A 111764-nucleotide genomic window follows, 5' to 3' on the forward strand; every position below is an offset into this window, starting at 1 on the left:
GCCCTGCATCACCAGATCCGAATCTGTGGACAACTCCGCTCGCCGGCCCCCGGGGGACCTGCTCCGGTGACCAGATCGGTCCGCCCCCGGACCGGATCCGGCCTCCCGCGCCGCGGCCGAGCGGGGCCAGACTGGGGCCATGAACAGAGCGCTGATCGTCGTCGACGTCCAGGAGTCCTTCCGGGTGCGCCCCCTGTGGGCCGACACCCTCAACCCCGGGGTCGCGGAGCCCGTCAACCGGCTGGTCGCCCTCGCCCGCGCGGCCGGCGACCTCGTGGTCTGGGTGCTGCACACCGAGCCGGGGTCGGGTAACCCGTTCGACCCCGCTACCGGTCACGTCCGCCTGTTCGAGGAGCTGGGCGAGCCCCGGCCCGGCGAGCCCGTGCTCCACAAGACCGCGCACAACGCGTTCACCACCACCAACCTCGCCCAGATCCTCACCGCGCGCGGCGTCGGCGAGCTGCGGATCTGCGGCATCCGGGCCGAGCAGTGCGTCGAGACCACCACGCGCGTCGCCTCCGATCTGGGCTACGACGTGACCTTCGTCAGCGACGCCACCACCACCGACCCGCTGGGCCGGTTCAGCGCCGCCGACATCCTGGAGCGCACCGAGACCGTGCTCCGGGACCGGTTCGCGCGCATCGCGACGGTCGCCGATCTCGAGGCCGAGGACGCGGCCGGTACCCCGGCCGAGAACCCGGCCGAGGTGGCAGCATCGACGGCGTGACCACCGTCGTCTTCCTGCTCCTGCCCGGGGTCCACCTGCTCGACCTGGCAGGCCCCGCGCAGGCGTTCTTCACGGCGGGGGACCTCGGCCACCGCTACGACCTGCGGTACGTGTCGGGCGCGCCGGCCGACGTCGGCTCCACCGACGACGCCCCGGCCGACGTCGGCTCCGCCGACGGCGCCCCCGCCGACGCCGCCCCCACCACGGTCCCGTCCGCCCAGGGCCTCCCGCTCCTCGCCGGCACCGACTGGCCCGCGCTGGCCCCGGGCGACCTCGTCGTCGTCCCGGGCTGGCGCGTGGGCGGCGATCCGGGCGCCTGGCCCCGCCTGACCGAGTCCACGCGCGAGCGGCTGCGCGAGCACCACGCGCGCGGCGGCACCGTCGCCAGCGTCTGCGCGGGCTCGGACGCCCTGGGTCAGGTCGGTCTGCTCGACGGCCGCCGCTGCACCACCCACCACGCCGTCCAGGACGCGCTCGCCGCCCGCCACCCGCGGGCGCACGTCGTGCGCGACGTCCTGTTCACCTCGGACGACGGCGTGGTCACCTCCGCCGGGATCGCCAGCGGCATCGACCTCTCGCTGCACCTGCTGGCCATGCGCCACGGCCCGGCGCTCGCGGCCCGGGTGGCCCGCGAGATGGTCGTGTACGCCCGGCGCAACGGGGCGGAGCCGCAGGCCAGCGCGATGCTGCGGCACCGGTCGCACGTCGACGACACGGTCCATCGCGCTCAGGACCACATCGACGAGCACTTCGCACGGACCCTGCCGCTCGCGGACCTCGCGGCGCGCGCCGGTGTGGCCGAGCGCACGCTGACCAGGGCGTTCACCCGGGCCACCGGGGTGACGCCCCTGCGCTACCAGCAGCTCCTGCGGCACGAGCGCGCCGAGCACCTCATCGGCCAGGGCGCCACGGTGGAGCAGGCGGCGCACACGGTCGGCTTCGAGGACGCGCGCTCCTTGCGCCGCCTCCGCGGGTCCCGCTGAGCGTGCCCGCCGAGCGGACCCCGCCGAGCGACGTCAGGCCCCGCCCCGCGGCGTCAGGCCCCCGCCCCGCCGTCCACCTGCAGGATCGCCCCGGTCACGTACGACGCGCGGTCGCTGAGCAGCCACGCCGCGGCCTCCGCGATCTCCTCGGGCTGCGCCCCGCGCCGCAGGGGGATGCCGGGCGCGAGGTGCTCCATGAGCCCGGGCGTGTACTCCTCCCAGGTGCGGATCATCTCGGTGTCCGTGCCGCCCGGGGAGACGGCGTTGACCCGGATCCCCTCCGGGCCGTAGGTGACGGCGGCCGACTCGGTGAGGCTGTTCACGCCCCGCTTCATCGCGCCGTAGGCCGGTAGCACCGGGTTGGCCCGCAGGCTGCCGACGCTGGTGTTGTTGACGATCGCACCAGTACCCGCCGTCGCCCGGATCGCTGCGATCTCGGCGACCATCGACAGCCACGGCCCACGCAGGTTCACCGCGTAGAGGTGGTCGAAGTCGGCCTCGGTGACCTGGTCGACGGGCACGGGCTCCGTGAAGGTCGCGGCGTTGTTGAAGGCGACGTCGAGCCGCCCGTACCGCTCCACGACCTGGTCGACGGCGGCGCGCACGCTCGCGGCGTCGGCCAGGTCGGCCACGGACCAGGTCGCGGTGCCGCCGGCCGCGCGGACCTCCTCGGTCACCGACTCGAGCTGCGCCCGGGTACGGGCGGCCAGGTGCACGACGGCACCCTCCCGGGCGAAGAGCCGGGCCGCGGCGGCGCCGATGCCCCGGCCCGCGCCGGTGACGAAGGCGACCTTCCCGGCCAGGAGGCCGGTGCCGGTCGCCGTGTTCCCGATGGTTGCTGTGGTTTCCATGCCGACGAGCCTGCGCCGCGTCAGCAGGCCCATCCAGGCACCGCGGGTACCTGGCTGTCGGCGCACGACCCTGCCCATACTCGGGACATGGACCGAGCTGGACTGGCCGCGTTCCTGCGGGGCAGGCGCGAGCGCATCACACCCGCCGACGTCGGGCTGCCCGCGGGGCCGCGGCGGCGCACCCCGGGCCTGCGCCGCGAGGAGGTGGCCCAGCTCGCGTTCATCTCGACCGAGTACTACACGCGGCTGGAGCAGGCCCGTGGCCCGCACCCGTCCCGCGAGGTGCTGTCCGGGCTGGTCCGCGCCCTGCGCCTGTCCGACGCCGAGCGCGACCACCTGCACCAGCTCGCCGACGTCCCGCGCGGCCTGCCGCCCGGCCCGCCGCGGGAGGTGCGGACCAGCATCCTGGAGCTCCTGCGCCGCCTGCCGCTCTCCGCGGCGTTCGTGACGTCGGCCGCCCAGGAGGTGCTCGCCTGGAACGACCTCGCGGCGGCCCTCATGGCCGACTTCTCCGCGGCCCCGCGACGCGACCGCAACCTGCTGCGGCAGGCCTTCCTGATCCGCGACGAGCACGGGCGGCGGCTGTACGGCGTGTCGGACGCCGACGAGTTCGAGCACGCGTCGGTGAGCCGGTTCCGGACCGTGCTGGCCCGGTACCCCGGCGACCCCGAGCTGACGGCGCTGCTGGCCGAGCTGCTGGACGGGAGTGCCCGGTTCGCCACGCTGTGGGCGGCCGAGGAGGTGCAGGCCGAGCCGGTGCTGCGCAAGACGTTCCACCATCCGCTCGTCGGCCCGGTCACCGTGAACTGCGACGCGCTCGACATCGCCGACCTGGACCAGCACCTCGTGATCTACACCGCCGACACGGGCTCGTCGTCCGAGGAGGCGCTCCGGCTGCTGTCGGTGCTCGGCACGCAGCGGATGGACGTGCCGATCTAGCGTCGTCCGGGACCTGGTTTCAGACCGCGAGCCCGACGAGCACGGCGATCACGCCCAGCAGCGGCACCAGCCCCTGCTTGAGGGCGGCGCTGCGCTTGCCCGGGTCCGAGATCACCAGCACGAGCGACGCCGCGAACATGGAGCCGGCCCCCGCGAGCACGAGCGCAGTGCCTGCCGCCGTCGACCCGGTGGCCGTCAGGACGATGCCGACGCCCGTGACGATCGCGAGGAACAGGTTGTAGTACCCCTGGTTCAGGGCCAGCGGCTTGGTCACCTCCGCCTCCTGCGCGGTCATGCCGAACGTCGCGAGGGTCCGCTTCTCCGTCCAGGCGAAGGACTCCAGGTAGAAGATGTACACGTGGATGAGCGCGGCGACGCCCGCGAGCACGAGTCCGACGATCAGCAAGGCGGTTTCCTCCGAACGGGTGCGGCCTGACGGGGACGGCGGCCGGCTGGTCGGAAGTATGTCAGGACCTGCCACGACCGGCTCCGGGAATAGCCGGCGCGCCCAATTGGCTCCGTCTCGTATGGAGTGGGAGATGACGGCGCTGCGGCGCGAGCGGCTCACCGCCGGTGACGTGCGGTCCCGGCCCGGTGCCCTGTGGGCCGTCGTGCTCGCCGGCGCCGCGACCCTGGAGACCGCCGACGCCCGGCACCGGCTGCTGCCCGGCGACGCCGTGCTCGTCGACGCCCGGACGGCGCACCGGCTCACCGCCGACGCCGGGACCGACCTCGCGCACGGCGACCTCCGGCGCGTGGCCCCGGGCCCGGTGCTGCCGAGCCCGCTCGTGGTGCGCGGGTTCGACGAGCGGCAGCGCGGCGTCGTCGCGCTCGTGACCGCGTGCCCGCTCGACGCGATCTCCAGCCCGGCCCCGTTCGCCGCGAGCTACGCCGGCCTGATCGGGGCGGCGATGACGGCGCTCTGGCAGCAGGGCCACGCCCTCGACGGGGGCCCGGCGTCCGACGGCGCCATCGGCGCCGGCCCCGCGGACACCCAGGTGGCCGACGTCGTCGCGGCGCTCGCGGCCAGCCCCGGCGAACCGTGGACGCTCGACCGGATGGCGGCGCTCGTGCACCTGTCGCGCTCCGCGCTGACCGAGCGGTTCCGCCGCGCCACCGGGCACAGCCCGATGCAGATGCTGCGCGAGGTGCGCATGCACCGGGCCCGCACGCTGCTCACCGACCGGTGCCTGCCGGTCACGCGCGTCGCGTTCGAGGTGGGCTACGGCTCGGTGGCGGCGTTCAGCCGGGCCTTTGCGTCCGACCACGGCCGCTCGCCGCTCGCGTGGCGGGCCGAACCGGCCCCGACGGCCCAGCCGGCCCCGGCCGTCCCGCCCGCCACGCCGAACCCGGCCCTCGTGCGCCAGGCCCGCCCCTGGGTCCCGTCCGCCCCGCCGACCTCAGCGGCGCGGTACCCGCAGGACCGCCCAGCCGAGGCCGGCCGCGACCGCGGCGGCCGCGCCGACCAGCATCAGCGGCCGGACGCCGTGGCCGTCCAGTAGCGCGCCGCCCAGCGACGACCCGACGGTGATCGCGATCTGGAACGCGGTCACCTGCAGCGACATCGCGGACTCGGCCCGCTCGGACTCGACCCGGGTGACCCAGAGCTGCGAGAACACCGGCACCATGCTCATCGACAGGCCCCACAGCACCACCGCGACGGCCAGCACCGGCACGGTCGAGGCGTATGCCGTCAGGACGAGCGCCGCGGCCAGCGCGAGCGGGGCCGTGGCGGCCAGCGGCCGGAGCCACCGCGCGAGCACCCCGGCGAGCACCGTTCCCACCGCGCCGCCGAGGCCCCAGGCCAGCAGCATCCACGTGGTGGTCGACGGGTCCACCCGCTCGATCGCGATGCGGATGTAGGGGTAGGCGGTGAAGTTGGCGAACGCGACCAGCACCACGCAGGCGATGCCCGCCAGCAGCCGCCGGTTGCGCAGCGCGGCGGTCAGCATCCGCAGGCCCGCGGTCGGGTGGGCCGGCACCGACCGCAGGGTCAGGGCGAGCACGACGGCGCCGAGCGCGGTCAGCACCGCCACGCCCCCGAACGTGGCGCGCCAGCCGACGGCGTCGCCCACCACGGACGCCACCGGGATGCCGACGACCGTCGAGATGCTCGTGCCGAACGCCAGCGCGGACGAGACCACGTGGTCCTTGCCGGGCACCGCGTGGGTGCCGGCGCCGAACGCGAACGACCAGTACCCGGCCAGCGCGATCCCGAGCAGCAGCCGGCCCGCCAGCAGCACGGCGAAGCTGGGCGCGACCGCCACCGCGAGGTTCGACAGCGCGGCCAGCGCGAGCAGGGAGACCAGCACGGTGCGCCGGTCGGCACGGGGCAGCAGCACCGCGATGCTCGGCGCCGTGAGGGCCCCCGCGATGGCGGTCGCGGCCACGGCCAGCCCGGCCGTTCCCTCGCTGACACCGACGTCGGCGGCCAGCGCCGGCAGCACACTGGCCGGCAGGAACTCGCTGAGCACCACCATCGCGATGCCGAACGAGAGGGCGACCACGGGGGTCCAGGTGGGGTCGTCCGACGACGGGGCCACGCCGGGTTCCCGCGGCGTGGTGGTGGTTGTGCTCGTGGTCATGGGACCAGCCTGGGCGCCTCACCGGGCTGCGGGTTGATCGAACGGCGGACGCTGTTGACCGCCCGGCGCGACCTGTGGTCGGCAGAATGTCAGGTGGTCGGCATTCCGAGCTGCCGATCACGTGACGTTCTACCGATCACTCGGCCCGCGGTGCCTCCGCTTCCGCCTCGGCGTGCGGCCGGGTCGCCCGGTCGTGCCGCCAGGCCCGGATGCCCGCGACCACAGACGCCGCGATGACCACGCCGGCCACCACGTAGGCGATGGGCCGCACCGACGGGTCCGACGCCGCGTAGTAGCCCAGCACCGTGATCAGCACCGCCCAGCTCAGGGCACCGAAGATGTTCGCCGTCAGGAACCTGCCGTACGGCATGCGCGTCACGCCCGCGATCACCGGCACGAAGACGCGGGCCCAGGGCATGTACCGGCCGATCACCACGGACCACCAGCCGAACAGGTCGTAGAACCGCTCCGTGCGCACCACGGCGGCCTGCACCCAGCGGCCCCGGCGCGACTCGAGGTACGGCCGCCCGTAGCGGCGGCCCAGCACGAACGCGACCTGGTCGCCCGCCACCGCGGCGACGCCGACGCCGATCGCCAGCACCCAGATGTCGATACGGTCGGTGCTGCCGGCCACGATGCCCGCGCCGAACAGCAGCCCGTCGCCCGTCAGGAACGGGATGAACACACCGACGAAGAACGCGGTGCCGACGAACACGAGGCCCCAGACCACCAGGTAGAAGGCGAGGGGGCCGAGCACGTCGAGCCAGCCGGCGACGTCGTCCGAAACCGCGGTCCTGAGCATCGAGGGGGCCTCCGGTCCTGGGGGAACAACCTGGTTAGGACAGCCTAAGGCGTCGCGGGGAGGTATCCCGCAGGCTCAGGCCCCCGGCCGGTCGATCACCCGGGACATCACCAGCGCCGTGCGCGTCTTGACCACGTGCGTGACGGTGCGGATGCGCTCCACCGTGCGCTCGATCTCCTCCATGCTCGTGGCCATGACGTGCACCATCGCGTCGGCGTCGCCGGTCACGGTGGAGACCCGCACCACCTCGGGGATCGGCGCGAAGTCGCGCTCCAGCACCTTGGGGGAGACGATGCCGGAGCAGAAGATCTCGACGTAGCCCTCCAGGATCCAGCCCATCGCCTGCGGGTCCACGCGCACGGTGAAGCCCGCGATCTCCCCGCGGGCGATCATGAGGTCCACCCGGCGCTTGACCGCGGGCGCCGACAGGCCCACGACGCTGCCGACCTCCTGGTACGTGGCACGCCCGTCGCGCAGCAGCTCTCCGACGATCGCCCGGTTCACGGCATCCATGAACGAATCGTTCAATACAGCGAGCGATCACGCAAGAATCCGCGGCAGGATGCGCAACGGATGCGTGCCTGTTGTGAATCGGTGCGGCCGTAGCCTCGCGCCATGACGCAGACCACCGCGCAGCGGACCGCCACCCCGCGGCACTACCTCATGTGCCCGCCCACGTACTTCGACGTCGTCTACGCCATCAACCCGTGGATGGACCCGTCCTCGCCCGTCGACACCACCAAGGCGCTCGCCCAGTGGGAGGCGCTCCGCACGGCCTACGAGGCCCGCGGTCACAAGGTCGACGTCATCGAGCCCGAGGCGGGCCTGCCCGACATGGTCTACGCGGCCAACGGCGGCATCGTCGTCGGCGGACGGGCGCTCGCCGCCCGGTTCACCTACCCGGAGCGCGCGGCCGAGGGCCCGGCGTACGACCGCTGGTTCGGCACCCCGGCCGCCGAGGGCTACCGCCGGCTCGGCGAGTCGGTCGAGATCATGGAGGGCGAGGGTGACCTGCTGCTCATCGGCAAGCTGCTGCTCGCCGGCACCGGCTTCCGCACCACGCCCGCCGGCCACGCCGAGGTGGCCGAGCGCCTGGAGCTCGCCGAGCAGGGCGTCGAGCTGGTCCCGCTCGAGCTGGTCGACCCGCGCTACTACCACCTCGACACGGCGCTCTCCGTGCTGGACGACGGCGCCGTCTCCGGCGAGGTCGTCGTGGCCTACCACCCCGAGGCCTTCAGCCCCGCCGCGCAGGAGACGCTGCGCGAGAGGTTCCCCGACGCGATCCTGGTCGGTGCCGAGGACGCCGCCGTCCTGGGCCTGAACGTGGTGTCCGACGGGCTGCACGTGTTCCTCAGCGACCGCGCCGGCGCCTACGCCGAGGCGCTCAAGGAGCGCGGCTTCGTGCCCGTGGGCATCGACCTGTCCGAGATCTTCAAGGGCGGCGGCTCGGTGAAGTGCTGCACGCTCGAGCTGCGCCCCGAGACGACGACGCCGTCCGCCCTGCCCGCGCTGACCGGCACCGCCCTGGCCAGCGCCGTCGTCGCCAGCGCGGTGCTCGCCGACGCGGCCGCCGCCACCCCCGCCACCACCGAGGAGACCCGATGACCACCGTCCCGTACCTCGACGTCGCCGCCACCGCCCGCTGGGTGGCCCGCCGCGGCCCGGAGGCCGCCATCGCCGCGCTGACCGACGCCCTGGACCGCGACTTCGCGCGCTGGCCCGAGCTCGACAAGCGTCCCCGCATCGCGTCGCACTCCCCGGAGGGCGTCATCGAGCTCATGCCCACCTCGGACGCGCAGACCTACGGGTTCAAGCTGGTCAACGGGCACCCGCTCAACCCGGCCAACGGCTTCCAGACCGTCACCGCGATCGGCATGCTGGCCGACGTCGGCAACGGGTACCCGACGTTCCTCGCCGAGATGACGCTGCTCACGGCCCTGCGCACGGCGGCCACGTCGGCCCTGGCCGCGCGCTACCTGGCCCCGGCGAACTCGCGGACGCTGGCGCTGATCGGCTGTGGGTCGCAGGCCGAGTTCCAGGCCCTCGGCATGCGCGCCGAGCTGGGCATCGAGACGCTGCGCGTCTTCGACGTCGACCGCGACGCGATGGAGAAGCTGGCGAAGCACGCCAAGGCGCTCGGCTTCGACGTCGTGCTGGCCGACGACGCCGCCGACGCGGTGCGCGGCGCCGACGTCATCACCACCTGCACCGCCGACAAGCAGAACGCGACCGTGCTGCACGACGCCGACGTGACCGGCGGCGTGTTCATCAACGCGATCGGCGGCGACTGCCCGGGCAAGACCGAGCTGGACCCGGCGATCGTGGCCCGCGCGAGCGTGTTCGTCGAGCTGCCGGAGCAGACCCGCATCGAGGGCGAGATCCAGCGCCAGGCCGCCGACTTCCCGGTGACCGAGCTGTGGCAGGTCGTCACGGGCGCCGCGCAGGGCCGCCGGAGCCAGGACGAGCTCGTCGTGTGGGACTCCGTGGGCTTCGCCGTGGAGGACTGGACCGCGCTGAAGTTCGTGCTGGAGGACGTCACGGCCAACGCCCCGGAGCTGCTTCAGCACCTGGACCTCATCGCCGAGCCGACCAACCCGAAGGACCTGTTCTCGCTGGTCGCGGAGGCCTGAGGCACCGCTGGTCGAGCTTGTCGAGACCTGGTGAGGTCTCGACAAGCTCGACCAGCGGTCGTGTCGTTCGACCAGCCGAGCGGCGCCTCAGAGCAGCTCGGCGCGGAGCTCCGGCTCGGCGTCGAACGCGTGGAACGGGTGGGTCGGCGCCGTCAGGCGGTGGTGGCCGAGCCGCAGCAGGTCCTGGTCGACGCCACCCGGGGTGAGCATGAGCATCCAGTCGGCCGCCATGTCGTACAGCTCGGGCTCCAGGTAGCCGATCTTCACCACGACGACGTCGGTGCCGCGCGGGTCCAGGCCCAGCACCGTGAAGTCGCGCTCCAGGTGGTACGGCTTGCGCCGCTCCGTGAGGATCACGCGCAGCCCGCCCACGCGGACGACGGCGGCGATCCCCGCATCGGGGTCGCCCTCGCTCACGTGCTCGACCACGCCGGTCAGCCGGACGGGACCGTGCGGGCCGTCGTCGACCCGGGCGCCGGCCTCGACGTCGACCGGGGCACCCGCGCCGTGCGCCGCGAACGTGGCGGCCACGGAGCGCGCCGCCGCGGCGTCGGGCAGGGAGGCGTAGATCGCGGTGCTGCCGCCATCCTCGGCCGGACGGGCGAAGGCGGGCTCCGCCAGGAGCCGCGCGAGCGTCCAGGTGACATCGCCCGCGCCGCCCGCCGTGGGGTTGTCGCCGGAGTCGGACAGGAAGTACGGCCGCGCCGTGCTCGCCAGCGCCGTCGCGACGCACTGCTCGTACGGCGCGGCCGGCGCGACGAACGCGAACTCGTCGCGCGCGTCCCAGTACTGCCGGGCGAGCTGCTCGGCCTCGCGCACGATCACGTCCTCGTCGTCGCCCGTGACCACGACGGCGGCGCGGCAGCTCGGCTCGTCGGCCCACGCGTACCCGACCCAGAGCGCCGCGTCGAGAACGCCCGGCAGGTCGGCCACGCGCGCGACGTCGGCGTAGATCGAGGCGGCCGGCTCGATGCGGGTGCTGGTCTTCTCGCCCGGCAGCAGCACGGGGACCTGCAGCCACGCCTTCTTCGGGGCGCCGCCCGACCCCAGCCGCGCGAGCAGGTTCGTGGCCGCCCGCTCGCGGGTCTCCCAGGCGTCCTCGTGCGGGGCCATGCGGTAGCAGGTGATCAGGTCGCTGGCCTGCGCGAGCTCCCGGGGCACGTTGCCGTGCAGGTCCATCGTGGTGCTGATCAGCGTCCCGGGCCCGACGACGGCGCGCACCGCCGCGGCGAGGTCGGACTCGGCGTCGTCCCGCCCCACCACGGTCATGGCGCCGTGGATGTCGAGCAGCAGGCCGTCGTACGGGCCGTGCTCCTCCTGGTGCGCGCGGAGGGTCGCCACGATCTCGTCGCGCACCGACTCGTACACCTCGGCCGGGACGGCGCCGCCCGGCAGCGACCGGGCGTGCAGCACGCCGGTCCAGTCGGCGGCGTCGCGCAGCGGGGCGCCGTCGGCCAGGAACGGGTAGTGCGCCACGAGCTCGTCGCCGCGGCGGAGCGTGAAGGCCTCCCACCCGGAACGGTGCGGGGAGAACGTACTGGACTCGATCGACATGCCGGCGATCGCGACCCGCGGGCGGGTGGTGGTCATCGTGGTCCTTCCGACGCGGTGGAGGGGGCAGGGGAGGCCGGGGTGGCCAGGGCGTGCGGCACGAGCGTGTCCTCCAGCAGGCGGCCCACGCCCACGAGGTTCGCGTCCGGGCCCAGGCCGGACGGCGCGATCACGAGGTCGCGGGTCATCAGCGGGTGGGCGCCCTCGTAGATCTGGCTGCGGATCGCGGAGACGAACGGCTCCAGCGTGGACAGCGCGCCGCCCAGGTACACGGCGCCGGGGTTGAAGAAGTTGACCACCGTGCACAGCGCCGCGCCCAGGTTCCGGCCGGCGGTCCGGGTCAGGGTGGTCGCCACGGGCTCGGCGTCGCGCACCAGGGCGAGGACGTCGGCGGTCGCCTCCACGGCGTAGCCCTGCTCGCGCAGCAGCCGCACCAGGGCCGCGCCCGAGGCGACGGTCTCCAGGCAGCCGCGGTTGCCGCAGGTGCACGGGGTGTCGCCGCCGGCCGGGATGCGCGTGTGCGTGATGTCGCCCGCCGCGCCGCCCGCGCCGCGGTACAGCCGGTCGTCGACGAGGATCCCGGCGCCGATCGCGGTCCCCGCCTTGACGGAGACCGAGTGTCGCGTGCGCCGGGCGTGCCCGAAGTGCTCGCCGACGGCCATCGCGTTCGCGTCGTTCTCGACGACGGCGGGCACGCCCAGGGCGTCCTCCAGCCAGGAGCCGACGTCGAACCCCGACCACCCGGGCATGCGCGACGGGCTGTCGAGGGCGCGCCGGGCGACGTCGACCGGGCCGGGCAGGCAGATGCCGACGCCGAGCAGCCGGCCGCCGTCGGGCTGCGCGGCGGCCATCTCCCGCAGCGCGGCCGTGACCTGCGTCAGCACCGGCCCGGGGCCGTCGCCGATCGCGAGGGCCACCTCGGTGGTGGTGGTCAGCTCGCCGCCGTGCGGCAGGATGCCGAGCCGGGCGTGGGCGCCCCCGAGGTCGACGACGCCGAGGTAGCCCGTGCTGCCGGGCACCCGGAGCGCGCGCGGCCGCCGTCCGCCGCTCGACTCACCCTCGCCCGTCTCCTCCAGGACGCCGGCGGCGAGCATCGCCTGCACCCGTTGCGAGACGGTGGACGGCGCGATGCCGAGCGACTCGGCGATCTCCTTGCGGGACCGGGCGCGGCCGCTCGACACGAGCACGAGAATCTCCCGCTCGAGCCGTGCGGCGGCCACCCGGGGACGCGCGGGCTGGGCCACGGGCCTCCTCCAAGTTCTTCCAGAACTTCTTTCAGCACTTCTTTCAGGACACGGAACAAGTTCCGGGCAAGAGTCTGCACCACATCGGGCACGGTCCGGACAGGTCGGCCTTTTTGCGGTCCCGAATTAACAGCCTTGTTACGGATTTCGCATAGATCCGGGAAACTTAGTACGTCTACGGTGCTCCATTATTCGGCTGGCGAAACAAGTGCCCGAGTCGCACAGGCTCCGGCGTCGCCGGCCCCGCAGACCAAGGAGACCCAGATGCGCACCACGCATGCCGGACGGGCCGTACGGCTCGCCGTCGGCGCTGCCGCCGCCGTCGCCCTCCTCGCCGGATGCTCGACGTCTTCGTCCGGCAGCGACGAGGCAGCCGCACGCACCGACGTGAACTACGCCCTGCCCGCGAACGCGACCCCCAACTGGATCGTGCCGCTGGGCATCGCGGGCAAGCTCGCCACCCACAACTCCGCGATCATGCGCACCCTCTGGGAGCCGCTCGTGGCCTACGACGGCTCCGAGGGCGAGGTGGGGCGCGTGGCGAGCGCCGATCTCGCCGACGAGATCACCTTCTCCGACGACGGCCTGGTCGCCACCATCACCCTCGACGACCGCACCTGGAGCGACGGCGAGCCCGTCACCTCGGCGGACGTGAAGTTCTGGTTCGACCTCGTCAAGGCGAACACGGACGTCTGGGCCAGCTACTCCGAGGGCCGCATGCCCGACAACGTGACCGAGGTGGCCACCCCCGACGAGAAGACCGTCGAGCTCACCTTCGACAAGGTCTACAACCCGGAGTGGCTCCAGGCCTCGCAGCTCACGCTCGTCGTGCCGCTGCCGGCCCACGCCTGGGCCAAGGCCGCCGACGACGACGAGCCCGACCCGGCGCTCGCCGAGACCGCGGACGGCGCGAAGGCGATCTTCGAGTACCTCGTCGGCCAGAGCGAGGACCTCGCGACCTACGAGTCCAACCCGCTGTGGCAGACCATCAACGGCCCCTACTCGCTGACCGGGTTCACCGACAGCGGCCAGGTCGAGCTGACGCGGAACGAGAAGTACGACGGCGACGACGCCGCCTCGATCGACACCGTCAACCTGCTCCCGTACACGTCCACCGACGCCGAGGTGAACGCCGTGCGCTCCGGCGCCGTCGACTACGGGTACATCCCCACCACCGGCCTGGACGCGCCGGAGCAGTACGAGCAGCTCGGCTACGCCGTCGAGCCCTGGGCGGGCTGGTCCATCACCTACCTGCCGTACAACTTCAACCACCCCGAGCTGGGCCCGGTCTACCGCCAGCTCTACGTGCGCCAGGCGCTCCAGCACCTGGTGGACCAGGAGCAGATCTCCGACGTCATCTGGAAGGGCGCCGCGCTGCCCGGCTACGGGCCGGTGCCGCAGAACCCCGAGAGCGACTTCCTCTCCGACGAGCAGAAGGCCAACCCGTACCCGTTCGACCCGGAGGCCGCGGCCGCGCTGCTCGCGGACCACGGCTGGACCGCCGGTTCGGACGGCGTCCTGGAGTGCACCAGCCCGGGCGACGGCGACGACGAGTGCGGCAAGGACGTCGAGGACGGCCAGAAGCTGGCGATCACGATCCTGACGCAGAGCGGCTCGGCCGAGACCGACAACATGTTCGCCGAGATCAAGTCCACGTTCGAACAGGCCGGCGTGGGCGTGACCATCGAGAGCGCGCCGCTGAACACGGTGCTGTCCTCCATCGCGCCGTGCACCGCCGACCAGGCGGACTGCGACTGGCAGCTCCCGTTCTTCGGCACCGCCGGGAGCTGGTACTTCGGCGGCTACCCGAGCGGCGAGCGCGTGTTCGGCACCGGCGCGGCCTCGAACTTCGGCTCCTACTCGGACGACGAGCTCGACACCCTGATGCACGACTCCACCGAGAGCACCGACACGTCGGTGATGCAGGAGTACTCGAAGTACGGCGCCGAGAACCTGCCGGTCATGTGGCTGCCGAACCCCGTCTACCAGGTCTCCGTGATCAAGGACGGGCTGGAGGGCACCACGCAGGACCCGCTCGCCAGCTTCCACCCGCAGCGCTGGAGCTGGGCCGGCTGACATGACGACAGCCATCCCCGCCCAGAGCGGGGCCGTCGAAGCCGGAGCCGCCGCGCCCGCGCCCGTCAGGGCAGCCCGCGGCGGCTTCGGCCGCTTCCTGATCCGGCGCGTGCTCCAGGCGCTCGTCGTGATCCTCGTGGTCAGCGTCATCGTGTTCGCGCTGCTGCACGCGCTGCCGGGCGGACCCGCCCGCGGCGTCCTCGGCCAGCAGGCCACCGAGGAGCAGATCGCCGCGTTCGAGGCCGCCAACGGCCTCGACCAGCCCGTCGTGCTCCAGTACCTGTCGTTCCTGGGGCGCTCGCTGACGGGCGACCTCGGCGAGTCCTACCTGCTCAACCAGTCGGTCTCCGACGCGATCGCCCTGCGCCTGCCCAAGACGCTGCTGCTGACCGGGCTGTCGCTCGTGGTCGCGGTGCTGATCGCCGTGCCCGTCGGCGTCTACCAGGCCGTGCGCCGCAACCGTGCCGTCGACTACTGGCTCTCCACGCTGGCGATCGTCGCCTACTCGACGCCGACGTTCTTCCTCGGGATGCTGCTGATCCTGCTGCTCAGCCAGACCGCCGGGCTCTTCCCGGCGGCGGCCCCGCAGGGCACCGGGATCGCCGAGGTGCTGGCCCAGCCGGACGCGCTCGTGCTGCCCGTGCTCACGGGCGCGGTGCCGATCGTGGCCACGTTCAGCCGGTACATGCGGTCGGCCACGCTCGACAACCTGGGCGAGGACTACGTGCGCACCGCCCGCGCCAAGGGCACCGGCCGCCGCCGCGTGGTGCTGCGACACGTGCTGCGCAACTCGCTCACCCCGGTGGTCGCGATGCTCGGCTACTACCTGCCCGTCATGTTCGGCGGCGCCCTGGTGGTCGAGCAGCTCTTCAACTACCCCGGCATGGGGCTGCTGTTCTGGAGCGCCGCGCAGAGCAGCGACTTCCCGGTGCTGCTCGGCTGCGTGCTCGTCATCTCGGTCGCCACCGTCGTGGGCTCCCTGCTGGCCGACGTCGTCCAGGCCGTCCTGGACCCCCGCACCCGAGGAGGCCTGCGATGACGGGGCTGCGTCGTTTCACGAGGAACCGGCTGGCCGTCGTGGGCGCCGTGGCGCTCGCCGTGCTGGTGCTGTTCGTGCTGATCGGGCCGCTCGTGTACCCCACGGAGCAGGTGGCGACCGACCTCGGCGCGGCCAACCTGCCGCCCGGCGTCGACGGGCACCCCCTGGGCACGGACGCGCTCGGCTACGACAACCTGGGCCGGCTGATGGTCGCCGGCCAGGTCTCGCTGCTGGTCGGAGTCCTGGCAGGGGCGCTCGCCACCGTGGTCGGCACCCTCTGGGGCGCGGTCGCCGGGTACGTGGGCGGCGCCGTCGACGTCGTCATGATGCGCGTGGTCGACGCCGGCATCGCGATCCCCGCGATCTTCCTGCTGCTGGTGCTCTCCACGATCGTGCGGCCCACGGTCGGCATGATGATCGTCGTGCTCGGCCTGGTGTCCTGGCTGGTCCCGGCCCGGCTGATCCGGGCGGAGGCCCTGTCGGTCCGCACCCGCGACTACGTGGTGGCGGCCCGCGCGATGGGCGCCTCGCACGGGCGCACCGTGCTGACGCACGTCATCCCCAACACCGTGGGCACCGTGGTGGTCAACGCGACCTTCCAGGTGGCCGACGCCATCCTGCTGGTCGCCTACATCAGCTTCCTCGGGATGGGCGTGCAGCCACCCACGACCGACTGGGGCGCGATGCTGAACGACGGCATCAACTACATCTACCAGGGCGCCTGGTGGCTCATCCTGCCGCCCGGCCTGGCGATCGTGGTCGTGGTCTGCGCCCTGAACTTCGTGGGCGACGGGCTGCGGGACGTCGTCGACGTGAAGGGGAGGACGGCATGAGCGACGTCGTACTGCGCATCCGGGACCTGGACGTCACCTTCACCACCGGCTCCGGCGAGGTGCCCGCGGTGCGTGGCGTCGACCTCGAGGTGCGACGCGGCCGGGTGGTCGCGCTGGTGGGCGAGTCCGGCTCGGGCAAGAGCGTCACGTCGCTGTCCGTGCTCGGGCTGCTGCCCTCGACGGCACGCGTCACGGGCTCGGTCGAGCTGGCCGACGGCGAGGCGGTGCGCGACGTCGTCGGCACACCCGAGGAGCAGCTCGTGGACCTGCGCGGCCGCGTGGTGTCCATGGTGTTCCAGGAGCCGATGACGGCGCTCAACCCGACCATGACGCTGGGCGACCAGATCGCCGAGGCGGTGCTCAACCACGAGCGTGTGCCGCGGGCGGTCGCGCGGGAGCGGGCCGTGGGGCTGCTGCGGTCCGTGGGCATCCCCGAGCCGGAGCGGCGCGCGGGGCAGTACCCGCACGAGCTGTCCGGCGGGCAACGGCAGCGCGTGGTGATCGCGATCGCGCTGGCGTGCGAGCCGCAGCTCATCGTCGCCGACGAGCCGACGACGGCGCTCGACGTGACCGTGCAGGCCGGGATCCTCGACCTGCTGCGCGAGCTCGTGGCGCAGCGGGGGACGGCGCTGCTGCTGGTCACGCACAACATGGGCGTCGTCGCCGACCTGGCCGACGAGGTGGCCGTGATGAGCGGCGGCCGGATCGTGGAGCACGGGCCGGTGGAGCAGGTGCTGCTCGCGCCGGAGCACGAGTACACGCGGGCGCTGCTGGACGCGGTGCCGGCGGTGCCGCCGGCGAGCGATCGTGGGTCGAGCGATCGTGGGTCGAGCTTGTCGAGACCTGGTTCGGAGGTGTCGGGGGTCTCGACAGGCTCGACCGGCGGGGTTGGCTCGACCGGCGGGGTTGGGGCGACCGGCGACGGCTCGGACACCGACGCCGACCCCCGCGAGGTCGTGCTCGACCTGCGTGGCGTCAGCCTCGACTACCGGGTGCAGGGCCGCCACGTCCGCGCCGTCGAGCGCCTCGACCTGACCGTGCGCGCGGGCGAGATGCTGGGCCTGGTCGGCGAGTCCGGCTCGGGCAAGTCGACGGCGGGCCGCGCCTGCCTCGGCCTGCTCACGCCGGCCGAGGGCGAGGTGCTGCTGCTCGGCACCTCCGTCGCCCGGGCGCGAGGCAAGGCCCGGCGCCGTCTGCTGGCCGACGTCGGCGTCGTGTTCCAGGACCCGGGCGGGTCGCTGGACCCACGCCGGCTCGTGGGCGAGTCGATCGCGGAGCCGCTGGCGATCCACGGCCGGGACGGGCGGCGGCTGACCGCGGCCGAGAAGCGGGCGCGGGTGCGCGAGCTGCTCGACGCGGTGCGCCTGCCCGCGGGCGCCGAGCGGCGCTACCCGCACGAGTTCTCCGGCGGGCAGCGCCAGCGGATCGGGCTGGCCCGGGCGCTCGCGCTACGACCCCGCCTGTTGGTGGCCGACGAGCCGACCAGCGCCCTGGACGTGTCCGTGCAGGCCGAGGTGCTCCAGGTGCTGCGCGACCTGCACGCGGAGCTCGGGTTCGGCTGCCTGTTCATCAGCCACGACCTGGGCGTGGTGCACGAGCTGACCGACCGCGTGGCCGTGCTGCGCGCCGGGCGCCTCGTGGAGAGCGGCCCGACGGCAGAGGTGTTCCGCGCGCCGCGCGAGCTGTACACGGCCGAGCTGCTGGCCTCCGTGCCGACGCCGGACCCGGCCGCGCAACGGGAGCGGCGCGCGGCCCGGCAGGCGCTCGCGCCGGTGCCGGGTGCGGTCGCGTCGGGCGCCGCCCCGGCCCCCGGAGCCGCGCTGTGACGGGCGGACCCACCGCGGGCGTCGACATCGGCGGCACCAAGATCCGAGCCGCCGTCGTCACGGCGGACGGCGCCGTGCTCGCCTCGGCGACCGCGCCGACGCCGTCGGGCGGTGCGGCGATGCTCGACGTCGCGGCCGAGCTCGTGGAGCGGGCGACCGCCACGGCGCGGGTGCGGGTCGCGGCGGTCGGCGTCGGCGCGGCCGGGGTCGTGGACCCGGTGACGGGGGAGGTGCTCGCCGCGAGCGACTCGTTCGTCGGCTGGGTCGGCACCGACCTGCGGGGCGGGCTCGCGGCCCGGACGGGCCTGCCGGTCACCGTGGCGAACGACGTCGACGCGTTCCTCGTGGGCGAGGCGACCTGGGGCGCCGTCCGCGGCGTGCGGTCGGCGGCGGGGATCGCGCTCGGGACCGGCGTCGGGGGCGCGCTCTGGCTGGACGGCGCGCTGTACCGCGGTGCGGGCGCGGCCGGGGAGATCGGGCACATGCCCGGGTTCGGCGACGCGCGGTGCACCTGCGGGCAGCGCGGGCACCTGGAGACGCTGGCGTCGGGGCGCTCGGTGGAGCGGCGGTACGGGGAGGCCGTGGTCGCCGGCGGCGTCGTCGGCGCGGCGGAGATCGAGGCCCGGGCGCGGGCGGGGGACGCTGACGCGGCGCGCGTGCTGGCCGACGCCGGGCGCGCGGTCGGGTCGGCGGTGCTGGTGCTGGCGGCGCTGCTCGACGTCGGGCACGTGGTGGTGGGCGGCGGGCTGGCGCACGCCTGGGACCTGCTGGAGCCCGCGATCCGGGCCCGGCTGGTCGACGAGCCGCCCGTGTCGGGGCACCCCGTCGAGGTTCGCCGGGCCGTGCTGGGTGGCGACGCGACGGTGGTGGGCGCGGCGGCGCTGGCGCGGTGACTGCGGCTTCCTGGGGCGCATGACGGGTGCGCATGACATCGGTCCGTTGCCCCGAGACCGGTCATTCGTCGGACCGGTCTCGACGCAGGGGACCGAAGTCATTGAGTTCGGTCGGTTGCCTGCCTCAGGAACGCCGACGGCGCCCGGCCGCGGTGTGCGGTCGGGCGCCGTCGGAGGGGCTGCCTGGGGGATCAGGCGGCGGTGGTGACCTCGACGCGCTGCGGCGTCGTGCCGGCGAAGACGCCCGGCACGGTGACCGTCAGGACGCCCGAGTCGTAGGACGCGCGCACGGCGTCGCCGTCCACGGCCTTCGGCAGGGTGACGACGCGGCGGAAGGAGCCGAAGCGGACCTCCGAGATGCGGCGGCCCTCGGACTCCTCGGAACGCTGGTCCTTGCGCTCGCCGCGCACGACGAGCTTGCGACCCTCGACCTCGACGGTGACGTCGTCGGCCGGGTTCACGCCCGGCAGGTCGAGGCGGGCGACGAGGTCCTCGCCCTCACGGTAGACGTCGGCCGCGGGCACGGGGCCTGCGGTCGCGGCAGTCTGGCTCCACGGGTCACGGAGCCAGGTCTGGGCGAACGGTGAACGGGTCAGAACGGTGGTCATGATGTTCTCCTCCGGATGGGGTGATGACCGGTACAACCTGAGTCGACCCGACTCAATTTCCGGGTTCGCCGACGGCGGACGCGGCCCCTGTCGCCAGGGTCAGTGGCGGGTGATCGTCAGTGCCGCCTCGCGCTCGCCGACGACGACGTCCGCCGCGCCGCCGATCGGCACGGTGAGCAGCGGGCTCGTGTGCCCGAAGTCGACGCCGGCCAGGACCGGCTTGCCGGCCAGGGCGGGCTGGCGCGCGACGATCTCGTCGAGCGCCTCGCGGGTCACGCCGGAGGCGGCCTGGAAGCGGCCGAGCACCAGCCCGGTCACGCCCCCGGCGTCGGGCTGCTGGAGCAGGGAGGTGAGGTTGCGGGCGAAGGCGACCGTGTTCGACTCGAAGTCGTCCTCGATGAAGAGGAGCGCACCGTCGAGCGACGGCATGTTCGCGGTGCCCTGGAGCAGGTTGAGCGTGCAGAGGTTGCCGCCGACGATCCGGCCCGACGCGCGCCCCGGCCGCAGCCGCCACCAGCCCTTGTTCGGCACGGGTGTGCGGTCGTCCTGGTCGGCGAACCACATGTCGTCGGTCCAGGCCTGCGACGGCTCGACGGCGATCGGGGCGTCGTCGGTCACGGCGGCGCGGAACCAGTCGCCGGTGGGCTCGAAGTGGTCGCGCATGCCCCAGCTCGACCAGTGCGGGCCGGAGTACGTGACCAGGCCGGTGCGGGCGAGGATCGCATTCTGCAGCGCGGTGATGTCCGAGTAGCCGCAGAACACCTTGGGGTGGGCCGCGATCAGGTCGAAGTCCAGGTAGGGCAGCAGCTCGTTGCTGTTGAACCCGCCGATCACGGTGATGATCCCCGCGACGGACGGGTCGGCGAACGCGGCGTGCAGGTCGGCGACGCGGTGCTCGACCGAGCCGCTGCGGAACTGGTCGTCCTCGTCGACGTGCTCGCCGAACGTGAGGGTGAGTCCCATCGCCGCGAACCGCTCGTTGATCCAGCGGGTGTTGTCGTGCTCCATGATCATGGCGCGCGAGCGGGCGGGCGCGATCACCCGGACGGTGTCGCCGGGGCGGAGCTTGGGCGGGACGATGGTCTCGACGTGCGCTGACATGCCCGCAGCCTAGGACGGCGTCGCGGGTGACGGCGCCCGGATTTTCCCGACCAGCATCCGACCTGTTCCCGACCAGTGCACGACCAGGAGGAACGATGCGCGCCACCCGGATCATGGCCAACCTGCGGGTGGCCGACGTCGACGCCGCCAAGGGCTTCTACGCCGACTACCTCGGGCTGAGCACCGAGGAGTTCAACCTGGGCTGGGTGGCCCGCTACACGTCCCCGGACACCGGCGCGGTGGTCCAGCTCGTGACGCGCGACGCGACAGCGGCCGCGGACGCCGCCGTCTCGGTCCACACGCCCGACGTCGAGGGCGCGTACGCCGAGGCGCGGCAGCGCGGGTACGAGATCGTGCACGAGCTGACGACGGAGTCGTGGGGCGTGCGCCGGTTCCTGGTGCGGGCGCCGGACGGCACGGTGGTCAACGTGGTGCAGCACGCGGACTGAGGAGGGCCGCCAGCAGCAGGTCCGTCACGGCGGGCAGCACCTGCTCGATGTCCGCTCCGGCGGCCGTGCGCTCGGCGCCCGCCCGCACCACGCCGCTGAGCAGGTGCGTGGTCAGCACGACGTCGCCGACCGGGCGGAAGGTGCCCTCCGTGACGCCCTCACCCAGCACCCGCTCGACGGCGGCGGCGACCTGGGCGAAGGGCCCTTCGGGATGTTCCAGCACGTCCTGCGGTACCGCCGTGGCGGGTGAGTGCAGCATCAGGCGCACCGCCGGGGTGTCGAAGGAGCGCATGAGCGTGTCGACGATCTGCGCCAGGCGCCGCGGGGCCGGTTCTGGTCCCGCGGCGATCTCGTCGATCCGGGCCAGGGTGTCGCGGCTGGCGTGCTGGGCGACCTTGGCGGCCAGTGCCGTCTTGTCCTTGGCGTAGTTGTAGATCGTGTTGCGGGCGATCCCCGCCCGGGCGGCCACGTGCCCGAGGTTGAAGCCGTCGTAGCCACGTTCGGCGAGCAGGGCTCCCATCGCCGCGGTCAGGTCGGTCCAGACCTGTTCGTGATGGGCCTGGAACGTGGCGCCCTTGATCCGTGGCATGCGCCCAGTATCACCTGCTCGTGAGCGCGGAGGGCGGGACGTTCCCGTCGTCGGCCGGTGCGGTCGGGCGTGTGCGGCTCGCCATCTTCCCGACCGCTCCGAGGACGGCGAGCACGGCGGCGCGCACCCGCTCGGCCACGGGACCCGACGGGACGAAGAGCTGCTGCATGAGCCGGGCCCGGCGCTGGTGACCGGTGATCGCGGGGCGCAGGCCCGCCTCCCAGGCGGCCAGTGCGGCCCCCAGGTCCTCGGGGTGCTCGCGCAGCGCCGCGCCCAGGTCGGCACCGCCGCGCATGGCCATGCTCGAACCCATGCCGGAGTAGAGGTTCATGCACCACGCGGCGTCCCCGACCAGGACGACGCGGCCTGAGTGCCAGGTGGGCATCTTGACCTGGTTGACCGAGTCGAACAGGAAGTGCGGCGCCTGCTCCAGCTGGTCCAGGGCGTGCGCCACCGACGGATGGTCCATGCCGGCATAGACGTCGCGCAGGGTCTCGACCGGGGGACGGGTGAACTGGCCGTCCACGTCGGTGGTGCGGTAGGTCAGCAGCGCGGTGGGAGTGCGGTCGGCGAACCCGAAGACCCAGGCCGCCCGCCGGGAGCGCGCGTCGATGCTGCCGTCCTCGCGCCCGAGCCCGGGCACCTGCTCGGCCAGCTCGAAGGCGCAGATGATGGCGTCCCACTGGTCCAGGTAGTCGCGATCGGGTCCGAACGCCAGCTTGCGCACGCTCGAGCGGACGCCGTCCGCGCCCACCACCAGGCCGAACTCCTCCACCGTCTCGGCCCCGGTGGCCTCCTGCAGCAGGCGGACCCGGGCGGTGTACGGAGTCTGCTCGACCGCGACCGGGCGGGTGCCGAACCGGACCTCCGCCCCGCCCCGTTCCTCGAGGGTGCGCCACAGCGCCTCCTCGATGTCACCGCGCACCACCGCGTACGGGCCGCCCGGCCGGTCCAGGAACCCCGAGCCCGGCCGGGCACGGCCGGAGCGACCCACGGCCCAGTCCTTGCCGTCGACGGGGTTGCGCACGTGCAGGTTGGCGGCCGCGCCCAGGTCCGCCAGGGCCTTCTTGCCGTCCGGGAAGATCCCGACGAAGTACCCGCCCGTGCGCCGCTCCGGAGAGCGCTCGACCACGACCGGTTCCCAGCCCGCGTCGCGCAGCCCGATCGCGGTCGCGATGCCGGCGATGCCGAGACCTACCACGAGCGCGCGCCTGTCCTGCTGAGTCATCGGGGCTCCTCCCAAGTTGCGACACTCTGTCGCAAGAAAAAGTTACGACAACTCGTCGTAACTATGGAAGGGGCATGACTGTGACCCGGGACACCGTGCTGGTTCCGTCGGCCGGCGTGGTCCCGGGTGGGCTCAGCCGTGGATCGGGCCGTGCGTCTCGCGCAGCGGCCGGGTCGAGGCACCCGACCGGGCCGCGATGATCTCGGCGGCGATCGAGACGGCGGTCTCGTCGGGCGTGCGGGCGCCGAGGTCCAGGCCGATCGGGCTGTGCAGCCGGGCGAGCGCCGCGGCCGGGACACCGTCCTCGACCAGCCGGGCCGTCCGCTCGGCGTGGGCCCGGCGGGAACCCATGGCGCCCACGTAGGTGCCGGCCGGGAGGTCGGTCAGTGCGGTGTGCAGCAGGGGTACGTCGAACTTGGGGTCGTGGGTCAGCACGCACACGGCGTCGCGCGCGGAGACGCGGCCCGCCTCGATCTCGGCGGCGAGGTACCGGTGCGGCCACTCCACCACCACCTCGTCGGCCTCGGGGAAGCGGGCCGGCGTGGCGAACACTAGGCGGGCGTCGCAGACCGTGACCCGGTAGCCCAGTAGCCGGCCGGCCCGCGCCAGCGCGGCCGCGAAGTCGATCGCCCCGAACACCAGCAGGCGCGGGGGCGGGGCGAAGACCTGCAGGAAGATCCGCGTCCCCGTGCCGGTGCGCTCGCCGTGCGGGCCGTACTCGCGCACCGCGGAGCTGCCGGCGGCGAGCTGCCCGACGGCGGCCGCGGCGACGGCGGCGTCGAGATCGGCGTCGCCGAGTCCCGGCCCGGCCGAGGGGACACGGTCCGAACCGGTGACCACCAGCCGCCGGCCCACGTCGGCTCCCGCGCGACCGGCCCCGGCACCACCGGCCCCCGCCACGACCGTCGCGAGGCAGACGCCCGGCCCCGCCGGGCCGCCGTCGGGCCGGAGCGGGGCGAGGACCCGCCCGGCGAACTCGCCGAAGCCCGGCCATGCCGCCCGCGAGACGGGCGCGACGAACACCTCGATGGTCCCGCCGCAGGTCAGGCCCACGTCGAAGGCGTCGTCGTCGGTGACGCCGTAGCTGACGAGCACGGGGCGGCCGGTCTCGGCGACTTCGAGGCAGAGGTCGTACACAGCGCCCTCGACGCACCCTCCGGACACCGAGCCGATGACCTCGCCGCCCGGTCCCACGGCCAGCGCCGCACCCGGCTCGCGCGGCGCGGACCGGAACGTGCGCACCACCGTGGCGACGGCCGCGCGCTCGTCGGCGCGCCACCAGTCGAGCAGCTGCGGCAGCAGGTCCCGCACCCCGGCTCCTTTCCCGCACCGACCTCCGTGCTTCTCACGGTCTCACGCCTCTGTCACGCGCAGAGGTCGGGCAGGTGACGGGTCTGGTCCGACATGCCGGCGCGTTCGGGGCCATCATGGAAGGGACCGCAACGACGCGAGGAGGACCCCATGAAAGCAGCAGTGGGCGACCGGATCGTCACGGCTTCAGGTGTGGTCGGCGGCGCTGTGCGGGACGGCGTGGTGACCGAGTGTCCCCACGGCGACGGGTCGCCGCCGTACCGGGTGCGCTGGTCCGACACGGGCGAGGAGACGCTCGTCTACCCCGGCGGCGACACGTACGTCGACGCGCAGGTCGAGGCGACGTCCCGCGCATGGGCCGAGGCCCGCCGCGGCCGCGCGCTGACCTGGGACGTGCGGATCACCGTCGTCGAGGCGGCGGGCAGCACGACGGCGGAGGCCACGGTGATGAACGGTCCGCCGGACGCCCTGCGCGGCGTCGGGCACGCCAGGAAGTCGCCCGACGACGACGAGGTCCCGCTGATCGGCGACGAGATCGCCGCCGGCCGGGCCCTGCGGCGTCTCGCCGACCGGCTGCTCGCCGTGGCCGAGGCCGACGTCTCCGCCGCGGTCGGGCACAAGGCGCACCTGCACCGGTGACCCGGACGACCCTCAGGCCAGGATCCCCGACGAGTCCAGCGCCGCACGCACCTCGGGGTCGAGCCACGGCTCGACGCCCGCCCAGGTGGTGCGCCACGAGATGCCCGTGATCCGGGTTCCGTCGGGGAACGTCTCGATGTAGTCGGCCTGCAGCACGCCGTGCTCGTCGCACCAGAACGCGTTCGCGGGGCTGCCGTCCAGGAGCTGGTCGATGCGCATCGCGGAGACCGAGACGCCGTCCGGCAGCACCAGCGGCTGCGTGTCGGTGCGCACCAGCAGGGCGTGCTGCGTGCGCGCGGGATCGGTGTCGTCGAGCTGCGTGTACTCGACCCAGGACCCCACGCTCGCGAGCTCCAGCACCAGCAGGTACCGGGCGAACGACGGGACGCCGTCGCCCACGCCCGGCGGCAGGTCCGCGCGCTCGAACGAGACGTCCACGCCGCCCGGCTCGCGCTGGTGCGACCAGCGCACCCAGGCCCGCACGTCGCCGTCGTACTCCACGCGCTGCCGGGCCCGCAGCACCACGTCGGGCTGCGGGCGCATCGCGAGCACCGAGTCGAGCACCAGCAGGCCGTCGTCGGTCTCGGACTCCCGGCGCACGAGGGCGCCGTCGGGCGTGGTCCCGTTGTTGCTCAGCGCCTGGATGTGCATGCTCGATTCTTTCGCGCGGCCCGGCCCGCTCGCCAGGGCAGACCGCCCGCCGGACGGCGCTGCGGGTAGGTTGCGGACATGAGCGAGCGCGTGGACGTGGAACAGCACCGGGCCGACGTCGGGGAGCTGCTCGCGACGTTCGTCGAGCGGCCCGTCGAGGAGGTCCCCCTCGACGGCGAGGTGCTCGGCCGCGTGCTGGCGCGCGACGTCGTGGCCCCCGAACCGCTGCCGCGGTTCCGCAACTCGCAGATGGACGGCTTCGCGGTCCGCGCCGCCGACGTCGCCCTGGCCACCCCCGACGCGCCGGTCACGCTGCCCGTGGTGGGCGACGTCGCCGCTGCCCCGGGCGAGCCCGCCCCGCTCGCGCCGGGCACCGCGGTGCGGATCATGACCGGCGCCCCCGTCCCCGTCGGCGCGGACGCCGTGGTGCCCGTCGAGGACACCGATCACGTGACCTTCAACGGCGCCGCCGCGGCCCTGGCGACCACGGTGGTCGTGGCCCGCGCCCGGGCGGCCGGCGAGTTCGTCCGGGAGCCCGGGTCCGACGTCGCCGCCGGCACCGTCGTGCTCCCCGTCGGCACGGTGCTCGCACCCCATCACGTGGCGGCCGCCGCTGCGTGCGGCGTCGCCCGCCTCGCGCTCGTCGCCCCGGTCTCCGTGGCGGTCGTCTCCACGGGCAGCGAGCTCGTCGGACCGGACCGCGCACCCGGCCCGGGACAGATCTTCGACGCCAACGGCCCGGCGCTCGCGGCCGCGGTCCGGGCGGCCGGTGGGCACGTGGGCCTGCGCCTGGCCCTGCCCGACGACCCGGAGGCGGTACGCGCCGGGCTGGAGCGCGCGGCTGCGGACCACGACCTGGTGCTCACCACCGGCGGTGTGAGCCAGGGCGCGTACGAGGTGGTCAAGGACGCCCTGCCGGAGGTCATCTTCCGCTCCGTGGCCATGCAGCCCGGCGGGCCGCAGGGGTTCGGCCGGGTGGGCGGTACGCCGCTGCTCGCCTTCCCCGGCAACCCGGTCAGCGCGCAGGTCTCGTTCGTCGTCTTCCTCCGGGAGATCCTGCGGGCGGCCGCGGGCCTGCCACCGGTGAACCGGGTGCGCGCGGTGCTCGACGACGCGGTGGTCTCGCCGATCGGCCGGCGGCAGCTCCTGCGGGGGCGGTGGGTGCGGTCGGCCGGGCCGGGCGCCTCGGCCGGTACGCCGCCGCACGTCGCCGTCGTCGGCGGGCCCGGCTCGCACCTCGTGGCGTCCATGGCCGCCGCGGACGTGCTGATCGACGTGCCCGCCGCCGCGACTACGCTCGAACCGGGTGCCGAGGTGGTCGTGTGGCCGCTGTGACGCCGCACCCGGGCGAGAGGGATCGGTGAGCATGGACCAGGTCGTGCGCGTGACGCAGGAGGTGCTCGACGACGCCGTCGGGCGGGCCGTCGAGGCGGCGGTGGCCGCGCCGGAGTGCGGCGCCGTGGTCACCTTCCGCGGCGTGGTCCGGGACGACGACGGCGGTCGCGCCGTCACGAGCCTCGACTACGAGGCGCACCCTGACGCCACCGCCGTGCTACAAAAAGTGTGCCAGGCGGTGAGCGCCGAGACGGGCTTTCGCGTCGCGGCGACGCACCGCTACGGGCACCTCGAGGTCGGGGACGTCGCGCTCGTCGCCGCCGCGTCGGCCGGGCACCGCAAGGAGGCCTTCGAGGCGTGCTCGCTGCTGGTGGAGCGCATCAAGGCCGAGGTGCCGATCTGGAAGAAGCAGCAGTTCACGGACGGCGAGTCCGAGTGGGTCGGTCTGTGACGATCCGCCGTACGCGGGTGACCGCGCGGCCCACCCGGCGGGGGATGAGCAGCTCGGGCAGCCGGGCGACACGGCCCGGCAGCGTGCGGCCCGGCAGCGTGAGGCTCGGCCGGGACAAGCCGGTCCGCGACAGTCCGCTCCGCGACAGGCTCGGCAGGGACGGCAGCGACGGCAGGCTCGGGAGCGACGGCAGGCTGGGCAGCGACGGCAGCGTCAGGTGGGGCATCGACAGGTTCGGCATGCTCAGCCCGGACAGCCCCAGGCTCGGCAGCCGCTGGATGCCGCGCACCCAGATGCGCTCCCGCACCGGCGGGGGCGGCACGTCGAGCCGGTCGTAGAACGCCTCGGCGCACGCGCGCCACGAGAACAGCTCGGCGTACCGGCGCGTCTCCTCGCGGGAGCAGTCCAGCGCGGCGAGACAGGCCGCCCGCAGGTCGTCGTCGACGGCGCCCGCGCCGGAGCCGGGGATCAGGTCGCGCGGACCCGGCGCGTCGAACCCGGCCACCGGCGTACCCGAGGCCATCGCCTCCAGGATGACCAGCCCGAACGTGTCGGTGCGGCTCGGGAAGACGAGCACGTCGGCGTCGGCGAAGTGCTGGGCCAGGTCGTCGCCCGAGCGGCGGCCCAGGAAGTGCGCGGCAGGGTAGGCGGCCTCCAGGTCGGCGCGCGCCGGGCCGTCGCCCACCACGACCTTCGAGCCGGGCAGGTCCAGGTCGAGGAACGCCTCGACGTTCTTCTCCACCGCGAGCCGGCCCACGTACAGGAAGACGGGCCCGGGCAGGTCCCGGTAGACGCCGTTCCCCGTGGAACCGGCCCCGCCGGCGGTGGCCCGACGGCGGGGGTGGAACTGCTCGGTGTCCACGCCGAGGCTCCACGGCGTCACGTTCCGGATGCGCCACTGGGTGAGCTGCTCGCGCATGGTCGGCGTCGCCACCAGCACCGCGCCGGACTTGTCGTGGAACTTGCGCACGTAGCGGTAGCCGGCCCACAGCGGGATCCAGGACCACCGCGCGCTCACGTACTCGGGGAACTGCGTGTGGTAGCTGGACGTGAACGGGAACCCGAAGTGGTCGCAGACGGCGCGCGCGTACCAGCCGAGCGGACCCTCGGTGGCGATGTGCACGGCGTCGGGCGCGAACTCCAGGAACCGGCGTTCGACGTCGTCGCGGGCCATGATCGGCACGCGGATCTCGGAGTAGGTGATCAGGGGGATGGTGCGGTAACCGTCCCAGGGCGTGACCACCTCCACCGCGCAGCCCATCCGGCGCAGCTCGGCCACGGTGCGCGAGAGCGCCGTGGCGACACCGTTCACCTGAGGTTCCCAGGCGTCGGTGACGATCATGATGCGGTGCGGCCGATCGGTCGCTGTATGCACGGCGTGATTCAACCACGTTCCGGCAGGGCCGAGATCCACCCGTGCCTCGCGGGCGTCGGGGTGGACCTCGGCCTGCCGGTCACGTCGGCCGAGGGGGCCTCAGTCCTGGGGGTCCAGGTAGGGCTCGACGTTCTCGGTGTACGCCGTCTCGATGCGGGGCGTGATCCCCTCGAACGCCGTGGCCGGGTCGGCGCCCTCGATGACGATCTGCTCCAGGGCGTCGTTCAGCAGCGCGTCGGCGCCGGGAACGAAGACGCGGACGTCGTCCTGCACGCGGGCCTTGTCGGCGAGCTGGTCCACCGCGGTGCGGAACTGCGGCGTCTCCTCGTAGGTGGCCTTCATGGTGTCGCTCTCCACGGCGGAGGTGCGCACGGGCATGTAGCCGGTGGACTGCGAGAAGGTGGCGGTGTTCTCGGTGTCGGTGAGGAACTCCAGGAACATCGCGGCCGCGAGCTGCTCCTCCGTCGTCTTGGACGACGGGATCGCCAGGCCGGTGCCGCCGGTCGGGGTGCCGCCGCCCTGCGGGCCGTCCGGCAGGTAGGCCGTGCCGACCTCGAACTTCGCGGCGTCGAGCGCGCCCTTCAGCGAGCCGGTCGAGCCGATCGTGGAGGCGATCAGGCCCGAGGAGAAGTCGGCCATCGCGTCGTCGGCCGACAGGGTGGCCACGCCGGACTTGTGGAACAGGTCGTGCACGAACTGGCCGCCCGCGATCGCCTCAGGCGTGTCGAGCGTGAGGTCGAAGCCGTCCGAGTACGCGCCGCCCTGGCCCCAGATCATGTTCTCGAACCACCAGGCGCCCCACGACGGGCCGGTCGACAGGCCGAACGTCGAGCCCTTCTCGGGCACCTCGTCCTTCAGGGAGGCGTCCCACTCCTCGAGCTCGGCCCAGGTCTCCGGGCCGCGGTCGGGCAGTCCGGCGGCGTCCCACAGGTCCTTGTTGTAGTAGAACAGCGGCGTCGAGCGCGCGTACGGCACGGCCCAGTGCTGGTGGTCGTACTCGTAGTCGGAGTACAGCGCGGGCTGGAAGTCGGCGGCGTCGGCGTCGAGGAACTCCATGACGTCGTCGACCGGCATGATCTGGTCGTTCAGGTGGTAGCGGAACCACCACACGTCCGAGGCGATGACCAGGTCGGGCAGCTCGTCCGTCTGCGAGGCGGCCTGGAAGCGCTGCGCGACCTCGTCGTAGTCGGCGCCCGCGGTCACCAGCTTCACGCTGATGCCGGTCTCGTCCTTGAACTCGTCGATGAACTGCTGCTCGACCTCCTGCGACGCACCCGGGTGGTTGCTCCACCAGGTGATCTCCTTCGCGGGCTCGACCTGCGACCAGTCGACGGCCTCGGCGGACGGCTCGTCGGAGCCGCCTGCGGCGCCGACGCTCGGGCCGGCGCACCCGGCTGCGGTCAGGGCGGTCAGCGCGGCGAGCGCGGTCACGACGACGGTGCGCGGCCGCGCGGTGGCACGGCGGGCGGGGCGGTGGGACACGGGTGCTCCTTGGTTGGTTCTCTGGGGAGTTCTGAGGGGGAAGCTCTGAGTCCTGCGGGCGCTGGTCAGCCGGTGACGGCGCCCGCGGTGAGGCCGGCGACGAGCCGGCGCTGCAGGACGAGGAAGACCAGCAGGACGGGGAGGGTCACGACGACGGTGGCGGCGAGCAGCACGCCCCAGTTCGTCATGCCGTCGGTGTTCTGGAGCAGGGTGAGGCCCACGGGGAGCGTCATCCTGCTCGGGTCGTCGACCACGAGGAACGGCCACAGGTAGTCGTTCCACTCGGTCACGACGGACACCAGCGCGACGGCGGCCAGCGTGGGCGTGCTCATCGGCACGACGAACCGCCACAGCTTGCGCCAGTGGCCCGCGCCGTCGAGCTCGGCGGCCTCCAGGACGGACCGCGGCAGCGTGAGGAAGTGCTGGCGGAACAGGAAGGTGCCGAACGCGCTGGCCAGCCCGGGCACGAGGATGCCCTGGTAGGTGTTCAGCCAGCCCAGGCTCGCCACGAGCGTGTAGTTGGGGATGATCGTGATCTGCGGCGGGATCATCAGCGTGGCGATCACCAGACCGAACACGACCTTGCGGAACGGGAAGTCCAGGAACACCAGCGCGTACGCGCAGCACAGGCCGAGCGCGACCTTGAGCCCCGCGCCGACGACGGTCAGGCCGATGCTGTTGACCAGCAGCCGGCCGAGCGGGATGGCGCCCGCGGCCTGCGCGTAGTTGTCCAGGTTCGGCTGCGCCGGGAGCCACTGCAGCGGCACCTGGTACAGCTCGTCCGGGGCCTTGAGGCTCGCGAGCGCCATCCACAGCAGCGGGGCGCCCAGCACGAGGGTCGCGAAGATCATGGTGACGTAGCCGCCCACCTGGGGCGGGCGCCGTCGGCGGGCGGTCTGCGGGAGCGTGGTGGCGGTCATGCGTAGTGCACCTTCTGCTGGACGAACCGCAGCTGCACGGCGGTGACGGCCAGCAGCACGAGGAACAGGATCGTGGCGACGGCGGACGCGTAGCCCGCCCGGCCGTTGACGAAGCTCTCCACGTAGATCGAGTACATGAGCGTGGTGGTGGACCCGAGCGGTCCGCCCTGCGTCATCGCCTTGATGGTGTCGAACGACTGCAGGGAGCTGAGCAGCATGGTCACGAGCAGGAAGAACGTGGTGGGCGTGAGCAGGGGCAGCACCACGGAGCGCAGCGTGCGGGCGGCGGAGGCGCCGTCGAGCGCGGCGGCGTCCTTGAGGTCCTGCGGCACGGCCTGGAGGCCCGCCAGGTAGATGAGGGCGACGTACCCGAGGTTCTTCCACAGGTAGACGACGATCACCATGACCAGCGGCCAGGGGCGGCCGGTGTACCACTGGGGTGAGGCGATGCCCACCCAGCCGAGCAGCTCCTGGATCAGGCCGTAGCGCGGGTCGAACATGAACAGCCAGAGGATGCCGACGGCGAACCCGCCCAGCACGTACGGCGCGAACGCGACGGTGCGGGCGATGCCGCGGCCCCGCAACTTGCGGTTCAGCAGCAGGGCGAGGCCGAGGCCCAGCACCATGGCGCCGCCCACGGTCGCGACGGTGAAGACGAGCGTGGTGAGGACGATGCGCCCGGTGGTCGGTGCGGTGAACCACTCGACGTAGTTGCCGAGCCCGACGAAGCGTGCGGTGGGGGAGCCGAGGTTCCACTGCAGGGTGGAGAGGTAGAGGCTCTCGACCAGCGGCCGGTACACGAAGACCAGCAGGAGGGCGATGTTGGGGCCGGCCAGCAGGAGCGCCCAGAGCAGGGCGGTGCGGCGGCGGCCGGCCGCGAGGCGGCTGCGGCGCAGGCGCTGGGGTTCGGTGCGCTCGGGGGCGGCCGACCCGGCGGGCGGGGCGCCGGGATCCTCCGGTGCCCGGGTCGTCGCGATGGTGGTCACGTGCCGGGATCCTAGGAACCCGTCTGGGCGTTATGCGGCTTTTTGGCGCCCGGGTGGCCGAGGCTTCCGGCAACGTACACGCAGGCGTCTCCCGGGGGTCACCTGGGACGACGGGACGTCACGTGGAAGTCATGTCAGCCGCCGATGGCGCCCATGCTGCGCTGCGTCTCGGCAAACGCGTCGGCGGCCAGCTCGACGGCGTCGCTGCCGTGGGCGCGGGGCTTGGCCCACATGGCGGCGCGCCACGCGTCGCCCACCTCGTCGTCGGTAGCACCGGCACGCAGCAGGGACTTGAGGTCGGTCTCCTCGTTGCCGAACAGGCACGAGCGGACGGTGCCCTCGGCGGTCAGCCGGGTGCGGTCGCACGCCCCGCAGAAGGAGCGGGTCACCGAGGCGATGATGCCGACGGTGGCCGGGCCCTCGTCCACCTGCCACTCCTCGGCCGGCGCGGACGGGTCCTCGCGGCCGGCGGGAGTGAGCGTGAACCGCTCCTGCAGCACCTCCAGCAGGTCGGCGGCGCTGACCACGTCCTCGCGCGTCCAGCGGCCGTCGGCGTCGAGCGGCATCTCCTCGATGAACCGCAGGTTGCAGCCGTGCTCCACCGACCAGGCGAGCAGTTCGGCGGCGCCCGCCAGGGTCTCGGGCAGCAGCACCGCGTTGATCTTGACCGGCGCCAGGCCGGCGGCCAGCGCCGCGCGGATCCCGGTGAGCACGTCGTCGAGCCGGTCCCGGCGGGTCAGGGTCGCGAACGCCTGCCGGTCCACGGTGTCCAGGGAGACGTTCACGCGGTCCAGCCCGGCCGCGACCAGCGCGTCCACGCGCTTGTCCAGGCCGAGGGCGTTGGACGTCATGGCGATCCGCACACGCTGGTCGCCCGCGCCCAGGTGGCGCATGGCGTCGTCGGCGGCGGTCCGGGCGGCGCCGATGATCTGCTCCAGGTCGCGCCGCATCAGCGGCTCGCCGCCGGTGAACCGGATGTCGCGGATGCCCAGGTCACGCACGCCGATGCGCACGAGCCGGCCGATCTCGTCCGGCGTCATCAGCTCGTCCTTCGGCACGAGGGGCAGGCCCTCGGCCGGCATGCAGTAGGTGCAGCGCAGGGAGCACGCCGTGGTGATCGACACGCGCAGGTCGTGCGCGACGCGCCCGTACCGGTCGACCAGCAGGGGCGTCTCGGGGCGCGGCCGCCCCGCCGGGGTGGCCGCGCGCCGGGGCACGCCTCGCACCGACGGGATCCCGAGAGTCACAGCGCTCATCTCCCGAGCGTAGTCCGGCTCGGGCGCGTCAGGCGTAGCTGGCCTTGACGACCAGCACCGGGGCGGGGGAGTCCAGCAGCACCTGCTGCGTCGTCGACCCCACCAGGAACGTGCCCACCGTCGAGTGCTTGCGCGAGCCGATCACCACGAGCTCCGCGGACACGGCCTCGGCCTGGTCGACGATCGCGTCGGCGACGTCGGCCTGCTCGGCGCGGAACGCGACCGGCGCCACGGAGACCGTGCCGGGCACGGTGTCGAGCAGGTGCGCGAGCGACGCGGGGACCTTGCTGTCCACCTGCGGCGTCAGCACGAGCACGGCCAGCTCCTGGCTGCGCCGTACCGCCTCGGCGACGGCCGCACGCATAGCGGCCTCACCCTGGGGTGACTCGTTGTACGCCACGAGGACGGTCATCGGTCCCTTGCACCTCCGGACAGGTTCGCCGGGTTGTCACCCTGCGGTGAAACTCTCTCACATGTCCGGTCTGTCGGCAGGCGCCGGGCAGCACGTGGGACGGCCATGGGACGTCCTGGGCACCGAACACGATCCCTTTTCGTTTGCCGGGACGTACCGGACTTGTAGGGTCCGAGTGCTTGGGGCTCCCGGGCACCTGCCCGGGTGGAGAGAAGAGGAAGACGTCATGGGCCTGCTGGACAAGATCAAGGGCGAGCTCGTCGACATCGTCGAGTGGCTCGACGACACGCGCGACACCATCGTGTGGCGGTTCCCCCGCTACGAGAACGAGATCAAGATGGGGGCGCGGCTCGTCGTCCGCGAGTCCCAGACCGCGGTCTTCGTCAACGAGGGCACCATCGCCGACGTGTTCGAGCCCGGCACCTACACCCTGGAGACCCAGAACCTCCCGGTGCTGTCCACCCTGAAGGGCTGGAAGCACGGCTTCCACTCGCCGTTCAAGGCCGAGGTGTACTTCGTCAGCACCCGCCAGTTCACCGACATGAAGTGGGGCACCAAGAACCCCGTCATGATGCGGGACCCGGAGCTCGGCATGGTCCGCATCCGGGCCTTCGGCGCGTTCTCCGCCAAGGTCTCCGACCCGCAGCTCCTGCTGCGCGAGCTGGTCGGCACCGACCCGCAGTTCCGCACCGACGAGGTGCACGAGTACCTGCGCCAGAACGTGGTGAGCCACTTCGCGAGCGTGCTCTCGTCGTCCGGCATCCCCGTCATCGAGGTCGCCGCGCACCACGGTGACCTCGGCGACCAGCTCGCCGCCCGGCTCACCGAGGAGCTGTCGACCGACCTCGGCATCGCCGTGCCGAAGTTCGTGATCGAGAACATCTCGCTGCCGCCCGAGGTCGAGGAGGCGCTCGACAAGCGCACCTCGATGGGCATCGTCTCGTCCGGCACCGTGGGCAGCATGGCCGCCTTCCAGCAGTTCCAGGCGGGCGCCGCCATGGAGGCCGCGGCCGACGGCGGAGGCGGCGCGGGCGCCGTCATCGGCATGGGGCTGGGCCAGGCGGTGGGCAACGCGATCGTGCCGCCCACCCAGCCCGCCGCGCCGTCCGCCCCTGCCCCCGCGCCCGCGGCCGCACCGGCCGGCCCGCCGCCCCTGCCGGGCGGCTGGTTCCTCGGCAACGGCGGCGCCCAGACCGGCCCGTTCGACGACGCCGCGCTGGCCGCCCAGGCCGCGGCGGGCACCCTCACCCCGAGCACGCTGATCTGGCGCGCGGGCATGGCCGGCTGGGAGCCGGCGTCGTCCGTGCCCGACGTGGCCAAGCACCTCGGCGCTACGCCGCCCCCGCTGCCGCAGGCCTGAGGATGGTCGAGCTCACCGACGGCGGTCCCGCCGCCCACCACGCCTACCCGTGCGAGCAGTGCGGGGCCAACGTCGAGTTCTCCGCGGGCACCGGCACGCTGACCTGCCCGTACTGCGGGCACGCGCAGCAGGTCACCGCCGTCGTCCGCGAGGTGCGCGAGCACGACTTCGCGGCGCTCGCGTCCCGTTCGCGCGCCGTCGCGCCCGCCACCCAGGACTACCGGTGCGACACCTGCGGCGCCGTGACCACCAGCGACCACCTGTCCCAGAAGTGCGGGTTCTGCGGGTCGCCCATGGTCGCCGAGGTCGAGGGCCTCGGGCTGGTCGAGCCCGAAGCCGTGCTGCCTTTCGAGGTGGACCGCGAGGCCATGCAGGGCGCCCTGCGCACCTGGGTGCGCTCGCGCTGGTTCGCACCGTCCGCACTGAAGAAGGTGGTCTCCGCCGAGCAGGCGCACGGCGTCTACCTGCCGCACTGGACCTTCGACGCGCGGACCCGGTCCGACTACGTCGGGCAGCGTGGCGAGCACTACTGGGTCACCGAGACCTACACGACCACCGACTCCGAGGGCCGCAGCCAGACCCAGACCCGGCAGGTGCAGAAGACGCGCTGGTACCCGGCCGCGGGCACCGTCGCGCGGGACTTCGACGACGTGCTGGTGGCCGGGACCGGGCGCGTCATGCCGGAGCACCTGGCGAAGCTCAGCCCGTGGCCGCTGCAGCAGGCCCGGGCCTACCAGCCCGACTACCTGGCCGGCTACGAGACCCTGCGGTACGACGTCGAGCCCGAGACCGGGCTGGAGGTCGCCAAGGGCGAGATGGCGCCGGTCATCGAGAACGACTGCGAGCGGGACATCGGCGGCGACGTGCAGCGCGTGCACCAGGTGCACACCAGCTACGCTGCCGTGACCTACAAGCTCCTGCTGCTGCCCGTGTGGATCGCCACCTACCTGTACGGCGGCAAGCCGTTCCAGGTGCTGGTCAACGCCCGCACCGCCGAGGTGGTGGGCCAGCGGCCGTGGTCGGCGTGGAAGATCACGCTCGCCGTGCTCGCGGGCCTGCTCGTGGCGGCCGCGATCGTCTGGGCGGTCGTCGCGAACGGCGACGGCGGCACGACGGGCGCGCTCGCGTCCGTCGCGCACGCCGCCGCGCTCGCGGACGTGGGGACGGCGGCGGAGGCCGGGTCGTTCGCGGAGGCCGCCGTGCGGTGGGGCGACCCGGTGGTCCGTGAGAGCGTGGGAGCTCCGGCGTAGCCCGCAGGAACCGCAACCCCGCCCCGTCCGTTGGGTGACCGGTAGAAGACGACCGCGAGGAGATCAACCGATGCTGTGCCCCATCGACCAGACGACGCTCGTCATGTCCGAGCGCAAGGGGATCGAGATCGACTACTGCCCCACGTGCCGTGGCGTGTGGCTCGATCGTGGCGAGCTCGACAAGGTCATCGACCGGTCGGTCGAGGCCGAGATCGCCGCGGAGAACCGGCCGTCGGCCCCCGTCGCCCCGCCCGCTCCCGTCGCCCCCTCCGCGCCGAACCCGGTGCACGCCGGCCCGGCCTACGGCTCGCCGCAGCCGGCCTACGACCCGCGCTACGACGACCGCCGTCGGGACGACGACCGGCGTCGTGACGACGACCGGCGCTACGACCGTGACCGCCGGTACGACGACGACCGCCGCTACGACCGCGACCGGCGCTACGACGACGACCGCCGCTACGACCCGCGCTACAAGAAGAAGCGCAAGGAGTCGATCCTGGGCGAGCTCTTCGACTTCTGACCTAGCCGCACCGCGCTGACGACATCGGTCGGTTGCTCCGAGACCGGTCCATCGCCGGACCGACCTCACAGCAACCGACAGATCTCATTTGCGGCCGGGCCGGCGTCGATGCGCTCGGCCCAGCGCTCGCGCCCCACCTGACCTGACGCTGCCCCGGCGCCTGGCACCCGCTGCCCTGGCTCCCGACCCGGCACCCTCTGCCCCAGCGGTCGAACGTAGGGTGCGTCGGCCCATGAGCGCTCATCCGCCGACGGACCCTACGCTCGACGGCGCCTGCTGGTGTGCGGCGTCGGAGCCTACGTTCGACGGCGCCTGCTGGTGTGCGGCGACGGACCCTACGCTCGACGGCGTCCGCCCCCCGCCGTCAGCGCCCGGGCTCGCGGCCTGACACCTGGCACGCGCTGTCCGGGCGGTCGAACGTTCCGGGCGGCCGAACGTAGGGTGCGTCGGCTCATGGGCGCTCGTCCGCCGACGGACCCTACGTTCGACGGCGCCTGCTGGTGTGCGGCGACGGACCCTACGCTCGACGGCGCCTGCCCCCGCCGTCAGCGCCCGGGCTCGCGGCCTGACACCTGGCACGCGCTGCCCGGGCGGTCGAACGTTCCGGGCGGCCGAACGTAGGGTTCGTCGGCGCATGAGCGCTCGTCCACCGACGGACTCTACGTTCGACGCCGGCTGCTGGTTGCGCCGACGGAGCCTACGTTCGACGGCGCCAGCCTGTTGCGCCGACGGACCCTACGCTCGACGGCGTCCCACCCCGCCGTCGGCGGCCGGCGTCAGGAGGGCGTCAGCGAGCGCCCAGCCGGCGTCAGCGTTCCGTCAAGGACTGGTTCCACCGGTCGCGGACCGGCGTAGACCAGTGGCATGACCGATCTGGCCTTCATCCTCCTGACCGTGGCGTTCTTCGCTGCGGTGGCTCTGGTGGCGCGCCGCGCCGCCGCGAGCCACGATTCCGCGAGCCACGACTCCGCCCGCCCCTCGGGGAGGCGGAAGTGAACCCCTTCGACGCCGTGGGCCTGGTGCTCACCCTCGCGGGCCTCGTCTACCTCTTCGTGGCGCTGATCCGCGCCGACCGGACGCGGTGATCGCCGCCATGAGCTCCGCAGTCCTCGTCGCGGTGGCCCAGATTGCCGTCCTGGTCGCCGTCCTCGCCGCCGTCCACGCCCCTCTGGGCGCCTACATGGCGCGCGTCTACTCCAGCCCGAAGCACCTGCGCGCCGAGCGCCTCTGGTACCGCGTCGTCCGCGTGGACCCGGACGCCGAGCAGCGTTGGACCACCTACCTGATGTCCCTGCTCGGGTTCGCGCTGGTCTCCGTGCTGTTCTTGTACGGCATGCTGCGCCTGCAGGACCACCTGCCGTGGAGCCTGGGCTTCACCGGGTTCGACCCGGCGGGTGCCTGGAACACCGCGGTCAGCTTCACCACCAACACCAACTGGCAGTGGTACTCGGGTGAGGCCGCCGCGGGACACCTGGTGCAGATGGCCGGCCTGGCCGTGCAGAACTTCGTCTCGGCCTCCGTCGGCATGGCGGTCGCGATCGCCCTGGTCCGCGGGTTCGCCCGCTCCGGGACGGACGCCCGCATCGGCAACTTCTGGTCCGACCTGACCCGCGGCGTGACCCGCATCCTGCTGCCCCTGTCCCTGGTGGCGGCGATCCTGCTGATGGTGGGTGGCGTGATCCAGAACCTGGACCCGCATACCGCGATCACCACGGTCGAGGGCGCCACCCAGCAGTCGCTGGGCGGCCCGGTCGCCTCGCAGGAGGCCATCAAGGAGCTCGGCACCAACGGTGGCGGCTTCTTCAACGCGAACTCCGGCCACCCGCTGGAGAACCCGACGCCGTTCACCAACCTGGTCGAGATCTTCCTGATCCTGCTCATCCCGTTCACGCTGCCCCGCACGTTCGGCATCCTCGTGGGCGACAAGCGGCAGGGCTGGGCGATCCTCGGCGTCATGGCCGGCCTGTTCGCGGCCTCGCTCGCGCTGACCACCTGGGCCGAGATGGCGGGCCCAGGGGCCGCGCCCCAGGCGGCGGGCGCCGCCATGGAGGGCAAGGAGACGAGGTTCGGCCCCGCGGGCAGCGCGCTGTTCGCGGTGGCGACGACGGCGACGTCGACCGGCGCGGTGAACGCGTCGCACGACTCGCTCACCGCCCCCGGCGGCGGCCTGGTGCTGTTCAACATGCTGCTGGGCGAGATCGCCCCGGGCGGCGTCGGCGCGGGCCTGTACGGCATGCTCGTGCTGGCCGTGGTCGCGGTGTTCATCGCGGGGCTCATGGTGGGCCGCACGCCCGAGTACCTGGGCAAGAAGATCGGCCGCCCCGAGATGACGCTCGTCGCGCTGTACGTGCTGACGGTCCCCGCGCTGGTCCTGGTGGGCACGGCGATCGCCGTGGTCGTCGAGCCGGGCCTCGTGGGCATCCAGGAGGCGGGCCCGCACGGCCTGTCCGAGGTGCTGTACGCCTACGCCTCCGCCGCGAACAACAACGGCTCCGCGTTCGGTGGGCTCACCAGCGGCACCCCGTTCTACGAGGTGACGCAGGGCATCGCGATGCTGGCCGGCCGGTTCGTGCCGATCGCGCTGGTGCTGGCCCTCGCCGGCCGCCTCGCGAGCCAGACGGCCGTGCCCGCGACGTCGGGCACCCTGCCCACGCACCGCCCGCTGTTCGCGGGCCTGCTGGCGACGGTGGCGATCATCGTCGTGGGTCTCACCTTCATTCCCGTTCTTTCCCTCGGTCCCGTTGTGGAGTCCCTGTCATGACCATCGACACCCGGAGCATCCCGGACGTCCCCACGCAAGAGCCCGTGCCCGACGACGCCCGGCGCACGGCGAAGCGGCAGGCACCGCGCGCCCTGACCTGGACGCAGCTGCGGTCCGCCTTCCCGGGCGCCCTGCGCAAGCTCGACCCGCGCGTGCTGTACACCTCGCCCGTCATGTTCGTGGTCGAGGTGGGCGCCCTGGTCACCACGGTGCTCGCGATCGTCGAGCCGGGCGTGTTCGCCTGGTGGATCGCCGTGTGGCTGTGGGCCACCGTGCTCTTCGCGACGCTCGCCGAGTCCGTGGCGGAGTCGCGCGGCAAGGCGCAGGCCTCGACCCTGCGCGCCACGCAGAAGCAGACGACGGCGCGCAAGGTCGACGCCCCGCAGGACACCCTGACCTCGGGCACACGGCTGGACCTGCTGCCCACCGTCGAGGTGCCGTCGTCGACGCTGCAGGTGGGCGACGTCGTCGTGGTCGCCGCGGGCGAGACCGTCCCGGGCGACGGCGACGTCATCGAGGGCGTCGCGTCCATCGACGAGTCGGCCATCACCGGCGAGTCCGCCCCCGTCATCCGCGAGTCCGGCGGCGACCGCAGCGCCGTCACCGGCGGCACCGTGGTGCTCTCGGACCAGGTCGTCGTGCGCATCACGGCGCCCGCCGGCGCCACGTTCGTGGACCGGATGATCGCCCTCGTCGAGGGCAGCGAACGGCAGAAGACGCCGAACGAGATCGCGCTGAACATCCTGCTGACGTCGCTGACCATCGTGTTCCTGCTGGCGGTCGCCACGCTCCAGCCGTTCGCCGTCTACTCGGGCTCGCGGCAGTCGCTGCTGGTCCTCGTCGCGCTGCTGGTCTGCCTCATCCCGACGACGATCGGCGCCCTGCTGAGCGCGATCGGTATCGCGGGCATGGACCGGCTGGTGCAGCGCAACGTGCTGGCGATGTCGGGCCGCGCCGTGGAGGCGGCGGGCGACGTGGACGTGCTGCTGCTCGACAAGACGGGCACCATCACGTACGGCAACCGGCGCGCCACGCAGGTGCTGCCGGTGAGCCGGGTGACGCCGCAGGAGCTCGCGATCGCGGCGCGGTTCGCGTCGCTGGCCGACGAGACGCCGGAGGGGCGGAGCATCGTCGAGCTGGTGGACGAGAAGTACGGGGTGGGCGAGGAGCTGCCGCTGGACGCGGAGCTGGTGCCGTTCACGGCCCAGACCCGGATGTCGGGCGTGGACCTGCCGGGTACGCGGGTTGAGCTTGTCGAAACCGTCGAGCCTGACGAGGCCGGGATCTCGACGAGCTCGACCAGCGATGGGCGCTCGACCGGCGTCGTCCGCATCCGCAAGGGTGCCGGGAGCGCGATCCAGCGCTGGGTGCACAGCACGGGCGCGCAGATCTCCGACAAGGAGCTCAAGGACCTCGAGAAGCACGTGGACGCGGTCTCGAAGGCGGGCGGTACCCCGCTGGTGGTCGCCGAGCAGGTGGGCGAGGCGCCGGCGCGCGTGCTCGGCGTCGTCCGGCTCAAGGACGTGGTCAAGGAGGGCATGCGCGAGCGGTTCGACGAGCTGCGCGCCATGGGCATCCGGTCGGTGATGGTCACGGGCGACAACGCCGTGACCGCGCGGGCCATCGCCGCGGAGGCGGGGGTGGACGACGTCCTGGCGGAGGCCACCCCGGAGGACAAGCTCGCGCTCATCAAGCGCGAGCAGGAGGGCGGCAAGCTCGTCGCGATGGCCGGCGACGGCACGAACGACGCCCCGGCGCTGGCCCAGTCCGACGTCGGCGTGGCGATGAACACCGGCACGTCCGCCGCCAAGGAGGCGGGCAACATGGTGGACCTCGACTCGGACCCCACCAAGCTGATCGAGATCGTGGAGATCGGCAAGCAGCTGCTCATCACGCGCGGCGCGCTGACCACGTTCTCCGTGGCGAACGACGTCGCGAAGTACTTCGCGATCCTGCCCGCCATGTTCATGACGGTGTTCCCGCAGCTCGAGGTGCTGAACATCATGCGCCTGGCGAGCCCGGGCTCGGCGATCCTGTCGGCCGTCATCTTCAACGCGCTGATCATCCTGGCGCTGATCCCGCTGTCGCTGCGCGGCGTGAAGTACCGGCCGGCGTCGGCGTCGTCCCTGCTGACGCGCAACCTGCTCGTCTACGGCCTGGGCGGCCTGGTCGCGCCGTTCATCGGCATCAAGCTCATCGACCTCGTCGTCTCGCTGATCCCGGGCCTGTAGCCCGCGCGCATCGGATCCGGAAAGGAAATCACAATGGCAAGCACCACGGTGGCGAGCGATCTCGCGACGCTGACCCGGCACTCGCTGGCGGGGCTGCGCATGCTGCTCGTCTTCACGCTCCTGCTGGGCCTGGCGTACCCGCTCGCGGCGACCGCCGTCGGGCAGGTGGCCTTCCCCTGGCAGGCCAACGGCTCGCTCGTGCGGGCCGACGGCTCGCACACGACCGACCGGTCGGAGGCGGTGGGCTCGGCGCTGGTCGCGCAGGGCTTCGAGGGCGCGCAGTACTTCCACCCGCGGCCGTCGGTGGCGGGCGACGGGTACGACACGCTGGCGTCGGCGGGCTCCAACCTGGGCCCGCTCAACCCCGACCTCGTGGCGACGATCGAGGAGCGCAAGGCCGCCGTCGCCGAGCTGGAGGGCGTGGACCCGGCCGACGTCCCGGCGGACGCCGTGACCGCGTCCGGCTCGGGCCTGGACCCGCAGATCAGCCCCGAGTACGCCGCGATCCAGGTCGCCCGGGTGGCGCGCGAGCGCGGCCTGCCGGTGGCCGAGGTCAAGGCCTTGGTCGCGGAGCACACGGCCGGGCGCGACCTGGGCGTGCTGGGCGAGCCGCGGGTCAACGTGCTGGAGCTCAACCTCGCGCTCGATGACGCACACTGAACCCATGACCACCGGACGCCGGGGCCGCCTCACCGTCTACCTGGGGGCGGCCCCTGGCGTGGGCAAGACCTACGCCATGCTGGACGAGGCGCACCGCCGCCGGGCGCGCGGCACCGACCTCGTGATCGGGCTGGTCGAGACGCACGGCCGCGCCGCGACGGTCGCCAAGATCGGCGACCTGGAGATGATCCCGCGCCGGCTGGCCGAGCACCGCGGGTCCACGCTCACCGAGCTGGACGTCGCCGCGGTGCTCGAGCGCGCGCCCGAGGTGGTGCTCGTGGACGAGCTGGCGCACACCAACGCGCCCGGGTCGGAGCACGCCAAGCGCTGGCAGGACGTGCACGACCTGCTGGACGCCGGGATCGACGTGGTCACCACGGTCAACGTGCAGCACATCGCGTCCCTGACGGACGACGTCGAGGCCATCACCGGGGTGCGGCAGCGCGAGACGGTGCCGGACCAGGTGGTCCGCGAGGCCGACCAGATCCAGCTCGTCGACCTCTCGCCGGAGCAGCTCCGGCGCCGGCTCGCGCACGGCAACGTGTACCGGGCCGAGCAGATCGACGCCTCGATGTCGTCGTTCTTCCGCGTCGGCAACCTGACGGCGCTGCGCGAGCTCGCCCTGCTCTGGCTCGCCGACCGGGTCGACGACGCCCTCACGAGGTACCGCGCCGACCACTCGATCGGCGGCACCTGGCCCGCCCGCGAGCGCATCGTCGTGGCCGTCACCGGCGGCCCGGAGACGGAGACGCTGCTGCGCCGGGCCGCGCGGATCGCGCAGCGGGCGGCGGGCACCGAGCTGCTGGCCGTGCACGTGCTGCCGACCGACGGCCTGCCGTCGACGCCGTCGGCGACGATCGCCGCGCACCGCGCGCTGGTGGAGTCGCTCGGCGGCGTGTTCCACACGGTGGTGGGGGAGGACGTGCCGTCCGCCGTCGTGGACTTCGCGCGCGGCGTCAACGCGACCATGATCGTGGTGGGCGTGTCCCGGCACCCCGTGTGGCGGCAGGCGCTGCTGGGCTCCTCCAGCGCCGAGATCGCGCGGCTCTCGGGCGCGATCGACGTGCACCTGGTGACGCACGAGCGGGCGCGGGTCGGGGTGGGCGTGCGCTCGCGCTACTCGTCGCTGTCCCCGCGGCGCCGGGCCGCCGGCTGGGCGTCGGCCCTGCTCATCCCGGCCGTGCTCACGGCCGGGCTGCTGGCCTTCGGCACGGACGACGTGGCGCTCGCGACGGACGCCATGCTGCTCCTGGCAGGCGTCGTCGGCGTGGCGATGATCGGCGGCCTGTGGCCCGCCGTCGTGGCCGCCGTGGTGTCCAACCTGTGCCTCAACTGGTTCTTCGCGGCGCCCACGGGCCAGCTGACGATCGCGGAGGCGGAGAACGTGCTCGCGCTGGCGGTGTTCGTGGTGATCGCGGTGGCCGTGGCCTCCGTGGTGGACCTGGCGGCCCGCCGCACCACGCAGGCCTACCGGGCGCGGGCCGAGGCGTCCACGCTGGCGGCGTTGTCCCGGTCGGTGCTGTCGGGCCAGGACACGGCCCAGGCGATCGTGCACCGCCTGGCCCAGACCTTCGCGATGGCGGACGTGCGCCTGGAGGAGCGCGCCGACGACCGCGCGCCCTGGTCGGTCGTGGCGCACGAGCGGTGGGTCACCGAGGCCGACCCCGGGGTGGCTCCCCGTGGTCCCGCCGAGGAGGAGGCGACCGTGACCGAGGTGGCGATCGACGACCGGCACCGGCTGGTCCTGGCCGGCCGTGTGCTGCCGGCGAGCGACCGGCAGGTGGTCGAGGCGTTCGGGGCGCAGGCCGGGATCGTCATGGAGCGGCGCAGGCTGCGCGAGCAGGCCGCGCAGGCCGAGGTGCTGGAGCGCACCGAGAGCACCCGCACCGCGCTGCTCGCCGCCGTCTCGCACGACCTGCGCACGCCGCTCGCGGCGATCCGCACGGCCGTCGACGGCCTGGCCTCGCCGGACGTCGAGCTGGACCGGGAGGACCGCGACGTCCTGACGGCCACGATCGCCGACTCGACGCACCGGCTGGAGCGCCTCATCGGCAACCTGCTGGACCTGTCCCGCATCCAGACCGGCGCCGTGCGGCCCGCGCTGCGCGCCGCGTCGCTGGAGGAGGTGGTGCCGATCGCCGTCGAGCCGTGGCTGGCCGACCTCACGCTCGACGTGCCGGAGGACCTGCCGCTCGTGCACACCGACCCCGGCCTGTTCGAGCGGGTGGTGGCCAACGTGGTCTCCAACGCGGTGCGGCACTCGCCGCCCGGCGCCAAGGTCCTGTTCACCGCGTCGGCCGCGCGCGACGCCGTCGAGCTGCGCGTCGCCGACACGGGCCCCGGCGTGCCGGAGGACCGCAAGGCCACCATGTTCGAGCCGTTCCAGCGGCTCGACGACACGAGCGCGAACGGCCTGGGCCTGGGCCTGGCGGTCGCGTCAGGTCTCGCGGACGCCGTCGGCGCCCGGATCTCCGCCGAGGACACACCGGGCGGCGGCCTGACCATGGTCCTGACCGTCCCGCGTGATGGGATGGTCCCGTGACCGGTGAGGTGGACGGCGGGGGCGAGCGGTCGGCGTCCGGCAACCGCGTGCTCGTGGTGGACGACGACGCCGCGCTGACCCGCGCGCTGGCGATCAACCTGCGCGCGCACGGCTGGGACGTGACGGCGGCGCCCACGGGCGCGGCGGCGCTGGACGCCGTGGCGTCCACGCGGCCGGACGTGGTGCTGCTCGACCTGGGGCTGCCCGACATGCCGGGGCTCGACGTCATCGCGGGGATCCGGGGCTGGACCCGGGTGCCGATCGTGGTGCTGTCCGCCCGGCAGCTCGGCGACGACAAGGTGGACGCCCTCGACGCGGGCGCCGACGACTACGTGACCAAGCCGTTCGCCATGAACGAGCTGCTCGCACGGCTGCGCGCCGCCGTCCGGCGCGCGGAGCCGGCGCAGGCCGAGGAGCCCGTGGTCACCGCGGGCGAGCTGCGCATCGACCTGGCGCGGCGGCAGGTCTCGCGCGCCGGGGAGGAGGTGCGGCTGAGCCCCACCGAGTGGGCGCTGCTGGAGGTGCTGGTGCGCAACCGCGGCCGGCTCGTGGACCGCAAGCTGCTGCTGCACGAGGTGTGGGGCCCCGCCTACTCGACGGAGACCAACTACCTGCGCGTCTACACCGCGCAGCTGCGGCGCAAGCTGGAGCAGGACCCGTCGCACCCGAAGCACATCCTGACGCACCCGGGCGCGGGGTACCGGTTCGAGGAGTGACGGCGCCCTCGGGGAGCGAGGGCGTCAAGGTCCCGTCAGGATGCGCCGGTCCGGCGTACGGATAACGTTCACGCGGGCGGTTCCGCCGCGCGCCGTTCGTAGCGTCGCGGGTATGGCCCTGACCTCTGCTTCCCGCCGTTCCTCCGGTGCCGGGCCGGTGCCGGACGCGACGCCGGACGACACCGACCGCGTGCTCCTGGACGTGCTGCTGCACGACGGGAGGGCCACGCTCCAGGAGCTGGCCGCGGCGACCGGCCTGAGCACCTCCGCGACGTCCGTGCGGGTGCGCAAGCTGGTCGAGCGGGGCGTGATCGCGGGCTTCCACGCCCGGGTCGACCGCGCGGTCCTCGGCCGGCCGGTGGAGGCCCTGGCCCAGGTGCAGGTCCGCGCGGACGCCGACCTCACGGCGCTCGAAGGGGCGCTCGCGGGCAGCGCGGCCGTGGTGTCGGCCTGGCAGGTCACCGGGGAGTACGACTACGCCGTCCACCTCGCGTGCCGGAGCCTGCCCGACGTCGAGGCGGAGCTGCGCCACCTGCGCGCGCAGCCCGGCGTGCTGCGGACGTCGGCGCAGCTCCTGCTGCACCGGGTGCCGTCCTGGTCGGGGGTGGCCTGACCGGGGCGGCCTGGGCCTCAGAGCAGGCGTAGCGCGCCCCCGCGCGCGTCGGGGTGGTCCAGCCGGGCGAGGCCGGTGCGGAAGTCCGGGAGCCCCTCGTACACCTCCAGGTCGCGGCGGATCGCCGCGGCCTCCTCGGGGACCGGGCCGACCAGCGGCAGCCGCACCCGGGCGGTGGGCAGCAGGCCGAGGCCGCGCAGCACCACCTTGGTCGCCACGGCGGGCGGCACGTGGTGGTGCAGGGCGTGGTCGAGCGGGGCGAGGCGCCGGGCGAAGTCGTCCGCGGCGTCCAACTCACCGTCGAGCAGCGCGTCCACGTAGGCCCGCCAGAGGGCGGGCTCCACGTTGACCCCGACGCCGACCACGCCCTGTCCGCCGGCGGTCAGGACCATGGCCGCGGCGTCCGAGCCGGCGTAGTACGCCAGGTCGCTCAGCCCCATGAGCTCCGCCGCCCGGTGCGGGTTCTCCGTGGCGTCCTTGACGGCCCAGACGTTGGGGTGCTCGGCCGCGCGGAGCAGGGTCGGCAGCTCGAAGCCGACCCCGAACCGGCGGGGGTTGTCGTAGAGCATCACGGGGACGTCGGTGGCGTCGGCGAGCGCCCGCACGTGGGCGAGGAGCCCGGCCTGCGAGGGCCGGCTGGCCGCGGGGGCGGCGACGAGGACGCCGTCGGCCCCGGCCCGGGCCGCGGCGACAGCGAGGGTGATGCCCGTGGTGGTGTCGTGCTCGCCCACCCCGGCGACGACGGCGGCGCGGCCGTCGGCGGTGTCGACCGCCGCCCACAGGAGGGCCGTGCGCTCCTCCGGGGCCAGCCCGCCCGACTCGCCCGTCGTCCCGGCGACCACGATCCCGTCCACCCCCTCTCGCACGAGCCGGTCGACGTGCCGGGCGAAGGAGTCGAGGTCGAGGTGACCGTCGGTGGTGAAAGGCGTGACAGTGGCGGCGAAGAGCCGCGTGGAGCGTGGATCAGGCACTCGATCACGCTATTCCGGCGGGTGGGGGAGCGTCCGTACGGGCACCGTCAGGAGTTGGCCCGTGCCCGTACGGGATGCGTCAAGGTCCTCGTCCCGACGATCGCGCGCGCCGTACGACGGGGTCATGACTCTCACCGCGCTCCTGCCCACGCTCCGCGCGAGCATCCCCGACCCGCTCGCCGCGAGCGCCTGGCCGGCGGACACCCGGGCGACCGTCACCGACGTCGTGGTGGACGGCGTCTCCCTGCACGGTCTCGCGCTGCTGTGCAGCACGCCGTGCGTGCACACTGCGGCCGGCCCGGAGCCGTTCGTGGTGGTCACCGCCGTCCTGGACACCACGACCACGCACGACGGACGGCGGGTGCTGGTCCTCGACGCCGACCTCGCCACGGCGGGCGCGACGTGGCCAGAGCTGCGGCTGCTGGGCCGGGCCTCGGTCGCGCGGCTGGTGCCCACGCTCGTCTGCGACCCGGACAAGGTGCCGCTCGCGGAGGTGCCGCTGCCCGCCGACGTCGGCGCCCCGGACCTGCTCGGCGTGCCGTGCGCGGGCGACCCGCGGCGCGGGTGTGCTCGGGGGATGGTGCGCTAGACGCCGGGCGCGCTCACCGGCGGGCGCGCTGGTCCAGGGAGGCGGCCAGCGCGACCAGCGCCCGCTGGAAGTCCGCGCGGTCGTCGGCCGGGAGGGCGCCCAGCAGCTCCGTCTCCATCGCGCGGATGCCGGCCTGGCACCGCTCCAGGACCCGCCGCCCCTCGGCGGTGAGCGAGACGACGCGGTTGCGGCGGTCGGCCGGGTCGGGCACGCGGCTGACCAGCCCGAGCTCGACGAGCCGGTCCAGGTTGCCGATCAGCCGGGTCTTGTCGCGCCCGGTCGCGGCCGCGAGCTGCGCCTGGGTCGGGGCGTCCCCCCGGGCGAGCGCGGTGAGCAGCACGTGATCCCACATCTGCAGACCGGCGGCCGCGAGGATCGGCTCCTCGCGGGCGATCACCACCCGCAGCAGCCGGTCGAAGAGATAGCCAAGCTCGGGACGCTCCACCCGGAGATCCTAACCACCAACCTATGATCTGCGCGGGTGTATCGTCTACGCATGCTTACTTATTCGGAGATGCTCACCCTGCACCACACCGCCCTCGCCGACACCACCCGCCTCGTCGAGCGGGCCGCCCAGGGCCCGCTCGACCTCCCGACGCCGTGCGACGAGTGGGACCTCGCCGCCCTGCTGTCGCACATGATCGGCCAGAACCGCGGCTTCGCGGCCGCCCTCGGCGACGGCGACGCCGACATCGCCCTCTACGCGGGACCGGAGGTGACGCCGGACGGCGCCGTCGGCGCGTGGGCGGAGTCCGCGACGGCGCTGCGGGAGGCGTCCGCGCGCGCGCAACCGGACGCCCCCGTCCACCTGGCCGAGTTCGACTCCCAGGTCTCGGCGACACTCGCCCTGGGCATGCAGCTCCTCGACGCCGCGGTGCACGCCTGGGACGTCGCCACCACGGTCGGTGCCACCTACCGGCCCGACGACGCCACGGTCGCCTTCGTGCTCGACAGCGCGGGCGCGCTCGCCGCCCGTCCGGGCGGGACGCCGGGGGTGTTCGCGGCCCCGCTCAGCACGACCGGTTCCGACCCGTGGACCGACGCCCTGCGCCTGCTGGGCCGGGACCCACGGCCGGCCGCCTGACCATCCCGAGCGCGACGCCCGCCACCACGACCGCGACCCCCAGCCACACGGCCGGTCCCGGCACCGGCCCGCCGAGCGCCACGCCACCGACGGCCGACGCCACCGGGACGACGCCGGTGAACAGCCCGGCCCGTCCCGGACCGATCCGGCCGACGGCGGTGTACCAGAGCAGGAACGCCACGACCGTCACGCCCAGCGCGAGGTGCAGCGTGGCCGGCAGGTGCTCGGCCCGCAGGGTCAGCACGGCGCCCGGCCCTTCGACCGTCAGGCTGAGCGCCCAGAGCGCCACCGCCGCGATCCAGACGGCGTGCAGCGAGACGCCGTGCGGTCCGAGCCGGCGCAGCACGGGGACGGCGAGCAGCGTGAACCCCGCCTCGCACACGAGGGTGAGCAGGGCGTAGCCGACTCCCGCCGCGTCCGTACGCCCGCCGCCCGTGACCAGGACGGCGCCCAGGGTCACCACGGCGGCGGCGCCCACCACGGCCGGCGTCGGCCGGGATCCGCCCAGGAGCGGCCCCACCAGGGCGAGCAGCACCGGCACGGCGGCGACCGCCACCCCGATCACCGCGGGCTCGGCGTGCGCGACGCCGCGGACCACCCCCACGTTGAACAGCACCAGCCCGCTCAGCGCCACGCCCGCGAGCCAGGCCCACTCCCGGCCGCAGGGTGCGGGCGGCGTCCGGCCGGTCAGTCGCAGCACCACCGCCAGCACCAGGGCCGCCAGCGTGTACCGCACGGCCTGCACCGCGAACAGCGGCGCGTCGGCGAGCACGCCGGAGACCGCCACCTGGCTGCCCACCAGCGACATGCCGAGCGCCGCGAAGAGCGGGCCGGTCCAGGCGGGGCCGTGCCGGTCCGCCCGGGGAACTTCGGGGGTGCCTGTGCCGGCGCGCGGCGCCGGGCGGGTGCTGGTCGTCATGTCCGTGAGCCTGCCCGCGCTTTGGTATATCTGACAGAGCCAAGACCGCAGAGATCGAGGGGACCAAGATGCCCGGGGCCGACTTCCTCCAGCTCGACCCCGCCCACGCCCCGGCCGGCGGGCTGACCGCCTGGCTGGCAGAGGCGGTGCGGGGCGCGGTGTCCGACGGCCGCCTGGTCCCGGGCGACCGGCTCCCCGCCACGCGCGTGCTCGCCGACCAGCTCGGCTGCTCCCGCGGCGTGGTGGTCGACGCCTACCGGCGCCTGACCGACGAGGGCCTGCTCGCGGGCCGGCACGGCGGCGGCACGACGGTCCGCGCCGCCTGGGCCCCGGCGCCCGCCCCTGGCACGGGGATGCCGGCCGCCGCTCCCGGCACCTCCCCGGCGGCCCGCCCGCCGTCGCCTGGCCTGGCGGGCGGCCTGCCCGGCGCGTTCGCGCCGGCGGCCCCGGTCGGTCCGCAGGCCGACCTGATCGACCTCTCGCCCGGGCTGCCCGACCTGTCCGCCTTCCCGCGCGCGGCCTGGGCTCGCGCCGAGCGCGCGGCCCTGGACGGCCTCGCCGCCGGCGACCTCGGCTACGGCGACCCGCGCGGCCTGCCCGCGCTGCGCGAGGCGCTCGCCGGCTGGCTCGCCCGCACCCGCGGCCTGCGCGCCCACCCGGACGACATCCTGGTCGTCAACGGTGTCTCCCAGGGCCTGATGCTGCTCGCCCGGGCGCTCCTCGCCCGCGGCACCACCCGGATCGGGTTCGAGGACCCCGGCTCCTACGGGGCGCGCGAGCACCTGCGCCGGTGGGACCTGACGCCCGTGCCCGTACCGGTCGACCGGCACGGCCTCGACGTCGGGGCCCTGGACCGCTCCGGGGTCGACGCCGTCCTGGTCACCCCCGCGCACCAGTTCCCCACGGGCGTGGTGCTCGCGCCCGAGCGGCGGCGCGAGCTGGTCGCGTGGGCGGGCTCAGGACCGGCGGGCGGTCCGGACGGGACGCCGGGCCGGCTCGTGATCGAGGACGACTACGACGCCGAGCACCGGTACGACCGCCCGCCGGTCCCCGCGCTGCGCGCCCTCGCGCCCGACCACGTGGTGCACCTGGGCAGCGTGTCCAAGACGCTCGCGCCGGGGATCCGGATCGGCTGGCTGCTGGCGCCCGCCGCGCTCCGGTCCGAGCTGGTCGAGGCCCGGTACTGGACCGACCTGGCCAGCCCGGCGCTGCCCCAGCTCGCCCTGGCGCACTTCATCACCTCGGGCGGCTTCGAGCGGCACCTACGCCAGGTCCGACGTCGTCACCGCGCCCGGCGTGACGCCCTCCTCGCCGCGCTGGCCGCGCACCTGCCCGGCGCGACGGCCCACGGCGTGGCCGCCGGCCTGCACCTGCTGGTCACCCTGCCGGACGTCGACGACACCGACGTGGCCCGGCGGGCCGCCGCGGCCGGCGTCCGGGTGCACCCCTTGTCGGCCCACCGGGTGGGCGACGGGCCGCCCGGCCTGGTGATCGGCTACGCCGCGAACCCGCCGGACCGGCTGGCCGAGGCGGTGGCGCGGATCGCGCGCGGGCTCCGGGTCGCACCCGGCGCGGGAGCCGTCGTCGGCGTCCGGCCGCTCACGCCGTGATCACGATGCCGCCCCGGGCACCCGGTGGATCTAGGCTTGGCCGTGGCTCGCTCCGCGAGCCCGCCGGGCACCCCGCCCGGACCCACGGATCCAGAACTACGAATCGGAGCATCCAGCGATGGCTCGCCACCTTGTCACCAGTGCGCTTCCGTACATCAACGGCATCAAGCACCTGGGGAACATGGTCGGGTCGATGCTCCCGGCCGACGTCTACGCGAGGTACATGCGCCAGCGCGGGCACGACGTGCTGTACATCTGCGCCACCGACGAGCACGGCACGCCCGCCGAGCTGGCCGCGGCCGAGGCGGGCCTGCCCGTCGCGGAGTTCTGCGCCGGGGCGCACGAGACGCAGAAGAAGATCTACGAGGGCTTCGGGCTGTCGTTCGACCACTTCGGGCGCAGCTCCTCGCCGCAGAACGCCGAGACCACGCAGCACTTCGCGCGGCAGCTCAACGAGCACGGCTTCATCGAGGAGCGGGCGATCCGGCAGGTGTACTCGCCGGTCGACGGCCGGTTCCTGCCCGACCGCTACGTCGAGGGCACCTGCCCGCACTGCGGCTACGACCGCGCGCGCGGCGACCAGTGCGAGAACTGCACCCGCGTGCTCGACCCGACCGACCTGATCGACCCGCGCTCGGCGATCAGCGGCTCGACCGACCTCGAGGTGCGCGAGACCAAGCACCTGTTCCTGCTCCAGTCGAAGCTGCAGGCCGAGGTCGAGTCGTGGATCGACGGCAACAGCAAGGACTGGCCGCTCCTGTCCACGTCGATCGCGCGCAAGTGGCTCGCCGAGGGCCTGCACGACCGCGCCATCACGCGCGACCTGGAGTGGGGCGTGCCCGTCCCGGCCGACACGTGGCCCGAGCTCGCGGCCGAGGGCAAGGTCTTCTACGTCTGGTTCGACGCCCCGATCGAGTACATCGGCTCCACCCAGGAGTGGGCCGATGCCGCCGCGCCGGGCGAGACGCGCGACTGGAAGTCGTGGTGGTACGAGGCCGACGACGTCCGCTACACGCAGTTCATGGCCAAGGACAACGTCCCGTTCCACACGGTGATGTTCCCCGCCACGCAGCTCGGCGTCCGCGAGCCGTGGACCATGGTCGACTACGTCAAGGGCTTCAGCTGGCTGACCTACTACGGCGGCAAGTTCTCGACGTCGCAGAAGCGGGGCGTCTTCACCGACGCCGCGCTGGAGATCCTGCCGGCCGACTACTGGCGCTACTTCCTGATCGCGAACGCCCCGGAGTCCGACGACTCGTCGTTCACCTGGGAACACTTCGCCGGCACGGTGAACAAGGACCTGGCCGACACCCTCGGCAACTTCGTCAACCGCGTGCTGACGTTCTCGGCCAAGCGGTTCGGCGAGGCCGTTCCCGAGGGCGGCCAGCCCGGCCCGGCCGAGGAGAAGCTCGGCGCCGAGGTGACGCGGCTCCTGGCCGAGTACGAGGAGCACCTGGAGGCCCTCCAGTACCGCAAGGCCGCGAACGCCCTGCGCGCGCTGTGGTCGGCGGGCAACGCGTACCTCGTCGAGAAGGAGCCCTGGAAGCAGGTCAAGGTCGACCAGGAGGCGGCGGCGGTCTCGCTGCGCACCGCGATGAACCTGATCCACCTCTACGCGGTGGTCTCCGAGCCGTTCATCCCGCAGACGGCGGCCACGCTGCGCGGAGTGTTCGCCCTGGCCGACGACGCCGCGACCTGGGTCAGCCCGGACGCGGCGACGTCGCTCGACGCCGTGCCGGCCGGGACGCCGTTCACGGTGCCGCCGGTGCTGTTCGCCAAGATCAGCGACGACGACCTGGACGCCTACCGCGAGCGCTTCGGCGGCGGCGAGGCCTGAGCCCGGCGGGTCGGCGGCTGCGCCGAGTTCGGGGGTTGCGCCCAGTTCGGCAGCTTGCTGCGGCACGTTCGGCAGCTTGCCCGGGGCGTCGGCAGTTGGCATCGAGATCGGTACAGGCCTGAGCCGATCTCGATGCCAACTGCCGACGTCGCTGCGCCGCGTGTGCCAACTGCCGACGTCGTGGCGGCTGGCGCCGGGCCGGTCAGACCTGCGCGGCCGCGAGCTGCTCGCGGACCTGGCGCTTGGCGCGCGTCAGCATGCCCGCCATGCCGTTCAGGCGCAGCAGGCTGACGACCTTGGTCAGCCCGAGCTGCAGCGGGTAGTCCTCGGGCACGTCCAGCACCTGCTGCGCCGTCAGCCCGGTCAGGCCCTGGGCCAGGATCGACGCGAAGCCCCGGGTGGTGGGCGCCTCCTCGGGTGCGCTGGCGTGGAAGGCGACCACGCCGGCGTCGTCCACCTCGGCGAACGCGTAGACGGGGGACTGGCACTCCTGGACGCGCTCCAGCCGCTCGGGCGCGTCCGCGTACTTCTCGGGCAGCGGGGGCAGCTCGCGCGAGACCTCCAGCAGGAGCTGGAGGCGGTCACGCTCGGGCGTCTCGAGGAAGGCGTCCCGCAGCTCGGCGAGGGCCTCGGGCAGTTCGACGTCGTTGGTGCTCATCCGTTCATCCTTTCACCGCCGCACAGGCTCGGGCGAGCTCGCGGGCGGCGTCGTAGCGTGGCTGTATGGCTGAGAACAAGGGTTCTGACAAGGGGGCCGACGGCGGCCCGGACCGCTGGTCCCAGGACGTCACCGAGGGCAGCGACGCCCTGGACCTCGAGGAGGGCGTGTTCACCTGGGACGATCCCGCGCGGATCGCCCGGTCCCTGAAGAAGTCCGCGGAGGCGAGCGGCAGGCGCAAGAGCTCCCCGTACCGGTCGGCGATGTCGATGCTCACGTTCTACGTCAACCGCGCGGGCAAGGATCTCGACGCCGGCCAGCGCGACGTGCTGGAACGCGCCAAGGACGAGCTGCGCAAGGCCTTCGGCCGGGACTGACCTGTCAGCCCTCCCCGCGCGTGTCAGACGTACAGATCCCTCGGTTGACCTGTGGGTCTGACACGTGCGCCGGGGGCCTGTCAGACCGTGCCCGGCTCCGCGCCCGTGGCGACCGGGACGCGCACCGCGTTGCCCCACTCGGTCCACGAGCCGTCGTAGTTGCGCACGTCGGTGTACCCGAGCAGGTAGGTGAGCGCGAACCAGGTGTGGCTGGAGCGCTCGCCGATGCGGCAGTACGTGATGACGGCGCCGGCCGGGTCGAGGCCCAGGCCCGCGGTGTAGATCGCGTCGAGCTCCGCGCGGGTCTTGTAGGTGCCGTCCTCGGCCACGGCCGTGGCCCACGGGACGTTGCGCGCCGTCGGGATGTGGCCGCCGCGCAGGACGCCCTCCTCCGGGTAGTCCGGGATGGCGATGCGCTCGCCCGTGTACTCCTGCGGGGAGCGGATGTCGACGAGCGGGCCGCTGCCCAGGTGCGCCAGCACGTCCTCGCGGAAGGCGCGGACCGTCGTGTCGTCGCGCTCGACCGTGGGGTACTCGACCGGCGCGGGCGCCGGGACGTCGGTGGTGAGCTCGCGGCCTTCGGCGCTCCACAGCCCGCGGCCGCCGTCGAGCAGGCGCACGTCCTGGTGACCGAACAGCGTGAACACCCAGGCCGTGTACGCGGCCCACCAGTTGTTCTTGTCGCCGTACAGCACGATCGTCGTGTCGCGCGTGATGCCCTTGCTGCTCATCAGGGCGGCGAACGCGGCGCCGTCGAGGTAGTCGCGGATCTGCGGGTGCTGCAGCTCGGTGTGCCAGTCGACCTTCACCGCGCCGGGGATGTGCCCGGTCTCGTACAGCAGCACGTCCTCGTCCGACTCGACGACGACGACGCCCGGGTCCTTGAGGTGCTCGGCCAGCCACGCCGTGCTCACGAGCCGTTCGGGGTGGGCGTACTGCGCGATCTTGTCCGACGGGTCGATGGGAGCGGGCATGGTTCCTCCTCGATGAGCGTGCACTGTCGAGTCTAGGAACACGGGCGGGGTCGTGGATGATCCCGGCGGGGTCGGCTCAGGCGAGCCTTCGCTCCAGCACCCCCAGGTGCGCCCGCGCCCGCGCGGCCTGCGGGCCGCCCGGTTCGGCCAGCCGCGCCAGGCGCGTCCAGGCGACGTGGTCGTCGGTGCCTTCCTCGCGCGCGGTCCACTGCTCGACGGCGGCCAGGTCGTCGCACGCGTGCACCGCCCCGCGGACCTCCGCCTCCAGCTCCTCGCGCAGCCGCTCGACGCCCGGCGCGGTCGAGCGGCGCAGCAGCGGCTCCGGGTACGCCGACAGCGCGCCGCGGACGTCGCCCCGCCGCAGCCTGCCGCGGACCGTGTCGACGTCGGACCGCACCATCCGGGCGAGCCGGTAGGGACGCGAGCCGGCGAGCAGCGGGCCGCCGAGCACGCCGTCGGCCACGCGCCGCAGGCGGGAGATCTCCGCGCGGACCGTCACGAGCGACAGGTCGCCCGGGTGCAGCAGCACCGCCAGCTCCTCGGCACTCAGCCCGCGCGGGTGCTCGGCCAGGAGCAGCATGATCTCGGCGTGCCGCAGCGAGAGCCGGCGGCCGCGCAGCGTGGGCGCCCCGAGCAGGCGCAGGTCGGGTGCACGCTCGGCGGCACCGCCCGGGATCCCGCCGGCCAGGTCCGCGTCCGCGGCCGGGTCGTCGGCCCAGGGCGCGCCCCCGGCCTCCCGGCCGCCCGTGGCGCGGAGGGCGAGCTCCCGCTCGACCATGGCGACCGTGGCGCGCACGAGCGCGAGGGCCACGTGGGACCCGGCGGCGTTGCCGCCGGTCAGGTCGAGCACGCCGATGATCCCGCCGGCCGCGTCGTGCACCGGGGCCGCGGTGCAGCTCAGGCGCTGGACCGGCCGGGCGAAGTGCTCGGCCCCGAGCACCTGGACGGGGCGGCGCGTCGCGAGCGCGGTGCCGGGCGCGTTGGTGCCCACCGACTCCTCCCGCCAGACGGCGCCCTCGACGAACCCGACGCCGTCGACGGCGGAGCGCACCTGGCCGCGGCCCTCGACCCACAGGAGCCGGCCGACGTCGTCCGAGACCGCGACCACCAGGCCGTCGCCCGTCGCGCCGCCCACGAGGTCGCGCACCAGCGGCATGGCGACGGCCAGGGGGTGGGTGCTGCGGTAGTCGTCGAGGTCGTCCGACGTCGCGACCGGGACCGCGCTCGGCCGGTCGGGGTCCACACCGTTGCGCAGGCTGCGTAACCACGACGCCGCGACGACCGGGTCGATCCCGTCGGGCTCCTCGGAGCCGGCGGAACCGACGAAGCTTTCATAGGCCGCGCGAACCCAGCGCGCGTCGCGGTGTGGCACCTGCTGCATGCTGCCCCTGACGTTGTCCCGACGCCTTCGTCGAACCACGCCAGTCTAGGCATCGGACCAAGTTCATCAACAGGTTGTCCACCGTGATCCCCAAGTTGTCCACCGCCTGCGGGTGGTTTTCCACAGATCGACGACACATCACGTCTTCACCGCGCGGGACTTGGAATCTAGTCTTAGCGTCATTAGCACCGGTAGTTAAACGGGCTTCATGTCCGACAGATAGTTTTCACCAGAACTCTCTTTGGGGGAAGAGTTGAACACCATCGCTTTAGCTAGACCGGAATCGCAGATGCCTGACACCGATGAACCGGCCGGCGACAGTCGGCCCCAGCCGTTACCCGTGATCGACCCGGCGAGGCTGCCGGCTCTCGACACCCCGGCGCCGCCCCGCGAGCCCGAGGCAGGCCCCGACCTGGCAGGTGCCCGTGGCCGACGGCGCTGGACCTTCGGCGCCGCGATCGTCACCGCCGTCGCCGTGGCCGTCACGCTGTGGGCCATGTCGGCCCGCGCGGAGGAGACCGGCCGGATCGTCACCCTGACCGCCCAGATCGACACCCAGGTCACCAGCACCTCGGCCCGGTCGCACGACCTCGTCGCCGTCATGGACATGGCCGAGCGGGTCTACGAGCACTCGGAGGGCCAGGTCGCGGACCCGGCCACGCGCGACGTGCTCGCCGAGGCGCTCGCCGACGCGCGCCAGGCGGTGTCCCAGCGACTGACCGACGCCCCGCCGACGTCGGTGACGCAGGCCCGAACGCTGCTCGCGCAGGCCACCCACATGGAGAGCTCGCTCGACTGGGCGGCGGAGGACCTGCGGGTCGCCGTCGACATGGTCCAGCAGTCGCAGGGCGCCCAGCGCTCCCTGGACTCCCGCGACCCGGTCGGCAACCGCACGATCCTCACCGCACGCGACGCCTCCTGACCGCACTGCATCCAGCCGCACTGCGACCCGCCGGCTGCCGGGAGCGCTCGATCCGCCTCGAGAACGAACTCGGGGACCGAATCGCGCCGAGAACGGCAACCGGCCGCATAACCGGGGCGGCCCGGCCCGGGCAGGTATCCCCATATGCATTGACCGGGGCCGGATGAAAATTCCCGCTCGGTCCATGGTCGGTAAACTTCTTGCGGCGCATTCCGGGTGACTTTTGATATGCCGCAGCGAATGGGCGCCGCGCGCGATATTCGCCCGCATCGAGTTCACCCCAAGGCCGAGTAGGCCTCGACCAGGTCGACGAACTCCGCCCGCAGCCCGTACGGGTCGTCGCCCAGCGCACCCGCGGCTCGCTGCCGGACGCCGTCGAGGTTGGCCTGGCCCCGGTACTCCGACCCCGTGGCGATCAGCCCGAGCTCCGCGACGGCGGAGGCGAAGGCGAAGTCCGCCGTCGGCGTCCGCGTGAACGCGTCCGCGCCCACCGGGAACTCGACCTCGGTGCTCGCGCCGGCCGCCCCGCCGTCCGGCGTCTTGTAGCGCACGTGCACGGACATGAGGTCGCCGCCGACGTCGCCGCTCGAGCCCGCCGTGGTGCCGGCGGGGACCAGCTCGTAGAACGCCGTCACCGAGTGCCCGGCGCCGACGTCGCCGGCGTCCTTGGTGTCGTCGTCGAAGTCCTCGTCCGCCAGCCGCCGGTTGTCGTAGCCGATCAGCCGGTACGAGCGCACGGCCGCGGGGTTCAGCTCGACCTGCAGCTTCAGGTCCTGGGCCACCACGAACATCGTCGAGCCGAACTCGTCCACGAGTACCTTGCGCGCCTCGGCCAGCGTGTCGATGTACGCGTAGTTGCCGTTCCCGTGGTCCGCGATGGCCTCCATCGTGCTGTCCTTCAGGTTGTACATGCCGAAGCCCAGCACGGACACGTACACCCCGGAGTCCCGCTCCGCCTCGATCAGCTCCGTCAGCTCCTCGGGCGTGGCCGGGCCCACGTTGAAGTCGCCGTCGGTCGCCAGGATCACCCGGTTGTTGCCGCCGCGGACGAAGTTCTTCTCGGCCAGCTCGTACGCCGTGGTCAGGCCGGCCGCGCCGCCCGTGGACCCGCCGGCCCGCAGCGAGCGCAGGTGGTCCACCAGCACGCCGTGCTCCGAGCCCGGCACGGAGTCGGCGACCACGCGGTTGTCGCCCGCGTACGTCACGATCGACACCCGGTCGTCCTCGTCGAGCTGCTCCACCAGCAGCGCGAACGACTCCGCGAGCAGCGGCAGCTTGTTCGGCTCGTCCATCGACCCGGACACGTCGAGCAGGAACACGATGTTGTTCCCCTCCGACGCCGGCAGGGCCTCCGTGGCCTGCACGCCGACCATCGCGAGCTGGTGCTCCGGGTTCCACGGGGCCTTCGCGACCTGCGTCGACACCGAGAACGGGTGCTCGGCCCCGGCGGCGGGCGCCGGGTAGTCGTAGTCGAAGTAGTTGACGAGCTCCTCGATGCGCACGCCCTGCGGCGCCATGCCCTGGTTCACCTGGCGGCGCAGGTTCGAGTACGACGCCGTGTCGACGTCGGCCGAGAACGTGGACAGCGGGCTCGTCGCGACGTCCAGGAACGGCGACTCGGGGGAGTCGTCGTACTCCTCGCCGTCCGGCGGTTGGGTGGGCCCGGGCACCGGGCCGGGCGCCACGAGCCGTTCGCCGCTGGGCGCCTCGCCGCTCAGGGACTCCGGGGCGGGAGCGACGTCGGGGACCGAGAGGTTCGCCGTCTGCGCGGCGGTCCCCGACTCGTCGCCCCCGGCGGTGCAGCCCGCGAGCGCCAGCACCACGGTCAGCGCGGCGGCCAGGGGAACGATCAGGGGGAGCGCGGGGGACGTGCGGGTAGCGAGGTGCATGGGGGCCTCTCCTCGGGTTCGGCTCGTCGCGCGGCGTTGGTCCGGCGATCTGTCCTCATCTGTCCACATGTGCCGACGCGCGTCGTGCTTGCCTCCGCGAGGTCACGGTCGGGTTGCAACCCCGATGCAACGCCCCGCTGCCTAACCTCGCCGCACTCGGGTGCACCGGTGCGCCCGGGGCGTGGCTCCGCCGTCGGGCATCCCGGGGGCGGGCGCGAGATCCTGCGAGGAGGCAGACCATGACCGTGTACGCAGCCCCAGGTACCGAAGGTGCCATCGCGAGCTTCCGGCCCCGGTACGACCACTGGATCGGGGGCGAGTACGTACCCCCGGCCAACGGGCAGTACTTCGAGAACCCCAGCCCCGTGACCGGGCGGACGTTCACCGAGGTCGCACGCGGCGACGCCGACGACATCGACCGGGCCCTCGACGCCGCGCACGGCGCCGCACCGGCCTGGGGGCGCACCTCGGTCACCGAGCGCGCGATCATCCTGAACAAGATCGCCGACCGCATGGAGGAGCACCTCGAGGAGCTCGCGGTCGCGGAGACCTGGGAGAACGGCAAGCCGGTCCGCGAGACCCTGAACGCGGACATGCCGCTGGCCATCGACCACTTCCGCTACTTCGCGGGCGCGATCCGGGCTCAGGAGGGCTCGATCAGCGAGATCGACGGCGACACGATCGCGTACCACTTCCACGAGCCGCTGGGCGTGGTGGGGCAGATCATCCCGTGGAACTTCCCGATCCTGATGGCGGTGTGGAAGCTGGCGCCGGCGCTCGCGGCGGGCAACGCCGTGGTGCTCAAGCCGGCGGAGCAGACGCCGACGTCGATCCTGTTCCTGATGGAGCTCATCGCGGACCTGCTGCCGCCGGGCGTGGTGAACGTGGTCAACGGGTTCGGCGCGGAGGCGGGCAAGCCGCTGGCGAGCTCGTCGCGGATCCGCAAGATCGCGTTCACGGGTGAGACCACGACTGGCCGCCTGATCATGCAGTACGCGTCGCAGAACATCATCCCGGTGACGCTGGAGCTGGGCGGCAAGTCGCCGAACATCTTCTTCAGCGACGTCGCCGCCGCGCGGGACGACTTCTACGACAAGGCCCTGGAGGGCTTCACGATGTTCGCCCTCAACCAGGGCGAGGTGTGCACGTGCCCGTCGCGCGCGCTCATCCAGAGCGACATCTACCGCGACTTCCTGGCCGACGCCGTGGCGCGCACCGAGGCGGTCAAGCAGGGCAACCCGCTGGACACCGACACGATGATCGGCGCGCAGGCCAGCAACGACCAGCTCGAGAAGATCCTCAGCTACTTCGACATCGGCAAGGCCGAGGGCGCCAAGGTGCTCACGGGCGGGCACCGGGCCGAGCTGGAGGGTGACCTCGCGGGCGGCTACTACGTGACGCCCACGATCTTCGAGGGCAAGAACGAGATGCGGATCTTCCAGGAGGAGATCTTCGGGCCGGTGGTGGCGGTGACGGAGTTCGCTGACTTCGACGACGCCATCAAGATCGCCAACGACACCCTGTACGGGCTGGGCGCGGGCGTGTGGAGCCGGTCCGGGTCGGACGCCTACCGGGCGGGGCGCGCGATCGAGGCGGGCCGCGTGTGGACGAACAACTACCACGCCTACCCGGCCGCGGCGGCGTTCGGCGGCTACAAGGGCTCGGGCGTGGGCCGCGAGAACCACAAGATGATGCTCGACCACTACCAGCAGACCAAGAACCTCCTGGTCAGCTACTCGCCGAACAAGCTGGGCTTCTTCTAGGCCGGCGGCGCACGCCGAACGGGAGGCCGGGGGCCGGTACGTCCCCGGCCTCCCGCCCGGCGGTCCTGTCCAGCTCCGAGCTCAGGGAGGTTCCATGTCCGACGACGTTCGTCCCGGCCAGGCGGCCGGCTCGCCGCCCGCACGGGTCGCCGTGACCGACGACGCCGCCGCGCTGCTGGTCAAGCTGCGGGACAAGCACGGCGACCTGATGTTCCACCAGTCCGGCGGCTGCTGCGACGGCTCGTCGCCCATGTGCTACCCGGACGGCGACTTCATCACCGGGGACGCCGACGTGCACCTGGGCGACCTCGCGGTCGACTCGTTCACGGTGCCGGTCTGGATGAGCCGCAGCCAGTTCGAGTACTGGAAGCACACCCACCTGACGATCGACGTGGTGCCGGGCCGTGGCGCCGGCTTCAGCGTCGAGGCGCCCGAGGGGGTGCGGTTCCTCATCCGGTCGCGGCTGTTCACCGACGACGAGTGGGAGCTGCTGCGGGACTGACCCGGCGCGCGCGGCGCTCAGGTCTGGTCCAGCCGCGCGACGTCGTCGGCAGTCGCGAGGAAGAACGCCGCGAGCGCGAGGCCGTGCCTGGCCGCGGCGTCCCGCAGGGCCACGAACCAGGCGTGGTCGGTGATCGAGGCCGTGGCGGCGCCGGGTCGTTCCAGCATCACGAACACCGATGCGCCCGGCTCGCCGCCCAGGATGTCGTGCCATACCTGGCCCAGGTCGTTCACCGCGAGCACCTCGGGCTCGTCCGGCACCAGGTCCACGGGGACGATCACCGGCAGCGGGCGCCGCTCGCCGTCCAGCAGCACGAACCAGAGGGTGCGGCGGCGCGGCCGGATGTCGCCGTGCACGAACCGGGCGAAGGCGAGCAGGGCATCGTCGTCCGCCAGGGGATGGTCGGGAGTGAACTCGCTCAGTGCTGTCATGAGAACCAGTGTTGGCACCGGGTACTCGTGGATGCCGGTTTTCCACAGATGAATCTTCTTGGCGGATCGAAACGAGGGCTTGAAGTTGACGCGACGTCAACCTCTACGGTGGGGAACATGCAATGGTCCATCCAGGAGATCGCGCGGCTGACCGGCGTCACCAGCCGGACGCTGCGGCACTACGACGCCGTCGGGCTGCTGCCCGCCGTCCGCACGACGGACAGCGGGCCGCGCCGCTACGACCGCACCGCGCTGGTGCGGCTGCAGCGGATCCTGCTGCTGCGTGATCTCGGGCTCGGCCTCGGCGACATCGCCGAGGTGCTCGACACCCAGCGGGACGAGGCGCAGGCCCTGCGCACGCACCTCGTGTCGCTCCGGGAGGAGCAAGGCCGGCTCGCCCGGCAGATCGCGTCGGTCGAACGGACCGTCGCGGCGCTCGAGAAGGACCCCGACACCACGGAGGGACACATCATGGCCAAGGACATGCTCGACGGTTTCGACCACACCCGGTACGAGCAGGAGGTCACCGAACGCTGGGGGAGCGACGCCTACCGGCGCGGCGACACCTGGTGGCGCAGCCTCAGCGAGCAGGAGCAGCGGGAGTGGAAGGGCCGCGTCGAGGCGCTGAGCCACGACTGGGCCGCCGCCGCGGAGGCCGGCACCGACCCGGCCTCGGACGAGGCGCAGGCGCTCGCCGCACGGCACGCCGACTGGCTCGCCGGGGTGCCAGGCACGCCCGGCGCCGGGCAGCCGCTGCCCGACCGCGGCTACCTGCTGGGGCTGGCCGACATGTACGTCGCGGACGACCGGTTCGCCGCGAACTACGGCGGCACCGAGGGTGCCCGGTTCGTGCGGGAGGCCCTGCGCGTCTTCGCGGAGCGGGCCTACCCGGCCGGCGTCGGCCCCGAGGGCGCGAGCTGAGCCCGGTAGAGGTCGCGCAGGAGGCAGATCTCGCCGCCGTGCGCCATGGCCTCGCGGCTGAGGTGGGTCACCAGCGCGGCGATCGGGAAGTCGGCGTAGCCGACGCCCTTGGGGCCGATCGGCCGCATGAGGGACACGTCGTCCAGCGCCGCGATGCCGGCCTGCCAGGTCCGGTAACCCTCCTCGAGCATGGCCAGACCGGCGTCGGCCGTGATCGGGGCCTCCGGCCAGTGCCTGGGGTCGAACATGTCGGCGTCGGGCGGCGCGTCCGTCGGGCCGAACAGGGCCCGGGCGCGCCGCCCGAAGACGTCCCGGCCCACGTGCACCATGCGCCATGCGATGGTCGTCACCGGCGGGACCTCCGGCTCGGGCACCTCCTGCTCGAGCCGGGGCTCCCCGTCCGGCCCGGGGCGCACGCTCCACGCCGGCGAGGCGGGCTCCCACAGGTACTCGGCGTCCGTGAGGCCCTCCAGCCGGGGCCACAGGTGGTAGTCCCAGTAGAAGCTCAGCTGGTCCACGAGAAGGTCGCGCCACATGGCGGGCGCCGGTCCGGGCGGTATGGTCGGCTCCGTCGTCGTCATGCTCGGACACTACGCCCGGTCTCTGACATCCGGTTTCAAAGGTAGCCTCTGCCCATGCGCGACACCCCCGCCGAAGCTCCCCCAAAACCGCCCGTGACCTGCTGGTTCGCAGGTCTGACGACGCTCGATGTGATCCACCGCAGCGCCGTCCGCCCGGGCCGGAACGAGAAGATCACGGCCGTCCGCCAGGACGTCTCCGCGGGTGGCCCCGCGGCCAACGCGGCCGTCATCGCCGCGACGCTCGGGGCGCGCGCGCTCCTGATCAGCGCCATGGGCACCGGCCCCGTCGGCGCGGCCGCCCGGGGCGACCTGGAGCACCACGGGGTCGAGATCCACGACACCGCACAGGGGCGCGAGATCCCCATCGCCGTCTCGGCCGTGATGGTCGACGACGAGACCGGCGACCGCTCGGTCGTCTCGCCGGATGCCACGCTCACCAACGGCCTGGACGTCACGACTGCCGAGCTCGACACCCTGCCGAGGCCCGACGTGGTGCTGCTCGACGGGCACCACCCCGACCTGGCGCGGAGCGTGCTCGCGTACGCGCTGGCCCTCGAGCCCCGCCCCCTGATCGTGCTGGACGCCGGGCGCTGGCGCCCCGTCTTCGCCGACCTGCTCGGCTCCGCGGACGTCGCCGCACGGTCCGCGGACTTCCGCGCGCCCGAGGATGCCGCCGAGTCCCGCGCCGTCGTCACGACGCACGGGCCGCACCCGGTGACCTGGCGCGACAAGGACGGGCAGCACGGGTCGACCGAGGTGCCCGAGGTCGTCGTGCGGGACACCCTCGGCGCGGGCGACGCGTTCCACGGCGCCCTGTCCGTCGCGCTCGCCCAGGGCGCCGGGCTGGAAGCCGCCGTCGAGGAGGGCGTCCGGGTGGCGTCCATCCGGGTGCAGCACATCGGCCCGCGGTCCTGGCTGGAGTACGTGCCGTGCGCCTGACGACGGCCGAGCTCGTCGAGCGTGCCGCGGGGCTCGCCGCCGAGGCCCGCCGCGCGGGCGCCGCAGCGGTGCTCGGGATCACCGGTCCGCCCGGCGCCGGCAAGTCGACGCTCGCCGCCGCCCTCGCCGACGGCCTGGCGCCCGGCTCGGCCGTGGTCGTCGGGATGGACGGCTTCCACCTGTCCGACCAGGTGCTGAGGGCCCACGGCAGCCGCGCCCGCAAGGGCGCGATCGACACGTTCGACGACGCCGGGTACGCCGCCCTGATCGACCGGATCGCCGGCCGGAGCCCCGGCAGCCCGCCCGTCTACGCGCCGGAGTTCCGGCGCGAGATCGAGGAACCCGTCGCGGCCGGCACCGCCGTCACCGACGAACCCCTGGTGATCACCGAGGGCAACTACCTGCTGGCCACCACCGGCGCCTGGCCCGCCGCCCGCTCGCGGATGGCGCAGGTCTGGTACGTCGAGCTGCCCGACGCCGAGCGCCTGCGGCGCCTCGTCGCGCGGCACCACGCCTTCGGCAAGCCCCTGCCCGACGCCGAGGCCTGGGCGCGCGGCAGCGACCAGCGCAACGCGGACCTCATCGCCACGACCCGGGAAGCCGCCGACCTCGTCGTGGAGTGGGTGTAGGGGGCTCGGCGCCTCGCGCGGTGCCCTGATCAGCCGATCTCCAGGACCGCGACGCGCCACACCCCGCGCCGGGCCTCCAGCCGCACGGCCGCGGCGCGCACCCGCCCCTCGTCGTGCAGGATCACGGTGGCCTCGGCCGATGTGGCGCCCAGCCGGACCATCCGCACGCGCCGCACCGCGGCCGGGTGCGCCTTGGGCCGCGGCGGCAGCACCTGCCGGGCCTCCCGCATGAGCCGTCCTCGCTCCAGGAGCTGGTCGTAGACCTGCGGCGTGACCCAGCGCGCGAGCTGGGCCGCGGGACGCTCGCCGCGCAGCACCTCGACAGCCGCGCGGACCACACGGCACACCTGCGCGGTGGGGTCGGGCAGGTCCGGGTCGGGCTCCGGAGCCGGTCGGCCGGACAGCGCCTCCAGGGCCGCCGCCGCGTTCTGCAGCTCGGGGTAGGGCGTGCCGCCGATCCGCATGCGCCGCAGCCGCCGGCCGATCCCCGGTCCGGTGACCGGCCCCGACGGCGGCACCGTCGTGCGCCGGGCGGGCAGGCGGGTCCGGGCGGCGTCCTGTGTGGTCGCGGCGGTCGATGCGCGGGTGCGTGCCGTTGCCGGTGCTACTGCTGGCGCGGCCGCCGTCGAGGGCGCGGACGGTGCACCGGGACGGCTCCGGGTTCCGCCGCCTGGCGAGGTGTCGAGCGTGGTCATGCGAGGCCTCCTGGGGACGGGTTTGCTGGGGGGCGGCTTGCTGGGGACGGCTTGCTGGGACGCGGGTGCGGCCGTGCTCGGTGGTGCTCCGCCGGGCGGTGGACCGCGTGAGCCGCACGGTCAGGGCTGGTGCAGCACCATGCCCGGCCGGATCAGGTCCGGGTCGGCGCCCACCACCGCGCGGTTGGCCGCGTACCAGCGCACGACGGCCTCCGCGGTCTCGACGTCGGACGGCTCGGCGGCGCCAGGGTGGCCGTGATCGGCGCGGGCGAGGCCCTCTGCGGCGATCGACCACAGCGTGTCGCCGGCCTCCACCACCACGGGCGCTTCCGGTCCCGTACTCGTCCCCGCGCTCCGGTTGACCAGCGACGACCGCCCCGGCCCGTCGGACTGCCGCCCGTTCGTCGGCCGCGCGTTCGTCGGTTGCCAGCCGAGGTCGAGGACAACGGCGGGCCCGGCCTCGGCACGCATCTCGTCCGCCTGGGGTCCCGCCTGGGGCAGGGCGAACGCAGCCGGGGTCGTGAGCGCGAGGCCGAGTCCTGCCCCGGCGGCTGCGCGGGCCAGCCGCCGCACCACCGCCGGCGCGTGCCGGGCCACCGTGCGCTCGGCCGCGGTCCAGCGTCTGCCGTGGCGGTCCGCGAGGACGCAGGCGAGCGCGAGGAGCGCGTGCGCGCCCGTCCAGCCCGCCACCGCCGTACCGACGGCGACCGCCGCGAGCTCGACGATGTCCTCGACCGGGAAGTACGCCGCGCCCAGGCCCGCGCCGACCTGCCACGTGCGGACCCCGAGCAGGACGGCCGCCCCGACGAGCGCGAGACCGAGGCCGAGCAGCCCGAGGAGCCCGCGCCGCGCGCCCGCGGCCTCGCGTGGCCCGGTGCTGCTCGCGCGGCCCGGGGTCGTTCCTGCCGTCCCGGGCGCCCGGGGCGTGCGCCCGGCTGCGGCCGGCGTGTGGTCGCGGGCGTGCGTCGTCATGGTTCCCCCTGCGGTGGTCGAGCTTCGGCTCCGATGATCCGGCGCGCCACCTTTGGTATCGGTTGATGTCGTCCGGCGATCGTTATTCAACATCCGTGCCGGGAGGGTGTCCACTGGAGAGCGGGATACCTGTGGATAGCGCAAGGTGTTCCCATGACATCAGTGCAGCCGACCGGCCCCACCCGCTGGGAGCTGCTCTTCAGCGACCTGGAGGCGCAGGCCCGCGCGCAGTCGGCGGCCGAGGCCGACGCGCTCGTCTCCGAGCTGACGCGCGGCGAGCACGCGACGATGACGCTCGCGGACCGGTTCCGCGCCGTCGTCGGCGGGGTGGTCACGCTGGAGCTGCTCGACGGCGCCCCGTTGCGCGGCGTCGTGCTGGAGGCGGCGGACGAGTGGGTGCTGTTGCGCGGTGTGCGGCCGGAGCCGCTGAGCCAGCACCTGGTGCCGCTGGCCGCCGTGGCCGCGGCCCACGGTCTGGCCCGGCAGGCGGCGTCGGCCACGTCGCGGCGGGACGCCGCCGGGCTGGGACCGGTGCTGCGGAGCCTGCAGCGGGACCGGGCCCGCGTCGTGGTGCGCACGCTCCGCGGGGCGTACGGCGGACGGGTCGCTCGAGTGGGCCGGGACCATCTGGACATCGACCTGCTCGATGACCGGGGAACCCGGCTGGTTCCGTTCACGGCGCTGCTGGTCGTGAGCGAGTCGCCCTAACCGATCGGTATAGCCCGTAAATGGAGAGCGGGACCGGTGTCACTCCGTTGGAGTGCGCCGGTCCCGTCGGTGTGCGATGCGGCCATTCAGCCGTCCGCTGCGGCAGAACCCTTGAGCCGCTCACGGCTCTTTGCGTACATACGCTCGATGTACGACTCGAGCTCCGCTGCCTCGACGCGCCAGACCTTCTTGGGGCCCACCTGGATGGCGGGAAGGTCGCCGGTACGAACCAGTGCATAGCCCTGGGCCATCGAGATGTTCAGTGTCTCGACCACATCCGCCAGAGAGAGAAAGCGCTTTTCCATGGGAACAGTGTGGCACGAGACACCGACATGAGGGGGTTATCCACAAGAAGTGTTTATCTGATGCCGGATCGGCGACGTTCGATCACTATGGTTCCGGCGCTCTGCCCAGGCTGTGCACCATTCTGTGCGGGTTCGCGGATCAACTTGTACTCGACGCCCCACGCAAAGTCCACCAAAGTACGCGGAAGGACCGAGATGACGTATGCCCCGGCCGCCCCGGCACCGGCAGTCCAGGGCCAGGGCCTCCCCGAGCCGGCCGCCGGCCGGCTCCGCAGGCCCGGCTGGCGCGACCCGCGGCTCGTGACCGGTCTCGTCATCGTCGCGCTGTCCGTCGCCCTCGGCTCCTGGGTGGTCTCGGCCGCGAGCCGCACGGTACCGGTCTTCGTGGCCGACGGCGCCCTGACGCCCGGGGAGCCCCTCACCGCCGGCTCGCTGCGCACCGCCGACGTCCGGCTCGGCGCCGGGACGGGCCGCTACCTGCCCGCCGACGAGCCGCTGCCGGCGGACCTGGTGGTGCTCCGCGTGGTCGACGACGGCGAGCTGGTGCCGCTGACGGCCCTCGGCGCGGACGCCGACGTGCGCTCCGTCGCCGTGCCCGTCTCCTCCGGGCTGTCGGACCGGATCCGGGCCGGTGCCGTCGTGGACCTGTGGTTCGTGCCCGACCTGCCGGTCACGCGGGAGGCGGGTGCGGCCCGGCCGGAGCCGCGCACGCTCGCGAAGGACGTGGTGGTCGAGCAGGTGGACGCCGAGGACGGCGCCATCGTCGTGGACGGCACCGTCACGCTGCACGTGCTGGTCCCCGGCGACGCGCTGCCGACCGTGCTGGCCGCGCTGTCGGACGCGGGCACCGTGACCGTCGTGCCCGTAGCGGGTGGCGTCCGATGAGCGAGGAGCGGGCCGTCACCGTGCTCGTCGCCGTCCAGGCGCCCGAGGAAGAGGCCGCGGCCGTGACCGTGCTGGGCGCGCAGCCGCAGGTGACCGTGGCCCGCCGCCTCGCGGAGCTCACCGAGCTCCTGGCGGCGGCGGAGGCGGGGGCCGGCACCGTCGCCGTCGTCTCGGGGGACCTGCCCGGCCTGGACCGCGACGCCGTCGCGCGGCTGCGCGGCGCGGGACTGCGCGTCGTGGTGGTCCAGGACGCGGCCCTGTCCGCCGCGCGGCTCGCGTGGCTGGGCGCCGACGTCGTCGTGGTGGGCGGGGACGCCGAGAACCTGGTCGCCGCGGTCCGGGGCGCCGGCCCGGAACCGGATACCGCCGTCGTGCCCGCCCCGGCCGACGGCGGGACCGACCGGCCGGGCGCGATCGTCGCCGTCTGGGGTCCGGCGGGCTCGCCCGGCCGCACCACCACCGCCATCGAGCTCGCGGCCGCCCTCGCGGGGGTGGGCGCCGCCGCGCCCCGGCGCACCGGCCTGCTGCGCAGGTCGCGCCCACTGCCTCCGCCGCACGGCTCGAGCACCGTCCTCCTGGCTGACGCCGACACGTACGCGTCGTCGGTGACCTCGCGCCTGGGGCTGCTCGACGACGCGCCCGGCCTGGCCGCCGCCGCCCGCGCCGCCGGGCAGGGCAACCTCGACGTCGTGACGCTCGCCGGGCACAGCCCCGTGGTGCTGCCGGGCGTGCGCGTGCTGACCGGCATCACCCGCGCCTCGCGCTGGCCGGAGCTCCCCGGCAGCTCGCTCGACCTGGTGTTCCAGCGCTGCCGCGAGCTCGCGGCCTGGACCGTGGTCGACTGCGGGCCGGTGCTCGAGGCCGACGAGCTCCTCATGTACGACACCCGGGCGCCGCAGCGCAACGGCGCGACCCTGAGCGCGCTGCAGGCCGCGGACGTCGTCGTGGTGGTCGGCGCGGCCGATCCCGTGGGGCTGCAGCGGCTGGTGCGCGGCCTGGAGGACCTGCGGGACGCCTCGGTGCCCGTCCCCGCGGCGCGCGTGGTCGTGGTCAACCGGGTGCGGGCCGCCGCCGTCGGACGCCGGGCCGAGGCCCAGGTGCGGGACGCGCTGGCGCGCTACGGGGGAGTGGGCGACGCGCACGTCGTGCCGGACGACCCCGCCGGGCTCGACGCGGCGCTGCTGGCGGGGCGCGTGCTCGCCGAGTGCGCGCCGGCCTCGCCCGCGCGGGCCGCGTTCGAGGGCCTCGCGGACCGGGTGCGGGGCCTGGCACCGGCGCCGGTCTGAGGGCGTCGGCGGGCCGGGCGGGGCACTTCCTGGGTAACAATCCGCCCGTCCGGCGCGGCTCGGCGACGGAAAACCGCCATCCAACGCTAGGTTGTGCCCGTGGCCGCCGTGACGAAGGACAACTACGCCGACGACCTGCGTCTGGCGCACGTGATCGCCGACCAGGTCGATTCCATCACCATGTCCCGCTTCCGGGCGCTGGACCTGAAGGTGGAGACCAAGCCGGACCTGACGCCGGTCTCCGACGCGGACCGGGCTGCCGAGGACTTCATCCGCGGCCAGCTCGCCCGCGCGCGGACGCGCGACGCGATCGTCGGCGAGGAGTACGGCTCCGCCGGCAGCGGTGCACGCCGCTGGATCGTCGACCCGATCGACGGCACCAAGAACTTCGTGCGCGGCGTGCCCGTCTGGGCCACGCTCATCGCGCTGGCCGACGGCGACGAGGTGGTCGTGGGCCTGGTCAGCGCGCCCGCCCTGGGCCGCCGCTGGTGGGCGGCGAAGGGCTCGGGCGCGTGGACCGGCAAGTCGCTGGCCTCCGCGTCCCGGATGTCGGTCTCCGGCATCTCCCGCGTCGCCGACGCGTCGTTCGCCTACTCCTCGCTCAGCGGCTGGGAGGAGCGCGGCAAGCTCGACGGGTTCCTCGACCTCACCCGGGCGTGCACGCGCACCCGTGGCTTCGGCGACTTCTGGTCGTACATGCTCGTGGCCGACGGCGCCGTCGACATCGCCGCGGAGCCCGAGCTCGAGGTCTACGACATGGCCGCGCTCGTGCCGATCGTCACCGAGGCGGGCGGCACCTTCACCTCGCTCGACGGCAAGCCGGGCCCGTGGGGCGGGAACGCGGTCGCCACGAACGGCAAGCTGCACGAGGAAGCGCTCGACTTCCTGTCCTGACGACAGCCCGGCCCGGGTCCCTGACCCAGGCCGGAGGCTGGATCAGACCCGGGGCACGTCCTTGATCTCGCTCCAGTCGTACCAGAGCAGGTCGCGGTCCGTGACGCGCTGCAGCGCCTCGTCCAGGGCGGTCTCGGACTCCTCGCCGACCTCCGCCGTGGTCTCGGCGTCGCTCTCCTCGTCGGCGGCGGCGAGGACGTCGGCGATGTCGGCGGCGGCCTCGGCCTCGTCGACGTGCACGCAGACGATCGCCACCTGCTCGACCGTGCCGGTCACCTGCACCTCCGAGGCCACCGGCTCGTCGTCGTCCTCGTCACCGGGGACGACGGGGCCCACGGCCGCGTCCGGGACCTCCACGGTGATGATCACGCGCTGGTGCGGCGCGTCGGGGCGGCCCGCGATGAGCGCCAGGGAGTCGTCGGCCGCGTTGAGAGCGGCGACGTACTCGAGGCCCTCGGCGTCCTCGTCGGGCAGGGCGGCCTCCAGCTCCTTCGTCACGGCGTGCGCGCGGCGCGGGGCTACCGTCCAGCGGGCGGCGTCGGAGGAGTGGGAGACGGCGTCGAGCTCGTCGAGCGTGGCAGGCACGTAGATGCGCATGTGCTCAGTCTGCCGTGTGTCGACCCCGCATGAGTGGAGTGGCGGTGTCACCCAGTCCCCGTACTCTCGTGTCCGGCGTCGGGGCGGGACGCCACGGGTAGTGGTAGCAGCCGAGGGGCAGGAGACGAGATGGGTGCCAAGACCGCGATGCTGGTGTACGCGGACGGGGACGTGGCCGCGGGTCTGACGGGAGCGGCCGACTTCGCCGACGAGGCGAGCGCGGCGGAGCTGCTCGGCCTGCTGTGGCCGCCGGCCCGCATCCGCCCGGACGGTGAGGAGCCCTGGGACCTCGGCGACGCCGTGTTCCCGCCCGAGGGCCGCGCGTGCGCGCTGTCGACGCCCGAGGTGGACGTCCTGTGCGACCAGGCCCTCATGCTCGACCGTCCCTCCCAGCTCCCGGCCCACCTGGTGGACGCGAGCATGGGCCGCACGCTGTACCTGCACGCGATGCACAGCGCGGTGGACTGGTTCGCCTTCGCGGTGTGGCGGGACGGCGCGCTCGTGCGGTCGCTCAGCCTCTCGCCGGACGACGGCGTGCTGGAGGACACGGGGGAGCGCCTCGCCTTCGAGGAGCCCTTCTGGGCGGGCCGGCACCCGGCCGCCCTGGACGGCTACCCGCTGCCCTTCCACCCGCTCGACCTGGGCGACCACGCCCTGCGTGAGTTCTTCGGGTTCAGCGGCGAGGGGGCCGACGACGGCGGCCCGTCCGCCGGCCGGCTGGACCCGTGGGCCGTGGAGCTGTTCGGCTTCCAGGTGGTGTAAGCGCGCCCAGCGCTCGACAGATCACCGAATCGCTCGTACATTTGTTCGAGAGCGAGGAGGTTGTCATGCCCGAACCCACTACTCCCGGTCCTTCCGGAGTGGTCCCCATGCTGTCCTACCAGGACGGCGTCTCCGCCATGGACTGGCTCATCGAGGTGTTCGGCTTCACCGAGGCCGAACGCTGGCTGGACGACGACGGACACCTCTCCCACGGTGAGCTCGACGCCGGCGGCGGGCGCGTGATGCTCTCCGAGCTCGCGTCCTACGAGGGCCCGACGGCGCACCGCAAGCACTGCCGGGCGGCGGACGCCTGGCTGTCGACGCCCTGGGTGATCGACGGCGTGCTGGTCCACGTGGCCGACGTCGAGGCGCACTTCGCCAGGGCCCAGGCCGCCGGCGCGGGCGTTCTCTCGAAGATCGAGGAGGCGCCCTACGGCCGCTCCTACCGCGCTGAGGACCTGGAGGGCCATCGCTGGATGTTCCTGCAGCCGTGAGCCGGCCGGCCCCGGAGCGCGCCTACTCGGCCCCGCGGGCCAGCCGGTCCACGCGGCGCAGCGCGGCGGGGAACCGGGCGTCGCCGGCCATCTCGCGCACCAGGTCCGCCGCGGCGTCCAGCGCCATGCCCGACGCCGTGACGTACAGGGGCCGGGCGGACTGCCCGCGCAGCACCTCGGCGGCGTGCGACGCGGCGTGGAACCGCGTCTTGGCGACGCCGAGCACCACCGGGGCGAGCCCGGCGTCGGCCACGTGGGCGCCCAGGCCGGGGCTGCCCTCGGGGTCGAGGTCCACGTACCCGTCCACGATCAGCAGGTCCAGCGGTGCCACGCCGCCCAGCACCTCCCGCAGGGGCGGCAGCTCGCGCTCGTAGAACCGGCCGGGCCGGTACTCCGCCACCTGCTCCACCCGCACGGTGCGCTCCTCGACGAGCGCCGCGAAGCCCGGGTCCTCGGCGACGACCAGCGCGGCGCGTGCCCCGCCGTCGTCCAGGTACTGCACGTCCACCGCGCCGTAGCGCGGGGTGGCACCGGTCATGCTCAGGCGTCCGAGCCGGTGCGGGACGAGAGCAGGCGGCGGAACGAGGCGAGCCGGGCCGCGCGGGCGGGCCGCTCGTCCTCGGGGGAAGCCTCGATCCAGTCGTCGAGCGCGCAGTCCGGTGCGTCCGCGAGGTGCGTGCAGCCGCGTGGGCAGTCCTGAGCCACCTCGTCCAGGTCCTCGAACGCGTGCAGCAGGTGCGCCACCTCGACGTGCGCCAGCCCGAACGAGCGCACGCCCGGGGTGTCGATCACCCAGCCGTCGAACCCCGCTCCGTCAGTTGCGGGCGCGCCGTCGACGTCGGGCCCGGCGTCCGAGTCCGGCGCGTCCGTCCCCCCGGGATCCCCCACGGGCAGCCGCAGCGCGACTGCCGACGTCGAGGTGTGCCGGCCGCGCCCGGTCACGTCGTTCACGACGCCCGTGGCCCGCCTGGCGTCGGGCACCAGCGCGTTGATCAGCGTGGACTTGCCGACCCCGGAGTGCCCCACCAGCACCGACACCAGGCCGCGGAGCCGTCCGCGCACCTCCTCGACGGACTCCGGCACCAGGGTGATCCCGGCGTCGTCGTCCGAGGGGGTCCGTCGCGTCACCACGACCTCGACGCCGAGCGGCTCGTAGAGCGCGCGCAGCTCGTCGGGGGAGGCGAGGTCGGCCTTCGTGAGGCACAGCAGCACCGACATCCCGGCGTCGTACGCGGCGACGACGCAGCGGTCGATCATGCCGGTGCGCGGCTCGGGCTGGGCCAGCGCCGTGACGATGACGAGCTGGTCGGCGTTGGCGACGACGATCCGCTCGTACGGGTCCGTGTCGTCCGCGGTGCGGCGCAGGGTCGAGGTGCGCTCCTGGATCCGCACGATCCGGGCGAGCGAGCCCTCCTCGCCGGAGGTGTCACCGACGACGTCCACCCGGTCGCCCACGACGACGCGTGTGCGCGTGAGCTCGCGCGCCTTCATCGCGGTCACGACGGTCTCGTCCGCGAGCCCGGCCGCCGCGCCACCGACCAGGAGCGTGTACCGCCCCCGGTCGACACCGGTGACCAGGCCGGTCACGGCGTCGGAGTGCTCGGGTCGTTGCTTGGTCCGGGGCCGGGAGCCGCGCTTGGACGGGCGGGAGCGGAAGTCCGACTCGTCGAGGTCGCGGCGGCCCATCAGGCGGCCGTGCCCAGCATGCCCAGCCACATGCCCGTGAAGTCGGGCAGGGTCTTGGCCGTGGTGGCGACGTCCTCGATCAGCACCCCGGGCACCCGCAGGCCGAGCAGCGCCGCCGACGTCGCCATGCGGTGGTCGCCGTAGGTGCGCACGACGTCGCCGTGGAGCGGGCGCGGGGTGATGACCAGGCCGTCCCGGGTCTCCTCCGCCTGCCCGCCGAGGCGGGTGATCTCGCGCGCGAGCGCGGCCAGGCGGTCGGTCTCGTGGCCCCGCAGGTGCGCGATCCCGCGCAGCCGGGTGGGTGAGTCCGCGAGCGCGGCCAGGGCCGCGAACGTGGGCGCGAGCTCGCCGCCCGCGTGCAGGTCGACGTCGATCCCGTGGATCTCGCCCGTGCCGGTGACGCTCAGCACGCCGTCGGCCAGGGTGAACGTGCCGCCCATGCGCTCCAGCAGCTCGGGCACCATGGCGCCGGGCTGCGTGGTCAGGGTGGGCCAGCCGGGCACGCGGACCGTGCCGCCAGCGACCAGGGCGGACGCCAGGAACGGCGCCGCGTTGGACAGGTCGGGCTCGACGCGCACGTCGCGGCCCGTGATCGGGCCGGGGCGCACGGCCCAGATGCCGTCCCGCGAGTCGTCGACCACGACGCCGACGTCGCGCAGCGTGGCGACCGTCATCTCGATGTGGGGCAGGCTCGGCAGCGTGGCGCCGATGTGCCGCAGGGTGAGGCCGCGCTCGAAGCGCGCGGCGGCCAGCAGCAGCCCGGACACGAACTGCGACGACTCCGAGGCGTCGACGTCGACCGAGCCGCCCGGGACGCCACCGCGGCCCTCGACGGTGAAGGGGAGGTAGCTCGGCAGCTCGGCGGAGTCGCTCGAGCCCTCGGGGTCGTGCACCGTGACGCCGAGCGTGCGCAGCGCCGCGAGCACCGGCAGCATGGGCCGCAGCCGGGCCGCGGCGTCGCCGTCGAACCGGACCGGGCCGTCGGCGAGGGCCGCGACGGGCGGCAGGAACCGCATGACCGTGCCGGCCAGACCGGTGTCGATCTCGGTGCCGCCGGTCACCGGGCCGGGCGTCACGTGCAGCGTGCTGGGGTGGTCGCCCTCCTCGATGCCCGCGCCGAGCGCGCGCAGGGCGCCGATCATCAGGTCGGCGTCGCGGCTGCGCAGGGCGCCGCGCAGGGTGCCGGGGGCGTCCGCGAGTGCGGCGAGCACCAGCAGCCGGTTCGTGAGGGACTTGCTGCCGGGTACCTCGACCGTCGCGTCGAGCGGTGCGCCGGCGAGCGGCGCCTCCCAGGTCGGTGCGGGCGCGGTGGTCGAAGAAGTCATGTGGCGAGATTATCGCGGAGCGGCCGTACGCGGCTGCTCGTGTCAGACCCACAGATCACTCTGGTGACCTGTACGTCTGACACGGGGAAGGTCAGGACTCGGCGGCAGCGGCCTTCGCGTCCGCGCGCGCCGCGCGTGCCTGCTGGACCCGCCACGACAGCCCCGGCCTGCCCTCGAGGTCCGCGCCCGCGATGAGCGCGGCGCCGACGGAGGCGAGGTTGTGCAGGAACCGGTCGGCGCGGGCCGGACGCTCCTCCTTGGGTGCGGTGAACGGCTGGTTCACCAGGGCGAGCGGCAGCGTCAGCAGCGCGAGCGCGAGGGCGGACGCGCGTGGCGCCTTGCCCAGCGCGAGCAGCGTGCCCGCCGTTGCGGTCGCGACGCCGTGCGCGCGCACGAGTGTCGTGACCTGCTTCTCGCTGAGCGGCTCTGCCCCCAGCGCCTTGGTCGCCAGCGCGGATCCCGACCGGGCGGCGGCCACGTGCTCGCTCGGCTTCCGGGCGGCCCGCACGCCGTCGTAGATGAACGAGGAGGCCAGCAGCGGTCGCGCGATGTGTCGAAGCAGCATGCGACCACCTTGGCAGATGCCGGCGCCGGATGCAGCAGGATCGCGGCACGACGGCACCGGGAGACCGCGGCCGCACCGGGAATTCGGGGCCGGGGCCGCTGGTTGAACCGGACGTGGAGCAATGCCTCGAGAAGGATGCGGTGAACGACACGGTGATGGGCATGGTGACGAGCACGACAACGAGCCCCGCGGCGAGCGGCGCGTCCGACGCGACGGCGGTACCGATGACTGCAGGTCAGAGCGCCCCCCTGATGTTCGGCGCGGTCCCGGCGCACCTGCTGGACGCCGGCACCGACTCGGCGAAGGCTTCGGCGGACGCGCTGTCCGGCGGCACCCCGGGCGCGTTCGGCGTGGTTCCGGCGAACGCGGGCTGGCCGACGCGGCTAGGCTCAAGGGCGATGACTGAGACTTCCCGTGAGCAGAACGAGGGCGCAGGCGGCGATGCCGGCCGCGCCGACGCCGAGGTGCGCCCCGGTGATACCGCGGCCGTCGAGGCCGCCACGGAGCCCGCCGGCGAGACCGAGGGCACCGAGCGGTCCCCCCAGGAGGAGGACGCGACGGCCCGCGCCGCGCGCTTCGAGCGGGACGCGCTGCAGTACCTGGACCAGCTCTACTCCGCGGCGCTGCGCATGACGCGCAACCCCGCCGACGCCGAGGACCTGGTGCAGGAGACGTTCGCCAAGGCGTTCGCGGCGTTCCACCAGTACCGGCCGGGTACCAACCTGAAGGCCTGGCTGTACCGGATCCTCACGAACACGTTCATCAACAGCTATCGCAAGAAGCAGCGCGAGCCGCAGCAGTCCCAGGCGGAGGACGTCGAGGACTGGCAGATCGCGCGCGCGGCGTCGCACACGTCGCGCGGCCTGCGCTCGGCCGAGGCCGAGGCACTGGACCGGCTGCCGGACAGCGATGTGAAGCGGGCGCTCGCCGAGCTCCCGGAGGACCGTCGGATGGTCGTCTACTACGCCGACGTCGAAGGCTTCCCCTACAAGGAGATCGCGGAGATCATGGGGACTCCGATCGGGACGGTCATGTCCCGGCTCCACCGCGGACGACGGCAGCTGCGCGAGCTCCTCGCCGACTACGCCGCCCAGCGAGGTCTCGTCAGCCAGGCGCCCGGAGGTGCGCAGTGAACAACATCGAACCCGTCCCGCACGACACGGCGGGGGAGTCCGAGTGCGAGCACGCACTGACGCACCTGTACGAGTACCTGGACTCCGAGATGACGCCGGACGACGAGCAGCGCATGCGCGCGCACGTCGCCCACTGCTCGCCGTGCCTGGCCGAGCTGAGCGTCGAGGACCTCGTCAAGCAGCTCGTGAAGCGGTCGTGCAGCGAGCGCGCGCCGGACACGCTGCGCGTGCGGATCCATGAGCAGCTCACGGTGATGACGGTCGTCGAGACCGCCTGACACCGGGCATGACGAAGGGCCGGAACCCCACGGGGTTCCGGCCCTTTCGCATGCTCAGGCTGTTCGCCTCGACAACGTCTCAGGCTCAGGCCTCAGGCGTTGGGACGCTTGCCGTGGTTGGCGGCCGAGCCCTTGCGGCTACGGCGCTTGCGACCGCGCTTGCTCATGGGTGTCTCCTGACAGGTGACGGACTGAATGGCTCAATGGTCCCACAGATCGGGAGGTTGTCAGGCCGCAAGGGGTTGCCCCGTCGAGTAACGCGATATATCGTGTCTCGGGTCAACGCGATATATCGCGTCCAGCGAGACCGAGCACCGGAGGCACCCATGAGCACGGACAGCTGGACCGTCACCGGTCCGCAGACCATCGAGCTGCGCGGTGTGACCGCCGTGGACGCCCACGTCATCGACGGCCGGCTCGACGTCGTCGCGCACGACGAGCCCGTCGTCCGCGTCGAGGTGCACTCCGTGGAGGGGCGCTCCCTGGAGGTCCGGCTGGAGGAGGGTCGCCTGGTCATCGAGCACGAGAGCGGCCTGTCCGGCTGGGGCTCGTTCATGAAGCGGTTCGTGGACTTCGGCGGCAAGGCGCGCGCCGACATCCACGTCGCGGTGCCCGCCGACACCGCCGTCCGGCTGGGCACGGTGCGCGGCGAGTGCCTCCTGGCCGGCACGACGGCGGGGGCGTCCGCGTCCACCGTGTCCGGGTCCCTGCTGGTCTCGCGCACGGCCGGCGACCTCAAGCTGAACACCGTCTCCGGCGAGGTGACGGTGCGCGACCACGTGGGCGACATCACGAGCAATACCGTGTCCGCCGACGTCGTCATGAGCGGGTCCGCGGACTCGGTCACGTCCACCTCGGTCTCCGGCGACGTGACGGTCGACCTGGCCACCCAGCCGCGGTCGGTCAAGGTCAACTCGGTGTCGGGCAACATGCTGCTGCGCGTGCCCGACGACGGCGCCGTGGCGGTGTCGGCGCAGAGCGTCAGCGGGCGGGTCACCGTGGCCGGCGCGCAGTTCAGCGGCGGGGGCGGCGCCACGTTCACCTCCGGCGAGCCCGAGCCGCGGCCCGGCCGGCCGTGGACCACCCGCCTGCGCGCCACGAGCGTCTCCGGCGAGGTCACGGTCGTGGGCGGACCGCAGGACGCGCCCGTCGACGTCCAGGACGCCCCCGTCGACGCCCCCGCGGACCACTCGCCCGTGGAGCTGTGATGCCACCTGTCTTCGCCCACGGCGAGCTGCGCCTGTACCTCCTGGTGCTGCTCCTGGACGGGCCACGGCACGGGTACGAGCTCATCACCGAGCTCACCCAGCGCTTCGGCGGCACCTACCGCCCCAGCGCCGGGACCATCTACCCCCGCCTGACCAGGCTGGAGGAGGAGGGGCTGGTGCGTCGCTCCGCGCCGGGACCGGCCGGTGCCGGCCGCAAGGGCACGTACGAGCTCACCCCCGCCGGCCGGGCCGAGATCGACTCCCGGCTCGACGACGTCAAGCGCCTGGAGCAGAACGTCGCCGAGACCGTCCGCACCCTCGCGGACGGCGTCCGGGCCGACATCCGCGACACGATGCGCGGCCTGCGGGCCGAGCTCGCGGCCGCGGCGCAGGAGGTCCGCTCCCGGCCGCGACCCGGTCCCGGCACCGCGCCGGACCCGCGGCGCACCCAGTCCAACTCGCTGCGGCACGACGCCGAAGCGGCGCTGCAGCGGTTCCGCAACGACGTGCTGGCCGACCTGCGGGAGGCCGACGTCGCCGGTACGGTGTCGGCGCTGACCGTCGAGACGCTGCGCACCGTCCTCGACTCGGCGCGGTCCGCGATCCGTGGGACCCTGCCGAGCAGCACGAGCACCCCGCACCGCACGAGCTCGCAGTGACAGAACCAGCCCCCATGCACGTCTCCCCATGAACCTCCCGATGAACCCTCCCCATGAACGGAGCACAGCGATGACCACCGAGTCCTGGAGCGTGGCCGCACCGCAGACCATCGAGGTCGGCGGCGCCACGACTCTGACCGTCCGACTGACGAACGGCCGCGCCGAGATCGTGGCCGACCCGAACCGCACGTCCGGCGCCGTCGTGGAGGTTCTCGAGGTCTCGACGCGGCCCCTGCAGATCCTCGCGGAGCACGGCAACCTGCGGGTCGCCTACGACTTCCCGGGCCTGGAGGGCTTCGTGGACCGGTTCCGCGGCCTCAAGGACCAGGACGCCGCCGTCGTGCGGATCACGGTGCCGGCCACGTCCGTGGTCGACGTCGCGACCGTGGGCGCCGAGGTCGTGGTGACCGGCGCGCAGGCCGGCGTGAACGTCAAGACCGCGGGCGGCGCCATCACCGTGACCGGGACCAGCGGATCCGTGACGACCAAGTCCGGCACGGGCGCCGTCAGCATCGCCGAGCACAACGGCGACGCGTCGGCCACCACCGTGTCCGGTGCGGTGTCGCTCGTGGGCGCCCTGGGCCGCGTCTCGGTCCAGACCGTGTCCGGCGCGGTCACGGTCACCGCCGTCGGCACCACGCCGCTCGTCAACGCCAAGACGGTCTCCGGCGCGGCGGCGGTCCAGCTCGACGCCGGCGCCCCGGTCAACCTCCGCGCGCGCAGCGTCACGGGCAAGGTCGTGATCGACGGCGCGCAGGCGACGTCGAGCGCGCAGCGCACCGTCGTCGTCGACCACGCGGAGCCCGGCGCCGCGGCCTACATCTCGACCAACACGGTCTCGGGAACGGCCACGATCACCCGCGGCTGACGCCCGTCCCGCACGTGTCAGAGGCTCAGGTCACCATGGTGACCTGAGCCTCTGACACGTCTGACGGCTCACGCGTTGCTTGTCTGTCGCCTGAGCCTGCGGTTCCACTCCGGGCGCGTGCCTCGTTCCTCGGCCCACACCCTGCGCTGCACCTCCGGCTCAGTCTCTACCTGTGTCGCCTGAGCCTGCGGTTCCGCTCCGGGCGCGTGCCTCGTTCCTCGGCCCGCACCCTGCGCTGCACCTCCGGCTCAGGCGACCTCGTCCTGAGGCAGCCCCAGCCAGCTGTGCCAGCCCGTGTGCAGCACGAGCCACGCCATGAGCCCGTACCCGGCCTGGCCGGGGTAGGTGCCACCGCCCTGGGCCAGGTCCGCGAGCCACTGCTCGTGCTGCGCCAGCGGCGTGTACGTCTCGACGTACGGCACCCGGCGCCGGCTGGCGACGTCGGCGAACGCGTCGGACAGCTCCGCGATCCGGTCGCCCTCGGCGGGCGCGCCCGGCGGCGGCCCGACGACGAACGCGGCCGTACGGTTCGCGTCCGCGACGTCCAGGATGTTCGCCAGGTTCAGGCGCGAGCGCGCGACCGTGAGCCCCGCGGCGACGTCGTGCCGCCCCAGGGCCACCACCAGGCGGTTCTCGACCTCGGAGTCCGGGCCGAACCGCGCGGCGGTCTCGGCCTCCCAGCGGGCGCCCAGCTGCGTGCTGTTCTCGCCGGGGACGGCGAGCGTGAACAGCATGGCGGGACGGGCAAAGTGGGTGCGCGCGACGACGCGTCCGGTCCAGCCGAGCGCACGGGCGTCTCCGACACCCGTGGCCAGCTCGTCACCGACGACGCAGATACGCACCTCGCGATCCTGCAACGGACTCTCCTTGCCTGTTCCCGGCAGCCTGGCGGACGGCCGGTTCCCCATTGTGGTGCACGGAACGCGGCCGATCGGTGACAACGCGCCGACGGCCGCGTGCCGCGTCGCGACAACGCGGGACGGTCAGAGCAGGGTCATCCCCCAGCGGACGCCGTGCGGCTGGCCAGGGGCCAGGTGCACGAGCCGCTCACCGGTCCGGAAGGCGTCGGCGACGCAGCTCATGGGCTCGGCGGCCAGCCCCATGCGGCGTCGGCCGGGCTCGATGTGGTCGCCCGTGCAGACCTGCCACACGTCCTGCGACTCGTCCATCCAGACCGCGGCCGTCTTCCCGTCCGGGCCGGTCAGGTGGGCCCAGGACAGGCCGTCGGCGTCCCGGACGACGTCGACGTACGCGTCGTCGAGGTCCACGCCGGCCGCGCTGCGCGCCTCGCGCAGGTCGAACATGCCGGACGCCGGCTCGGTGCCGGTCGGCAGGAGCCGCTCGTCGGTCGTGACGCGGGTCGCGGCGTCGAGCCGCAGGGTGCACTCGTCGAGGTCGGCGCCGCCCGTCGACAGCCACGGGTGGAACCCGCAGCCGTAGGGCGCGGTGTCCGCCCCCACGTTGGTGACGTCGAGGGTGATCTCGAGGCCGGCGTCGGACAGGGCGTAACGCATCTGCGCGACGAGCTGGAAGGGGTAGCCGGGTCGGGCCACGAGCTCGAGCTCGAGCGTCACGGCGGAGCCCGTGTGCTCCACGACGGACCAGCGGTCGAACGCCGCCAGGCCGTGCAGCGCGGTGTTGCGGGCCGGCTCGGTCACGGGGAGCTGGTGGGTCACGCCGCCGTACTCGTAGGCGCCGTCGCGGAGCCGGTTGGGCCAGGGGATCAGGACCGCGCAGTTGAACACGGGGTTGATCTCGTCCGCGCCGAACGGAACCACGACATCGCGGCCGTCCACCGAGTACTCTCGCAGCGCCGCACCCACCTGGGTGACGGTGGCGCGGTGACCCGCGTGGCTGATGCGGAACTGGTCCCCGGAAGGATGGGGCCTTGCGGCAGCAACCGGAGGAATTTCTGTCGTCACACTCACACCGTAACCGTAGGGCAAATTTTGACTGCGGCACGTAGCGTGAGACAGCAGACTAGAAGAGCAGGCTAGACGGTCGGGTGGCAGAAGGCCAGCGACCCACCGATGAACTGGGCCCGACGACGGGCCGCGCGGGCTGCTCAGCCCGCCCCAGCAGTAGGAGGAACGATGGAACAGCAGGTACTCGGACGGACCGGTCGCCTCGTATCGGCCGTGGGCCTGGGCACCTGGCAGCTCGGCGCTGACTGGGGCGACGTCAGCGAGAGCGATGCCCGTGCCGTTCTGGAGGCCTCGCTCGAGGCCGGGGTGACCTTCTTCGACACCGCGGACGTCTACGGCGACGGCCGCAGCGAGCAGGTGATCGGTACGTTCCTCAAGGAGCACCCCGACGCCGGGATCACGGTCGCCACCAAGATGGGCCGGCGCATGGACCAGGTGGCGGAGAACTACGTGCTCCAGAACTTCCGCGAGTGGACCGACCGGTCCCGGCAGAACCTCGGCGTCGACCGGCTGGACCTGGTGCAGCTGCACTGCCCGCCCACCGCCGTCTACTCCACGGACGCCGTCTACGACGCGCTCGACGAGCTCGTGTCGGACGGCGCCATCGCCGCCTACGGCGTCAGCGTCGAGAAGGTCTCGGAGGCCATGGAGGCCATCGCGCGCCCCAACGTCGCCTCCGTGCAGATCATCCTCAACGCGTTCCGGCTCAAGCCGCTGGACGAGGTGCTGCCCGCGGCGTCGGCCGCCGGGGTGGGCATCATCGCGCGCGTGCCGCTCGCTTCTGGTCTGCTCTCGGGCAAGTACACCAAGGACACGGTGTTCGCCGAGAACGACCACCGCAACTTCAACCGCGACGGCGCCGCCTTCGACGTCGGCGAGACGTTCTCCGGCGTGCCCTACGAGGTGGGCCTCGAGGCCGCGGCCCGGTTCACCGAGCTGGCCCGCGACGTCGTGGGGGAGACCCTCACCCCGGCCCAGGCCGCGATCGCCTGGACCTGGCAGCGGCCGGGCGTCTCGTCCGTCATCCCGGGCGCGCGCAACGTCGAGCAGGCCCGCGCCAACGCGGCCGCCGGTGACGCCGCCACGCTGGGCCCGCTGTTCATGTCGGGCGTGCGCGAGATCTACGACGAGCTGATCAAGGAGCACGTCCACGACAAGTGGTGACGCCTCCGCCCGGGCCGGATCAGCCGTGATCCGGCCCGGCCTGGTCCGGGCGGAACACGCAGAACTCGTTGCCCTCCGGGTCGGCCAGCACGTCCCAGAAGACGTGCGGGTCGGGTGAGTCCTCGCGGCTGGTGAGCAGCGTCGCCCCGGCCGCGAGAAACCGCTCCGTGTCACCCCAGACGTCCCAGTGGATGCGGTTCTTCACGCTCTTCGGCTCCGGGACCGGGATGAAGAGCATCTGCGCGGGCAGCCCCGCGCCGTGCCCCAGCCGGTACCACGGCCGGCCGGAGAAACGCTCCGGCTCCAGCCCGAGCCGTTCGCCCCACCAGGCGCTCACCACCGCCGGGTCCGCGGCGTCCACGACCAGGGCGTTCAGGCGATAGCGGCCCACCGTCGCCGCCTGCTGCGGGAACGCGCAGAGCTCGCCGCCCTCGGGATCGCGGAGCACGGTCCAGTCGTCCTGCTCGATGTCCGGGTACTCCGCAGCCGCCGAGGCACCCAGCCGCTCCAGCTCCTCGACGGTGGCGTGCAGGTCCAGGTGAACTCGCTGCTTCACGGTGCGCGGTTCCGGCACCTCGTTGATCCAGACCCGGTGCTCGGGGACGTCGTCCGCGAGCAGGAAGGCCGCGGCGGAGTCCCCGGCCGGGCCGGACCGCAGGCCGAGCGCGGCCGACCAGAAGGCGGCGAGCACCGGCCCGTCAGAGGCGTCGATGACCAGGTCCTTGAAGGTGGCGTCCGACATCACGCCAGCGTACGGCGGCCGGGCACGGCCGTCCCGGAAACAGGAACGGCGGGCACCCGGTGTGGGTGCCCGCCGTTCCGTGTGTGCGCGTCAGCCGCGCGTGAAGGCCTGCTCCAGCAGCGTCTTCTGCTGCGCCTGGTGCAGCTTGGCCGTACCGGCGGCCGTGGAGGCCGACGCCGGGCGGGAGACCACCTTGACGTACGGGACGTCCATCGGCAGCGCCAGGTGGATAAAGCCCCACGCGCCCTGGTTCTGCGGCTCGTCCTGCACCCAGACCACCTCGGCGTCGCCGTACTTGGCGAGCTCCGCGCGGATCTGCGCCTCCGGGAACGGGTAGAGCTGCTCCAGGCGGACGATCGCCACGCCCTCGTCACCGCGCTTGGTGCGCTCGGCGAGCAGGTCGTAGTACACGCGACCGGTGCACAGGAGCACGCGGTCGACCTTGGCGGTGTCCGCCGTCGCGTCCGGGATGACCTCCTGGAACGTGCCCTCGGTGAAGTCCTCCACCGCGGACGCCGCCGCCTTGAGGCGGAGCAGCTGCTTGGGCGTGAACACGACCAGCGGACGACGCGGCCGGGCGTAGGCCTGACGGCGCAGCAGGTGGAAGTACGACGCCGGCGTGGACGGCTGCGCGATGGTGATGTTGTCCTCGGCGCCGAGCTGCAGGAACCGCTCGATGCGGGCCGACGAGTGGTCGGGCCCCTGGCCCTCGTAGCCGTGCGGCAGCAGCATGACCACCGACGACGACTGACCCCACTTCTGCTCGGCGGACGAGATGAACTCGTCGATCACCGTCTGGGCGCCGTTGACGAAGTCGCCGAACTGCGCCTCCCACAGCACCAGGGCGTCCGGGCGCTCCACGGAGTAGCCGTACTCGAAGCCGAGTGCCGCGTACTCCGACAGCGAGGAGTCGTAGACCCAGAACTTGGCCTGGTCGCCCGACAGGTACAGCAGCGGGGTCCACTCGGCGCCGGTCTCCCGGTCGTGCAGCACCGCGTGCCGCTGCACGAACGTGCCACGGCGCGAGTCCTGGCCGGCGAGGCGCACCGGGGTACCCTCCGCGAGCAGCGAGCCGAAGGCCGCGAGCTCGCCGAAGCCCCAGTCGATGCCGCCTTCCTTGGCCATGAGCTGGCGCTTCTCCAGGAGCTGCGCGAGCTTCGGGTGCACGGTGAAGCCCTCGGGCGGCGACGTGTGCACGTCGCCGACGCGCTGCAGGGCGTCGTGCGAGATCGCCGTCTGCCAGCCGACCATCGTGCCGGCGTCCTCACGCTGCGACTCGGGGCGCTCCAGGCCGGCGAGGTGCTCCGTCTCCGGGGCGGGCGTGAAACCGGACTTGGTCTCGGTGAAGACCCGCTCGAGCTGGGACTGGTAGTCCTGCAGCGCGTGCTCGGCCTCCTCCACGGTGATGTCACCGCGTGCGACCAGGTTCTCGGTGTACAGCTTGCGCACCGAGCGCTTGGTCTCGATGAGGTTGTACATGAGCGGCTGCGTCATCGACGGGTCGTCGCCCTCGTTGTGCCCGCGGCGGCGGTAGCAGATGAGGTCGATGATGACGTCCTTGCCGAACTGCTCGCGGAAGGCGAAGGCGAGCTCCGCCGTCCGGACCACGGCCTCCGGGTCGTCGCCGTTCACGTGCAGCACGGGGACCTGGTAGCCCTTGGCGACGTCGGTCGCGTAGGTGGTCGAGCGGGACGCCGTCGGGCCGGTGGTGAAGCCCACCTGGTTGTTGACGACCACGTGGATGGTGCCGCCGGTGCGGTACCCGCGCAGCTGCGACAGGTTCAGCACCTCGGGCACCACGCCCTGGCCCGCGAAGGCCGCGTCGCCGTGCACCAGGATCGGCAGCACGGAGAAGCCGTCGCCGCCCAGGTCGATGCGGTCCTGCTTGGCGCGGACGATGCCCTCGAGCACCGGGTCCACGGCCTCCAGGTGCGACGGGTTGGCCGCGAGGTAGACACGCGTGGTGGCGCCGGACTCCGAGGTGAACGTGCCCTCGGTGCCGAGGTGGTACTTGACGTCACCCGAGCCCTGGACGCTCTTGGGGTCGAGCTGGCCCTCGAACTCCTTGAAGATCTGGCCGTAGCTCTTGCCCGCGATGTTCGCCAGCACGTTGAGGCGGCCGCGGTGGGCCATGCCGATGCCGACCTCGTCGAGGCCACCCTCGGCGGCGCGCGACAGGATCGCGTCGAGCAGCGGGATCAGGGACTCGCCGCCCTCCAGCGAGAAGCGCTTCTGCCCCACGAACTTGGTCTGCAGGAACGTCTCGAACGCCTCGGCGGAGTTGAGGCGGCGCAGGATGCGCAGCTGGTCCTCGCGCGGCGTCTTGGCGTAGCCGGCCTCCAGGCGCTCCTGGAGCCACTTGCGCTGGCCCGGGTCGGAGATGTGCATGTACTCGATGCCGATGGTGCGGCAGTACGAGTCGCGCAGCAGGCCCAGGATGTCGCGCAGCGTGGCCTTCGCCTTGGGGCCGAAGCCCGCGGTCGGGAAGGTGCGGTCCAGGTCCCACAGCGTCAGGCCGTGGGTCTGGATGTCCAGGTCGGGGTGCTTGCGCTGGCGGTAGGCCAGCGGGTCGGTGTCCGCCATCAGGTGACCGCGCGAGCGGTACGCCTGCACGACCTCGGCGATCTTGGCCGGCTTGGCGGCCTCGACGTCGGCGTCGACCGTGTTGTCACGGACCCAGCGCACGGGCTCGTACGGGACGCGCAGCGCCGCGAACACGCGGTCGTAGAAGCCGTCCAGGCCGAGCAGCTTGTTCGAGATGATCTTCAGGAACTCGCCGGACTGCGCGCCCTGGATGATCCGGTGGTCGTAGGTCGAGGTGACCGTCATGACCTTCGAGATGCCCATCCGGGCGAGCTGCTCCTCGGACGCGCCGGCGAACTCCGCCGGGTAGTCCATGGCGCCGACGCCGATGATGGTGCCCTGACCCTGCATGAGGCGCGGCACCGAGTGCACGGTGCCGATGCCGCCCGGGTTGGTCAGCGAGATCGTGGTGCCCTGGAAGTCCGGCACGCCCAGCTTGTTGTTGCGGGCCTTGCGGACCAGGTCCTCGTAGGCCGCCCAGAACTCGGCGAAGTCGAGCTCCTCCGCCTTCTTGATGCTGGGCACCAGGAGCTGGCGCGAGCCGTCCGGCTTGGCCAGGTCGATCGCGAGGCCGAAGCCCACGTGCGCGGGCTGGTTCACGCCCGGCTTGCCGTCGACCGGCTCGTAGTGCGCGTTCATGACGGGCATGTCCGCCAGCGCCTCGACCAGCGCGAAGCCGATGAGGTGCGTGAACGAGATCTTGCCGCCACGACCACGCTTGAGGTGGTTGTTGATGACGATGCGGTTGTCGACCATCAGCTTGGCGGGCACGGCGCGCACCGAGGTGGCGGTGGGGACCTCGAGCGAGGCCTCCATGTTCGTGACCACGCGCGCGGCGGGGCCGCGCAGCTTCTGGATGTCGTCGACGGCGTCCGGGTGCGCCACGGGGCGCTCGAACGTGTCCGCGTAGTGGGTGGTGGGCGGGGTGGCGATCGGGCTGGCCGGGTTGACCTTGGGGTCGGCCGGCAGCACCTTCTCCCGCACGGGCTGCTCGGCCTCCGCGGCGGCGGTGCCACCGGTCACCGGGCCCGCGCTCTGCTGGGCAGGCGCCTCCGGTGCGGCCGGCGCCGGTGCGGCGGCGGGAGCGGTCGCCGCGGGCGCGGTCGGAGCCGCTGCGGCGGGTGTCGGGGCTGAAGCGGGGGCGGTCGGTGCGCCCTCCTTGGCGGAACCGTTCTCGCCCGGCGTGTAGTCGGCGAAGAAGTCCCACCACGCGGGGTCAACCGCGTTCTTGTCCTTCAGGTACTGCTGGTAGAGCTCGTCCACAAGCCATTCGTTGGCTCCGAATGACGAGCTCGCCACGCTGATCGACTCTGAACCAGCCTTAGGGGACACGCGCGGATCGCCCACCTTCACCACAGTTGCGTTCGTCGCGCGCCGCACAGGGGTCACAGCGCGCACAGCCCGAATGGTTTTCGGACCCTCCAAGGGTAGGCCCTTCACGCCTCGCGGGGGGCGTGATCACGCGGGTGTTGCGGGCGGTTCCGGTGTCAAAGAAGTAGGTTCGTCATGTTTCTCGCACACAGAGCAAAACCAGGGCAACGTTCGGCCTGGAAGTCCCCAACTTGGTGTTACGGGGTTTCGCCGGGCACGGACAACCTTTGGCGTCTGTGACAGAAATCACGGGACTCCGTCTCACGTTCTGACCCCTCGCAGCCCTAGGCTGCTGGGTTTCTCACCGGACGGCGGCGCCCGCCGGACGCCGCCCGCGGCGCAGGACGAGGTCAGACCGTGTGCGTCGTGCTGACACCCGGTGCCGGGTGCGCCCGCGCGGGGAGGGTGACCCGCATCGTCGCGCCTCGCTCGGAGTCCACGACCTGCACGTGGCCGCCGTGCAGCTCGACCGCCCAACGGACGATCGCGAGGCCGATCCCGGTGCCGCCGCTCGACCCGACGGTGCCGGAGCCGACGGTCCCGCCGACGCCGCCCATCGTGTCGGCGAGGGACTCGTCGGTCGCGGGGGCACGGCCCTTGTCGCCCCGGTTCCGGCCGCCCCGGCGGCTGACGCTCCGCCCGCCGTCGCCGCGGCCGCCGTCGCCGCGCGGTGCGCCGGTCGACCCGGTGCCGCGCACGAAGCGCTGGAAGATCCGCTCGCGGTCGGCGGCGGCGATGCCGGGCCCCTCGTCGCTGACCTCCAGCACGATGTCGGACCCCTCCGTGCCGTCCACGGGGTACGCGTCCAGGCGGACGACGCCGCCCTGCGGCGAGTGGCGGATGGCGTTCTGCAGCAGGTTGATGACCACCTGGTGCAGGCGCTCGGCGTCGCCCTCGATGGTCAGGTCCTCCGGGGTGACGTCGACGACGTAGTGCAGGTCCTTGGCGGCGTCGACCATCTGGAGGTCCTCGGCGCAGTGCTCGAGGAAGTCGCCGACCGCGATCTCGCCGATGTTCAGGGCCGAGGCGCCGGCCTCGATGCGGGAGAGGTCCAGCAGGTAGGTGACCAGGCGCGTCAGCCGCTCGGTCTGCGCGTGCGCCTGCTCGAGCGCGGCCGGGGTGGGCTCCACCACGCCGTCGACCATGTTCTCCAGCTGCGCCTGGAGCGCCGCGACGGGCGTACGCAGCTCGTGCGACACGTTCGCGATGAGGTCGCGCCGCGTCTGCTCCACGGAGGCCAGGTCCTCGGCCATCCGGTTGAAGGCGTGCGCGAGCTGCCCCACCTCGTCGCTGCTCGTGGCGCGCACCCGGCGGGTGTAGTCGCCGTCGGCCATGGCCTGGACGGCCTCCGTGATCTCGCGCAGCGGCGACGTCATGCCGCGCGCCAGGATCTGGGTGACGAGCAGCGACAGGATGATCGCGAGCGGGAAGGTGCGGCTCGGCCCCAGCGACGCCTGCAGGCCGAGCCAGGTGATCAGCACCGCCGCCGTGACGGTGGCGGCCACCAGCACGCCGAGCTTGATCTTCAGCGAGCGCAGGGGGTCGAGCGGCCGCACGTCGGGGACGCGGGGCACGTGCGGTCTCATCGGGGCACCCGCGCTACTGGTTGGCCGGCGGCTCGAACGCGTAGCCGACGCCGTGCACCGTGCGGATCAGGTCCGGGCCGAGCTTGCGGCGCAGGGCCTTGATGTGGGAGTCGACGGTGCGCGTGCCGCTGGCGTCGGCCCAGTCCCAGACCTCGGCGAGCAGGCGCTCGCGCGTCAGCACCGTCTTGGGGGAGCCGGCGAGCATCACGAGCAGCTCGAACTCCGTCGGCGTCAGGTGCACCTCCTCGCCGCCGCGGTAGACGCGGCGCTGCGCGCGGTCCACCGTGACGTCGCCCATCATCATGGGCGGGTCAGCGGGCGTGGTCGCCGCGGCCTGTGCCGCGCGGTCGACCCGCCGCAGCAGGGCCTTGATGCGGGCCACCAGCTCACGCATGGAGAAGGGCTTGGTCATGTAGTCGTCCGCGCCCACGCCCAGGCCGACCAGCATGTCGGTCTCGTCGTCACGCGCGGTGAGCATGAGGATCGGGACCGGGTTCTCGGCCTGGATGCGGCGCGTGACCTCGAGCCCGTCGATGCCCGGGAGCATCACGTCGAGCACGACGAGGTCGGGGCGCAGCCTGGAGGCGGCGTCGACGCCGGACAGGCCGTCGCGCGCCACCTCGACACGCCAGCCCTCGGCGGACAACCGCTGGGCGATCGCGGTGGCGATCGTGGGCTCGTCCTCCACCACGAGCACGGTCGCGGACTGCTGACCGGTCGAGGCGGCGGCCGACGCCGTGCCGGGCTGCTGCGGGGCCCCAGACGGCTGGGGAGTACCAGATGACATAGGTCAATCATGCCCGTACCTGCCTGATAAGACACTGAAGCCAGCCTGAGAGTCGGACTCCTGGGCGCTGTCTGCACTGTTCCCGCTACGATCTATCGCACGATGATCGAGCGATATCCCCACCGAGAAACCTGGATGAATCAGGACCCCCGCGGTGCCCTCCGGAGCGTGAGATGACCGGCGAATGGATCATGGTCGCCGTCGGCGTTCTTCTCACGGCAGGCACCGCAGTATTCGTGGCGGGGGAGTTCTCCCTCGTCACCATCGACCCCGCCGTGATCGGCGACTCCGACGACTCGGAGGGAGACAGACCCGGCGGTTCCCGGTCTGCCTCCTCCTCTGAACCCGGCCCCGGCGCGCGGTCCGCGTCCGGCGCCCAGCCGGTCTTCGGCAACGGCCTGCGGGACCGCAGCGTCCGCACCGCGCTGCGCCACCTCTCCACGGAGCTGAGCTCGGCGCAGGTCGGCATCACGCTGACCACCATCCTGCTCGGCTACACCGCCCAGCCGGCGCTGAACTCCCTGATCTCCGCCGCGTTCGGCAACACGTCCGTGCCGACGGCGGTCTCCGCCGGCCTGGCCGGCGTCCTGGCCCTCATCCTGGTGAACGCCTTCTCCATGGTGTGCGGCGAGCTGATCCCCAAGAACTTCGCGCTGTCGGCCCCGCTGGCCACCGCGCGTCTGGTGGTGCCCGTCCAGCGGGTGTTCACCATCACGTTCAAGCCGCTGATCGCCGTGCTCAACGGCTCGGCCAACGCGCTGCTGCGCCGCCTGGGCGTCGAGCCCCGCGAGGAGCTGTCGGGCGCGCGCTCGGCGTCCGAGCTGGCCTCGCTGGTGCGCCGCTCCGCCGAGGAGGGCACGCTCCAGGAGTCGGTGGCTACGCTGCTGACCAACTCGATCGAGCTGGACACGCTCAGCGCGCGCGACGTGATGACCGACCGCCTGCGCATGTCCGTCGTCGACCGGGACGCCACGGCGGAGGACGTCGTCGCGCTCGCCCGGAGGACCGGGCACTCGCGGTTCCCCGTGATCGGGGAGGACCGCGACGACATCGTCGGCCTGGTCCACCTGCGCCGCGCCGTCGGCGTGCCGCACGACCGCCGGGGCGAGGTGCCCGCGGCCGCGCTCATGGTCGACGCGCCCCGCGTCCCCGAGACCGTGCGCCTGGGCCCGCTGCTCGTCGAGCTGCGCGGGTTCGGCCTGCAGATGGCCGTCGTGGTGGACGAGTACGGCGGTACGTCCGGCGTCGTCACGCTGGAGGACGTCGTCGAGGAGCTGGTAGGCGACGTCGCCGACGAGCACGACCCCCGGCGGGCCGGCGCGTCGCGCGCCGCCGACGGCTCGTGGATCGTGCCCGGCGTGCTCCGCCCGGACGAGCTCGCCGAGTACACGACGATCGAGGTCCCGGAGGGCGCCGCCTACGAGACGCTCGGCGGCCTCGTGATGGCCGAGCTGGGCCGCATGCCCGCCGTCGGCGACGAGGTCACGGTGGGCCAGGCGGGCCTGCACGGCCCGCACGCGCGGGTCAGCCTGCGCGTCGAGGCCATGGACGGACGGCGCGTCGAGCGCCTGCGGGTACGCCCGCTGCCCGACGACCCCGAGCCCGGGGCTGACGGCGCCGGCGTCGGCCGGAACGGTTCCGAGAAGGGCGCGACCCGATGAGCACCACCACCGCACTCGTCATCGGCCTCGTGCTGCTCGCGGGGAACGCGTTCTTCGTGGGCGCCGAGTTCGCCGTCATCTCGGCGCGCCGCAGCGCCATCGAGCCGCTCGCCGCGGCCGGGGACCGGCGCGCGACCACCGTGCTGTGGGCGATGGAGCACGTGTCGCTCATGCTCGCGTGCGCGCAGCTCGGCGTGACCGTCTGCTCCACGGGCCTGGGCATCGTGGCGGAGCCCGCCATCGCCCACCTGCTGGAGGGGCCGCTGCACAGCCTGGGCGTGAGCGAGGAGCTCACGCACCCGATTGCGCTGGTCATCGCGCTGTCGCTCGTCGTGTACCTGCACGTCGTGCTCGGCGAGATGGTGCCGAAGAACCTGGCCGTCTCCGGCCCGGACAAGGCCGTGATGTGGTTCGGGCCGCCGCTGGTGCTCCTCGGCCGGGCGCTGCGGCCCATCATCGTCGGCCTGAACTGGATCGCGAACCACGCGGTGCGGCTCGCCGGCGTCGAGCCCAAGGACGAGGTCGCCTCGGCGTTCACCGCCGAGGAGGTCCAGTCCATCGTGGAGCACTCCCAGGCCGAGGGCGTGCTGCGCGACGAGCAGGGCCTCCTGACGGGCGCCATCGAGTTCTCCAACCGCACCGCGCGCGACGTCATGGTGCCGGTCGGTGGCCTGGTCGCCGTCGACGAGACCAGCACGCCCGACGACGTCGAGCGGCTCGTCTCCAAGCACGGCTTCAGCCGGTTCCCCGTGGTGACGCGGCGCGAGGAGGGCGACGAGCTCGTCGGCTACCTGCACCTCAAGGACGTGCTGTACGCGACCGGCGCGGCGCGGTTCGAGCCGGTCGCCGTGTGGCGCGTGCGCGCCCTGGCGGCCGTCGCGCCCGACGACGAGGTGGAGGACGCGCTGCGCGTCATGCAGCGCTCGGGCTCGCACCTGGCGCGGGTCGAGGGGCCGGACGGAGCGGTGCTCGGCGTGGTCTTCCTGGAGGACATCCTCGAGGAGCTCGTCGGCGAGGTCCGCGACGCCATGCAGCGCCGCTGACCAGCGCCTGTTGGTCGGCCGGCGCCGGCCGACCGACAGGCCAGGGTTGGCAGCCGGGCCGACCCGGGTCTAATGTCACGTGCACATAACGGAACGCGAGGGGGCCGCGGACACATGAAGACGGAGGGCCAGTGGAGTCCACGGCTGTGACGAGCACGCAGCCCGCCCTCATGACGCGCCGCGCGCGCCGTGAGGCGGAGCAGCACACCCAGGCGATGCGCAAGGTGACGTCGTTCGACCGGCTGGTCACCGGAGCGGTCCCCAAGGCATCCCGTCCCACGTCGTCGGTCCCCGCGGGGCAGCGGATGATCTCCCGGGCCGCCGTGGTCGGCACCCTCGCCGCCGCGACCATCGCGGCGCCGTTCGTGCAGGCCGCCGAGCAACCTGGCGAGTCGCCGTTCGACGTCAAGGCGCCGCCGACCGGGCCGTCGGTGCTGGACCTCGTGACGCAGCCCGTCGAGCGCCCGGAGACCTCGGCCGCCGTGGTCCGTGCCGAGGCCCTCACCCGGCCCGCGTCGGCCGCCAGCCGTTCGCTCGACCGCAGCCCCCTGCCCAACTGCGACGTCAACGCCCCGGTCGACGGGACCAACGGCGGGCTCGCGGACCACTCGCTGTGCGAGCTGTGGCAGGACGGGGAGTACCTCCGGCCCGACGCCGCGATGTCGCTCAGCGCGCTCAACGAGGCGTTCCGCGCGTCGTTCGGGCGCGAGCTGTGCCTGGTGGCCAGCTACCGCGACCTGAACACGCAGTACGAGATGAAGGCGTCGCGCGGCTTCTACGCCGCCTCCCCGGGCACGTCGATGCACGGCTGGGGCCTGGCGATCGACCTGTGCTCCAAGGAGACGGGCGACAGCGACGTCTACTCCTGGCTCTGGGCCAACGCGCCGTCCTACGGCTGGCAGAACCCGGCATGGGCGCAGCTCGGCGGCAGCAAGTACGAGCCGTGGCACTGGGAGTTCGTGACCGGCGTCGTCGAGAAGGGCGAGTGGCGCGGCTAGAGCCGCAGGTGGGTGTTCGGCCCGAAGTCCTGGCGGAAGGTGGGCCCCTGGCTCGCCAGCTCCGCGGCGAACGACGGCGCCCACGCGCTGTACGGCTCCGTGGCCAGGTACTCGTTCGAGAACCGGCGGTCGTCGGTGATCTCCGTGACGCAGAAGTCCGGGATCTGCAGGCCCGTGACCGGGCCGGAGCGCTCGCACTCGGCCACCACCAGCGGGTGGTTGGCCCCGCCGAACACGTCGATGGACCAGCCGTCGGCCCCGAGCCACGCGGCGTAGCGCACCTTGACGACCGGCGCACCGCCCCGGCGGACCAGCTCGACGCCGACGCTCGGGTCCAGCTCGCGCTCCGCCTCGTAGCGGGTGCCCCCGACCGCCGGGCCCTTCACGGTGACAGCGGCGAAGTCGATGTCCGCGACGTGAGCGCGCAGCAGCTCGGCCGGATCGGTGTCGGCGGTGAGGTCGGCGTCGACGTCGCCCGCCTGGACCCGGACGCGCAGCGCGTAGCCGTCGTCGGCCAGGAAGTAGGACTGGACGATGAGGGCCGGGGCGTCCCTGAGCTCGGCCGGTAGGTCACGCACGAAGAAGCGGCGCTCGAACTCGAAGTCGGCGTAGCCGCGGTCGGGCTCGGCGGCGGGCGGCTCGTCGAAGAGGTCGTCGCTCATGAGGATCCCTCAACCCTGCTCGGCAGGTGTTTCTCGGCGGATGATCCTAGAAGTCTACGCAACCGGCCGGGCGTGAGGCGCCCGGTCTGCGACGAACCCCGTGAGGGCAGCCGACAGCTCCTCCGGGCGGGTGTCGATGCTCCCGGGCTTGAGGACCACGGGTGTGCCGACGAGGGCCGCGTTCAGCGACGCGGCGATGCGGCGGACGAACGTCCGCTGCCGCACGACGACGGCCCGCGGGTCGGCGACGTCGACGGCGAGCACGCGCCGGAAGGCCAGCCGGGCCTCGCGCACGCCCGTGACCTCGGACCAGAGCACCTGCTCGACGCCGAGGTTGGGCAGCCAGTCGGTGAGGCCGTCGTCGTCGAGCGTGAGCACGGGCCAGGTGGGCAGCAGCAGGCGGCGCAGCACGATGAGGCCCAGCCCGGTGAAGACCAGGACACCCATGGCGCTCACCGACACGACGGCCAGGGCGGCCGGCGAGCCGCTGGTCTGGGCGGCGTCGAAGCCGAGCCGGGCGGCGACGGCGCAGAGCACCACCAGCGCGAGGGTGCCGAGGGCGAGCGTGATGACGTGCGCGCGGGACGGGTAGAAGTCGACGGACTCGTCGGGCATACCGGGACACTATCCGCACGTAGGGGCGAATCGGTAGCCCGGGAGTCAGCCCAGCAGGAGCCGGGCGCCCGCCAGGGCCGTCGCGATCAGCACGGCCGTGCTGAACACCGGGCCCGAGATACGGTGCGCCACGACCCGGCCGAGCAGCAGGCCCGCGACCATCCCGGGCAGCAGGGCGAGGGAGACCAGCAGCGAGTCGGCCGAGACGAGGCCCAGGCTCGCGCTGAACGGCAGCTTGGCCACGTTCACGGTGAGGAAGAACAGCGCGACCGTGCCGAGCAGCCCGGCGCGCGAGACGCCCGTCCGGAGCAGGTAGAGACTCATGGGCGGGCCGCCGGCGTTCGCGATCATGGTCGAGACGCCGGCGGTGGCGCCGAGGGTGGCGCGGGCGAGGCGGTCGCGGAGGCTCGCCCGTGTCGCGCCGGGCGTGGCCTCGGCGTCGGACCCGACGTCGGGTTCGGCGTCCGCCGGGCGCGGTGGACGGCGTCGGGCACGGTGGGCCGCGAGCTGCCGGACCAGCTCGCCGAGCCCGGCGAGCAGGAGCAGCGCGCCGACGATCCGGGCGCTGACCTCGGGCGGGGCCCACCTCAGCGCCGCGAACCCGACCAGCAGCCCGACCGTCACGCTGGGCAGCAGGCCGCGCAGGATGCGCCAGCGGACGTCCCGGCCGTAGGTGCTGACGGCGACCAGGTCGCCCACGATGAGCAGCGGCAGTGCGACGCCGGCCGCCTGGACCGGCGGGAGCACCGAGGCGATGATCGCCGCGCCGAGCGCGCCCAGCGGGGGCAGGCCGGTCTTGGACAGGCCCATGAGCAGGGCGGCGATCGTGCCGCCGACGACGACGGTGAGCGTGAGGTCCAGTGCGTCCATGACGTGCGGGACTCTACGGCGGAACGACGACGGCCCGCCGTGGCCGCTCGTCGAGCGGGACCACGGCGGGCCGGGGGCGGACCGGGTCAGTGCGCCCCGGGGCGGGACGTGCTCGACTCGTCGCGGTCCTGGTCGGACTTCTCGCCGTCCGACGCCTCGACGGCCGGCGTGCCCGACGCGTCGCCCGTGGCGGCGTGCCCGGTGGCCTCGCCGTCGTCGTTGCGAGTCGCGTGGAGGCTGGTGAAGGTGACGATCACGAGCACGCCGATGATCACGCCGAGCGAAGCGACGGTCGGGATCTCCGGCACGCCGGCCCAGATGCCGTGGGCCCAGTGCAGCACGAGCTTGACGCCGATGAAGGCGAGGATCGTCGCGAGGCCGTAGCCGAGGTGCACGAGCTTGCTCAGGGCGGTCTGCAGCACGAAGTACAGGGCGCGCAGGCCGAGCAGGGCGAACGCGTTGGTCGCGAACACGAGGTACGGGTCGCTGGTGATGCCGTAGACCGCCGGCACGGAGTCCACCGCGAAGACGACGTCGGCGGCGAAGATCGCGACGACCACGACCGCCAGGGGGGTGAGCATCCGCTTGCCGCCCTCGCGGACCGACAGCGCGGGGCCGCGGTAGTCGTCCGTGACGGGCATGAAGCGGCGGATCAGCTTCACCGACCGCAGCTCGGAGACCTCGATCGTGTGGTCGTCACCCTTGATCTGGTCGCGGAGGATCTTGACGGCCGTGGCCAGCAGGATCGCGCCGAAGAGCAGGAAGGCCCAGCTCAGGTTGGCCAGGACGGCCGCGCCGACGGCGATGAAGACGCCGCGCAGCACCAGGGCGCCGACGATGCCGAGCAGGAGGACGCGCTGCTGCAGGGCCGCGGGTACCGCGAAGGCGCTGAGCAGCAGCATGAACACGAAGAGGTTGTCCACGGACAACGACTTCTCGACGAGGTACCCGGTCAGGTACTGCACGCCGATCGACGAGCCGAAGGTGGCCCAGATCCAGCCGCCGAACGCGAGCGGGAGGGCGATGTAGAAGGCGCTCCAGCCCAGGGCCTCGCGCATCGAGACCTCGTGCGGGCGCCGGGTGATGAGGAAGTCGACGACGATCAGGACGATCACGGCGAGGATCGTCAGGGCCCACATCATGGGTGTGGCCACGGTCGTCAGCGCGGAGGCAGGGGCAGCAGAACTCGTCAGCTGGGCGAGCAAGGAGTCTCCAAAGATAGGTCGGCTCCGAGGTCTCCTTCGCCTTGCTGGGCAAGGCCGCCGCCCGAGGCACTGGTAGCAGCGCCGTAATGACCGGGACGGTGTTGGGAAGTACTCCCCCCGCGGCAGGGAGTCTACGGCATGGGTCCCGGGTCTGCCTACGGTCCGTTTTCGGTGCGTGACGTGCGACCGGTTGGGCCTGGGTAGGTCCTCAGTGGCTGTCGCCCTGGACGAGTCGGCGCACGCTCTCGACGACGACCTCGCGCCTGCGGGCGCGAGCCGGCTGGCGGACCATCGCGAGCTCCGGCGTGTGCAGGTGCCAGCTCATCATGAGCGCTCGAACCTCGGTGAGCAGCTCCAGGGGTGTGTAGGCGCTCGTCAACAGCCCCGCGTCCTGGGCCTCCTTGATCGCGTTCAGCTTCGCGGCGTTGGACGCCTTGATCGCCTCGAGCTGCCCGTGAGGGCGTTCCAGCTGGTACCAGGTGGTGAGCCGCAGCGTGGTCGGGTTCGCCTCGTAGAGGTCGAACCCGCGGCCCGCGTAGGCGGGCAGGTCGGTCGCGTCGAAGTCGACCTTGTCCACGAACGCGAGCACCCGCTGCGCGAAGACGGTGTCGAACAGCTCGTCCTTGCTGCCGAAGTGCTTGTAGATGAGCGCCTTGTTCGCGGGGGCGTTCTCGGCGATGCGGTCGACCCGTGCGCCTGCGATGCCGTACGCGGCGAACTCGGCCTCCGCGGCGTCGAGGATGCGGGCGCGGGTCGCGTCGGAGTCTCTGACCATGCCGCCCATCCTAGTTAATAACTAGTTAGTTGCAAGCGTCGCCACTCCGTGCTTCACTGGAGGTAACAAACTCGTTAGTTACTTCCAGATCGGAGAGCAGCTCTCATGTCCGCTTCATCCAGCCCGGCCCGTCCGGGCGCAGACCGCAGGGGCGTCGTCCTGGCCGTCATCCTCGGCTGCCAGCTCATGATGACGCTCGACGCCTCGATCGTGACGACGGCGCTGCCGCACATCCAGCAGGAGCTCGGGTTCACCGACTCGGGGCTCTCGTGGATCCAGAACAGCTACGTCCTCGTGTTCGGCGGCCTGCTGCTCCTCGGCGCTCGCGCCGGCGACCTGCTGGGCCGTCGGCGTGTGTTCGTCGCCGGCGTCGTCGTCTTCACCCTCGCGTCGCTGCTCGCCGGTGTCGCGCAGACGGCGGAGCTGCTGATCGTGGCCCGCGCGGTGCAGGGCCTGGCCTCGGCCTTCGCGATCCCGGCCACGCTCGCGCTCCTGGTCTCCAGCTTCCCGGCACCCGAGGAACGCGCCCGCGCCATCGCGGTCTACAGCGCCGTGATCGGCGCCGGAGCGAGCGTCGGCATCATCGTCGGCGGGGTCTTCACCCAGTTCTGGTCCTGGCGCTGGGGCCTGCTCATCAACGTGCCGATCGGAGCGCTCGTCGTCGCCCTGGCGCCCCGGGTGCTGCCCGCGGGCGAGCGCCAGCCCGTCCGGATCGACGTCCCCGGTGCACTCACCATCACCCTCGGCATGTCCGCACTGGTCTACGGCCTGGTCGAGGCGGCCGAGGCCGGCTGGTCCAGCCTGTTCACGATCGTCCCGCTCGCCGCGGCCGTGGTGCTCGTCGCCGCCTTCGTTCTGATCGAGCGCCGGGCGGCCCAGCCGATCGTCCCGCTGCGGCTGTTCGCCAGCGTGCAGCGGTCCGGTGCGTATGTCGGCCGCGTCCTCATCGTCGGCGCGATGTTCTCGATGTTCTACTTCCTGTCCCAGTACCTGCAGAACGTGCTGGGCCTCAGCCCGCTGGAGACCGGCTTCGCGTACATCCCGATCACCGCGATGTTCTTCGCGATGGTCTACGTGGTCCGCTTTCTCGGCGCGCGGATGAACAAGTCCACCCTGCTGGTCGCCTCCCTCGTGCTCGCGACCATCGGCATGGCCTGGCTGAGCCGGCTCGACGCGACCACTCCTTACTTCCCGCAGATCGTGCTGCCGCTGCTCGTGCTCGGCGTGGGTCAGGGCATCGCGATCATCCTGTTCACCGAGCTCGGCATGGCCGACGTCGGAGCGTCCGACGCCGGTGCGGCCTCGGGCCTCGTCAACACGGCCCACCAGATCGGCGGCTCGATCGGGCTCGCGATCCTGACGGTCGTCTTCGCCTCGGTCGTCGGCCACGGGACGGATCCCGGCCCGGTGGTCCAGGCCGAGGGCTACGCCGCGGTGTTCCAGGTCTCCACGCTCTTCTACGTGGCTGCTGTCGTCGTCGCCGTCGCGATCCTGGTCGCGAACCGCCGCTCCCGGAGGCGGGCGGCTGTGCTGACCACTGCTTCGTCGGCCGTCCGAGTCACCACCGGCTCGTCCGACCACCTGTCTTGAACCCACCGAAAGGAACCATCATGTCCACCTGGATCATCACCGGCGCAGCAACCGGACTCGGCCGCCTGCTCGCCGAACACATCCTCGCTGAGGGGCACGACGTCGCGGCCGCCGCGCTCGACGTCGACCCCCTGCGCGACCTGGCCGAGCGGTACCCGGAGAGCCTGCTCCCGGTCACCGCCGACATCACCGACGCCGATGCACGTGCGCGGCTGGTCGAGGCGACCCGGCAGCGTTTCGGACGGATCGACGTGCTCGTCAACAACGCGGGCGTCGACTTCATCGGAGCGGTCGAGGAGCAGGACGAGTCCGACTACCGCGCGGTGTTCGAGGTCAACTTCTTCGGGGCGGTGGGCATGATGCGTGCGGTCCTGCCGACGCTCCGCGAGCAGCGAGGCGGCACCATCGTCAACATCTCGTCGATGGACGGGATCGCGAGCCTCCCGGTGAACGGCTACTACTCGGCGAGCAAGTTCGCGCTGGAGGGCATCACCGACGCTCTGGCGGGCGAGGTGGCCCATCTCGGCATCACCACGCTGCTAGTCGAGCCTGGTTCGATCCGCACCGGGATCATCGGTCGCACCAGGGTTTCGGGCGCTCGGATCGCGGACTACGAGCCCGCCGTCCGCCCGTTCCTGGACGCGGTGGCCCTGCCGGACGCGGCCACGCTGCTCTTCCCAGGGGACGCGACGGCGTCCGCCGCGGCCGTCTACGCAGAGGTCACCGCGGCTCGCCCGAGGCGTCGGCTGATCCTCGGCAGCGACGCGCTGGCGAACATCACGGGTGCGGTCGACCGGCTGCAGGAGGACGTCGCGGCCAATGCGGGGACAGCCGGGAGCGTCGACTATCCGGTCTGAGCGTTCGGACCCGGGCGAGCGGGGCTCGCGCTCGCGGGTCCTGGCGGGACGACGAAGGCCCCTGTGCGGGGATACCTGCACAGGGGCCTTCTCGGGTGGTGCGCCTGAAGGGATTCGAACCCCCGACCTTCTGCTCCGGAGGCAGACGCTCTATCCACTGAGCTACAGGCGCGAGGCCGCTGGCTGGGATGTGTTGCTCCCGTAACGGCGGAAGTGAGACTACCAGGTAAGCGGCCCCGCGCGTGCATCCGAGCCTGTGACCCGCACCTTCGCGCCGCGTGACACCGTGCGTCGGGGAAAGCCGGCGCGATCGGTGCCCCGCGCTTGGCAACCTTCTGCCGTCCGAACGCGTCTGTGTGCCGTGACTCTGCGAAGAGCTCGACCTCAGGGGCGCACGGACGGGTGCGCAGTTGACGACCAAGGTGGTGGACATGGTGAGTGATGACGCGGCTGTCCTCGACGACGCCCGTGCCCGGGTGGTGACCACGGGTACGGCTGTCGAGCGGTTCACGGCGTTCGCCAGGGACCGCTCGCCCGAGCTGTCCCGCATCGCGTACCTCTTGTGCGGCGACACGCACCGGGCGGCCGACCTCGTGCAGCTCGCCCTGGAACGGACCTACCGGGCGTGGGGCAGGGTGGGCGACGGCGACCCGTTCGCCTACGCCCGCAAGATCATCGCCACGGCCAGGATCGACAGCTGGCGACGCACCCGGAAGGACGTCCTGGTCTCCCCGACGGACCTGCGGCCGGGGGCGACGTCGGACGGCACGCAGCACGTCGTCGACCGCGACGAGCTGGTGCGGGCGCTGCGACAGCTTCCCGCGGCACAGCGCCGCGTCGTCGTCCTGCGCTACCTGCTGGACCGGACCGAGAAGCAGACGGCCGAGGACCTGGGGATCTCCGTGGGGGCCGTGAAGTCGGGCGCATCGCGCGGGCTGGACCGGCTCCGGGACGTCCTGGGAGCAGAGATCGGCACACCCAGCACCTCGCGGAAGGAGGCGCAGTGATGAAGGAGCAGAACGACACTCTGGTGAGCCTGATCCACGACGCCGCGGGCCAGGTCGGGCCCGTGGCCGGGATCGACGGCGAGACGATGGCGCGGCGGGCTATCCGCCACGAGCGCACCCGGCGCGGGGTGATCGGCGGCGTCGTGACGCTCGCGGTCGCGGCGCTCGTGACCGTGGGTGGCCTGGTCGCCACCGGCAAGCAGGCGCTGCCGGCCGGCTGGCCCTTCGGTGACGGCTGGAAGGAGGTCTCCGGGGGCGGGCTGATCCTGTCGGTGCCGCCCGACTACGAGCCCTACGACCAGGGCGAGGGCTACCCGTCCTGGGGTACGGACGACGAGGACGGGACCTCCGCGGTGACGGTCATGCCGCTGGGCGAGGGCGACTCGGTGTCCGAGTCCGACGGCGACATGGTCGAGATCGACGTGCCGGGCGCGGCGTCGGCGCGGTACCTGCTGGTGGAGGAGGGCTGGGCCGCAGGCCCGGAGGGAGTGCTGGAGGTCGAGCTGGAGTCCGGGCGAGTCGTCCAGGTCATCGCGGTCCTGCCCGAGGCGCAGGACTCGGCGGAGATGCTCGAACGGCTCTTCGAGAGTGTCCGGGCGGATCCCGACGCGACCGAGGAGGACCTCGAGGCGGACATTCCCACGCTCGACGTCATCGAGGAGCACCCCGCGGACTGGGCGGTCCAGGAGCACCAGGGCCTGAGCTTCGCGGTCCCGGGAGACTGGGTGGAGGACGACCTGTCCGCCTCCAGGGAGGACAACTGGCCGACCGTGTCGATGGACGACGCCGACGGTGAGCTCCGCCTGCAGGTGACCACGTCGGGGGTGACGCGGGACGACTCCGGCCACATGTACGACGTGGCCCTGCCTCCGGGCGCCGACCGCGCGGGTGCCGAGCTGGACCCGCAGGACGGCACGCTGCACGCCTCCGTCGAGGTCCGCCGGGCGCAGGGGCGCACGTACACGATCGACGTGTACGTCCGGGAGGGGGCGGACGGCGACCGGGTCGTGAGCACGATCGCCGGCAGCCTGGAGTTCACGGCGGAGGCGGAAGACCTGCCCTCCTACGAGGACCTGCCGGACGGCCGGGTACTCGTGGACGCCGCGCCGGCGGTCCCGGAGGACTGGGTCGTCGTCTCCGACCTGCCGGAGCTGCGGCTTCGGGTGCCCGCGGACTGGGCCGGCGTGGGCGAGGACGGCGAACTCGTCCGCGAGGCACCGGGCGCCGAGCAGGAGAGCGTGGGCGCCTCGGTCGAGGAGGCCGGCATCCTCGGCAACGGCGACATCCCCGTCGGCGGGTACCGGCTCGACGTGCCCGGGGCGGAGCAGGCGACCGTGCGGATGACCGACTACACCGCCTACGGCGAGGAGGAGGCCGCGGCGTTCAACGCCCACGTCGAGGTGGAGCTCCCTGACGGACGGTTCGTGCAGCTGGGCTACGACGGTCCACCGGGATCCGACGACCGGTTCTGGCAGATGATCGGCACGCTCGAGGTGGTCACGGACTGACGGTCCGGCCGGACGGCGGTGGCGGGCCCTGACGTGGGGGTGCGCCACCGCCGTCCGGTGCCTGTGGACAACGGGACGGGGGAGGGGGACCGGCCGATAGAATCGATCCGTGACCCCCACGGAGCTCTCAGAAGCACTCAGCGCTGCCCTCGCAGCGGCCGTCGCCGACGGCACGCTCGCCCTGCCGACCGACGCCGTTCCGGCGTCGGTCCACGTGGAGCGACCGAGGCAGCGAGAGCACGGGGACTGGGCCACCAACGTGGCCCTTCAGCTCGCGAAGAAGGCGGGCACGACGCCGCGGGCGCTCGCGGAGGACCTGGCGGCCCGCCTCGGCGCGACGCCGGGCATCAAGTCGGTCGGCGTCGCCGGCCCGGGCTTCCTGAACATCACGCTCGACGCCGCCGCCGCGGGCGAGCTCGCGCGCACCATCGTCGAGGCCGGCGCGGCGTACGGCCGGGGCGAGGCTCTGACCGGCCAGGTGATCAACCTGGAGTACATCAGCGCGAACCCGACCGGCCCGCTGCACATCGGGCACACCCGGTGGGCCGCCCTGGGCGACTCGCTGGGCCGCATCCTGCGCGCGGCGGGCGCCGACGTGACCGCCGAGTACTACATCAACGACGCGGGCGCCCAGATGGACCGCTTCGGCGAGTCCGTGCTGGCGCGCGCCACCGACGGTGAGGTGCCCGAGGGCGGCTACCGCGGCGAGTACGTCAAGGAGCTCGCGGCCAAGGTGCTCGCGGACCGCCCCGACCTGCCGGAGCTGCCGCACGACGAGGCCGTCGCCGTGGCCCGCGAGTCGGGCTACGCGCACCAGCTCGCCGAGATCCGCGAGGTGCTGGAGAGCTTCGGCGTGCACTTCGACGTCTGGTTCTCCGAGCGTGACCTGCACAGCTCGGGCGCGGTCGAGAAGGCGGTGGCCCGGCTGCGCGAGCAGGGGCACGTGTTCGACCAGGAGGGCGCGGTCTGGCTGCGCACCACGGACTTCACCGACGACAAGGACCGCGTGATGGTCCGGGCGAACGGCGAGCCCACCTACTTCGCGTCGGACGCCGCGTACTACCTGTCCAAGAAGGACCGCGGGTTCCCGGGCAAGATCTACCTGCTCGGCGCCGACCACCACGGCTACGTCAACCGCCTCAAGGCCATCGCGGCCTGCGCCGGGGACGACCCGGAGGCGAACATCGAGGTGCTGATCGGCCAGCTCGTCAACGTCGGCGGCGCCAAGCTGTCCAAGCGTGCCGGCAACATCATCGAGCTGCGCGACCTCGTCGACTGGATCGGCAAGGACGCCGTGCGCTACTCGCTCGCGCGCTATCCCGCGGACACGCCGCTGGAGCTGCAGGGCGAGGACATGCTCAAGCAGACCAACGACAACCCGGTCTTCTACGTCCAGTACGCGCACAGCCGCACGGTCAGTAACGGCCGGACGGCGGCAGAGCGGGGCGTGCGTCGCGAGGACGGGTTCGATCCAGCCCTGCTCGACCATCAGTCTGAGTCCGCGCTGATCGGGCGCCTCACCGAGTACCCGCGGATCGTCGCCCAGGCGGCGGAGCTGCGGGAGCCGCACCGGGTCGCGCGCTACCTGGAGGCGCTCGCCGGCGACTACCACTCCTGGTACAACCAGGGCCTGCGGGTGTCGCCCTACCCGGACGAGGAGGTCACCGACGCGAACCGCGCCCGCCTGTGGCTGAACGACGCCGTCCGCACGGTCCTGGCCAACGGCCTCGACCTGCTGGGCGTGAGCGCTCCGGAGCGGATGTGACCGGCGCACCCTGGTCCACCGGTGTCGGCCGGCTGCCCGACGGCGCGCTGGCCGTCGCGGGCGTCGACGTCCGCGACCTCGTGGCGGAGCACGGCACCCCGGCCTACGTGCTGGACGAGGCCGACTTCCGGATGCGCGCCCACGCCTACCGCACGGCTTTCGAGGCCGCCTTCGGCGCCGTCGGCGCGGGGGTGGACGTGTACTACGCCGGGAAGGCGCTGCTCACCGTGGCCGTCGCGCGCTGGGCGCGCGAGGAGGGGCTGCGCGTGGACACGGCCTCGAGCGGCGAGCTCGCCGTCGCGCTGCGGGCCGAGGTTCCGGGCGCCGAGATCGGCCTGCACGGCAACAACAAGTCCGACGCCGAGATCCTGCGCGCCCTGGACGCCGGGGTCGGCCGCATCATCGTGGACTCGCTGGTCGAGATCGAGCGGGTCGCGCGCCTCGCGGGGGAGCGCGGCGTCGTCGCGCCGGTGATGGTCCGCGTGACCACGGGCGTGCACGCCGGCGGGCACGAGTACATCGCCACGGCCCACGAGGACCAGAAGTTCGGGCTGTCGGTCAACGCGGCCGACGGGGCGGAGAGCCCCGCGATGGCCGCGCTGCTGGAGGTGCTCAAGCACCCCGAGCTCAGGCTGCTCGGCATCCACTCGCACATCGGCTCGCAGATCCTCGACCCGGACGGGTTCGAGGCCGCCGCGCGCGTGGTGCTGCGCCTGCGGGCCGACCTGTCCGAGCGGTCGGGCGTGCTCGTCGACGAGGTCGACCTCGGCGGCGGATACGGCATCGCCTACCTGCCCGGCGACGTCGCGCTCGACCCCGAGCGCGTGGCCAAGGACATCGCGCAGTCGGTGTCCGGGGTGTGCCAGGAGCTCGGCACGAGCCTGCCGCGGTTCTCGATCGAGCCCGGCCGGGCGATCGTCGGGCCCGCGGGCCTCACGCTGTACACGGTCGGCACGGTCAAGCCCGTCACCGTCTCGGCGGACGACGGCGCCGACTTCACGCGCACCTACGTGTCCGTCGACGGAGGCATGAGCGACAACATCCGCCCCGCCCTGTACGGCGCGGCGTACCACGCCGAGATCGTGGGCCGCTCGTCCGCGGCCGAGACGGTGCTGGCGCGCGTGGTGGGCAAGCACTGCGAGTCGGGCGACATCGTGGTGCACGAGGTGCAGCTCCCGGCCGACGTGCGCGCGGGCGACCTGCTCGCCGTCGCCGCGACCGGCGCCTACGGGCGCTCGATGGCGTCGAACTACAACATGCTGCCCCGCCCGCCGGTGCTCGCGGTGTCCGACGGCGCCTCGCGGGTGCTCGTCCGCCGCGAGACCGAGGACGACCTGCTCGGCCTCGACCAGGGCTGACGCGCCATAGGACGGCGGGCGGGTGACCGAGGTCGCCCGCCCGCCGTCGTGCTGTGCTGGTCGCTGCGCCGGTCAGACGTCCTGGGCGGCGTCGACGTGGCAGCCGGCCGAGGTGTCCTCGTAGTCGTCGATGTGCCCCTCGATCTGCTCGCTCAGGTCGTCGAGCTGCGCGCCCAGGGCGTCGATCTCGGCGCCGATGGTCTCCGCCGTCGACATGTTGCCCGCGGCGACCGCGGCCATGAAGTCGTTCAGCCCCTCCAGGTAGACGACCGTCTTGTCGTCCATCTTGGCCGAGACCTCCAGCATCGCGTCCGCGTCGTTGATCGCGCCGACGCACGCCGTCGCGGTGGTCTCGGCGCGCTCCTTGGCGATCTCCAGGTCGTCGATCGTCGCGTGGGCCTCGGCGATGGTCTGCCTCGCGCTCGTGAGGTCGGACGCGAAACCCGCGGCGCGCGCCTTCCAGTCGTTGGTCGAGACGACGCCGAGCGCGCCCCACACCACGGCGGCGATCAGCAGCACGACCAGCACCAGGGTGACGGCGTGCTCCTTGAGGAACGCCACGAGGGCCGGAGGGACCTGCGGGGCCGCGCCGGCGGGCCTGGCCGGTCCTGCGACGGCCGGCGCCGCGCCCGGGCCGGTCGCGGCCGGGTCGGCCTGCGGCGCGTCCTCGTCGCGCGATGCCGGTCCGGCCACCGTCGCGCCGTCGCTCGCGCCCTCGCGCCCGTTGTCACCCGCGGCGTCGGCGACCGCGCCGTTCGGTGCGACCAGAGCCGGGACTGGCTCAGGGGTCGGATTCGGTTCTGGAGCGCGGCGGGCGCCCTCGTCGTCGGACATGCGGGCACCGTATCCGGCTAAAAGCACCCAAAACCGCCACGACGGAACTGCGACGAAAAGTTCACCCGGTCGGGTTCTCGGTACCACCCGTGCTGGTGCCACCGAGCAAGCCGCCGACAACCCCGCCGACCACACCGTCGACGGTGTCGCCCACCAGGTCGAGCGTGCCGCCCACGACGCCCTCGACCAGACCGGTCTCGGCCGGGGCCTCCGGTTCCGCCTCCACGGGCGGTTCCGAGGTTTCGGCCGGCGTCGGCTTCTCGGGGGCGGCCGGCGTCTTGCCGCCGGAGCCCGCCGACGAGCCACCACCGGAGCCGGACCCCGCGTCGGCCCCACTGCCTGTGCCGGAGCCACCCGTGCCGGATCCGCTCGCGCCGGCGCCCGACCCGCCGTCGGACGAGGACCCCTTTCGGCCACCCGAGTCCCCGTCGGACCGGAGCCCCGGGTTCGCGGGGTCGGTGCTCGCCACCGTCGCCCACGAGCCGACGTCGGACGGGTCGATGGCCCGGTTGGGGATGGAGCCCGCCGCGAAGAACTCGAAGTGCCACGGCTCGGGCTTGGCGCCGCCGAGCTGCGCCCAGGACGGGTTGTCCCAGCCGTAGTCGGGCGCGTGCAGCCGGAGCCAGACGTACTCGTCGGAGGCGCCGCCGGCGATCGGGTTGCCCAGGTCGACCGCGAGGCCCCAGCCGTGGTTGGACGTGCCGGGGATCGCCGCCAGGTGCGGCTTGGTGCCCCGGACCGTCACCTGCATCTCGAAGGATCGGTACGAGTCCGTGATCGGGATCGGGTGGCCGAACTCCTTCTCGAACCGGGCGCTCAGCGCCGCCAGGCGCTCGGCGGCGTCGCACCGCAGCAGGTGCCCCGGCGCGAAGGGCAGCGCGCAGAGCACGTCGGCGGGGATACGGCCGTTGGCGTACCCGGCGGTGGAGTCGCCGTAGGCCGCGACGGTGTCGAGCAGGTTCCGGCGCAGGGACGTCCCGGCGTCCGGCAGCGTCTCGATGAGCGCGGTGGGGGAGGACGGGTCAAGCATGTTCGCCAGCCGCATCGCCGCGACGGCCACCTCGTCGAAGGTGACGTACTCGCCGGCATCCTCGGGTACGACCTCGGCGGCCGGGAGGTCCCCCGGCGTGCCCCAGTCCGGGGCGGGGCTCCCGTGGGTGCCACCGGTGACGGTCCGGGAGACCTGCGTGGCGTGGATCGGCTCGTCGGACAGGGCTGGTGTGCGCGGCTCGCCCGCCGTCGGGGCCGACTCGACCCGCAGTGGCCGGTCGGCCTCCGTCAGTGCGAGCTGCTGCGCCTGGTACGTCGTGTAGAGCATGCCGAGCTCGGCGGCGGCCTGCGCGACGGCGGGGCTGGGCTCGGAGCTCTGCCTGAGCATCGACTCGGCGCGGTCCAGGACGGCGAGGACCTGGCTCACGGTGACGCCGTCCGGTGCGGTGGCCTCGGGTCCCGTCGCGGGGCGCTGCGACGCCGCGCCGACCTCGACGGTGCGCGCCGCGGCCGGCTGCGCGGCGGAGGCGGGGGCGCCGTCCGCCAGGGGGTGCGACGCCGGCACGCTCGCCGACGCGCTGACGAGCACCCCGCCGGTCATCGCCAGCGCGACGGCGCCGGTCCAGGCATTGCGCGCCCGGCGACTCGTCAGGGCGCGGCGCGCGGCCCGGCCGCGATCGCGGAAGAAGGCGGCGCCTGTCCCGGTTGGTCCACCACTCACCGGGCCGCGAGCGTTGGTCTCGCGCGCCCCCGCACCGTTCGGCTCGTCCGTCACTGGTCAACGCCCCCTTGCGTCTGACATCGGCTGTCGCGGACCGCGTCCGCCCGCCGACCGGTCTGGGCATCGGCGCTGATGAGACCCCGGTGCCGTCCGTCCAAGAACGCCCAGGGTAGCGCTACTGACGGCGCATGCAACAACCGGAATGTCGCACTTGCCACCCCGCACGCGTGCTCGTGCCCGCGCACACGAGCCCGACGCCGCGCCGGTCACACCCCAGGGGTGGTGGGGCGCCGAGAGAGCGGCGACCGGGCGCGGCGTCGGGCGGTGGAAGGGACGCCCCGACAGCGGGGCGTCCCAGCCTGATGGCCGGTGGGTAGTGATCGAGGCCTTACGGCCGGTCGACCGCCGAGCCCACCAGGTACCCCTGGTACGCGGGGTTCGTGAGGAACGCCGGGAAGTCGTCCTCGAGGGCGACGGCGCGGAAGATCTCGGCAGCGTCGTCGATCCGGTTGCCGTGGCCGTGGGGCAGCGACGCCACGACGTCGAGCAGGATCGCCTCGACGCGCTCGCGGGTCACCGGCTGCTGGTCGTCGTCGGTCACGGTGCCCGACGCGATCCACTGCCACACCTGCGACCGCGAGATCTCCGCGGTGGCGGCGTCCTCCATGAGGCTGTCCAGCGCGGCGGCCCCGGTACCGCGGAGCCACGCGTCGAGGTAGCGCACGGCCACCGAGACGTTCGACCGGAGGCCGGCCGAGGTCACGGTCGCCCCGGAGCGGCGCGCCGAGGCGACGTCGAGCAGGTCGTGCTGCCCCACCACGACGTCGTCCCGCAGGCGGGAGACCTGGTTCGGCGCGTCGCCGAGCACGGCGTCGAACTCGGCCCGGGCCACCGGGATGAGGTCGGGGTGTGCCACCCAGGTGCCGTCGAAGCCGTCGCCGGCCTCGCGCCGCTTGTCCGCGCTGACCTTGGCGAACGCGGTCTCGGTGACCTCCGGGTCGCGGCGGTCCGGGATGAACGCGCTCATGCCGCCGATGGCGTGCGCCCCGCGCTTGTGGCAGGTCGCCACGAGCAGCTCGGTGTACGCCCGCATGAACGGCGCCGTCATGGTCACCTGGGCGCGGTCCGGCAGCACGTACGACTCCCCGCGGGTGCGGAAGCACTTGATCACCGAGAACAGGTAGTCCCAGCGGCCGGCGTTCAACCCGGCGCAGTGGTCGCGCAGCTCGTAGAGGATCTCCTCCATCTCGAACGCCGCGGGCAGCGTCTCGACGAGCACCGTGGCGCGCACGGTCCCGCGCGGGATGCCGAGGGCGTCCTGCGCCACCTCGAACACCTCGTTCCACAGCCGCGCCTCCCGGTAGCCCTCCAGCTTGGGCAGGTAGAAGTAGGGGCCGCGGCCGCGCGCGATGAGCTCGGCGGCGTTGTGGAAGAAGTAGAGGCCGAAGTCGACCAGGCTGCCGAGCGCGCCCGACGTGATGCCGTTCGCGTCCGTGTAGCGCAGGTGCGCCTCGTCGAGGTGCCAGCCGCGCGGCCGGAACACGATGGTCGGCAGGTCAGCGATGTCCGGCGAGCGCAGCGTGTACTCCTTGCCCGCCTCGTTGGTGAAGGCGAGCGTGCCGCGGATCGCGTCGTGCAGCGCGAGCTGGCCCTCGATCACGTTGGGCCACGTGGGGCTGGACGCGTCCTCGGCGTCGGCCAGCCAGCATTTTGCCCCGGAGTTGAGCGCGTTGATCGTCATCTTCGGGTCGGTGGGACCCGTGATCTCGACGCGCCGGTCCTCCAGGCCGGGCGCGTTGCGCGACCCGGCGACCCGCCAGTGCGGGTCGTCCCGCACCGGCCGGGTGGAGGCCCGGAAGTCGGGGTCGGCGCCGTCGGCGATGTCCTGCCGGCGCAGCTGGCGCTGCGCGATCAGCTCGTCGCGGCGGGCGTCGAACCGGTCGTGCAGCAGGGCGAGGAACGTCAGGGCCTCCGGCGTCAGGATCTCGCCGTAGCGCGGCCCGACGGCGGCGGTCACGGTGATCACGCCCCGGCGGGTGCCGGTCCCCGAGGCGCCCACGCCGCCGTTCGGCAGCGTGCTGGGGGACGCGCTCCGGGGAGCGGGCGCCGGAGCGGGAGCCGACGGCGGCGTGGTCGCGTGGGCGGACATCGTCCGGGCGGACGCCGGCGGGGTGCCGATCCCGGCCAGGCCGGCGTCGGCGTCGTAGGGGCTGGTGCCGTGGGCGCGGGTGTCGATGGTCGCGGTCATCAGAACTGCGCCGCCTCGGTCGAGCCGGCCAGCGCGGTGGTCGCGGAGTCCGGGTTGAGCGCGGTGGCCACGCGGTCGAAGTAACCGGTGCCGACCTCGCGCTGGTGCCGCGTGGCGGTGTAGCCGCGCTCCTCGGCGGCGAACTCCAGCTCCTGCAGCTTCACGTAGGCCGACATC

The 111764-nt window shown here is 73.3% G+C and carries 110 protein-coding genes and 1 tRNA gene (1 of these 111 cut by a window edge); 58 read left to right on the forward strand and 53 right to left on the reverse strand.

The genetic code is table 11. The features are described from left to right. Nucleotides 1-139: 139 nt before the first annotated feature. Nucleotides 140-727 carry a cysteine hydrolase family protein gene (locus tag H291_RS0118070; RefSeq protein ID WP_020016417.1) on the forward strand — a complete coding sequence of 196 codons (588 nt, stop codon included), beginning with the start codon at nt 140-142 and terminating at the stop codon, nt 725-727. After that, nucleotides 724-1710 carry a GlxA family transcriptional regulator gene (locus tag H291_RS0118075; protein ID WP_020016418.1) on the forward strand — a complete coding sequence of 329 codons (987 nt, stop codon included), beginning with the start codon at nt 724-726 and terminating at the stop codon, nt 1708-1710. The genes H291_RS0118070 and H291_RS0118075 overlap by 4 nt, the downstream gene beginning before the upstream one ends. Nucleotides 1711-1763: 53 nt before the next feature. On the opposite strand, the gene H291_RS0118080 is transcribed toward H291_RS0118075, so the two are convergent. Further along, nucleotides 1764-2561 (reverse strand): SDR family NAD(P)-dependent oxidoreductase, encoded by a 798-nt coding sequence (locus H291_RS0118080; RefSeq protein ID WP_026365877.1) that lies wholly within the window; start codon nt 2559-2561, stop codon nt 1764-1766. Between the two features lie 87 nt (nt 2562-2648). Here H291_RS0118080 and H291_RS0118085 point away from each other — a divergent pair, with 87 nt between their 5' ends. Beyond that, entirely contained in the window at nt 2649-3500 is an 852-nt protein-coding gene (locus H291_RS0118085) for a helix-turn-helix transcriptional regulator (protein WP_020016420.1), read from the forward strand. A 19-nt stretch (nt 3501-3519) separates the two neighbouring features. Here the strand turns inward: H291_RS0118085 and H291_RS0118090 are convergent, their stop codons facing one another. Beyond that, on the reverse strand, nt 3520-3906 hold the full coding sequence (locus H291_RS0118090) for a DUF1304 domain-containing protein (RefSeq protein WP_020016421.1): 387 nt from the start codon (nt 3904-3906) through the stop codon (nt 3520-3522). Nucleotides 3907-4039: 133 nt separating this feature from the next. Between H291_RS0118090 and H291_RS32730 the strand changes: the two genes are divergently transcribed. After that, complete coding sequence (locus tag H291_RS32730) at nt 4040-5002, forward strand: AraC family transcriptional regulator (RefSeq protein ID WP_020016422.1); 963 nt, start codon at nt 4040-4042, stop codon at nt 5000-5002. Here H291_RS32730 and H291_RS0118100 read toward each other — a convergent pair. The 3 genes from H291_RS0118100 to H291_RS0118110 form a co-directional block, all read right to left on the reverse strand. Then, nucleotides 4901-6085 (reverse strand): MFS transporter, encoded by a 1185-nt coding sequence (locus tag H291_RS0118100; protein WP_084468204.1) that lies wholly within the window; start codon nt 6083-6085, stop codon nt 4901-4903. The two genes, H291_RS32730 and H291_RS0118100, sit on opposite strands and share 102 nt — an antisense overlap. A 136-nt stretch (nt 6086-6221) precedes the next feature. After that, complete coding sequence (locus H291_RS0118105; RefSeq protein WP_020016424.1) at nt 6222-6887, reverse strand: DedA family protein; 666 nt, start codon at nt 6885-6887, stop codon at nt 6222-6224. A 75-nt stretch (nt 6888-6962) separates the two neighbouring features. After that, nucleotides 6963-7400 (reverse strand): Lrp/AsnC family transcriptional regulator, encoded by a 438-nt coding sequence (locus H291_RS0118110; protein ID WP_020016425.1) that lies wholly within the window; start codon nt 7398-7400, stop codon nt 6963-6965. A 102-nt stretch (nt 7401-7502) separates the two neighbouring features. Here H291_RS0118110 and ddaH point away from each other — a divergent pair, with 102 nt between their 5' ends. After that, nucleotides 7503-8492: a dimethylargininase gene (gene ddaH / locus H291_RS0118115; RefSeq protein WP_020016426.1), complete on the forward strand. Its 990-nt coding sequence runs from the start codon at nt 7503-7505 to the stop codon at nt 8490-8492. After that, nucleotides 8489-9517, forward strand: a complete 1029-nt coding sequence (locus H291_RS0118120) for an ornithine cyclodeaminase (protein WP_020016427.1) — start codon at nt 8489-8491, stop codon at nt 9515-9517. The genes ddaH and H291_RS0118120 overlap by 4 nt, the downstream gene beginning before the upstream one ends. 87 nt (nt 9518-9604) lie before the next feature. Here the strand turns inward: H291_RS0118120 and H291_RS0118125 are convergent, their stop codons facing one another. Then, nucleotides 9605-11107 carry a M81 family metallopeptidase gene (locus tag H291_RS0118125; protein WP_020016428.1) on the reverse strand — a complete coding sequence of 501 codons (1503 nt, stop codon included), beginning with the start codon at nt 11105-11107 and terminating at the stop codon, nt 9605-9607. Then, a complete protein-coding gene (locus H291_RS0118130) occupies nt 11104-12312 on the reverse strand; it encodes an ROK family transcriptional regulator (RefSeq protein WP_232216094.1) in 1209 nt (402 codons plus the stop codon). Before H291_RS0118130 ends, H291_RS0118125 begins: the two co-directional genes overlap by 4 nt. Nucleotides 12313-12576: 264 nt before the next feature. Between H291_RS0118130 and H291_RS0118135 the strand changes: the two genes are divergently transcribed. From H291_RS0118135 to H291_RS0118155, 5 genes are read left to right on the forward strand one after another with little or no spacing between them, the layout of a single operon-like run. Next, the gene (locus H291_RS0118135) at nt 12577-14388 is read left to right on the forward strand and encodes a peptide ABC transporter substrate-binding protein (protein WP_020016430.1); all 1812 of its coding nucleotides are present in this window, start codon (nt 12577-12579) and stop codon (nt 14386-14388) included. Nucleotide 14389: 1 nt separating this feature from the next. Further along, the gene (locus H291_RS0118140) at nt 14390-15427 is read left to right on the forward strand and encodes an ABC transporter permease (RefSeq protein WP_020016431.1); all 1038 of its coding nucleotides are present in this window, start codon (nt 14390-14392) and stop codon (nt 15425-15427) included. Continuing rightward, complete coding sequence (locus H291_RS0118145; RefSeq protein WP_020016432.1) at nt 15424-16260, forward strand: ABC transporter permease; 837 nt, start codon at nt 15424-15426, stop codon at nt 16258-16260. Before H291_RS0118140 ends, H291_RS0118145 begins: the two co-directional genes overlap by 4 nt. Continuing rightward, nucleotides 16257-18086: a dipeptide ABC transporter ATP-binding protein gene (locus H291_RS0118150; RefSeq protein WP_020016433.1), complete on the forward strand. Its 1830-nt coding sequence runs from the start codon at nt 16257-16259 to the stop codon at nt 18084-18086. The genes H291_RS0118145 and H291_RS0118150 overlap by 4 nt, the downstream gene beginning before the upstream one ends. Then, on the forward strand, nt 18083-18979 hold the full coding sequence (locus H291_RS0118155; RefSeq protein ID WP_020016434.1) for an ROK family protein: 897 nt from the start codon (nt 18083-18085) through the stop codon (nt 18977-18979). Before H291_RS0118150 ends, H291_RS0118155 begins: the two co-directional genes overlap by 4 nt. 191 nt (nt 18980-19170) lie before the next feature. Here H291_RS0118155 and H291_RS0118160 read toward each other — a convergent pair whose 3' ends face one another. Then, nucleotides 19171-19587, reverse strand: coding sequence for an Hsp20/alpha crystallin family protein (locus tag H291_RS0118160; RefSeq protein WP_020016435.1), 417 nt, complete (start codon nt 19585-19587; stop codon nt 19171-19173). A gap of 99 nt (nt 19588-19686) precedes the next feature. Then, nucleotides 19687-20688 (reverse strand): S66 family peptidase, encoded by a 1002-nt coding sequence (locus H291_RS0118165; RefSeq protein WP_020016436.1) that lies wholly within the window; start codon nt 20686-20688, stop codon nt 19687-19689. Between the two features lie 95 nt (nt 20689-20783). Here H291_RS0118165 and H291_RS0118170 point away from each other — a divergent pair, with 95 nt between their 5' ends. Then, entirely contained in the window at nt 20784-21137 is a 354-nt protein-coding gene (locus H291_RS0118170) for a VOC family protein (protein ID WP_020016437.1), read from the forward strand. Here H291_RS0118170 and H291_RS0118175 read toward each other — a convergent pair. The 3 genes from H291_RS0118175 to H291_RS0118185 form a co-directional block, all read right to left on the reverse strand. After that, entirely contained in the window at nt 21112-21726 is a 615-nt protein-coding gene (locus H291_RS0118175; RefSeq protein WP_020016438.1) for a TetR/AcrR family transcriptional regulator, read from the reverse strand. The genes H291_RS0118170 and H291_RS0118175 overlap by 26 nt on opposite strands. A gap of 10 nt (nt 21727-21736) precedes the next feature. Further along, nucleotides 21737-22954: an FAD-dependent monooxygenase gene (locus H291_RS0118180; protein WP_020016439.1), complete on the reverse strand. Its 1218-nt coding sequence runs from the start codon at nt 22952-22954 to the stop codon at nt 21737-21739. 132 nt (nt 22955-23086) lie between these two features. Then, entirely contained in the window at nt 23087-24265 is a 1179-nt protein-coding gene (locus tag H291_RS0118185) for an XdhC family protein (RefSeq protein WP_020016440.1), read from the reverse strand. A 150-nt stretch (nt 24266-24415) separates the two neighbouring features. Between H291_RS0118185 and H291_RS30705 the strand changes: the two genes are divergently transcribed. Then, the gene (locus tag H291_RS30705) at nt 24416-24904 is read left to right on the forward strand and encodes a dsRBD fold-containing protein (protein ID WP_026365880.1); all 489 of its coding nucleotides are present in this window, start codon (nt 24416-24418) and stop codon (nt 24902-24904) included. A gap of 12 nt (nt 24905-24916) precedes the next feature. On the opposite strand, the gene H291_RS0118195 is transcribed toward H291_RS30705, so the two are convergent. After that, a complete protein-coding gene (locus H291_RS0118195; protein ID WP_020016442.1) occupies nt 24917-25555 on the reverse strand; it encodes a hypothetical protein in 639 nt (212 codons plus the stop codon). 78 nt (nt 25556-25633) lie between these two features. On the opposite strand from H291_RS0118195, the gene H291_RS0118200 reads away from it, so the two are divergent. Next, complete coding sequence (locus H291_RS0118200) at nt 25634-26890, forward strand: molybdopterin molybdotransferase MoeA (RefSeq protein ID WP_020016443.1); 1257 nt, start codon at nt 25634-25636, stop codon at nt 26888-26890. A gap of 31 nt (nt 26891-26921) precedes the next feature. After that, nucleotides 26922-27341, forward strand: coding sequence for a molybdenum cofactor biosynthesis protein MoaE (locus H291_RS0118205; protein ID WP_020016444.1), 420 nt, complete (start codon nt 26922-26924; stop codon nt 27339-27341). Here H291_RS0118205 and H291_RS30710 read toward each other — a convergent pair. The 6 genes from H291_RS30710 to H291_RS0118235 all read right to left on the reverse strand — a co-directional run bounded on the left by H291_RS30710 (nt 27307) and on the right by H291_RS0118235 (nt 33772). Then, the gene (locus H291_RS30710; protein WP_198012523.1) at nt 27307-28716 is read right to left on the reverse strand and encodes a glycosyltransferase family 4 protein; all 1410 of its coding nucleotides are present in this window, start codon (nt 28714-28716) and stop codon (nt 27307-27309) included. The two genes, H291_RS0118205 and H291_RS30710, sit on opposite strands and share 35 nt — an antisense overlap. Nucleotides 28717-28815: 99 nt before the next feature. After that, a complete protein-coding gene (locus H291_RS0118215; RefSeq protein WP_020016446.1) occupies nt 28816-30198 on the reverse strand; it encodes an ABC transporter substrate-binding protein in 1383 nt (460 codons plus the stop codon). A gap of 65 nt (nt 30199-30263) precedes the next feature. Continuing rightward, a complete protein-coding gene (locus tag H291_RS0118220) occupies nt 30264-31118 on the reverse strand; it encodes a carbohydrate ABC transporter permease (RefSeq protein ID WP_020016447.1) in 855 nt (284 codons plus the stop codon). Beyond that, the gene (locus H291_RS0118225; protein ID WP_020016448.1) at nt 31115-32104 is read right to left on the reverse strand and encodes a carbohydrate ABC transporter permease; all 990 of its coding nucleotides are present in this window, start codon (nt 32102-32104) and stop codon (nt 31115-31117) included. Before H291_RS0118225 ends, H291_RS0118220 begins: the two co-directional genes overlap by 4 nt. 134 nt (nt 32105-32238) lie before the next feature. Continuing rightward, nucleotides 32239-33360: a GTP 3',8-cyclase MoaA gene (gene moaA / locus H291_RS0118230; RefSeq protein WP_026365881.1), complete on the reverse strand. Its 1122-nt coding sequence runs from the start codon at nt 33358-33360 to the stop codon at nt 32239-32241. 28 nt (nt 33361-33388) lie between these two features. Beyond that, on the reverse strand, nt 33389-33772 hold the full coding sequence (locus tag H291_RS0118235; RefSeq protein ID WP_020016450.1) for a universal stress protein: 384 nt from the start codon (nt 33770-33772) through the stop codon (nt 33389-33391). A 226-nt stretch (nt 33773-33998) separates the two neighbouring features. On the opposite strand from H291_RS0118235, the gene H291_RS0118240 reads away from it, so the two are divergent. The 11 genes from H291_RS0118240 (at nt 33999) to H291_RS30715 (ending at nt 46425) form a co-directional block, all read left to right on the forward strand. Beyond that, entirely contained in the window at nt 33999-35132 is a 1134-nt protein-coding gene (locus tag H291_RS0118240) for an SPFH domain-containing protein (protein WP_020016451.1), read from the forward strand. A gap of 2 nt (nt 35133-35134) precedes the next feature. Then, nucleotides 35135-36382 (forward strand): hypothetical protein, encoded by a 1248-nt coding sequence (locus tag H291_RS0118245; protein WP_020016452.1) that lies wholly within the window; start codon nt 35135-35137, stop codon nt 36380-36382. Between the two features lie 70 nt (nt 36383-36452). After that, the gene (locus tag H291_RS0118250) at nt 36453-36902 is read left to right on the forward strand and encodes a TFIIB-type zinc ribbon-containing protein (protein ID WP_020016453.1); all 450 of its coding nucleotides are present in this window, start codon (nt 36453-36455) and stop codon (nt 36900-36902) included. 864 nt (nt 36903-37766) lie between these two features. Next, nucleotides 37767-37898 (forward strand): hypothetical protein, encoded by a 132-nt coding sequence (locus tag H291_RS34805; protein WP_020016454.1) that lies wholly within the window; start codon nt 37767-37769, stop codon nt 37896-37898. Next, nucleotides 37895-37987 carry a K(+)-transporting ATPase subunit F gene (kdpF, locus tag H291_RS33430; protein ID WP_020016455.1) on the forward strand — a complete coding sequence of 31 codons (93 nt, stop codon included), beginning with the start codon at nt 37895-37897 and terminating at the stop codon, nt 37985-37987. The genes H291_RS34805 and kdpF overlap by 4 nt, the downstream gene beginning before the upstream one ends. A gap of 8 nt (nt 37988-37995) precedes the next feature. Beyond that, nucleotides 37996-39663 carry a potassium-transporting ATPase subunit KdpA gene (gene kdpA, locus H291_RS0118265; RefSeq protein ID WP_026365882.1) on the forward strand — a complete coding sequence of 556 codons (1668 nt, stop codon included), beginning with the start codon at nt 37996-37998 and terminating at the stop codon, nt 39661-39663. Next, a complete protein-coding gene (kdpB, locus tag H291_RS0118270; RefSeq protein WP_020016457.1) occupies nt 39660-41894 on the forward strand; it encodes a potassium-transporting ATPase subunit KdpB in 2235 nt (744 codons plus the stop codon). Before kdpA ends, kdpB begins: the two co-directional genes overlap by 4 nt. A gap of 33 nt (nt 41895-41927) precedes the next feature. Next, nucleotides 41928-42554: a potassium-transporting ATPase subunit KdpC gene (kdpC, locus tag H291_RS0118275; protein WP_020016458.1), complete on the forward strand. Its 627-nt coding sequence runs from the start codon at nt 41928-41930 to the stop codon at nt 42552-42554. 4 nt (nt 42555-42558) lie between these two features. Continuing rightward, nucleotides 42559-45096 (forward strand): DUF4118 domain-containing protein, encoded by a 2538-nt coding sequence (locus H291_RS0118280; RefSeq protein WP_020016459.1) that lies wholly within the window; start codon nt 42559-42561, stop codon nt 45094-45096. Further along, nucleotides 45093-45812 carry a response regulator gene (locus tag H291_RS0118285; protein ID WP_020016460.1) on the forward strand — a complete coding sequence of 240 codons (720 nt, stop codon included), beginning with the start codon at nt 45093-45095 and terminating at the stop codon, nt 45810-45812. Before H291_RS0118280 ends, H291_RS0118285 begins: the two co-directional genes overlap by 4 nt. 112 nt (nt 45813-45924) lie before the next feature. Then, nucleotides 45925-46425, forward strand: coding sequence for an Lrp/AsnC family transcriptional regulator (locus H291_RS30715; protein WP_198012524.1), 501 nt, complete (start codon nt 45925-45927; stop codon nt 46423-46425). Between the two features lie 17 nt (nt 46426-46442). Here the strand turns inward: H291_RS30715 and dapA are convergent, their stop codons facing one another. Next, nucleotides 46443-47396, reverse strand: a complete 954-nt coding sequence (gene dapA / locus H291_RS0118295) for a 4-hydroxy-tetrahydrodipicolinate synthase (protein ID WP_020016462.1) — start codon at nt 47394-47396, stop codon at nt 46443-46445. 124 nt (nt 47397-47520) lie between these two features. On the opposite strand from dapA, the gene H291_RS30720 reads away from it, so the two are divergent. Next, on the forward strand, nt 47521-47985 hold the full coding sequence (locus H291_RS30720) for a hypothetical protein (RefSeq protein ID WP_020016463.1): 465 nt from the start codon (nt 47521-47523) through the stop codon (nt 47983-47985). 13 nt (nt 47986-47998) lie between these two features. Here the strand turns inward: H291_RS30720 and H291_RS0118305 are convergent, their stop codons facing one another. Further along, nucleotides 47999-48430 carry a MarR family winged helix-turn-helix transcriptional regulator gene (locus H291_RS0118305; protein ID WP_020016464.1) on the reverse strand — a complete coding sequence of 144 codons (432 nt, stop codon included), beginning with the start codon at nt 48428-48430 and terminating at the stop codon, nt 47999-48001. A 51-nt stretch (nt 48431-48481) separates the two neighbouring features. Here H291_RS0118305 and H291_RS0118310 point away from each other — a divergent pair, with 51 nt between their 5' ends. Further along, nucleotides 48482-49069, forward strand: coding sequence for a TIGR03086 family metal-binding protein (locus tag H291_RS0118310; protein ID WP_026365886.1), 588 nt, complete (start codon nt 48482-48484; stop codon nt 49067-49069). Here the strand turns inward: H291_RS0118310 and H291_RS0118315 are convergent. Then, complete coding sequence (locus H291_RS0118315) at nt 48996-49988, reverse strand: DMT family transporter (protein WP_020016466.1); 993 nt, start codon at nt 49986-49988, stop codon at nt 48996-48998. The genes H291_RS0118310 and H291_RS0118315 overlap by 74 nt on opposite strands. Nucleotides 49989-50056: 68 nt before the next feature. On the opposite strand from H291_RS0118315, the gene pdxR reads away from it, so the two are divergent. Together pdxR and metG are read left to right on the forward strand one after the other, a co-directional pair. Continuing rightward, entirely contained in the window at nt 50057-51598 is a 1542-nt protein-coding gene (gene pdxR / locus H291_RS0118320; protein WP_020016467.1) for a MocR-like pyridoxine biosynthesis transcription factor PdxR, read from the forward strand. Nucleotides 51599-51716: 118 nt separating this feature from the next. Continuing rightward, nucleotides 51717-53435, forward strand: coding sequence for a methionine--tRNA ligase (gene metG, locus H291_RS0118325; RefSeq protein WP_020016468.1), 1719 nt, complete (start codon nt 51717-51719; stop codon nt 53433-53435). Between the two features lie 202 nt (nt 53436-53637). Here the strand turns inward: metG and H291_RS0118330 are convergent, their stop codons facing one another. Next, nucleotides 53638-54093 carry a SufE family protein gene (locus H291_RS0118330; protein WP_020016469.1) on the reverse strand — a complete coding sequence of 152 codons (456 nt, stop codon included), beginning with the start codon at nt 54091-54093 and terminating at the stop codon, nt 53638-53640. Between the two features lie 65 nt (nt 54094-54158). Here H291_RS0118330 and H291_RS0118335 point away from each other — a divergent pair, with 65 nt between their 5' ends. Continuing rightward, nucleotides 54159-54470, forward strand: a complete 312-nt coding sequence (locus H291_RS0118335; RefSeq protein WP_020016470.1) for a DUF3175 domain-containing protein — start codon at nt 54159-54161, stop codon at nt 54468-54470. Between the two features lie 80 nt (nt 54471-54550). Here H291_RS0118335 and H291_RS0118340 read toward each other — a convergent pair whose 3' ends face one another. Further along, nucleotides 54551-55444 (reverse strand): sulfurtransferase, encoded by an 894-nt coding sequence (locus tag H291_RS0118340; RefSeq protein WP_020016471.1) that lies wholly within the window; start codon nt 55442-55444, stop codon nt 54551-54553. A 76-nt stretch (nt 55445-55520) separates the two neighbouring features. After that, a complete protein-coding gene (locus H291_RS0118345) occupies nt 55521-56825 on the reverse strand; it encodes a GAF domain-containing protein (protein WP_020016472.1) in 1305 nt (434 codons plus the stop codon). A gap of 340 nt (nt 56826-57165) precedes the next feature. Between H291_RS0118345 and H291_RS0118350 the strand changes: the two genes are divergently transcribed. After that, nucleotides 57166-57747, forward strand: a complete 582-nt coding sequence (locus H291_RS0118350) for a hypothetical protein (RefSeq protein WP_020016473.1) — start codon at nt 57166-57168, stop codon at nt 57745-57747. A 275-nt stretch (nt 57748-58022) separates the two neighbouring features. Here H291_RS0118350 and H291_RS0118355 read toward each other — a convergent pair whose 3' ends face one another. Beyond that, on the reverse strand, nt 58023-59636 hold the full coding sequence (locus tag H291_RS0118355) for a vWA domain-containing protein (protein ID WP_020016474.1): 1614 nt from the start codon (nt 59634-59636) through the stop codon (nt 58023-58025). Between the two features lie 239 nt (nt 59637-59875). Here H291_RS0118355 and exaC point away from each other — a divergent pair, with 239 nt between their 5' ends. Both exaC and H291_RS0118365 read left to right on the forward strand, forming a co-directional pair. Continuing rightward, nucleotides 59876-61399: an acetaldehyde dehydrogenase ExaC gene (gene exaC / locus H291_RS0118360; RefSeq protein ID WP_020016475.1), complete on the forward strand. Its 1524-nt coding sequence runs from the start codon at nt 59876-59878 to the stop codon at nt 61397-61399. Between the two features lie 94 nt (nt 61400-61493). Beyond that, nucleotides 61494-61901, forward strand: a complete 408-nt coding sequence (locus H291_RS0118365; protein WP_020016476.1) for a DUF779 domain-containing protein — start codon at nt 61494-61496, stop codon at nt 61899-61901. Nucleotides 61902-61918: 17 nt separating this feature from the next. Here H291_RS0118365 and H291_RS0118370 read toward each other — a convergent pair whose 3' ends face one another. After that, on the reverse strand, nt 61919-62332 hold the full coding sequence (locus H291_RS0118370) for a hypothetical protein (protein WP_020016477.1): 414 nt from the start codon (nt 62330-62332) through the stop codon (nt 61919-61921). Nucleotides 62333-62449: 117 nt separating this feature from the next. Between H291_RS0118370 and H291_RS30725 the strand changes: the two genes are divergently transcribed. Continuing rightward, nucleotides 62450-63253: a MerR family transcriptional regulator gene (locus H291_RS30725; protein ID WP_033327332.1), complete on the forward strand. Its 804-nt coding sequence runs from the start codon at nt 62450-62452 to the stop codon at nt 63251-63253. Here H291_RS30725 and H291_RS0118380 read toward each other — a convergent pair. Beyond that, nucleotides 63217-63834: a DinB family protein gene (locus H291_RS0118380; protein ID WP_232216095.1), complete on the reverse strand. Its 618-nt coding sequence runs from the start codon at nt 63832-63834 to the stop codon at nt 63217-63219. The two genes, H291_RS30725 and H291_RS0118380, sit on opposite strands and share 37 nt — an antisense overlap. Before the next feature lie 54 nt (nt 63835-63888). On the opposite strand from H291_RS0118380, the gene H291_RS0118385 reads away from it, so the two are divergent. Beyond that, nucleotides 63889-64773, forward strand: a complete 885-nt coding sequence (locus H291_RS0118385) for a PfkB family carbohydrate kinase (RefSeq protein ID WP_033327008.1) — start codon at nt 63889-63891, stop codon at nt 64771-64773. Then, nucleotides 64764-65402: a nucleoside/nucleotide kinase family protein gene (locus H291_RS0118390; protein WP_020016481.1), complete on the forward strand. Its 639-nt coding sequence runs from the start codon at nt 64764-64766 to the stop codon at nt 65400-65402. Before H291_RS0118385 ends, H291_RS0118390 begins: the two co-directional genes overlap by 10 nt. 29 nt (nt 65403-65431) lie before the next feature. Here the strand turns inward: H291_RS0118390 and H291_RS34250 are convergent, their stop codons facing one another. Together H291_RS34250 and H291_RS0118400 are read right to left on the reverse strand one after the other, a co-directional pair. Then, the gene (locus H291_RS34250) at nt 65432-66097 is read right to left on the reverse strand and encodes an Rv3235 family protein (RefSeq protein ID WP_198012525.1); all 666 of its coding nucleotides are present in this window, start codon (nt 66095-66097) and stop codon (nt 65432-65434) included. Between the two features lie 120 nt (nt 66098-66217). Further along, nucleotides 66218-67069 (reverse strand): LysM peptidoglycan-binding domain-containing protein, encoded by an 852-nt coding sequence (locus tag H291_RS0118400; protein ID WP_020016483.1) that lies wholly within the window; start codon nt 67067-67069, stop codon nt 66218-66220. 153 nt (nt 67070-67222) lie between these two features. On the opposite strand from H291_RS0118400, the gene H291_RS0118405 reads away from it, so the two are divergent. After that, the gene (locus H291_RS0118405; RefSeq protein ID WP_033327011.1) at nt 67223-67777 is read left to right on the forward strand and encodes a hypothetical protein; all 555 of its coding nucleotides are present in this window, start codon (nt 67223-67225) and stop codon (nt 67775-67777) included. 86 nt (nt 67778-67863) lie between these two features. On the opposite strand, the gene H291_RS0118410 is transcribed toward H291_RS0118405, so the two are convergent. Then, nucleotides 67864-68082 carry a helix-turn-helix transcriptional regulator gene (locus tag H291_RS0118410; protein WP_020016485.1) on the reverse strand — a complete coding sequence of 73 codons (219 nt, stop codon included), beginning with the start codon at nt 68080-68082 and terminating at the stop codon, nt 67864-67866. Between the two features lie 195 nt (nt 68083-68277). Here H291_RS0118410 and H291_RS0118415 point away from each other — a divergent pair, with 195 nt between their 5' ends. From H291_RS0118415 to hisN, 3 genes are all read left to right on the forward strand, one after another. After that, nucleotides 68278-68967, forward strand: coding sequence for a hypothetical protein (locus H291_RS0118415; protein WP_020016486.1), 690 nt, complete (start codon nt 68278-68280; stop codon nt 68965-68967). After that, nucleotides 68964-70253: a hypothetical protein gene (locus H291_RS0118420; protein ID WP_020016487.1), complete on the forward strand. Its 1290-nt coding sequence runs from the start codon at nt 68964-68966 to the stop codon at nt 70251-70253. The genes H291_RS0118415 and H291_RS0118420 overlap by 4 nt, the downstream gene beginning before the upstream one ends. Before the next feature lie 93 nt (nt 70254-70346). Further along, on the forward strand, nt 70347-71147 hold the full coding sequence (gene hisN, locus H291_RS0118425) for a histidinol-phosphatase (RefSeq protein WP_020016488.1): 801 nt from the start codon (nt 70347-70349) through the stop codon (nt 71145-71147). Nucleotides 71148-71189: 42 nt separating this feature from the next. Here hisN and H291_RS0118430 read toward each other — a convergent pair whose 3' ends face one another. Further along, on the reverse strand, nt 71190-71744 hold the full coding sequence (locus H291_RS0118430) for a DUF6912 family protein (RefSeq protein ID WP_020016489.1): 555 nt from the start codon (nt 71742-71744) through the stop codon (nt 71190-71192). A gap of 129 nt (nt 71745-71873) precedes the next feature. Between H291_RS0118430 and H291_RS30730 the strand changes: the two genes are divergently transcribed. Next, nucleotides 71874-72506 (forward strand): DUF6928 family protein, encoded by a 633-nt coding sequence (locus tag H291_RS30730; RefSeq protein WP_020016490.1) that lies wholly within the window; start codon nt 71874-71876, stop codon nt 72504-72506. A 65-nt stretch (nt 72507-72571) separates the two neighbouring features. Further along, the gene (locus H291_RS0118440) at nt 72572-73000 is read left to right on the forward strand and encodes a VOC family protein (RefSeq protein ID WP_026365891.1); all 429 of its coding nucleotides are present in this window, start codon (nt 72572-72574) and stop codon (nt 72998-73000) included. A gap of 22 nt (nt 73001-73022) precedes the next feature. Here H291_RS0118440 and H291_RS0118445 read toward each other — a convergent pair whose 3' ends face one another. The 4 genes from H291_RS0118445 to H291_RS0118460 all read right to left on the reverse strand — a co-directional run bounded on the left by H291_RS0118445 (nt 73023) and on the right by H291_RS0118460 (nt 76576). Then, complete coding sequence (locus H291_RS0118445) at nt 73023-73538, reverse strand: endonuclease V (protein ID WP_020016492.1); 516 nt, start codon at nt 73536-73538, stop codon at nt 73023-73025. 2 nt (nt 73539-73540) lie between these two features. Continuing rightward, nucleotides 73541-74686, reverse strand: coding sequence for a ribosome small subunit-dependent GTPase A (rsgA, locus tag H291_RS0118450; RefSeq protein ID WP_020016493.1), 1146 nt, complete (start codon nt 74684-74686; stop codon nt 73541-73543). After that, on the reverse strand, nt 74686-76011 hold the full coding sequence (gene aroA / locus H291_RS0118455) for a 3-phosphoshikimate 1-carboxyvinyltransferase (protein WP_020016494.1): 1326 nt from the start codon (nt 76009-76011) through the stop codon (nt 74686-74688). Before aroA ends, rsgA begins: the two co-directional genes overlap by 1 nt. Before the next feature lie 91 nt (nt 76012-76102). Further along, nucleotides 76103-76576 (reverse strand): DoxX family membrane protein, encoded by a 474-nt coding sequence (locus tag H291_RS0118460; RefSeq protein ID WP_020016495.1) that lies wholly within the window; start codon nt 76574-76576, stop codon nt 76103-76105. Between the two features lie 398 nt (nt 76577-76974). On the opposite strand from H291_RS0118460, the gene H291_RS0118465 reads away from it, so the two are divergent. Together H291_RS0118465 and rsrA are read left to right on the forward strand one after the other, a co-directional pair. Beyond that, the gene (locus H291_RS0118465) at nt 76975-77709 is read left to right on the forward strand and encodes a sigma-70 family RNA polymerase sigma factor (protein WP_157237185.1); all 735 of its coding nucleotides are present in this window, start codon (nt 76975-76977) and stop codon (nt 77707-77709) included. After that, nucleotides 77706-77987 (forward strand): mycothiol system anti-sigma-R factor, encoded by a 282-nt coding sequence (rsrA, locus tag H291_RS0118470; protein ID WP_020016497.1) that lies wholly within the window; start codon nt 77706-77708, stop codon nt 77985-77987. The genes H291_RS0118465 and rsrA overlap by 4 nt, the downstream gene beginning before the upstream one ends. A 92-nt stretch (nt 77988-78079) precedes the next feature. Here the strand turns inward: rsrA and H291_RS34900 are convergent, their stop codons facing one another. Then, complete coding sequence (locus H291_RS34900) at nt 78080-78154, reverse strand: 50S ribosomal protein bL37 (protein WP_156968370.1); 75 nt, start codon at nt 78152-78154, stop codon at nt 78080-78082. A gap of 159 nt (nt 78155-78313) precedes the next feature. Between H291_RS34900 and H291_RS30735 the strand changes: the two genes are divergently transcribed. The 3 genes from H291_RS30735 (at nt 78314) to H291_RS32735 (ending at nt 80722) form a co-directional block, all read left to right on the forward strand. After that, entirely contained in the window at nt 78314-79195 is an 882-nt protein-coding gene (locus tag H291_RS30735; protein WP_020016498.1) for a DUF4097 family beta strand repeat-containing protein, read from the forward strand. Continuing rightward, nucleotides 79195-79854, forward strand: coding sequence for a PadR family transcriptional regulator (locus H291_RS30740; protein WP_020016499.1), 660 nt, complete (start codon nt 79195-79197; stop codon nt 79852-79854). The genes H291_RS30735 and H291_RS30740 overlap by 1 nt, the downstream gene beginning before the upstream one ends. A gap of 70 nt (nt 79855-79924) precedes the next feature. Further along, on the forward strand, nt 79925-80722 hold the full coding sequence (locus H291_RS32735) for a hypothetical protein (protein WP_020016500.1): 798 nt from the start codon (nt 79925-79927) through the stop codon (nt 80720-80722). Nucleotides 80723-80970: 248 nt separating this feature from the next. On the opposite strand, the gene H291_RS0118490 is transcribed toward H291_RS32735, so the two are convergent. Both H291_RS0118490 and H291_RS0118495 read right to left on the reverse strand, forming a co-directional pair. Then, nucleotides 80971-81564, reverse strand: a complete 594-nt coding sequence (locus H291_RS0118490; RefSeq protein ID WP_020016501.1) for a GDSL-type esterase/lipase family protein — start codon at nt 81562-81564, stop codon at nt 80971-80973. Between the two features lie 141 nt (nt 81565-81705). Next, a complete protein-coding gene (locus H291_RS0118495) occupies nt 81706-82650 on the reverse strand; it encodes an aldose 1-epimerase family protein (RefSeq protein WP_332256988.1) in 945 nt (314 codons plus the stop codon). A gap of 165 nt (nt 82651-82815) precedes the next feature. Here H291_RS0118495 and H291_RS0118500 point away from each other — a divergent pair, with 165 nt between their 5' ends. Continuing rightward, nucleotides 82816-83811: an aldo/keto reductase gene (locus H291_RS0118500; RefSeq protein ID WP_026365894.1), complete on the forward strand. Its 996-nt coding sequence runs from the start codon at nt 82816-82818 to the stop codon at nt 83809-83811. A 19-nt stretch (nt 83812-83830) separates the two neighbouring features. Here H291_RS0118500 and H291_RS0118505 read toward each other — a convergent pair whose 3' ends face one another. The 4 genes from H291_RS0118505 to H291_RS0118520 all read right to left on the reverse strand — a co-directional run bounded on the left by H291_RS0118505 (nt 83831) and on the right by H291_RS0118520 (nt 90880). Then, a complete protein-coding gene (locus H291_RS0118505; RefSeq protein ID WP_020016504.1) occupies nt 83831-84553 on the reverse strand; it encodes a VOC family protein in 723 nt (240 codons plus the stop codon). Nucleotides 84554-84643: 90 nt separating this feature from the next. Further along, complete coding sequence (locus H291_RS0118510; protein ID WP_026365895.1) at nt 84644-88468, reverse strand: multifunctional oxoglutarate decarboxylase/oxoglutarate dehydrogenase thiamine pyrophosphate-binding subunit/dihydrolipoyllysine-residue succinyltransferase subunit; 3825 nt, start codon at nt 88466-88468, stop codon at nt 84644-84646. A gap of 389 nt (nt 88469-88857) precedes the next feature. After that, a complete protein-coding gene (locus H291_RS0118515; protein ID WP_033327013.1) occupies nt 88858-90093 on the reverse strand; it encodes a sensor histidine kinase in 1236 nt (411 codons plus the stop codon). Between the two features lie 13 nt (nt 90094-90106). Next, nucleotides 90107-90880, reverse strand: a complete 774-nt coding sequence (locus H291_RS0118520) for a response regulator transcription factor (protein ID WP_084468210.1) — start codon at nt 90878-90880, stop codon at nt 90107-90109. 173 nt (nt 90881-91053) lie between these two features. Between H291_RS0118520 and H291_RS0118525 the strand changes: the two genes are divergently transcribed. The 3 genes from H291_RS0118525 to H291_RS0118535 all read left to right on the forward strand — a co-directional run bounded on the left by H291_RS0118525 (nt 91054) and on the right by H291_RS0118535 (nt 94582). Further along, complete coding sequence (locus tag H291_RS0118525; RefSeq protein ID WP_020016508.1) at nt 91054-92541, forward strand: hemolysin family protein; 1488 nt, start codon at nt 91054-91056, stop codon at nt 92539-92541. After that, the gene (locus tag H291_RS0118530) at nt 92538-93584 is read left to right on the forward strand and encodes a hemolysin family protein (RefSeq protein WP_020016509.1); all 1047 of its coding nucleotides are present in this window, start codon (nt 92538-92540) and stop codon (nt 93582-93584) included. The genes H291_RS0118525 and H291_RS0118530 overlap by 4 nt, the downstream gene beginning before the upstream one ends. A gap of 146 nt (nt 93585-93730) precedes the next feature. Then, complete coding sequence (locus tag H291_RS0118535; protein ID WP_020016510.1) at nt 93731-94582, forward strand: M15 family metallopeptidase; 852 nt, start codon at nt 93731-93733, stop codon at nt 94580-94582. Here the strand turns inward: H291_RS0118535 and H291_RS0118540 are convergent. The 5 genes from H291_RS0118540 to H291_RS0118560 all read right to left on the reverse strand — a co-directional run bounded on the left by H291_RS0118540 (nt 94579) and on the right by H291_RS0118560 (nt 98709). Next, nucleotides 94579-95244, reverse strand: coding sequence for a CYTH domain-containing protein (locus tag H291_RS0118540; protein ID WP_020016511.1), 666 nt, complete (start codon nt 95242-95244; stop codon nt 94579-94581). The two genes, H291_RS0118535 and H291_RS0118540, sit on opposite strands and share 4 nt — an antisense overlap. 54 nt (nt 95245-95298) lie before the next feature. Beyond that, nucleotides 95299-95859 carry an STM3941 family protein gene (locus H291_RS0118545; protein ID WP_020016512.1) on the reverse strand — a complete coding sequence of 187 codons (561 nt, stop codon included), beginning with the start codon at nt 95857-95859 and terminating at the stop codon, nt 95299-95301. A gap of 45 nt (nt 95860-95904) precedes the next feature. Beyond that, nucleotides 95905-96729, reverse strand: a complete 825-nt coding sequence (locus H291_RS0118550; protein WP_020016513.1) for a sulfite exporter TauE/SafE family protein — start codon at nt 96727-96729, stop codon at nt 95905-95907. A gap of 86 nt (nt 96730-96815) precedes the next feature. After that, a complete protein-coding gene (locus H291_RS0118555) occupies nt 96816-97883 on the reverse strand; it encodes a TerC/Alx family metal homeostasis membrane protein (RefSeq protein WP_332256993.1) in 1068 nt (355 codons plus the stop codon). 259 nt (nt 97884-98142) lie between these two features. Then, nucleotides 98143-98709, reverse strand: a complete 567-nt coding sequence (locus H291_RS0118560; RefSeq protein ID WP_020016515.1) for a TetR family transcriptional regulator — start codon at nt 98707-98709, stop codon at nt 98143-98145. A 105-nt stretch (nt 98710-98814) separates the two neighbouring features. On the opposite strand from H291_RS0118560, the gene H291_RS30750 reads away from it, so the two are divergent. Continuing rightward, a complete protein-coding gene (locus H291_RS30750; protein WP_157237141.1) occupies nt 98815-100299 on the forward strand; it encodes an MFS transporter in 1485 nt (494 codons plus the stop codon). A gap of 20 nt (nt 100300-100319) precedes the next feature. Next, nucleotides 100320-101156 carry an SDR family NAD(P)-dependent oxidoreductase gene (locus H291_RS0118570; RefSeq protein ID WP_020016517.1) on the forward strand — a complete coding sequence of 279 codons (837 nt, stop codon included), beginning with the start codon at nt 100320-100322 and terminating at the stop codon, nt 101154-101156. 96 nt (nt 101157-101252) lie between these two features. Here the strand turns inward: H291_RS0118570 and H291_RS0118575 are convergent. Beyond that, nucleotides 101253-101328: transfer RNA gene (locus H291_RS0118575), tRNA-Arg, on the reverse strand. 259 nt (nt 101329-101587) lie between these two features. Between H291_RS0118575 and H291_RS0118580 the strand changes: the two genes are divergently transcribed. The 4 genes from H291_RS0118580 (at nt 101588) to lysA (ending at nt 106794) form a co-directional block, all read left to right on the forward strand. Beyond that, nucleotides 101588-102163 (forward strand): SigE family RNA polymerase sigma factor, encoded by a 576-nt coding sequence (locus H291_RS0118580; protein ID WP_033327344.1) that lies wholly within the window; start codon nt 101588-101590, stop codon nt 102161-102163. Continuing rightward, nucleotides 102163-103671 (forward strand): hypothetical protein, encoded by a 1509-nt coding sequence (locus tag H291_RS0118585; protein WP_020016519.1) that lies wholly within the window; start codon nt 102163-102165, stop codon nt 103669-103671. Before H291_RS0118580 ends, H291_RS0118585 begins: the two co-directional genes overlap by 1 nt. A gap of 109 nt (nt 103672-103780) precedes the next feature. Further along, the gene (gene argS, locus H291_RS0118590) at nt 103781-105436 is read left to right on the forward strand and encodes an arginine--tRNA ligase (RefSeq protein ID WP_020016520.1); all 1656 of its coding nucleotides are present in this window, start codon (nt 103781-103783) and stop codon (nt 105434-105436) included. Next, nucleotides 105433-106794 carry a diaminopimelate decarboxylase gene (gene lysA / locus H291_RS0118595; RefSeq protein WP_020016521.1) on the forward strand — a complete coding sequence of 454 codons (1362 nt, stop codon included), beginning with the start codon at nt 105433-105435 and terminating at the stop codon, nt 106792-106794. The genes argS and lysA overlap by 4 nt, the downstream gene beginning before the upstream one ends. 72 nt (nt 106795-106866) lie before the next feature. On the opposite strand, the gene H291_RS0118600 is transcribed toward lysA, so the two are convergent. The 4 genes from H291_RS0118600 to aceA form a co-directional block, all read right to left on the reverse strand. Further along, complete coding sequence (locus tag H291_RS0118600; RefSeq protein WP_026365898.1) at nt 106867-107628, reverse strand: hypothetical protein; 762 nt, start codon at nt 107626-107628, stop codon at nt 106867-106869. A 61-nt stretch (nt 107629-107689) separates the two neighbouring features. Next, the gene (locus H291_RS34625) at nt 107690-109339 is read right to left on the reverse strand and encodes a M15 family metallopeptidase (protein WP_157237142.1); all 1650 of its coding nucleotides are present in this window, start codon (nt 109337-109339) and stop codon (nt 107690-107692) included. A gap of 388 nt (nt 109340-109727) precedes the next feature. Next, complete coding sequence (gene aceB, locus H291_RS0118610) at nt 109728-111587, reverse strand: malate synthase A (RefSeq protein ID WP_020016523.1); 1860 nt, start codon at nt 111585-111587, stop codon at nt 109728-109730. Then, a protein-coding gene (gene aceA, locus H291_RS0118615; RefSeq protein ID WP_020016524.1) for an isocitrate lyase crosses the window boundary here: on the reverse strand, nt 111587-111764 show its end. 1181 nt of this gene lie beyond the right edge of the window; 178 of the gene's 1359 nt are visible here — the last part of the coding sequence; its start codon lies off the right edge, out of view — the gene reads right to left on this strand; its stop codon occupies nt 111587-111589. Before aceA ends, aceB begins: the two co-directional genes overlap by 1 nt.

Origin of the sequence: Promicromonospora sukumoe 327MFSha3.1 (assembly GCF_000385135.1) — a bacterium.
GTDB classification, from domain to species: Bacteria; Actinomycetota; Actinomycetes; order Actinomycetales; family Cellulomonadaceae; genus Promicromonospora; species Promicromonospora sukumoe_B.

Bases quoted from the DNA above. Each gene is read 5' to 3' on its own strand.
- H291_RS0118135 (WP_020016430.1), top strand. From the start codon at position 12,577: ATGCGCACCACGCATGCCGGACGGGCCGTACGGCTCGCCGTCGGCGCT.
- H291_RS0118420 (WP_020016487.1), top strand. From the start codon at position 68,964: ATGAGCGAGGAGCGGGCCGTCACCGTGCTCGTCGCCGTCCAGGCGCCC.
- H291_RS0118220 (WP_020016447.1), bottom strand. From the start codon at position 31,118: ATGACCGCCACCACGCTCCCGCAGACCGCCCGCCGACGGCGCCCGCCC.
- H291_RS0118405 (WP_033327011.1), top strand. From the start codon at position 67,223: ATGACATCAGTGCAGCCGACCGGCCCCACCCGCTGGGAGCTGCTCTTC.
- H291_RS0118365 (WP_020016476.1), top strand. From the start codon at position 61,494: ATGTCCGACGACGTTCGTCCCGGCCAGGCGGCCGGCTCGCCGCCCGCA.
- H291_RS0118560 (WP_020016515.1), bottom strand. From the start codon at position 98,709: ATGGTCAGAGACTCCGACGCGACCCGCGCCCGCATCCTCGACGCCGCG.
- H291_RS0118340 (WP_020016471.1), bottom strand. From the start codon at position 55,444: ATGCCCGCTCCCATCGACCCGTCGGACAAGATCGCGCAGTACGCCCAC.
- H291_RS0118315 (WP_020016466.1), bottom strand. From the start codon at position 49,988: ATGACGACCAGCACCCGCCCGGCGCCGCGCGCCGGCACAGGCACCCCC.
- H291_RS32735 (WP_020016500.1), top strand. From the start codon at position 79,925: ATGACCACCGAGTCCTGGAGCGTGGCCGCACCGCAGACCATCGAGGTC.
- H291_RS0118380 (WP_232216095.1), bottom strand. From the start codon at position 63,834: ATGACGACGACGGAGCCGACCATACCGCCCGGACCGGCGCCCGCCATG.
- H291_RS0118310 (WP_026365886.1), top strand. From the start codon at position 48,482: ATGCTTACTTATTCGGAGATGCTCACCCTGCACCACACCGCCCTCGCC.
- H291_RS0118280 (WP_020016459.1), top strand. From the start codon at position 42,559: ATGACCACCGGACGCCGGGGCCGCCTCACCGTCTACCTGGGGGCGGCC.
- H291_RS32730 (WP_020016422.1), top strand. From the start codon at position 4,040: ATGACGGCGCTGCGGCGCGAGCGGCTCACCGCCGGTGACGTGCGGTCC.
- H291_RS0118160 (WP_020016435.1), bottom strand. From the start codon at position 19,587: ATGACCACCGTTCTGACCCGTTCACCGTTCGCCCAGACCTGGCTCCGT.
- H291_RS34250 (WP_198012525.1), bottom strand. From the start codon at position 66,097: ATGACCACGCTCGACACCTCGCCAGGCGGCGGAACCCGGAGCCGTCCC.
- H291_RS0118400 (WP_020016483.1), bottom strand. From the start codon at position 67,069: ATGACGACGCACGCCCGCGACCACACGCCGGCCGCAGCCGGGCGCACG.
- H291_RS0118140 (WP_020016431.1), top strand. From the start codon at position 14,390: ATGACGACAGCCATCCCCGCCCAGAGCGGGGCCGTCGAAGCCGGAGCC.
- H291_RS0118080 (WP_026365877.1), bottom strand. From the start codon at position 2,561: ATGGAAACCACAGCAACCATCGGGAACACGGCGACCGGCACCGGCCTC.
- H291_RS30730 (WP_020016490.1), top strand. From the start codon at position 71,874: ATGGGTGCCAAGACCGCGATGCTGGTGTACGCGGACGGGGACGTGGCC.
- kdpC (WP_020016458.1), top strand. From the start codon at position 41,928: ATGGCAAGCACCACGGTGGCGAGCGATCTCGCGACGCTGACCCGGCAC.
- H291_RS0118105 (WP_020016424.1), bottom strand. From the start codon at position 6,887: ATGCTCAGGACCGCGGTTTCGGACGACGTCGCCGGCTGGCTCGACGTG.
- H291_RS0118100 (WP_084468204.1), bottom strand. From the start codon at position 6,085: ATGACCACGAGCACAACCACCACCACGCCGCGGGAACCCGGCGTGGCC.
- H291_RS0118120 (WP_020016427.1), top strand. From the start codon at position 8,489: ATGACCACCGTCCCGTACCTCGACGTCGCCGCCACCGCCCGCTGGGTG.
- H291_RS30715 (WP_198012524.1), top strand. From the start codon at position 45,925: ATGGCCCTGACCTCTGCTTCCCGCCGTTCCTCCGGTGCCGGGCCGGTG.
- H291_RS0118505 (WP_020016504.1), bottom strand. From the start codon at position 84,553: ATGTCGGACGCCACCTTCAAGGACCTGGTCATCGACGCCTCTGACGGG.
- H291_RS0118465 (WP_157237185.1), top strand. From the start codon at position 76,975: ATGACTGAGACTTCCCGTGAGCAGAACGAGGGCGCAGGCGGCGATGCC.
- H291_RS0118180 (WP_020016439.1), bottom strand. From the start codon at position 22,954: ATGACTCAGCAGGACAGGCGCGCGCTCGTGGTAGGTCTCGGCATCGCC.
- H291_RS0118515 (WP_033327013.1), bottom strand. From the start codon at position 90,093: ATGAGACCGCACGTGCCCCGCGTCCCCGACGTGCGGCCGCTCGACCCC.
- H291_RS0118145 (WP_020016432.1), top strand. From the start codon at position 15,424: ATGACGGGGCTGCGTCGTTTCACGAGGAACCGGCTGGCCGTCGTGGGC.
- H291_RS0118500 (WP_026365894.1), top strand. From the start codon at position 82,816: ATGGAACAGCAGGTACTCGGACGGACCGGTCGCCTCGTATCGGCCGTG.
- H291_RS0118245 (WP_020016452.1), top strand. From the start codon at position 35,135: ATGGTCGAGCTCACCGACGGCGGTCCCGCCGCCCACCACGCCTACCCG.
- H291_RS0118445 (WP_020016492.1), bottom strand. From the start codon at position 73,538: ATGACCGGTGCCACCCCGCGCTACGGCGCGGTGGACGTGCAGTACCTG.
- H291_RS30740 (WP_020016499.1), top strand. From the start codon at position 79,195: ATGCCACCTGTCTTCGCCCACGGCGAGCTGCGCCTGTACCTCCTGGTG.
- H291_RS0118370 (WP_020016477.1), bottom strand. From the start codon at position 62,332: ATGACAGCACTGAGCGAGTTCACTCCCGACCATCCCCTGGCGGACGAC.
- H291_RS0118460 (WP_020016495.1), bottom strand. From the start codon at position 76,576: ATGCTGCTTCGACACATCGCGCGACCGCTGCTGGCCTCCTCGTTCATC.
- H291_RS0118200 (WP_020016443.1), top strand. From the start codon at position 25,634: ATGAGCGAGCGCGTGGACGTGGAACAGCACCGGGCCGACGTCGGGGAG.
- H291_RS0118440 (WP_026365891.1), top strand. From the start codon at position 72,572: ATGCCCGAACCCACTACTCCCGGTCCTTCCGGAGTGGTCCCCATGCTG.
- H291_RS0118125 (WP_020016428.1), bottom strand. From the start codon at position 11,107: ATGACCACCACCCGCCCGCGGGTCGCGATCGCCGGCATGTCGATCGAG.
- H291_RS0118545 (WP_020016512.1), bottom strand. From the start codon at position 95,859: ATGCCCGACGAGTCCGTCGACTTCTACCCGTCCCGCGCGCACGTCATC.
- H291_RS0118415 (WP_020016486.1), top strand. From the start codon at position 68,278: ATGACGTATGCCCCGGCCGCCCCGGCACCGGCAGTCCAGGGCCAGGGC.
- H291_RS0118385 (WP_033327008.1), top strand. From the start codon at position 63,889: ATGCGCGACACCCCCGCCGAAGCTCCCCCAAAACCGCCCGTGACCTGC.
- aceB (WP_020016523.1), bottom strand. From the start codon at position 111,587: ATGACCGCGACCATCGACACCCGCGCCCACGGCACCAGCCCCTACGAC.
- H291_RS0118250 (WP_020016453.1), top strand. From the start codon at position 36,453: ATGCTGTGCCCCATCGACCAGACGACGCTCGTCATGTCCGAGCGCAAG.
- H291_RS0118550 (WP_020016513.1), bottom strand. From the start codon at position 96,729: ATGGACGCACTGGACCTCACGCTCACCGTCGTCGTCGGCGGCACGATC.
- H291_RS0118175 (WP_020016438.1), bottom strand. From the start codon at position 21,726: ATGCCACGGATCAAGGGCGCCACGTTCCAGGCCCATCACGAACAGGTC.
- metG (WP_020016468.1), top strand. From the start codon at position 51,717: ATGGCTCGCCACCTTGTCACCAGTGCGCTTCCGTACATCAACGGCATC.
- H291_RS0118540 (WP_020016511.1), bottom strand. From the start codon at position 95,244: ATGAGCGACGACCTCTTCGACGAGCCGCCCGCCGCCGAGCCCGACCGC.
- H291_RS0118070 (WP_020016417.1), top strand. From the start codon at position 140: ATGAACAGAGCGCTGATCGTCGTCGACGTCCAGGAGTCCTTCCGGGTG.
- H291_RS0118355 (WP_020016474.1), bottom strand. From the start codon at position 59,636: ATGCACCTCGCTACCCGCACGTCCCCCGCGCTCCCCCTGATCGTTCCC.
- H291_RS30705 (WP_026365880.1), top strand. From the start codon at position 24,416: ATGAAAGCAGCAGTGGGCGACCGGATCGTCACGGCTTCAGGTGTGGTC.
- H291_RS0118530 (WP_020016509.1), top strand. From the start codon at position 92,538: ATGAGCACCACCACCGCACTCGTCATCGGCCTCGTGCTGCTCGCGGGG.
- H291_RS34805 (WP_020016454.1), top strand. From the start codon at position 37,767: ATGACCGATCTGGCCTTCATCCTCCTGACCGTGGCGTTCTTCGCTGCG.
- kdpB (WP_020016457.1), top strand. From the start codon at position 39,660: ATGACCATCGACACCCGGAGCATCCCGGACGTCCCCACGCAAGAGCCC.
- H291_RS0118335 (WP_020016470.1), top strand. From the start codon at position 54,159: ATGGCTGAGAACAAGGGTTCTGACAAGGGGGCCGACGGCGGCCCGGAC.
- H291_RS0118345 (WP_020016472.1), bottom strand. From the start codon at position 56,825: ATGCAGCAGGTGCCACACCGCGACGCGCGCTGGGTTCGCGCGGCCTAT.
- pdxR (WP_020016467.1), top strand. From the start codon at position 50,057: ATGCCCGGGGCCGACTTCCTCCAGCTCGACCCCGCCCACGCCCCGGCC.
- kdpA (WP_026365882.1), top strand. From the start codon at position 37,996: ATGAGCTCCGCAGTCCTCGTCGCGGTGGCCCAGATTGCCGTCCTGGTC.
- H291_RS0118195 (WP_020016442.1), bottom strand. From the start codon at position 25,555: ATGCACATCCAGGCGCTGAGCAACAACGGGACCACGCCCGACGGCGCC.
- H291_RS0118235 (WP_020016450.1), bottom strand. From the start codon at position 33,772: ATGACCGTCCTCGTGGCGTACAACGAGTCACCCCAGGGTGAGGCCGCT.
- H291_RS0118110 (WP_020016425.1), bottom strand. From the start codon at position 7,400: ATGGATGCCGTGAACCGGGCGATCGTCGGAGAGCTGCTGCGCGACGGG.
- aroA (WP_020016494.1), bottom strand. From the start codon at position 76,011: ATGACTTCTTCGACCACCGCGCCCGCACCGACCTGGGAGGCGCCGCTC.
- moaA (WP_026365881.1), bottom strand. From the start codon at position 33,360: ATGAGCGCTGTGACTCTCGGGATCCCGTCGGTGCGAGGCGTGCCCCGG.
- H291_RS0118525 (WP_020016508.1), top strand. From the start codon at position 91,054: ATGACCGGCGAATGGATCATGGTCGCCGTCGGCGTTCTTCTCACGGCA.
- H291_RS30720 (WP_020016463.1), top strand. From the start codon at position 47,521: ATGACTCTCACCGCGCTCCTGCCCACGCTCCGCGCGAGCATCCCCGAC.
- H291_RS0118570 (WP_020016517.1), top strand. From the start codon at position 100,320: ATGTCCACCTGGATCATCACCGGCGCAGCAACCGGACTCGGCCGCCTG.
- H291_RS0118580 (WP_033327344.1), top strand. From the start codon at position 101,588: ATGGTGAGTGATGACGCGGCTGTCCTCGACGACGCCCGTGCCCGGGTG.
- H291_RS30725 (WP_033327332.1), top strand. From the start codon at position 62,450: ATGCAATGGTCCATCCAGGAGATCGCGCGGCTGACCGGCGTCACCAGC.
- H291_RS30735 (WP_020016498.1), top strand. From the start codon at position 78,314: ATGAGCACGGACAGCTGGACCGTCACCGGTCCGCAGACCATCGAGCTG.
- H291_RS0118410 (WP_020016485.1), bottom strand. From the start codon at position 68,082: ATGGAAAAGCGCTTTCTCTCTCTGGCGGATGTGGTCGAGACACTGAAC.
- H291_RS0118520 (WP_084468210.1), bottom strand. From the start codon at position 90,880: ATGTCATCTGGTACTCCCCAGCCGTCTGGGGCCCCGCAGCAGCCCGGC.
- H291_RS30750 (WP_157237141.1), top strand. From the start codon at position 98,815: ATGTCCGCTTCATCCAGCCCGGCCCGTCCGGGCGCAGACCGCAGGGGC.
- H291_RS0118585 (WP_020016519.1), top strand. From the start codon at position 102,163: ATGAAGGAGCAGAACGACACTCTGGTGAGCCTGATCCACGACGCCGCG.
- H291_RS0118085 (WP_020016420.1), top strand. From the start codon at position 2,649: ATGGACCGAGCTGGACTGGCCGCGTTCCTGCGGGGCAGGCGCGAGCGC.
- rsgA (WP_020016493.1), bottom strand. From the start codon at position 74,686: ATGGGCCGCCGCGACCTCGACGAGTCGGACTTCCGCTCCCGCCCGTCC.
- H291_RS0118330 (WP_020016469.1), bottom strand. From the start codon at position 54,093: ATGAGCACCAACGACGTCGAACTGCCCGAGGCCCTCGCCGAGCTGCGG.
- H291_RS0118600 (WP_026365898.1), bottom strand. From the start codon at position 107,628: ATGTCCGACGACGAGGGCGCCCGCCGCGCTCCAGAACCGAATCCGACC.
- H291_RS0118150 (WP_020016433.1), top strand. From the start codon at position 16,257: ATGAGCGACGTCGTACTGCGCATCCGGGACCTGGACGTCACCTTCACC.
- H291_RS0118170 (WP_020016437.1), top strand. From the start codon at position 20,784: ATGCGCGCCACCCGGATCATGGCCAACCTGCGGGTGGCCGACGTCGAC.
- H291_RS0118430 (WP_020016489.1), bottom strand. From the start codon at position 71,744: ATGCGCATCTACGTGCCTGCCACGCTCGACGAGCTCGACGCCGTCTCC.
- exaC (WP_020016475.1), top strand. From the start codon at position 59,876: ATGACCGTGTACGCAGCCCCAGGTACCGAAGGTGCCATCGCGAGCTTC.
- H291_RS0118165 (WP_020016436.1), bottom strand. From the start codon at position 20,688: ATGTCAGCGCACGTCGAGACCATCGTCCCGCCCAAGCTCCGCCCCGGC.
- H291_RS0118240 (WP_020016451.1), top strand. From the start codon at position 33,999: ATGGGCCTGCTGGACAAGATCAAGGGCGAGCTCGTCGACATCGTCGAG.
- H291_RS0118205 (WP_020016444.1), top strand. From the start codon at position 26,922: ATGGACCAGGTCGTGCGCGTGACGCAGGAGGTGCTCGACGACGCCGTC.
- ddaH (WP_020016426.1), top strand. From the start codon at position 7,503: ATGACGCAGACCACCGCGCAGCGGACCGCCACCCCGCGGCACTACCTC.